This window comes from Erwinia sp. PME.40.26/001 (assembly GCF_055556675.1).
On sequence record NZ_JBVHNP010000005.1, the window covers coordinates 228595 to 326116 of the forward strand.

84 protein-coding genes and 5 tRNA genes (1 of these 89 cut by a window edge) are annotated in these 97522 nt (G+C 55.5%); 49 read left to right on the top strand and 40 right to left on the bottom strand.

Annotated elements, in window-relative coordinates; genetic code table 11:
• From ompF to pncB, 3 genes are all read right to left on the bottom strand, one after another.
• Positions 1-857, bottom strand: partial view of a porin OmpF gene (gene ompF, locus ACZ3HG_RS16055; protein ID WP_274604283.1) — the 5' portion only. The gene continues 247 nt to the left of window position 1, outside the view; only the first 857 of its 1104 coding nucleotides appear in the window; the start codon lies at positions 855-857; the stop codon falls past the left edge of the window.
• 300 nt (positions 858-1157) lie between these two features.
• A complete protein-coding gene (asnS, locus tag ACZ3HG_RS16060; protein WP_191936455.1) occupies positions 1158-2558 on the bottom strand; it encodes an asparagine--tRNA ligase in 1401 nt (466 codons plus the stop codon).
• Positions 2559-2724: 166 nt separating this feature from the next.
• On the bottom strand, positions 2725-3930 hold the full coding sequence (pncB, locus tag ACZ3HG_RS16065; protein ID WP_191933278.1) for a nicotinate phosphoribosyltransferase: 1206 nt from the start codon (positions 3928-3930) through the stop codon (positions 2725-2727).
• A 264-nt stretch (positions 3931-4194) separates the two neighbouring features.
• On the opposite strand from pncB, the gene pepN reads away from it, so the two are divergent.
• Positions 4195-6810 (top strand): aminopeptidase N, encoded by a 2616-nt coding sequence (gene pepN, locus ACZ3HG_RS16070; protein WP_191933277.1) that lies wholly within the window; start codon positions 4195-4197, stop codon positions 6808-6810.
• Positions 6811-6881: 71 nt separating this feature from the next.
• Here pepN and ssuB read toward each other — a convergent pair whose 3' ends face one another.
• Genes ssuB through ssuE form a run of 5 tightly spaced genes read right to left on the bottom strand, consistent with a single transcriptional unit; the run spans position 6882 to position 11154 of the window.
• Positions 6882-7670: an aliphatic sulfonates ABC transporter ATP-binding protein gene (gene ssuB / locus ACZ3HG_RS16075; RefSeq protein ID WP_465333381.1), complete on the bottom strand. Its 789-nt coding sequence runs from the start codon at positions 7668-7670 to the stop codon at positions 6882-6884.
• Entirely contained in the window at positions 7667-8458 is a 792-nt protein-coding gene (ssuC, locus tag ACZ3HG_RS16080; protein ID WP_191933275.1) for an aliphatic sulfonate ABC transporter permease SsuC, read from the bottom strand. Before ssuC ends, ssuB begins: the two co-directional genes overlap by 4 nt.
• A 9-nt stretch (positions 8459-8467) precedes the next feature.
• Positions 8468-9613: an FMNH2-dependent alkanesulfonate monooxygenase gene (ssuD, locus tag ACZ3HG_RS16085; protein ID WP_191933274.1), complete on the bottom strand. Its 1146-nt coding sequence runs from the start codon at positions 9611-9613 to the stop codon at positions 8468-8470.
• A 15-nt stretch (positions 9614-9628) separates the two neighbouring features.
• Positions 9629-10588, bottom strand: a complete 960-nt coding sequence (locus ACZ3HG_RS16090) for a sulfonate ABC transporter substrate-binding protein (RefSeq protein ID WP_191933273.1) — start codon at positions 10586-10588, stop codon at positions 9629-9631.
• 14 nt (positions 10589-10602) lie between these two features.
• Positions 10603-11154: an NADPH-dependent FMN reductase gene (gene ssuE / locus ACZ3HG_RS16095; RefSeq protein WP_191933272.1), complete on the bottom strand. Its 552-nt coding sequence runs from the start codon at positions 11152-11154 to the stop codon at positions 10603-10605.
• A gap of 257 nt (positions 11155-11411) precedes the next feature.
• Here ssuE and pyrD point away from each other — a divergent pair, with 257 nt between their 5' ends.
• Together pyrD and ACZ3HG_RS16105 are read left to right on the top strand one after the other, a co-directional pair.
• A complete protein-coding gene (gene pyrD / locus ACZ3HG_RS16100; protein ID WP_465333385.1) occupies positions 11412-12422 on the top strand; it encodes a quinone-dependent dihydroorotate dehydrogenase in 1011 nt (336 codons plus the stop codon).
• Positions 12423-12606: 184 nt separating this feature from the next.
• A complete protein-coding gene (locus tag ACZ3HG_RS16105; RefSeq protein WP_191936459.1) occupies positions 12607-13152 on the top strand; it encodes a cell division protein ZapC in 546 nt (181 codons plus the stop codon).
• A gap of 16 nt (positions 13153-13168) precedes the next feature.
• Here ACZ3HG_RS16105 and ACZ3HG_RS16110 read toward each other — a convergent pair whose 3' ends face one another.
• Complete coding sequence (locus ACZ3HG_RS16110; RefSeq protein ID WP_465333387.1) at positions 13169-14278, bottom strand: YcbX family protein; 1110 nt, start codon at positions 14276-14278, stop codon at positions 13169-13171.
• 134 nt (positions 14279-14412) lie between these two features.
• Between ACZ3HG_RS16110 and rlmKL the strand changes: the two genes are divergently transcribed.
• From rlmKL to rmf, 6 genes are all read left to right on the top strand, one after another.
• A complete protein-coding gene (gene rlmKL / locus ACZ3HG_RS16115) occupies positions 14413-16530 on the top strand; it encodes a bifunctional 23S rRNA (guanine(2069)-N(7))-methyltransferase RlmK/23S rRNA (guanine(2445)-N(2))-methyltransferase RlmL (RefSeq protein WP_191933651.1) in 2118 nt (705 codons plus the stop codon).
• A 6-nt stretch (positions 16531-16536) separates the two neighbouring features.
• A complete protein-coding gene (locus ACZ3HG_RS16120) occupies positions 16537-18453 on the top strand; it encodes an ABC transporter ATP-binding protein (RefSeq protein ID WP_191933269.1) in 1917 nt (638 codons plus the stop codon).
• 32 nt (positions 18454-18485) lie between these two features.
• The gene (gene pqiA, locus ACZ3HG_RS16125) at positions 18486-19751 is read left to right on the top strand and encodes a membrane integrity-associated transporter subunit PqiA (protein ID WP_191933268.1); all 1266 of its coding nucleotides are present in this window, start codon (positions 18486-18488) and stop codon (positions 19749-19751) included.
• Positions 19748-21391 carry an intermembrane transport protein PqiB gene (gene pqiB, locus ACZ3HG_RS16130; RefSeq protein ID WP_191933267.1) on the top strand — a complete coding sequence of 548 codons (1644 nt, stop codon included), beginning with the start codon at positions 19748-19750 and terminating at the stop codon, positions 21389-21391. The genes pqiA and pqiB overlap by 4 nt, the downstream gene beginning before the upstream one ends.
• Entirely contained in the window at positions 21388-21948 is a 561-nt protein-coding gene (gene pqiC / locus ACZ3HG_RS16135) for a membrane integrity-associated transporter subunit PqiC (protein WP_191933266.1), read from the top strand. The genes pqiB and pqiC overlap by 4 nt, the downstream gene beginning before the upstream one ends.
• A 278-nt stretch (positions 21949-22226) precedes the next feature.
• Positions 22227-22394: a ribosome modulation factor gene (rmf, locus tag ACZ3HG_RS16140; protein WP_072277417.1), complete on the top strand. Its 168-nt coding sequence runs from the start codon at positions 22227-22229 to the stop codon at positions 22392-22394.
• A gap of 114 nt (positions 22395-22508) precedes the next feature.
• On the opposite strand, the gene fabA is transcribed toward rmf, so the two are convergent.
• Both fabA and ACZ3HG_RS16150 read right to left on the bottom strand, forming a co-directional pair.
• A complete protein-coding gene (gene fabA, locus ACZ3HG_RS16145; protein WP_062743839.1) occupies positions 22509-23027 on the bottom strand; it encodes a bifunctional 3-hydroxydecanoyl-ACP dehydratase/trans-2-decenoyl-ACP isomerase in 519 nt (172 codons plus the stop codon).
• Positions 23028-23095: 68 nt separating this feature from the next.
• Positions 23096-24925: an AAA family ATPase gene (locus ACZ3HG_RS16150; RefSeq protein WP_465333437.1), complete on the bottom strand. Its 1830-nt coding sequence runs from the start codon at positions 24923-24925 to the stop codon at positions 23096-23098.
• Positions 24926-25037: 112 nt separating this feature from the next.
• Between ACZ3HG_RS16150 and matP the strand changes: the two genes are divergently transcribed.
• Entirely contained in the window at positions 25038-25493 is a 456-nt protein-coding gene (matP, locus tag ACZ3HG_RS16155; protein WP_191933265.1) for a macrodomain Ter protein MatP, read from the top strand.
• A gap of 90 nt (positions 25494-25583) precedes the next feature.
• Here matP and ompA read toward each other — a convergent pair whose 3' ends face one another.
• The 3 genes from ompA to ACZ3HG_RS16170 form a co-directional block, all read right to left on the bottom strand.
• Entirely contained in the window at positions 25584-26651 is a 1068-nt protein-coding gene (gene ompA, locus ACZ3HG_RS16160; RefSeq protein WP_062743837.1) for a porin OmpA, read from the bottom strand.
• A gap of 349 nt (positions 26652-27000) precedes the next feature.
• Complete coding sequence (gene sulA, locus ACZ3HG_RS16165; protein ID WP_465333390.1) at positions 27001-27507, bottom strand: SOS-induced cell division inhibitor SulA; 507 nt, start codon at positions 27505-27507, stop codon at positions 27001-27003.
• 166 nt (positions 27508-27673) lie between these two features.
• Positions 27674-27880, bottom strand: coding sequence for a hypothetical protein (locus ACZ3HG_RS16170; RefSeq protein WP_191933263.1), 207 nt, complete (start codon positions 27878-27880; stop codon positions 27674-27676).
• Positions 27881-28518: 638 nt separating this feature from the next.
• On the opposite strand from ACZ3HG_RS16170, the gene ACZ3HG_RS16175 reads away from it, so the two are divergent.
• Positions 28519-29148 (top strand): TfoX/Sxy family DNA transformation protein, encoded by a 630-nt coding sequence (locus ACZ3HG_RS16175; RefSeq protein ID WP_191933262.1) that lies wholly within the window; start codon positions 28519-28521, stop codon positions 29146-29148.
• On the opposite strand, the gene yccS is transcribed toward ACZ3HG_RS16175, so the two are convergent.
• Together yccS and ACZ3HG_RS16185 are read right to left on the bottom strand one after the other, a co-directional pair.
• Complete coding sequence (yccS, locus tag ACZ3HG_RS16180) at positions 29145-31286, bottom strand: YccS family putative transporter (RefSeq protein WP_465333392.1); 2142 nt, start codon at positions 31284-31286, stop codon at positions 29145-29147. The genes ACZ3HG_RS16175 and yccS overlap by 4 nt on opposite strands.
• A 9-nt stretch (positions 31287-31295) precedes the next feature.
• Positions 31296-31742 carry a YccF domain-containing protein gene (locus tag ACZ3HG_RS16185; RefSeq protein WP_062743832.1) on the bottom strand — a complete coding sequence of 149 codons (447 nt, stop codon included), beginning with the start codon at positions 31740-31742 and terminating at the stop codon, positions 31296-31298.
• A gap of 135 nt (positions 31743-31877) precedes the next feature.
• On the opposite strand from ACZ3HG_RS16185, the gene helD reads away from it, so the two are divergent.
• Positions 31878-33932: a DNA helicase IV gene (gene helD / locus ACZ3HG_RS16190; RefSeq protein WP_191933260.1), complete on the top strand. Its 2055-nt coding sequence runs from the start codon at positions 31878-31880 to the stop codon at positions 33930-33932.
• A gap of 19 nt (positions 33933-33951) precedes the next feature.
• Here the strand turns inward: helD and ACZ3HG_RS16195 are convergent, their stop codons facing one another.
• Positions 33952-34410 (bottom strand): methylglyoxal synthase, encoded by a 459-nt coding sequence (locus ACZ3HG_RS16195; protein ID WP_191933259.1) that lies wholly within the window; start codon positions 34408-34410, stop codon positions 33952-33954.
• 79 nt (positions 34411-34489) lie between these two features.
• Positions 34490-35131 carry a DUF2057 family protein gene (locus tag ACZ3HG_RS16200; protein WP_191933258.1) on the bottom strand — a complete coding sequence of 214 codons (642 nt, stop codon included), beginning with the start codon at positions 35129-35131 and terminating at the stop codon, positions 34490-34492.
• Between the two features lie 188 nt (positions 35132-35319).
• On the opposite strand from ACZ3HG_RS16200, the gene ACZ3HG_RS16205 reads away from it, so the two are divergent.
• Positions 35320-35736 (top strand): CoA-binding protein, encoded by a 417-nt coding sequence (locus tag ACZ3HG_RS16205; RefSeq protein WP_465333395.1) that lies wholly within the window; start codon positions 35320-35322, stop codon positions 35734-35736.
• Between the two features lie 25 nt (positions 35737-35761).
• Here the strand turns inward: ACZ3HG_RS16205 and hspQ are convergent, their stop codons facing one another.
• Both hspQ and rlmI read right to left on the bottom strand, forming a co-directional pair.
• Positions 35762-36079 (bottom strand): heat shock protein HspQ, encoded by a 318-nt coding sequence (gene hspQ / locus ACZ3HG_RS16210; protein ID WP_191933649.1) that lies wholly within the window; start codon positions 36077-36079, stop codon positions 35762-35764.
• 61 nt (positions 36080-36140) lie between these two features.
• Positions 36141-37331, bottom strand: a complete 1191-nt coding sequence (gene rlmI, locus ACZ3HG_RS16215; protein ID WP_191933256.1) for a 23S rRNA (cytosine(1962)-C(5))-methyltransferase RlmI — start codon at positions 37329-37331, stop codon at positions 36141-36143.
• Between the two features lie 88 nt (positions 37332-37419).
• On the opposite strand from rlmI, the gene yccX reads away from it, so the two are divergent.
• Complete coding sequence (yccX, locus tag ACZ3HG_RS16220) at positions 37420-37698, top strand: acylphosphatase (RefSeq protein WP_191933255.1); 279 nt, start codon at positions 37420-37422, stop codon at positions 37696-37698.
• Positions 37699-37700: 2 nt separating this feature from the next.
• Here the strand turns inward: yccX and ACZ3HG_RS16225 are convergent, their stop codons facing one another.
• Together ACZ3HG_RS16225 and yccA are read right to left on the bottom strand one after the other, a co-directional pair.
• Positions 37701-38027 carry a TusE/DsrC/DsvC family sulfur relay protein gene (locus ACZ3HG_RS16225; protein WP_191933254.1) on the bottom strand — a complete coding sequence of 109 codons (327 nt, stop codon included), beginning with the start codon at positions 38025-38027 and terminating at the stop codon, positions 37701-37703.
• 104 nt (positions 38028-38131) lie between these two features.
• Positions 38132-38788 (bottom strand): FtsH protease modulator YccA, encoded by a 657-nt coding sequence (gene yccA / locus ACZ3HG_RS16230; protein WP_191933253.1) that lies wholly within the window; start codon positions 38786-38788, stop codon positions 38132-38134.
• 228 nt (positions 38789-39016) lie between these two features.
• Here yccA and ACZ3HG_RS16235 point away from each other — a divergent pair.
• Together ACZ3HG_RS16235 and ACZ3HG_RS16240 are read left to right on the top strand one after the other, a co-directional pair.
• A tRNA-Ser gene (locus ACZ3HG_RS16235) sits at positions 39017-39104 on the top strand.
• A 256-nt stretch (positions 39105-39360) separates the two neighbouring features.
• Positions 39361-39448, top strand: a tRNA-Ser gene (locus ACZ3HG_RS16240).
• Between the two features lie 42 nt (positions 39449-39490).
• Here ACZ3HG_RS16240 and ACZ3HG_RS16245 read toward each other — a convergent pair.
• Positions 39491-40342 (bottom strand): hypothetical protein, encoded by an 852-nt coding sequence (locus ACZ3HG_RS16245; RefSeq protein WP_191933252.1) that lies wholly within the window; start codon positions 40340-40342, stop codon positions 39491-39493.
• 401 nt (positions 40343-40743) lie between these two features.
• Between ACZ3HG_RS16245 and ACZ3HG_RS16250 the strand changes: the two genes are divergently transcribed.
• The 7 genes from ACZ3HG_RS16250 (at position 40744) to agp (ending at position 48639) form a co-directional block, all read left to right on the top strand.
• The gene (locus ACZ3HG_RS16250) at positions 40744-41271 is read left to right on the top strand and encodes a fimbrial protein (protein ID WP_465333397.1); all 528 of its coding nucleotides are present in this window, start codon (positions 40744-40746) and stop codon (positions 41269-41271) included.
• A 126-nt stretch (positions 41272-41397) separates the two neighbouring features.
• Entirely contained in the window at positions 41398-43875 is a 2478-nt protein-coding gene (locus ACZ3HG_RS16255) for an outer membrane usher protein (protein ID WP_465333399.1), read from the top strand.
• A 25-nt stretch (positions 43876-43900) separates the two neighbouring features.
• Positions 43901-44650, top strand: coding sequence for a fimbria/pilus periplasmic chaperone (locus ACZ3HG_RS16260; protein ID WP_465333401.1), 750 nt, complete (start codon positions 43901-43903; stop codon positions 44648-44650).
• Positions 44647-45582 (top strand): fimbrial protein, encoded by a 936-nt coding sequence (locus ACZ3HG_RS16265; protein ID WP_191933249.1) that lies wholly within the window; start codon positions 44647-44649, stop codon positions 45580-45582. Before ACZ3HG_RS16260 ends, ACZ3HG_RS16265 begins: the two co-directional genes overlap by 4 nt.
• Before the next feature lie 34 nt (positions 45583-45616).
• Positions 45617-46222 carry a helix-turn-helix transcriptional regulator gene (locus ACZ3HG_RS16270; protein ID WP_465333403.1) on the top strand — a complete coding sequence of 202 codons (606 nt, stop codon included), beginning with the start codon at positions 45617-45619 and terminating at the stop codon, positions 46220-46222.
• A complete protein-coding gene (locus tag ACZ3HG_RS16275) occupies positions 46219-46722 on the top strand; it encodes a fimbrial protein (RefSeq protein WP_191933247.1) in 504 nt (167 codons plus the stop codon). The genes ACZ3HG_RS16270 and ACZ3HG_RS16275 overlap by 4 nt, the downstream gene beginning before the upstream one ends.
• 315 nt (positions 46723-47037) lie before the next feature.
• The gene (gene agp, locus ACZ3HG_RS16280; RefSeq protein WP_465333405.1) at positions 47038-48639 is read left to right on the top strand and encodes a bifunctional glucose-1-phosphatase/inositol phosphatase; all 1602 of its coding nucleotides are present in this window, start codon (positions 47038-47040) and stop codon (positions 48637-48639) included.
• 130 nt (positions 48640-48769) lie between these two features.
• On the opposite strand, the gene ACZ3HG_RS16285 is transcribed toward agp, so the two are convergent.
• Both ACZ3HG_RS16285 and ACZ3HG_RS16290 read right to left on the bottom strand, forming a co-directional pair.
• Complete coding sequence (locus ACZ3HG_RS16285) at positions 48770-50143, bottom strand: NAD-dependent succinate-semialdehyde dehydrogenase (protein WP_191933245.1); 1374 nt, start codon at positions 50141-50143, stop codon at positions 48770-48772.
• A 155-nt stretch (positions 50144-50298) separates the two neighbouring features.
• The gene (locus ACZ3HG_RS16290; RefSeq protein ID WP_465333407.1) at positions 50299-50529 is read right to left on the bottom strand and encodes a YccJ family protein; all 231 of its coding nucleotides are present in this window, start codon (positions 50527-50529) and stop codon (positions 50299-50301) included.
• A gap of 331 nt (positions 50530-50860) precedes the next feature.
• On the opposite strand from ACZ3HG_RS16290, the gene ACZ3HG_RS16295 reads away from it, so the two are divergent.
• Positions 50861-51049, top strand: a complete 189-nt coding sequence (locus ACZ3HG_RS16295) for a con-10 family general stress protein (protein WP_465333409.1) — start codon at positions 50861-50863, stop codon at positions 51047-51049.
• A gap of 116 nt (positions 51050-51165) precedes the next feature.
• Positions 51166-52101, top strand: coding sequence for a DMT family transporter (locus ACZ3HG_RS16300; protein WP_191933242.1), 936 nt, complete (start codon positions 51166-51168; stop codon positions 52099-52101).
• Positions 52102-52112: 11 nt separating this feature from the next.
• Here ACZ3HG_RS16300 and rutG read toward each other — a convergent pair whose 3' ends face one another.
• From rutG to rutA, 6 genes are read right to left on the bottom strand one after another with little or no spacing between them, the layout of a single operon-like run.
• Positions 52113-53441, bottom strand: coding sequence for a pyrimidine utilization transport protein G (gene rutG / locus ACZ3HG_RS16305; RefSeq protein WP_191933241.1), 1329 nt, complete (start codon positions 53439-53441; stop codon positions 52113-52115).
• 34 nt (positions 53442-53475) lie between these two features.
• Positions 53476-54009: an NADH-dependent FMN reductase RutF gene (rutF, locus tag ACZ3HG_RS16310; protein WP_191936469.1), complete on the bottom strand. Its 534-nt coding sequence runs from the start codon at positions 54007-54009 to the stop codon at positions 53476-53478.
• Positions 53994-54818, bottom strand: a complete 825-nt coding sequence (gene rutD / locus ACZ3HG_RS16315; RefSeq protein ID WP_465333412.1) for a pyrimidine utilization protein D — start codon at positions 54816-54818, stop codon at positions 53994-53996. Before rutD ends, rutF begins: the two co-directional genes overlap by 16 nt.
• A gap of 10 nt (positions 54819-54828) precedes the next feature.
• A complete protein-coding gene (gene rutC / locus ACZ3HG_RS16320; protein ID WP_191933238.1) occupies positions 54829-55215 on the bottom strand; it encodes a pyrimidine utilization protein C in 387 nt (128 codons plus the stop codon).
• Between the two features lie 27 nt (positions 55216-55242).
• On the bottom strand, positions 55243-55989 hold the full coding sequence (rutB, locus tag ACZ3HG_RS16325; RefSeq protein ID WP_191933237.1) for a pyrimidine utilization protein B: 747 nt from the start codon (positions 55987-55989) through the stop codon (positions 55243-55245).
• Positions 55989-57080, bottom strand: a complete 1092-nt coding sequence (gene rutA, locus ACZ3HG_RS16330) for a pyrimidine utilization protein A (protein ID WP_191933236.1) — start codon at positions 57078-57080, stop codon at positions 55989-55991. The genes rutB and rutA overlap by 1 nt, the downstream gene beginning before the upstream one ends.
• Positions 57081-57367: 287 nt before the next feature.
• Here rutA and rutR point away from each other — a divergent pair, with 287 nt between their 5' ends.
• Together rutR and ACZ3HG_RS16340 are read left to right on the top strand one after the other, a co-directional pair.
• Entirely contained in the window at positions 57368-58033 is a 666-nt protein-coding gene (rutR, locus tag ACZ3HG_RS16335; RefSeq protein WP_191933235.1) for an HTH-type transcriptional regulator RutR, read from the top strand.
• A 25-nt stretch (positions 58034-58058) separates the two neighbouring features.
• Positions 58059-59039 (top strand): metal-dependent hydrolase, encoded by a 981-nt coding sequence (locus tag ACZ3HG_RS16340; protein WP_465333415.1) that lies wholly within the window; start codon positions 58059-58061, stop codon positions 59037-59039.
• 36 nt (positions 59040-59075) lie between these two features.
• On the opposite strand, the gene cycA is transcribed toward ACZ3HG_RS16340, so the two are convergent.
• A complete protein-coding gene (gene cycA / locus ACZ3HG_RS16345) occupies positions 59076-60470 on the bottom strand; it encodes a D-serine/D-alanine/glycine transporter (RefSeq protein WP_191933233.1) in 1395 nt (464 codons plus the stop codon).
• Positions 60471-60669: 199 nt separating this feature from the next.
• Between cycA and ACZ3HG_RS16350 the strand changes: the two genes are divergently transcribed.
• The 3 genes from ACZ3HG_RS16350 to ACZ3HG_RS16360 all read left to right on the top strand — a co-directional run bounded on the left by ACZ3HG_RS16350 (position 60670) and on the right by ACZ3HG_RS16360 (position 63752).
• Positions 60670-61368, top strand: coding sequence for an extensin-like domain-containing protein (locus ACZ3HG_RS16350; protein WP_465333417.1), 699 nt, complete (start codon positions 60670-60672; stop codon positions 61366-61368).
• 905 nt (positions 61369-62273) lie between these two features.
• A complete protein-coding gene (sdiA, locus tag ACZ3HG_RS16355) occupies positions 62274-62996 on the top strand; it encodes a transcriptional regulator SdiA (protein WP_191933231.1) in 723 nt (240 codons plus the stop codon).
• 129 nt (positions 62997-63125) lie between these two features.
• Positions 63126-63752: an autoinducer synthase gene (locus ACZ3HG_RS16360; protein ID WP_191933230.1), complete on the top strand. Its 627-nt coding sequence runs from the start codon at positions 63126-63128 to the stop codon at positions 63750-63752.
• Here the strand turns inward: ACZ3HG_RS16360 and ACZ3HG_RS16365 are convergent.
• Positions 63749-64087: a GlpM family protein gene (locus tag ACZ3HG_RS16365; RefSeq protein ID WP_191933229.1), complete on the bottom strand. Its 339-nt coding sequence runs from the start codon at positions 64085-64087 to the stop codon at positions 63749-63751. The two genes, ACZ3HG_RS16360 and ACZ3HG_RS16365, sit on opposite strands and share 4 nt — an antisense overlap.
• A gap of 95 nt (positions 64088-64182) precedes the next feature.
• The gene (locus tag ACZ3HG_RS16370) at positions 64183-64407 is read right to left on the bottom strand and encodes a DUF2594 family protein (protein WP_191933228.1); all 225 of its coding nucleotides are present in this window, start codon (positions 64405-64407) and stop codon (positions 64183-64185) included.
• A 482-nt stretch (positions 64408-64889) separates the two neighbouring features.
• Here ACZ3HG_RS16370 and uvrY point away from each other — a divergent pair, with 482 nt between their 5' ends.
• The 7 genes from uvrY (at position 64890) to ACZ3HG_RS16405 (ending at position 69159) form a co-directional block, all read left to right on the top strand.
• Positions 64890-65549 carry a UvrY/SirA/GacA family response regulator transcription factor gene (gene uvrY, locus ACZ3HG_RS16375; protein WP_191933227.1) on the top strand — a complete coding sequence of 220 codons (660 nt, stop codon included), beginning with the start codon at positions 64890-64892 and terminating at the stop codon, positions 65547-65549.
• Positions 65542-67374, top strand: coding sequence for an excinuclease ABC subunit UvrC (gene uvrC, locus ACZ3HG_RS16380; protein WP_191936474.1), 1833 nt, complete (start codon positions 65542-65544; stop codon positions 67372-67374). Before uvrY ends, uvrC begins: the two co-directional genes overlap by 8 nt.
• 71 nt (positions 67375-67445) lie before the next feature.
• On the top strand, positions 67446-67994 hold the full coding sequence (gene pgsA / locus ACZ3HG_RS16385; protein ID WP_191933225.1) for a CDP-diacylglycerol--glycerol-3-phosphate 3-phosphatidyltransferase: 549 nt from the start codon (positions 67446-67448) through the stop codon (positions 67992-67994).
• 174 nt (positions 67995-68168) lie between these two features.
• Positions 68169-68244: transfer RNA gene (locus tag ACZ3HG_RS16390), tRNA-Gly, on the top strand.
• Between the two features lie 46 nt (positions 68245-68290).
• Positions 68291-68364 (top strand) — tRNA-Cys (locus ACZ3HG_RS16395).
• 12 nt (positions 68365-68376) lie between these two features.
• Positions 68377-68462 (top strand) — tRNA-Leu (locus tag ACZ3HG_RS16400).
• 364 nt (positions 68463-68826) lie between these two features.
• The gene (locus ACZ3HG_RS16405; protein WP_465333420.1) at positions 68827-69159 is read left to right on the top strand and encodes a hypothetical protein; all 333 of its coding nucleotides are present in this window, start codon (positions 68827-68829) and stop codon (positions 69157-69159) included.
• A gap of 131 nt (positions 69160-69290) precedes the next feature.
• Here the strand turns inward: ACZ3HG_RS16405 and ACZ3HG_RS16410 are convergent, their stop codons facing one another.
• Positions 69291-69761: a GNAT family N-acetyltransferase gene (locus ACZ3HG_RS16410; RefSeq protein ID WP_342354650.1), complete on the bottom strand. Its 471-nt coding sequence runs from the start codon at positions 69759-69761 to the stop codon at positions 69291-69293.
• A gap of 143 nt (positions 69762-69904) precedes the next feature.
• Between ACZ3HG_RS16410 and ACZ3HG_RS16415 the strand changes: the two genes are divergently transcribed.
• From ACZ3HG_RS16415 to ACZ3HG_RS16430, 4 genes are all read left to right on the top strand, one after another.
• Positions 69905-70336 carry a MarR family winged helix-turn-helix transcriptional regulator gene (locus tag ACZ3HG_RS16415; RefSeq protein ID WP_191933223.1) on the top strand — a complete coding sequence of 144 codons (432 nt, stop codon included), beginning with the start codon at positions 69905-69907 and terminating at the stop codon, positions 70334-70336.
• Positions 70337-70397: 61 nt separating this feature from the next.
• Positions 70398-72029 carry an MFS transporter gene (locus ACZ3HG_RS16420; RefSeq protein ID WP_194710668.1) on the top strand — a complete coding sequence of 544 codons (1632 nt, stop codon included), beginning with the start codon at positions 70398-70400 and terminating at the stop codon, positions 72027-72029.
• A gap of 59 nt (positions 72030-72088) precedes the next feature.
• Positions 72089-73180 (top strand): HlyD family secretion protein, encoded by a 1092-nt coding sequence (locus ACZ3HG_RS16425; RefSeq protein WP_191936485.1) that lies wholly within the window; start codon positions 72089-72091, stop codon positions 73178-73180.
• Positions 73177-74559, top strand: a complete 1383-nt coding sequence (locus ACZ3HG_RS16430; RefSeq protein WP_191933220.1) for an efflux transporter outer membrane subunit — start codon at positions 73177-73179, stop codon at positions 74557-74559. Before ACZ3HG_RS16425 ends, ACZ3HG_RS16430 begins: the two co-directional genes overlap by 4 nt.
• A gap of 25 nt (positions 74560-74584) precedes the next feature.
• Here ACZ3HG_RS16430 and ACZ3HG_RS16435 read toward each other — a convergent pair whose 3' ends face one another.
• Both ACZ3HG_RS16435 and ACZ3HG_RS16440 read right to left on the bottom strand, forming a co-directional pair.
• Positions 74585-74992 (bottom strand): DUF2000 family protein, encoded by a 408-nt coding sequence (locus ACZ3HG_RS16435; RefSeq protein ID WP_465333423.1) that lies wholly within the window; start codon positions 74990-74992, stop codon positions 74585-74587.
• Positions 74993-75043: 51 nt separating this feature from the next.
• A complete protein-coding gene (locus tag ACZ3HG_RS16440) occupies positions 75044-75880 on the bottom strand; it encodes an AraC family transcriptional regulator (RefSeq protein WP_465333425.1) in 837 nt (278 codons plus the stop codon).
• A 421-nt stretch (positions 75881-76301) separates the two neighbouring features.
• Between ACZ3HG_RS16440 and ACZ3HG_RS16445 the strand changes: the two genes are divergently transcribed.
• A complete protein-coding gene (locus ACZ3HG_RS16445) occupies positions 76302-76442 on the top strand; it encodes a hypothetical protein (RefSeq protein ID WP_162900974.1) in 141 nt (46 codons plus the stop codon).
• Here ACZ3HG_RS16445 and ACZ3HG_RS16450 read toward each other — a convergent pair.
• On the bottom strand, positions 76423-77592 hold the full coding sequence (locus tag ACZ3HG_RS16450; RefSeq protein WP_191933217.1) for a beta-glucosidase: 1170 nt from the start codon (positions 77590-77592) through the stop codon (positions 76423-76425). The two genes, ACZ3HG_RS16445 and ACZ3HG_RS16450, sit on opposite strands and share 20 nt — an antisense overlap.
• 131 nt (positions 77593-77723) lie before the next feature.
• Here ACZ3HG_RS16450 and ACZ3HG_RS16455 point away from each other — a divergent pair, with 131 nt between their 5' ends.
• Positions 77724-79193, top strand: a complete 1470-nt coding sequence (locus ACZ3HG_RS16455) for a phospholipase D family protein (protein ID WP_191933216.1) — start codon at positions 77724-77726, stop codon at positions 79191-79193.
• Between the two features lie 95 nt (positions 79194-79288).
• Here the strand turns inward: ACZ3HG_RS16455 and mdoC are convergent, their stop codons facing one another.
• Positions 79289-80416 carry a glucans biosynthesis protein MdoC gene (gene mdoC, locus ACZ3HG_RS16460; RefSeq protein ID WP_191933215.1) on the bottom strand — a complete coding sequence of 376 codons (1128 nt, stop codon included), beginning with the start codon at positions 80414-80416 and terminating at the stop codon, positions 79289-79291.
• Between the two features lie 270 nt (positions 80417-80686).
• Between mdoC and ACZ3HG_RS16465 the strand changes: the two genes are divergently transcribed.
• The 3 genes from ACZ3HG_RS16465 to ACZ3HG_RS16475 all read left to right on the top strand — a co-directional run bounded on the left by ACZ3HG_RS16465 (position 80687) and on the right by ACZ3HG_RS16475 (position 85227).
• Positions 80687-82222 carry a glucan biosynthesis protein G gene (locus tag ACZ3HG_RS16465; RefSeq protein WP_191933646.1) on the top strand — a complete coding sequence of 512 codons (1536 nt, stop codon included), beginning with the start codon at positions 80687-80689 and terminating at the stop codon, positions 82220-82222.
• Positions 82215-84791, top strand: a complete 2577-nt coding sequence (mdoH, locus tag ACZ3HG_RS16470) for a glucans biosynthesis glucosyltransferase MdoH (RefSeq protein WP_191933214.1) — start codon at positions 82215-82217, stop codon at positions 84789-84791. Before ACZ3HG_RS16465 ends, mdoH begins: the two co-directional genes overlap by 8 nt.
• Before the next feature lie 217 nt (positions 84792-85008).
• Complete coding sequence (locus tag ACZ3HG_RS16475) at positions 85009-85227, top strand: YceK/YidQ family lipoprotein (RefSeq protein WP_423244826.1); 219 nt, start codon at positions 85009-85011, stop codon at positions 85225-85227.
• Between the two features lie 19 nt (positions 85228-85246).
• On the opposite strand, the gene ACZ3HG_RS16480 is transcribed toward ACZ3HG_RS16475, so the two are convergent.
• Entirely contained in the window at positions 85247-85645 is a 399-nt protein-coding gene (locus tag ACZ3HG_RS16480; RefSeq protein ID WP_062743775.1) for a MysB family protein, read from the bottom strand.
• A gap of 65 nt (positions 85646-85710) precedes the next feature.
• Between ACZ3HG_RS16480 and ACZ3HG_RS16485 the strand changes: the two genes are divergently transcribed.
• The 3 genes from ACZ3HG_RS16485 to ACZ3HG_RS16495 form a co-directional block, all read left to right on the top strand.
• The gene (locus ACZ3HG_RS16485; protein WP_191933213.1) at positions 85711-85875 is read left to right on the top strand and encodes a hypothetical protein; all 165 of its coding nucleotides are present in this window, start codon (positions 85711-85713) and stop codon (positions 85873-85875) included.
• A gap of 128 nt (positions 85876-86003) precedes the next feature.
• Positions 86004-87680, top strand: coding sequence for a ShlB/FhaC/HecB family hemolysin secretion/activation protein (locus ACZ3HG_RS16490; RefSeq protein ID WP_191933212.1), 1677 nt, complete (start codon positions 86004-86006; stop codon positions 87678-87680).
• A gap of 12 nt (positions 87681-87692) precedes the next feature.
• Positions 87693-97522: hemagglutinin repeat-containing protein (locus ACZ3HG_RS16495; protein WP_465333428.1), on the top strand; the 9830-nt coding region annotated here is incomplete at its 3' end.

Sequence of the window (97522 nt, forward strand, 5' to 3'; positions counted from 1 at the left end):
AGTTCAATATCCTGAGTCTTGTTAGCGAAGCCAGAAACGTCAGTGCTCACGCCAGCATTGGTGATAGCACCTGAAATGCGGGTAGCGTTACGGCCTTCGGCATAAGACGCTGCCAGGTAAACGTTGTTTGCGTCATATTTCAGAGCAGTGCCCCAGAATTCAGCGCGGTCACCACGACCCAGGGTCGTTGCACCAGTGTTCTGCCCATTAGTACGGTCCTGAGAGCTGTATGCACCAGAGATGCCTACGCCGATCGGAGAAACGTATGAAGTGGAGAAGCCGTAGCCGTCACCGTTAGAGCGGGTGATATCGTCACGCTCGTTTTTGCCCTGGTACTGAACAGCGAAGTCCCAGCCATCAACCAGACCAAAGAAGTTAGTGTTACGGTAGGTAGCCACGCCAGTAGTACGGCTGGTCATGGTGTCAGACTGACCGAAATCACCACCAAATTCTGGCAGTACGTCAGTCCATGCCAGAGCGTCATACGCTACGCCGTAGTTACGGCCGTAGTCGATTGAGCCCAGGTCTTTCAGTTTCAGACCGGCAAAGCCCAGACGGGTTTTGTTACCAGTCTGTGCATCGCTGCCTTCAGAATTGTTAGCCTGGATGTTGTATTCCCACTGACCGAAACCAGTCAGCTGGTCATTAATCTGAGTTTCACCTTTGAAACCGAAGCGCACATAAGACTGATCGCCGTCACCAGCATAACCGTCATCATCAGAGAAATAGTGCAGACCATCAACTTTACCGTACAGGTCCAGCTTGTTGCCATCTTTGTTATAGATTTCTGCTGCGTTAGCGGCACCAGCAGCCAACAGTGCTGGGATCACTACTGCAAGAATGTTGCGCTTCATCATTTTGTTATTACCCTCATTGGAGTTATTTGGACACCTGCCACTGCCGTCAATAATTCTTTACAGAACTCTGATGAGAGTTTGGTGTCTTCCTGTGTCTGCACGCATCTTTCCATTCGTAGCCTGGTTAATCTAGCCCGAAAATGCTACTAATCTCTTATTCTGGTAACAAGAGGAAAATATGTATTACAAAATGTAAAAATCACGGAACTTTGTGAGTCATCTCTAAATTTACAAAAATAAAAAAAGGCCAGCGAGGCTGACCTTAGTATATATATGAATTTCTTATATTTAATGCAGAAATCAGAACGTCGCGTTGCGTGGGGTGCGTGGGAAGGCGATAACATCCCTTACATTCTGTACGCCGGTGACATAGGCGATTAATCGTTCGAAACCTAAACCGAAACCAGAATGGGGAACGGTGCCGTAACGGCGCAGATCGCGATACCACCAGTAATCTTCTTTATTCAGACCCATTTCGGCCAGGCGGGCATCGAGCACATCCAGACGTTCTTCACGCTGTGAACCCCCGATGATTTCACCAATGCCAGGAGCCAGCACGTCCATGGCCGCCACGGTTTTACCGTCGTCGTTCAGGCGCATGTAGAAAGCTTTAATCTCTTTCGGGTAGTTTTTCACGACCACTGGCGCTTTAAAGTGTTTTTCGGCCAGGTAACGCTCGTGTTCAGAAGAGAGGTCGATGCCCCATGACACGGGGTTTTCGAAAGTCTGGCCCGACGCCAGCAGGATCTCAACGGCTTCGGTGTAATCCACCTGGGCAAAGTCGGTAGTGACAAAACGTTCCAGACGCGAAATCGCCTCTTTGTCAACGCGCTCGGCAAAGAAAGCCATGTCATCAGCGCGCTCTTCCAGCACGGCCTTGAAAACATATTTCAGCATGGCTTCGGCCAGCGCGGCATTGTCTTCCAGATCGGCAAAAGCAATTTCAGGCTCCAGCATCCAGAACTCTGCCAGATGGCGGCTGGTGTGGGAGTTTTCCGCACGGAAGGTCGGGCCAAACGTGTAGATCTTGGAAATGGCGCTGGCGTAGGTTTCACCGTTCAGCTGGCCGGATACGGTCAGAAACGCTTCTTTACCGAAGAAGTCTTCGTCGAAATTGACTTTGCCTTCCGGAGTGCGCGGCAGGTTTTCTAAATCCAGCGTAGAAACGCGGAACATTTCACCGGCACCTTCCGTATCTGACGCGGTGATCAGCGGAGTGGAAACCCAGAAGAAACCCTGCTCATCAAAGAAACGGTGCAGAGCCTGCGCCAGGGTGTGACGCACACGGGCGACGGCACCAATCAGGTTAGTACGTGGGCGCAGGTGAGCGACCTCACGCAGGTATTCAATGCTGTGGCGTTTAGCCGCCATCGGATAGGTATCAGGATCGTCCACCCAGCCGACCACATCCACGTGGGTAGCCTGAATTTCAAAACTCTGACCTTCGCCCGGGGATTCAACAACTTTACCGGTGATGGCAACGGAACAGCCAGTGGTCAGACGTAAGACTTCATCCTGATAATTATTCAGAGAATTATTCACGACAGCCTGAACGGGATTAAAGCAGGAGCCGTCATAAACGGCGATAAAGGAAATACCGGCTTTTGAATCTCTTCGTGTACGCACCCAACCACGTACGGTGACTTCACTGTCAACCGCGACCCGGCCGTGCAGTACATCCGCTACTGGCACAACGCTCATAATAATTCTCTCACTATTAATTAATCTGAATTGAATACCCCGAATTTAGGGTCTTGCTATGTTACTTGCCAGCCGATGATAAACAAGCGAATTCCGGCAGCAGAAGCAGATTTCTTTGGCGGGGGAGGGGATCGGGGGCCGGGATGGGGCGGCCCCCGCAGAAGGACTAGCTGGCTTTCTTCACCAACGGCAGGTCAAACGCTTTGCGCAGGGCACGCACAAAGGCTTTATCCTGGCAGATTGTTTTTCCCGGGCTGTCGGACAGTTTAGCGACGGGCTTGCCGTTACATTCCACCAGTTTAATAACAATATTAAGCGGCTTAACCTGAGGAATATCACAGGTCAGGCGCGTACCAATGCCGAAAATAACATTAATTCGCTGGCCGAAGTGGCGATAAAGTTCCACCGCCTTTTCCAGATCCAGATTGTCAGAAAAGACCAGCGTTTTGGTCAATGGATCGATGCCCAGCTGTTGATAATGAGTAATCGCTTTCTCCCCCCACTCCAGCGGGTCGCCGGAGTCATGGCGCAGTCCCTGATAGGCACTGGCAAACTCCAGACCGAAATCACGCAGGAAGGCATCCATAGTAATGCAGTCTGTCAGGGCAATACCTAACTGATCCGGGTACTCCTCCAGCCAGGATTGCAGGGCGGCGCGCTGGCTGTTGGCCAGTACCGGGCTGATCTGCTGGTGCGCCTGGAACCACTCGTGCGCCTGGGTACCTACCGGCATAATCTGTTGCTGCCGGGCCATTTCATAGTTGCTGGAGCCGACCAGCCAGGGAAATTCCTGCTTCAGCGTACTGACTATCGCCAGGTGAACATCATGCGAGAAGCGGCGGCGGGTACCGAAATCCATCAGGCGGAAGCGCGACATATCCAGACCGGCGGTGATCTCATTAAACTGCGCCAGCTTCAGTTTCAGCTGACTGACCGCCATGTCTGGCGTGACCTGCGGTGAACGATGGCGGTGAACTACTTCACTGATCAACGCCAGTAGGGGCACTTCCCACATGATCACTTCACGCCACGGCCCGCTGATGCGGATATCCAGCTTTCCCTGGTGATTGCGCACGCGAACCTGCGCGGGATCGTATCGGAAGGTACGCAGCCAGTTGAGATAATCCGGGGTGAAAAACGGCAGCCCGGCAAGATAGGTAAACTCATCCTCCGTCAGCGTCAGCGCGGCCATCATGTCGATTTGCTGTTGAATTTCATCGACATAAATGCCCAGCATATCATCACCCCGGCAGCGAAACTCGGCGGCCACCGTGACATCGTAATAACGATGGAACACCGCCTGCTGCATATGAAGCTTATAGGCATCGGTATCGAGAAGCGTAGTCAAAATCGGGGAAGCGTGTCGTGTCATGGTGCGTTTCAGCATCCTCTGGCGAAGAGCGTTATCCCTGGTTCAAATGAAGAAAAAGTCGCAGGAGTATAACCCGAATACGTATTTATTGAACCCGATCACAGCACAATTCAGTCGGGGTGGTCGAGGACAATCTGTGCGTTTGTTAATGAAATGTACCATTTCACCCGAAAGGCAGCGTTTAAGGATGATTCAACGTGGCAACCTGGTGATAACAGGAATAGACTTGAAAAGGTTAACTAATTATCGACGTGAGAAGGACTTATGACGCAACTGCCACAAGCCAAGAATCGCCATGACTATCGTGCCCCGGATTACACTATTACCGACATCGAACTGACGTTTAATCTGGATGCCACCACCACTCAGGTCACCGCCATCAGCCAGATTAAACGCCTGGGAGCCAGTGATGCCGACCTGCGTCTGGACGGTGAAGATCTGACGCTGATCTCGCTGCACGTTAACGACCAGCCGTGGCCACATTACCGGCAGGAAGAGGGCGCGCTGATACTCCAGCAGTTGCCGGACGCCTTTACGTTAAAAATCGTTAATGATATTCATCCTGATAAAAATACCGCGCTGGAAGGGTTATATAAATCCGGTGAAGCACTGTGTACCCAGTGTGAAGCTGAAGGTTTCCGCCATATTACCTGGTATCTTGACCGCCCGGACGTGCTGGCCCGCTTTACCACAACGATTATTGCTGAACAGGCACTCTATCCTTACCTGCTCTCTAACGGAAACCGTGTAGACGGCGGGCAGATGGAAGATGGCCGTCACTGGATGAAGTGGCACGATCCCTTCCCGAAACCCTGCTATCTGTTTGCCGTCGTGGCCGGCGATTTCGATGTGCTGCGTGACAGCTTCAAAACCCGTTCGGGTCGTGACGTTGCCCTGGAGATCTTTGTCGACCGGGGCAATCTTGATCGCGCTGACTGGGCGATGACCTCGCTGAAAAACAGTATGAAATGGGATGAAGAGCGTTTCGGCCTGGAGTATGACCTCGACATCTTTATGATTGTCGCCGTCGACTTCTTCAATATGGGGGCAATGGAAAATAAAGGGCTGAACGTCTTTAACTCCAAATATGTGCTGGCCAAAGCGGAAACGGCCACCGATAAAGACTACCTCGGCATTGAGGCGGTCATTGGTCACGAATACTTCCATAACTGGACCGGTAACCGTGTCACCTGTCGCGACTGGTTCCAGCTCAGTCTGAAAGAGGGGCTGACGGTCTTCCGCGATCAGGAGTTCAGCTCTGACCTGGGCTCCCGCGCGGTTAACCGCATCGATAACGTGCGTGTCATGCGCGGCTCTCAGTTTGCGGAAGATGCCAGCCCAATGGCGCATCCGATCCGTCCTGAGCAGGTGATCGAGATGAACAACTTCTACACCCTGACGGTGTACGAAAAGGGTTCAGAAGTGATCCGCATGTTGCATACCCTGCTGGGCGAAGCGAACTTTCAGAAAGGGATGCAGCTCTATTTCGAACGTCACGACGGCAGCGCTGCGACCTGCGATGATTTTGTCCAGGCGATGGAAGATGCCTCTAACGTTGACCTGTCACAGTTCCGTCGCTGGTACAGCCAGTCGGGTACCCCCGTGCTGTCCGTCCGTGACGACTACAACCCGGAGCTGGAGCAATACACGCTGCACGTCACACAGATGACTCCGCCGACGGCCGACCAGAAAGAGAAGCTGCCGCTGCACATTCCGCTGGACATCGAGCTGTATGACGGTGAAGGCAAGGTTATTCCACTACAGCATAACGGCCACCCGGTCCATCACGTGCTGAATGTGACCGAATCATTCCAGACATTTGTCTTTGATAAGGTGTATTTCCAGCCGGTGCCTTCTCTGCTGCGCGAGTTTTCTGCGCCGGTGAAGCTGGACTACAACTGGAGTGATGCCCAGTTAACCTTCCTGATGCGCCACGCCCGTAATGATTTTTCCCGCTGGGATGCAGCGCAGAGTCTGATGGCGAACCATATCAAGATTAACGTTGCCCGCCAGCAGCAGGGGCAGCCTCTTTCCCTGCCGTTGCACGTCGCGGATGCGTTCCGTGCGGTGCTTCTATCTGAATCCACCGATCCCGCTCTGATGGCCTTGATCCTGTCACTGCCCGGTGAGAATGAGATTGCTGAGCTGTTTGACATCATCGACCCACAGGCCAACGCGGTGGTGCGTGAAGCCCTGGTCCGTACGCTGGCGACCGAGCTGGAAGATGAGCTGCTGGCGGTGTATTACGCCAGTCAGACACCAGAATATCGCATTGAACACGCAGATATCGGTAAACGCTCGCTGAAAAACGTCTGCCTGAGCTATCTGGCCTTTGCCGACGCGGCTCAGGCCGACAGGCTGGTCAGCGCACAGTATCACCACGCCAATAATATGACGGACACCGTGGCGGCGCTGTCGGCCGCTATCGCGGCACAACTGCCGTGCCGTGCTGCGCTGTTAGCTGATTTTGATGAGCGCTGGCATCAGGATGGCCTGGTGATGGACAAGTGGTTTGCCCTGCAGGCGACCAGTCCGGCGGCCGACGTACTGTCTCAGGTACGCGCCTTACTTCACCATCGCTCCTTTACTCTGAGCAACCCGAACCGTATTCGCTCCCTGATCGGGGCGTTTGCTTCGGCAAACCCGGCGGCGTTCCATGCGGCGGACGGCAGTGGCTATCAGTTCCTGGTAGAGATCCTCAGCGATCTTAATACCCGCAACCCACAGGTAGCGGCGCGTATGATCGAGCCGTTAATTCGCCTCAAACGCTATGATGCCGGACGTCAGGCGCTGATGCGTAAGGCGCTGGAACAGCTGCAGGGGCTGGATAAACTGTCTGGCGATCTGTTTGAGAAGATCACCAAGGCACTGAATGCCTGATCCTGACGGGCGGAAAATAAAATAAAAAAATGGGCGATAATCCCGCCCATTTTTCTTTATATCGTTACCTGTCAGCCGTGCGCATATTGTGCTTGTTTTTGCACTGGCTGGCGTTTCATCACGCGATCCAGTACCTCCGATTCCAGTTCAGCCAGCCTGACCGACCCTTTACGCCGTGGTCGAGGCAGATCAACGGAGAGATCCAGTCCGATATTCCCTTCCTCAATCAACAGTACCCGGTCGGCCATCGCTACCGCTTCATTGACATCATGCGTCACCAGCAGTACGGTAAAGTGATGCTCCTGCCAGAGGGATTCAATCAGTTCCTGCATTTCGATACGGGTTAAGGCATCCAGCGCGCCAAGCGGTTCATCCAGCAGCAGCAGGCCAGGACGGTGGATCAGTGCACGGGCCAGCGCCACACGCTGTTTCTGACCGCCTGACAGCGCGGCGGGCCACTCCCCGGCGCGGTCGGCCAGGCCAACGGCATCCAGCGCGTCGAGCGCCCGATCTCTCCAGGCTTTTCCCTTCAGGCCCAGGCCAACGTTGTCGATCACGCTTTTCCACGGCAGTAGTCGGTCATCCTGGAACATCAGCCGGATATCCTCCCGCGCCTCGCTCAGGGGGGCGCTACCAGCCCGAAGTTCGCCGCTGCTGGCTTTCTCCAGCCCGGCCAGCAGGCGCAGTAGGGTGCTTTTGCCACAGCCGCTGCGCCCGACCACGGCGACAAACTGCCCGGAGGGAATATGCAGGTCAATATTATTCAGCACCGTGCGCTGGTTATACTGTTTGCTGACGCCGCTGATTGCCAGCGGCGTACCGGCATTAAGACGCGCCGGAGACGGGGTGAACTCGCTCATGCGTTTTCCTCTTTTAATTGATACGCCGGATGCCAGCGCAGCCACACGCGTTCCAGCAGCAGTGCGCTGACGTCAGCCAGTTTGCCCAGCAGGGCATAGAGAATAATCGCCACCACGACCACATCCGTTTGCAGGAACTCACGGGCATTCATCGCCAGGTAGCCGATACCGGCATTGGCTGAAATGGTTTCCGCAACGATCAGCGTCAGCCACATCAGGCCTAGCGCAAAGCGCACACCGACCATAATGGAGGGCAGGGCACCGGGCAGCACCACCTGAATAAACAGGCTCCAGCCTGACAGGCCATAGCTGCGCGCCATTTCCACCAGCCCGCGATCGATATTGCGGATACCGTGATAGGTGTTGAGATAGATCGGAAACAGCGTGCCCAGTGCTACCAGGAAGATCTTGGCCGACTCGTCAATGCCAAACCACAGGATCACCAGCGGGATCAGCGCCAGATGGGGCACATTACGCAGCATCTGTACTGAGGTATCCAGAAGCCGTTCGCCCAGTCTTGACATACCGGTAATTAATCCGAGTACCAGACCAATTGAACCGCCAATGCTGAATCCCACTGCTGCACGCCAGCTGCTGATGGCGAGGTGTTGCCACAGCTCACCGCTGGCCGACAGCTTCCAGAAGGTGACAATAACGGATCCCGGCGACGGCAGAATCCGGGTGGAAAGCCAGCCCAGCTGGGAGGCTAACTGCCATACTGCCACCAGCAGAACGGGTAACGCCCACGGCAGCAGGCCATTACCGATACGATTCAGGCTTTTACTCATGGCTCACCTCTAACTCTGCGACACTTTTTGTGGGGCGAAATCGTGGGCGACCTGTTCACCGTGTGCCTCAACCCGCTGTGGTTGCGGTATCTCCGGGATAGCCAGATCCAGATGCGGGAAGAGTAATTCACCCACGCGCCAGGCTTCTTCCAGATGCGGATAGCCGGACAGAATGAAGGTCTCGATGCCCAGATCGGCATATTCCTGCATCCGCGCAGCGACCGTCGGGCCATCGCCCACCAGTGCGGTCCCCGCGCCCCCGCGCACCAGGCCGACGCCGGCCCACAGATTCGGGCTGATCTCCAGCTGGTCACGCTTACCGCCGTGCAGCGCGGCCATGCGTTGCTGGCCTACAGAGTCTGTTTTCGCCAGCGCAGCCTGTGCTTTCGCGATGGTGGCATCGTCCAGGTGGGAAATCAGACGATCGGCGGCCTGCCAGGCCTCTTCATTCGTCTCGCGCACGATCACATGCAGACGAATGCCAAAGCGGACTTTACGTCCCTGTGCAGCCGCTTTGGCCTGCACCTGCGCAATTTTTTCTTTCACCTGTGCAGGCGGTTCTCCCCAGGTCAGATAGACATCGACCTGCTCGGCGGCCAGGTCCTGTGCCACTTCAGACGAGCCGCCAAACCACAGCGGCGGGCGTGGCTGCTGTACCGGCTTAAACATCAGGCGTGCGCCGCGTACGTGAATATGTTTACCTTCATAGTCCACCGTTTCGCCTTCCAGCACGCGTCGCCAGACGCGGGTAAATTCGGCAGACTCGGCGTAACGTTCACGGTGATCCAGAAAAACGCCATCCCCGGCCAGCTCTTCCGCATCGCCCCCGGTGACCAGGTTAAACAGGGCCCGGCCGTTAGACAGGCGGTCAAGCGTCGCTGCCTGGCGGGCAGCCTGAGTCGGCGAAATCACGCCAGGGCGCAGTGCCACCAGGAAGCGCAGACGGCGGGTCACCGGGATCAGCGACGCAGCCACCAGCCAGGCGTCTTCACAGGAGCGACCTGTCGGGATCAGCACGCCCCCAAACCCCAGATGGTCGGCGGCCTGGGCGATTTGTTGCAGATAGGCATGATCTACCGGGCGCGCCCCTTCGTTAGTGCCTAAGTATTTCCCATCACCGTGAGTGGGAAGAAACCAGAAAACGGAAAGACTCATTGTGTTACTCCTCAGTCAATGGGGGGAAGGGCCATGCCAGATGCGGCTGGAGATATCGACTTTCACCGGCATCAGGTGGCTGCTGTAAAAGAGATCGGCGGTCTGCTGCTGTGCCCGTGCTGTCTTATCACTCACCAGGGTGATGGTGGTCGGCGGGCGATGATCGAAGTAGGTTGAGATTACCGCTTTTGGCAGCCCCATCGCCTGCGCCAGCAGGTCAACGCTCTGCTCACGCTGGCTGTGGGTCAGGGCATCGGCCTGGCTGAAGGTATCCAGCACCTGCTGCAGGAATGCACCGTTTTTCTCGGTGAAGGGCCGGGTTGCCAGATAGAAGGAACCGGTCAGGTTGAGCGTGTCACCATTCTTCAGCACACGAACGCCGCCCTGCTGAAGGGCCGCAGAGTAATACGGGTCCCAGATGGCCCAGGCATCAACATCGCCCTGCTGGAAGGCAGCGCGGGCATCCGCTGGCGTCAGAAACGCAGGCTGAATATCGTTGAAGCCCAGACCCGCCTCTTTTAACGCGCGTAACAGCAGGTTGTGGGAGCTGGACCCCTTCTGAAAGGCCACTTTATGGCCCTTGAGATCGGCCACCGTTTTCAGCGGACTCTCTTCGCGTACCAGAATCACCTCCGCTTTTGGCTTGGGGGGTTCCGAACCGACATACAGCAGATCCGCCCCGGCGGCCTGGGCAAAAATCGGCGGAATATCACCCGTACTGCCCAAATCAATACTGTTGACGTTCAACGCTTCCAGCATCTGGGGCCCGGCGGGGAACTCCACCCATTTAATCGTGGTGTGAGGAAAGCGCTTCTCCAGTAGCTGATGTGATTTTGCCAGTACCATACTGACGGAGCCTTTCTGATAGCCGATTCGAATCGTTGCCGGCGCATCCGGGGAGGCTGCCGCCACGGCCTGACCGGCCAGCATGCCTGTGATGAATAGCGTGGTGATGAAGCGGGAAAACAGTGTCATCGCAACTCCCCTGTTCAGACGGCGGTGGCCAGCGGTTGATGCCGGCGCGCCAGAGCATGCCAGAAGGTATCGATTGACTCTGCCAGCCGTTCGGCGAGTATCGGTGTCAGCTCAGGCGTCCGGTCGTAGTGGCTGATTTGCGTATCATCAGCAAACACACCGTGCAGCACTTCCTGCGCTTTCAGCGCATTCAGTACCGGCTTAAGGGCGTAATCGACGGCCAGCAGATGAGCGACGGTGCCACCGGTTGCCAGCGGTAACACCACTTTGTGTTCCAGGGCGCGCTCGGGCAGCAGATCCAGCAGCGTTTTTAACGCGCCGGCAAAGGAGGCTTTATAAACCGGCGTAGCGACGATCAGGCCGTCAGCGGTGTTGAGATCTTCCTTCAGGGCCAGCAGGGCGGGGGAGTCAAAGCGGGCGTACAGAAGATCTTCAGGATTGAAGTTATGCAGGTTCCACGGTATGACCTCGACACCTCGTTTTTCCAGCGCATGCTGGCAAATTGTCAGCAGCGCGGTGGAGCGGGAAGGAAAACGGGGGCTTCCCGCCAGAGTAATAACGCGCATAACCTCTCCTTATAACTAAAAGTTATTGATAACCAGAATTCAAGAACCGATGACTCATCCTGACAGAGCCCGTTTGGACGCTTAAATGATTTATCCGGCATATTTTTGCCGTTTTGCACATAAAGCCTGGGGGAAGGGGGAGTGAAGGGCGAAAAAAATCGTTATTCAGGCGTGCTTTTGCGCCAGGTCATTTCCCTTTAACCGAGGAAACCGGGATAATACGACCCCGATTTTCCATCGGGACCTCAGGAGTGACCATGTATTACCCTTTCGTTCGTAAGGCGCTGTTTCAGCTCGATCCTGAGCGTGCGCACGACCTGACTTTGCAGCAGTTGAAGCGCCTCTCCGGCACCCCGCTGATCGGCCTGATCCGCCAGTCGCTGCCTTTTAAACCGGTAACCTGCATGGGGCTGACCTTTAAGAACCCTCTGGGTCTGGCCGCAGGCCTTGATAAAAACGGTGAGTGCATTGATGCGTTCGGCGCGATGGGATTTGGTTCCATTGAAATAGGCACGGTCACCCCGCGCCCACAGCCGGGGAATGATAAGCCACGGATGTTCCGCATCGTGGCAGCGGAAGGGATCATCAACCGCATGGGCTTCAATAATCTTGGCGTGGATAACCTGGTTGAGAATGTCAAAAAAGCCCACTTCGACGGTATCCTTGGCATTAATATCGGCAAGAATAAAGACACCCCTGTAGAGCAGGGTAAAGAAGATTATTTAACCTGTATGGACAAGATTTATGCCTATGCCGGTTATATTGCCATCAATATTTCCTCGCCTAACACACCCGGACTTCGCTCTTTACAGTACGGTGAAGCGCTCGATGATTTACTGGGCGCGGTGAAACAGCGGCAGAATGATCTTCAGCAGATCCATCATAAATATGTTCCTATGGCGGTGAAGATCGCGCCGGATCTATCAGAAGAAGAATTGATCCAGGTGGCTGACAGTTTAGTGCGCCATGAAATAGACGGTGTGATTGCGACCAATACCACGCTGGATCGCGATCTGATAAAAGGATTAGCGCATGCGGAAGAAGCGGGTGGATTAAGCGGCCGCCCTGTCCAGTTACGCAGTACGGAGATCGTCCGCCGTCTGGCTCAGGAATTACAGGGTCGCATTCCGATTATTGGTGTCGGCGGCATTGATTCACTGGTTTCAGCGCGTGAAAAAATCGCGGCGGGGGCATCACTGGTACAAATATATTCCGGATTTATTTATAAAGGCCCGCCGCTGATAAAAGAAATTGTGACTCATCTCTAGGTAAAATCTGAGTTAAATATGCCAGGGGCTTTATTTTCGCCTCTGGCTCGTTTATATTTTGTGCTGTTCACACAATATTCAAAATTTACAGAGGGGACTGAGCGCGTAAAGTTAACCTCTGCTTTCCGGAAAAATGAATTAAACCTCCGGCTATTTGTCACTCAGTATTAATACAGGAACCATGATGAGGATTAAACCAGACGATAACTGGCGTTGGTTCTTCGACGCAGAACACGACCGGATGATGCTCGACCTGGCTGATGGTATGTTGTTCCGTTCACGCTTTCCGCGCAAAATGTTAACGCCTGACGCCTTTGATGTTTCTGGTTTTTGTGTCGATGATGCCGCGCTGTTTTTCACCTTCGACGAGCGCTGTCGTGATGCGCCGCTCAATGCCGATCAGCGTGCTGAACTGGTGCTGAATGCGCTGGTGGCCACCCGTTTCCTCAAGCCGTTGATGCCCAAAAGCTGGCACTTTGACAGCTTTATTCAGGGGAACTGGCGGCCGGGAGACGGTGAACTGGTGAATGTCAAAGTGTCTGAGAGCGGTGAAACGGGCACACTGCTGGTGGTCGAGTCCGGCGACAGCGCCGCCCTGTGCCTGCTGGCCCAGCCGCAACTGAGCGTGGCGGGTCGTGGCATGGTGCTCGGCGATGCGATTAAAATCATGCACGACCGTCTGCTGCCTCAGGCCAGCGCTGACGGGATCCGCTTTGCCCGCGCGGTATAAGCTACCGCGCTCAGCATTAACGCAGCACGAGATCGCCCGCCGGAATACAGCTACAGCTCAGTAGTGTGCCATCCTCACGGACTGCCCCTTTTTTCAGCGCGGTCACTTCCCCACTGACACGCGTCACCTTGCAGCTTCCGCAGATGCCCGACCGGCAGGAATAGGGGATTTTGATGCCCTGCAACTCCAGCTGTTCCAGCAACACCAGCTGATTATTCCCGTTAAAATGTTGTCCCTGCCAGCAAATGTCCAGGGTGCGGGTCGCGGAACTTTCTACCGCCAGCGTCTCGGTCACCTGCCCGGCACCGTAAGCGCGTGGCGTATGGGTGGTCAGTATCTCAACTTCATCCCCCACCCGAACAATACCGCTGCTGCGCGCCACCAGGTTAAGGCCAAAGTCAATGTCACCGCTGCCATCCTGTGCGCTGCGAAAACGTTGTAAGGTATTGAGCGGTTCGCCTGCGGGATGTTTGCGCCCGTGCTGAGGGCTGATGGTGGTCAACACACAGCGGCTACACGGCTTGGGCACATCAAAAATAATCTCCCCAATGCGCAGAGACGACCAGCTGTCCTCTGCCCAGGCACTGGCACCGCTGACGACCAGGTTAGGCCGGAACTGTTCCATACGCACGCCGGCAGGGCAGCGCTGTTGCAGATCGTGCAGTGAGGCGTCGTTGACCAGCAAAAACGGATAACCATCAGCAAAGCCCAACGGTACCCTATCCAGATCTTTAACCCGGCGGGTCATCTCCATCCCTACCCAGCGCAGTTGCACCTGGCGAGGGAAAAAGCCACTCAGCCACTGGTTAATATTTTCCGGCGCAATCTGCGCCGTAAATTTGTTCCCCCACACTTCTGTGGGGGCCGGTATTTCCTGAAAATCCGCAAAGCGCACGGTTGCGCTGCTGCCATCCGGTGCGGTGAGATGCAGTCCATCAACAATCAGCGCCGGGGTAAACAGCACCATCTCCGGATACTGTCTGGCGGTAATAAAGGTGCCATCCGGTTCGGTCAGCATAAAGATACGATCAAAGGCCAGACCGCTGGTCAGTGCCTGCGCGTGGGACACCTGCATCCCGCGCAGGGATTTCACCGGATGAACAAATAAACGAGACAGGTTGATCATGGCGATTCTCCATTGCGCCGTGCCGCTCACCCGGTTCTTTACAGGGTTTTTGCAGGAATAAGCGCTAACTTTATGACATGCCGCCATGATTAGCTATAATGCGCAGCAATTTTCTGATGACGATAAGTGACGCTATGAATTCTCTGTTTGCCAGTACGGCGCGTGGGCTCGAAGAGCTGTTAAAAAGTGAACTGGAAGCCCTGGGAGCGCAAGGCTGCCAGGTGGTCCAGGGCGGCGTACATTACCAGGGTGACGATCGTCTGATGTACCAGAGTCTGATGTGGAGCCGTCTGGCTTCACGTATTCTGCTGCCGTTAACGGAATGCGGTGTCTACAGCGACCTCGACCTCTATCTTGGGGTACAGGCGATTGACTGGCCTGCCATGTTTGGCAGTGATCAAACCTTTGTGGTGCATTTCAGCGGCCTGAATGAGGTGATCCGAAACAGCCAGTACGGCGCACTGAAAGTGAAGGATGCAATCGTCGACAGCTTTACCCGTAAAAACCTGCCGCGCCCGAATGTCGATCGTGAACAGGCGGATATCCGCGTCAATGTCTGGCTGAATAAAGACACCGCCAGCATTGCCCTCGATCTCAGCGGCGATGGCCTGCATCAGCGCGGCTATCGTCAGCAGACCGGACAGGCACCGTTGAAAGAGAATCTGGCTGCGGCTATCGTGCAGCGTTCCGGCTGGCAGGCAGGCACGCCGCTGGTCGACCCGATGTGTGGGTCCGGGACGTTACTGATTGAAGCCGCGATGATCGCCAGCGATCGTGCGCCGGGCTTGCAGCGTAAACACTGGGGCTTTACCGGCTGGAGTCGCTTTAATCAGCCGCTGTGGAGCGATATCACCCGCGAAGCGCACGAACGTGCGGCGAAGGGGTTGTCTGAAACCACCTCACGTTTCTACGGGTATGATAATGATTCACGCGTCATCGAGCGCGCACGTGCCAACGTCCGCAACGCCGGGCTGACCGATCTGATTACGTTGACTGCCCAGGATGTGCTGAAGCTGACCAATCCCCTGCCGCAGGGTGAGACGGGGACCGTGCTGAGTAACCCACCCTATGGGGAGCGACTGGACAGTGAACCCGCACTGATCGCGCTGCACAGCCAGCTGGGGCGTATTATGAAAACGCACTTCGGTGGCTGGAACCTGTCACTGTTCAGTGCCTCGCCCGAGTTGCTGAGCTGTCTGCAGCTGCGTGCCGATCGCCAGTTTAAAGCGAAAAACGGTCCACTCGACTGTGTACAGAAAAACTATCAGTTGGCAGAGAACCCAGGCGGGGCGTCGGCCGGCCAGTTGGCGGAGGATTATGCTAACCGCCTGCGTAAAAATTGTAAGAAGCTGGATAAGTGGGCGCGTCAGGAGGGTATCGAGTGTTATCGCGTGTATGATGCCGACCTCCCGGATTATAACGTGGCGGTAGACCGTTACGGTGACTGGGTGGTCGTGCAGGAGTATGCGGCACCGAAAACCATTGAGCCGGCAAAAGCCCGTCAGCGCCTGTTTGATGTCATTGCCGCGACCCTGAGCGTGCTGGAACTGCCCGCCAATCGCCTGGTACTGAAGACCCGCGAAAAGCAGAAAGGGAAAAGCCAGTATCAAAAACTGGGCGAAAAGGGCGATTTCTTCGAGGTGAGTGAGTTTAACGCTAAGTTATGGGTTAATCTGACGGACTATCTTGATACCGGCCTGTTCCTCGATCACCGTGTCGCCCGTAAGATGCTCGGGCAGATGAGCCGCGGAAAAGATTTCCTGAACCTGTTTGCTTATACCGGCAGCGCCAGCGTGCATGCCGGGCTCGGCGGCGCGCGCAGCACCACTACTATTGATATGTCACGTACTTATCTGGAGTGGGCAGAGCGCAATATGCGCCTTAACGGTCTTTCCGGGCGTCAGCACCGCCTGATGCAGGCTGACTGCCTGAGCTGGCTGCGCGATGCCGATGAACAGTTTGACCTGATCTTTATCGATCCGCCGACGTTCTCTAACTCCAAGCGAATGGAGGAAAGCTTTGACGTTCAGCGCGATCATCTCGATCTGATGAAAGATCTCAAGCGTATCCTGCGTCAAGGCGGCACCGTTATGTTCTCGAATAACAAACGCGGTTTCAAAATGGATCTGGCCGGACTGGAAGCGCTTGGCCTGGCTGCAACTGAAATCACCGCGAAAACCCAGTCACAGGATTTCGCCCGTAACCGTCAAATTCACAACTGCTGGCTGATCGTTCACGCCGGTAAGGAATAAGTTTTTATGTCATTAATCAGTATTCATGGTGCCTGGCTCTCATTCAGCGACGCGCCGCTGTTGGATAACACTGAACTGCACATCGAAGAAAACGAGCGTGTCTGTCTGGTTGGCCGTAACGGGGCGGGTAAATCCACCCTGATGAAAATCATTAACCGCGAGCAGCCACTTGATGACGGACGCATCATTTACGAACAGGATCTGGTGGTAGCGCGCCTCCAGCAGGATCCCCCGCGTAACGTGCAGGGGTCGGTGTATGACTTCGTTGCCGAAGGTGTGGAAGAGCAGGCCGAGCATCTCAAGGCCTATCACGCCATCTCTCATAAAGTCATGGAAGATCCGAGTGACAAGAACCTCAATGAGATGGCGCGCCTGCAGGGCATTCTTGACCACCAGAACCTGTGGCAGCTGGAAAGCCGTATTCACGATGTGCTGCAACAGATCGGCCTGGATGGGGAAGCGGACCTCTCCTCATTATCCGGCGGCTGGCTACGTAAAGCGGCCCTCGGCCGTGCGCTGGTCAGTAACCCGAAAGTACTGATGCTGGATGAGCCGACGAACCACCTGGATATCGAAACTATCGACTGGCTGGAAACGTTCCTGAAAACGTTCCAGGGCAGCATTATCTTCATCTCGCATGACCGTTCGTTTATCCGCAACATGGCAACGCGTATTGTTGACCTTGACCGCGGCAAGCTGGTGTCCTGGCCGGGCGACTACGACCTGTATCTGACCAGTAAAGAAGAAGCACTGCGCGTGGAAGAGATGCAGAATGCCGAATTCGACCGCAAGCTGGCGCAGGAAGAAGTGTGGATCCGTCAGGGGATCAAAGCCCGCCGCACGCGTAATGAAGGGCGTGTGCGCGCGCTGAAAGCGCTGCGTCGCGAACGTTCCGATCGCCGTGAAGTGATGGGCAAAGCCAATATGCAGGTCGAAGAGGCTTCCCGTTCCGGCAAGATTGTCTTTGAGCTGGAAAACGTTGACTACTCCGTGGGTGGTAAACAGCTGGTACGTAATTTCTCCCGTCAGGTCCAGCGTGGGGATAAAATTGCGTTGATTGGCTCTAACGGCTGCGGTAAAACCACCATGCTGAAGCTGATGCTGGATCAGCTGAAACCGGACAGCGGCCGCGTGCATATCGGTACTAAGCTGGAAGTCGCCTACTTCGATCAGCACCGCGCCGATCTGGATCCGGACCGCACGGTCATGGATAACCTGGCGGAAGGCAAACAGGAAGTGATGGTGAACGGTAAGCCACGCCACGTGCTGGGTTACCTGCAGGAGTTCCTGTTCCATCCGAAACGGGCGATGACACCGGTGCGGGCGCTGTCCGGCGGTGAGCGTAACCGCCTGCTGCTGGCGCGTCTGTTCCTCAAGCCGAGTAACCTGCTGATCCTCGATGAACCGACCAACGACCTTGATGTAGAAACGCTGGAACTGCTTGAAGAGCTGGTGGACGGATATCAGGGTACGGTTCTGCTGGTAAGTCACGATCGTCAGTTCGTCGATAACACCGTAACAGAATGCTGGATCTTCGAAGGCAACGGCGACATCGGGGCATTCGTGGGCGGCTATCACGATGCCCAGCTGCAGCGCAGCGCGTTTAAACAAAATCGTCTGGCGGCAAAGACCAGTGCATCGACGCAGCCACGCCAGGACAACACAAAAAGTGAAACGGCTAAAAAACCGGCTGCTAAGTTAAGCTACAATTTGCAGCGGGAGCTGGAGCAGCTGCCGAAGAAAATGGAAGAGCTGGAAGGCCGCCTGGAGGCCTATCAGGCACAGGTTGCCGATGCTAACTTCTTCAATCAGCCGCATGATGTAACTCAGCCCGTGCTGGACTCACTTGCTCTGGCTGAACAGGAGCTGGAAGTCGCTTTCGAGCGTTGGGAATATCTTGAGTCGTTAAGTAACGGCGCCTGATTCTGCTGTTCTGACATTACCGAGGGTCAGGTATGTGTTCGTCGCACCATGCGCATCAATGGATGCTCTGTCCGCAGTGTGATCTGATGACCCAGTTGCCAGATATCAGCCCGGGGAGCAGAGCAAGCTGCCCGCGCTGTCATACCACACTTCAGTCTAACTGGGTTGAGCCGCGCAAGCGGCCAACGGCTTATGCGCTGGCAGCGCTCTTTATGCTGCTACTGGCGAACCTGTTTCCTTTCGTCAATATGCAGGTTGCCGGACTGAGCAGCGAAATTACCCTGGCAAAGATACCGCAGGTAATGGTTTCCGATGACTACAGCAGTCTGGCGACCCTGTTTTTGCTGTTTGTGCAGGGGGTGCCAGCCTTATGTATGCTGATGATCCTGCTGCTGGTCAATGATATCCGGCTGCCGCTGGGGCTGAAACGCGTCATGGCCCGGGTGTTATTCCAACTAAAAACCTGGGGGATGGCGGAAATCTTCCTCGCAGGCGTGCTGGTGAGTTTCGTTAAACTCATGGCTTACGGCGATATTGGTATTGGCACCAGCTTTATCCCCTGGTGTCTTTTCTGTGTCTTACAGCTCAGAGCCTTTCAATGTATCGACCGTCGCACGTTGTGGCTGCAGGTTGCCCCACTGCCCGCGCTACCCGCAGTCCCGCAGGCGGGGATTAGTGGTTTGCGTCAGGGATTGCGCTCCTGTCGTTGCTGTACGGCGGTGCTGGCCAGCGATGTGCTGGCATGCCCTCGCTGCGGCGTTGATGGCCATGCGCGACGCAGGCACAGCTTACAGTGGACGATGGCCTTACTGATTACCTCGATCCTGCTGTATATCCCGGCCAACGTGATGCCAATTATGGTTACCGAGGCATTGGGGAACAAAATGAACTCCACCATCATGGCAGGGGTGATCATCCTGTGGGGTGATGGGTCCTATCCGGTAGCGCTGGTGATTTTTATCGCCAGTATTATGGTTCCCTCGCTGAAAATGCTGGCGATAGGCTGGCTTTGCTGGCACGCCAACGGCCGGGACAACAACCGGTATGACAGCGACAGAATGCACAAGATTTATGAAGTGGTTGAGTTCGTCGGGCGCTGGTCAATGATTGACGTCTTTGTTATCGCCGTCCTGTCGGCGCTGGTGCGCATGGGCCAATTAATGAGTATTTATCCTGCTAACGGCGCGGTGCTGTTTGCCCTGGTGGTTATCCTGACGATGTTTGCTGCCATGACCTTTGACCCGCGTCTTACCTGGGATCGGATACAAGAAAAGAGTACTGAGGAGCCTGAAAAGTGACGGACAATAACCACGGCGTAGCCACGGTAGATAAGATTAAACGCTGGTCGCCGGTGTGGATCATTCCCATCGTCACCGTGTTGATCGGTGCATGGATTTTGTTTTACCACTTCAGCCATCAGGGGCCGCTGGTGACGTTAATCACCACCAACGCGGAAGGGATTGTGGGCGGTAAAACCACCATTAAAAGCCGCAGCGTTGATGTTGGTGTGGTGGAGAGCGCCGTGCTGACGGACGATCTGCATCATGTTGAGATCAAAGCACGCCTCAATGCTGGCATGGAAAAACTGCTGCGCGAAGACAGTGCCTTCTGGGTGGTAAAACCGGCCATTGGCCGTGAAGGGGTCACCGGATTGGGAACGCTTCTCTCGGGTGCCTATATTGAGCTGCAGCCTGGCTCAAAAGGCGAAAAAGCCGGACAGTACCAACTGCTGGATGCGCCGCCGCTGGCACCACCTGATGCAAAGGGTATCCGTATTACGCTGGACAGTGAAAAGGCCGGACAGCTGAACGCGGGCGATCCGGTACTGTTTCGTGGATATCGCGTCGGAACCGTTGAAACCAGCGCCTTTGACGCAGATAAACGTATGATGACTTATCAGCTGTTTATTGCTGCGCCATACGATCGCCTGATCACCAGTAACGTTCGCTTCTGGAAGGATAGCGGGATTGCTGTCGACATGTCTGCCTCCGGAATGCGTGTTGAGATGGGTTCACTGACCACGCTGTTTAGCGGGGGTGTCAGCTTTGATGTTCCGGAAGGGTGGGAGCGCGGCGATTTGGCACAAAACAAGGCGGAATACCGGCTATTTAACGACCAGCGCAGCATCCAGGATTCCCTCTACAGCGTACACAAAGACTTCCTCCTGTTCTTCAATGATTCCATCCGTGGCCTGCAGAAAGGCGCGCCGGTGGAGTTCCGTGGCATTCGTCTGGGTACCGTTGCTGAAGTGCCGTTTACCATGCCTGGCATGGCTCAACGCCTGAACAATGATTACCGGATACCGGTGCTGATCCGCATTGAACCGGATCGTTTCCAGAAACAGTTGGGCAATGACTTTAACTTTGAGCAGCATCTGAAAGACGGCATAACTCATGGATTACGAGCCTCACTGAAGTCCGCTAACCTGCTGACGGGGTCGCTGTATGTTGATCTCGACTTCTACAGCAATGCCAAACCGGTGACGGGACCGTCAACCTTTGCTGACTATGCGCTGATCCCGACGATGACGGGCGGCCTGGCGCAGATCCAGCAGAAACTGATGGAGTCGCTGGATAAGATTAACAGCCTGCCACTCAATCCGCTGCTGAATGAAGCAACAGGGACGCTGAAAGAGAGCCAGCGTACGCTGCGCGAAATGCAGAAAACCCTGGATAATCTTAATCAGATCACCTCGAGTCAGTCGATGAAAGAGCTGCCTGCAGATATGCAAAGCACGCTGCGTGAGCTGAACCGAAGCATGAAAGGCTTCCAGCCTGGCTCCCCGGCTTACAATAAGATGGTGGGTGATATGCAGCGTCTCGATCAGGTCCTGCGTGAATTGCAGCCCGTATTGAAAACGCTCAACAGCAAGAGCAATGCGCTGGTCTTTGAAGCGAAACCCGGTCAGGACCCACAGCCGAAGAGGGCAAAACAATGATGAAATGGATACCCGTTGTGCTGGCACTGGGACTCAGTGCCTGCAGTAGTAGCCCTGAAACTGTTTATTATCAGCTGCCAGCGGCGGACAAAACGCTCGTCGCCAGCAGTAAGACGGTGAGTACACCGGTCTGGGTGGAACGTGTCTCTGTGCCAGACTATCTGGCCGGGAATGGCGTGGTGTACCAGAGCAATGATGTTCAGTACGTCATTGCCGCCAATAACCAGTGGGCGAGTCCACTGGATCAGCAGTTGCAGCAGACGCTGGTGACCAATCTGAGCACCAGCCTGCCCGCGGCGCTGATCTCCTCGTCGCCTCTCGGCCAGACGCACGATACGCTGAATGTGACCGTGACCGGTTTCCATGGCCGTTATGATGGTCATGCCATTATCAGCGGCGAGTGGATTCTCGAACATAACGGCAAACTGCAGAAACAGCCGTTCTCGCTGTCGTTACCGCAAAGTGAAGATGGTTACGACGGGTTAATAAGAACGCTGGCTAAAGGATGGCAGCAAATTGCGGGACAGGTCGCTAATGCGATTATTCGCGAACAATAAGTAAAAATTAACTAACGCACTAAGCCTTTGATAGTTGCAGAGCCCCACTTCTGCCGCATCAAAGGCTTTTTTTATGTAAATCAGCAGGGTGCGATAGATTTAGCTTCAGCTGCCGTCATTTTCCGGCCCCGCCAGTGGGACAGCATGATGACAGTCGCATTAAATTTGCGCGTTGATCTTTATTCAAAGTCGCGGTAAAACTGAAGCGTGGTTGCACGAAACGTAACCACTGTTTTCTTTCCACCAGATTCCACCAGACAAAATGAGGGAAACGCGGCATGAAGAGACAGAAACGAGATCGCCTTGATCGGGCGCAGTCACGGGGTTATCACGCAGGCATTACAGGACGCTCAAAAGAGATGTGTCCGTATCAAATGCTCGATGCTCGATCTCACTGGTTGGGAGGTTGGCGACAAGCCATGGAGGACAGGTCAGTTACCGCGTAGCGGCCTGTTATTGAGAAGGAAAGACCTCCGCTGCTGCGGAGGTTTTCATTTAAACTGTTATCGTTCACGCCTCAGAAACACAGTCCTTCATGTGAACGAATCAGGTTAAAAGGATTAGAATGCGGTGGTGTCTTTAAACAGGCCCACTTTCAGGTCGGTAGCGGTATAAATCACGTTACCATCGACCAGCACTTCACCATCTGCCACGCCCATCACCAGTTTACGGTTAATAACGCGTTTGAAGTGAATGCGGTAGGACACTTTCTTCGCCGTTGGCAGAACCTGCCCGGTGAACTTCACTTCACCTACGCCCAGTGCGCGACCTTTACCTTCGGCACCCAACCAGCCAAGGTAGAAGCCGACCAGCTGCCACATGGCGTCAAGGCCGAGGCAGCCAGGCATGACCGGGTCATTGATAAAATGACAGCCGAAGAACCACAGATCCGGATTGATATCCAGTTCCGCTTCAACGAATCCTTTCCCGTAGTTACCGCCGTCTTCGGTCATCTTAACCACCCGGTCCATCATCAACATATTGCCGGCTGGCAATGGCGGGCCTTCTGCGCCAAATAATTCACCGCGACCAGAGGCAATCAGGTCTTCTTTTGTATAGGATTCGCGTTTATCTACCATAGTCTCAATAAGCCTTATTTTAATGAAGCACGGAGTTTAGCTTACACGTGTACGCCGGACAAGTCCGATCAGCCTGGAGTAAACCAGTTTAACCAGCGCAGGGGCCACGGGCGATGACGTGCATCCGGATGGAGCATCTGAGCAATCCGCTCCTGAATCGAACGGTGCAGGCAGGCGCCGGTTTCTTTATCCCACTCCATACCGGTTAGCAGAGGCAGCGCCTCATCGACGCTCGACACGGCCCAGAGGTGGAATTTACCTTCCCGCACGGCATCCACAACGTCCTGTTGCAGGGAGAGATGGCGTACGTTCGCTGCAGGGATGATCACCCCCTGAGAACCGGTTAACGTGCGCTGCTGACAGACATTGAAGAAGCCTTCAATTTTTTCATTCAGGCCGCCGACCGGCTGCACGCGACCAAACTGATCGACAGAGCCGGTGACCGCCAGCTGCTGATTGATGGGCTGTGAGGCGAGGGCGCTTATCAGAGCACACAGTTCTGCCAGCGAGGCGCTGTCACCATCGACTTCGGAATAGGACTGCTCGAAAACCAGCGAGGCAGAAAATGGCAGCTGCTGCTCAAGTTCCAGTTCAGCAATCAGCCAGGCCTGCATAATCATCATGCCTTTTGCATGAATATTTCCGCCCAGCTCGGCCTTGCGCTCCACGTCCATAAACTCACCGTCACCGGCGTGGACGACGCAGCTGATACGGGAGGGTTCGCCAAAAGCACGCGGGTGGCCAGGGAATTCCATAACGGACAGCGCATTGATCTGGCCGATCATTTCCCCTTCTGTTTCGATCAGGATCTGATCGAGCAGAATTTCATCGCGAATACGTTCCGGCAGGAAGCCTTCGCGCCATTCGCGAGTGCTGAGGGCATCCTGCAGATTCTGTGCTGAAATACGTTCATCTTCACTGTAGAGCGCAGCATCCTGAAGTTGCCGGCCCAGCCACTGAGGATCCAGGGGCAGCGTATCCTGATCGCCTGTATAGCGTGCAGCCTCACGGATCAGTACCGGCCAGAAATCGACATCAGGAACCGGATATTCCAGGCTGACAGCTACATTTTTCACCCACTGTATCCAGTGAATAAACTCTTCGTCATCGACCAGTTGGATATTATCTTCAAACTCGCTGTACAGTGACAGTGCGGCCAGTTCAGGCTCCATCTCCTGTAAATCAGCCAGCACATCGCGTTCGCCAATCAGCACCAGGCGAAACGCCATCGGCATGGAAGGGACAGCCAGAGGAAGAGGGCGGGTTTCATCCGGCGAATACCAGTCAAAACGCTGGTTCACCATGATCTGTTTCAAACGCAGCCAGAGTAAAGGCTGTGCCATCAGCGCACGCAAGGAGAGGATCAGCACTCCGCCATTGGCACGGTGTACCAGTCCCGGGGACAGGGTGATCCTCGACTGATGGACGCGCACGCAGCCAAAAAGCTGCTCTGCTTCGATCCATTCAGCCTGATGAATTCCCCCTTCGCTGGCGAAATTATCCGCAGCGCTCTGTGCCGGACGCCAGCTAATTTCATGGTCACTGATATCATAGTGACCCCCAAAAAGCGCGGTGGGATCTTCTTCGCCAGCGATGGCGGAGAGAATGTTTTGCAGCAGGGCAAGGTATTCCGCGCTTTCGGGACTTTTGACCAGCATGAGCGGGACTTTAGCCGGCGTTTGCAGTAACAGGTTCAGCCCGTTAAACAGACGTGCCTGCACGGATGCAAAGCATTCTGTTTCGGAAGCTGGTGCCTGCGAGAGGAGATGCTGAAAGCGTTCTGTATCGGGCTGCAGGGCGCGCCACTCTAATCGGTTGTTGGTCAAAGTTATCGTATTTTTCTGAATGAATAAAAGCGGCATTATACAATATTTCAGCCTGTTAAGCACAGCAGACATGCACATCTGCGTCGCTTGCGTTAACATTACGATGAGTGTTCCTGTTTTGTTTACAGCCTGATGAAAAAAAGCTGTTATTCTTAACCTGTTATGTGGTCAGCATGAGATTCCGATGAAATATCAGCAGCTGGAAAATCTTGAAAGCGGATGGAAATGGAAATACCTGGTTAAAAAGCACCGCGAAGGTGAACTGATAACGCGTTACATTGAGTTAAGCGCAGCGCAGGCTGCCGTCGATGAATTGCTCGTGATGGAGAACCGACCGGTAGAGGTATTGAAATGGATTAGCCTGCACATCAATCCGGCGCTGGAAAACCGCATGAAGCAGACAATCCGTGCACGCCGCAAGCGTCATTTCAATGCTGAACACCAGCACACGCGAAAAAAGTCGATCGATTTAGAATATCTGGTATGGCAGCGCCTGGCGGGCCTCGCCCAGCGTCGTAACAGCACCTTGTCCGAAACCATCGTACAGCTCATTGAAGATGCCGAACGTAAAGAGCAGTACGCCAGCCAGATGTCGTCACTGAAGCAGGATCTGAAAGCCATTTTGGGTAAGCCCGAATAACGCCGTTTATTCAGGACAGGTTCTGATTGATTCGTTCTCTTCAGACAATAAAAAACCCCGCCGAAGCGGGGTTTTTTTTAACGAGATAACTTAAGCCTGTGGCTGAGTTACAACGTCTTTGATGCCTTTAACTTCGATTTCTACGCGACGGTCTGGCGCCAGGCAGTCGATCAGGGCATTACGGCCTTTCACGCTGTCACAGGTGCTGCCGGTAACAGGGTTAGATTTACCCTCGCCACGTGCAGAGATCTTGTTAGAAGGGATGCCTTTAGACACGAGGTAGTCTACTACAGACTGAGCGCGTTTTTCAGACAGTTTCTGGTTGTACTGCTCGGAACCGATACGGTCGGTGTAACCCAGCACGACAACAGAGCCATCTTTCGGATCCAGGTTGCTCAGCTGAGTGTACAGCTGATCCAGTGCCTGCTGACCTTCTGGCTTCAACGTTGCTTTGTTGAAGTTGAACAGAACGTCAGACTTCAGGGTGAAACGCTTGGTTTCAACAACTGGAGCTGGAGCCGGAGCTGGAGCAACAACTGGTGCTACTGCATCATCCTGACCGAAACGGTAGGAAACGCCAACACTCAGCATTGAGTTATCAGGACGTGCACCAACGGTACCTGCGTCACCGATGTTGTTAACCCACTGGTAGTCCAGACGGGTTGCCCAGTTTTTGGTCACTGCATATTCAACACCAACCGCGGCCAGTGGAGAAACACCGGTGTCGTGGTCGCTGATGCGAGTGCCGTTAGCGTTCTGGGTGGAGTCTGCACGCCATACCATACCGCCCAGACGGGTATAAACGTCCAGGTCATCCATTACTGGGTAGCTTAATTTAGCTGCCAGCTGAACGCCCTGTGCTTTGAAAGCACCGTTTACGTTGTTGCCTTTGTTAGGCATACGGCCTAACCAGTCGTAACCCAGCTCGAAGCCCAGGTACTGGTTAGCCTGGTAACCACCGAACGCACCAGCACCAAGCTGGCTTTCATGCGATGGACCATCGTTATCTTGGTAACCGTTACCGTAGTAACCTTTGTCGTGGTACTGAGACCAGCCCAGTTTAGCACCGGTATACCAGGTGTCATCTTTAGGAGCGGCCTGCGCTACGGTAGCGAAGCCAGCCAGTGCCACTGCAATTGCGATAGCTGTCTTTTTCATTTTTGCGCCTCGTTATCATCCAAATAGGCAATGAGCTTTAATTTAGCTCTTTGGTTTAATCCTTCGCCGGGTTATGAAGCTCGATTATGACTCTTCCAAAAAATGGAGGTTATTGAGCACCCTGGCGAGCTAAAGTCTACAACGTACCAGCAAACTTACAAGTATGATGTGACGATGGTCAGCAAAAAAACAGGCTTTCATACACAATTTTTAACATTTCAGGGTGAATTCTTTGCCTCAAATGGGGTCTGAGAACGCAGCTAACCCATTGTCCCGCCGCGTCATAACATAATCAGGCGGTTATCTTGGCTCTGTGAGAGAAAAAGGCTGAGAAAAATCTCATTTTTACTTAATGATACAAAGTTGAGTGAATTCTTAGGCCATTTAATGGTCTGGTTGAAGGATAAATACTGCTTTCAGTACGCATAATGAGTCCTAACGCCTGGCCTGAACTGGCCGCTTCCTGCAATCGGATCCGGTCATTTTCTGACACGTCTTCTTCCAGCCATCCCAAAACCACACTGTAGTTACCCGTCTGCAACGCTTTGATCATTGCCTCTACCGTCGTGATTGCGCTGGAGTGAGAAGACTGCATCACTTTATCCAGCGGCAACCCGACACGCTGTAACCAGTCACGGCTCAATTTTTGCTGTGGGGTAAGCCAAAGCTGCCAGCGAGACTGCGTTCCCAGTTGCTGCAGCAGGGGCAACAGCAGCAATTGAGTCATATCAGGTTGATTCTCACTGTAGATCAGTTCGCTGATCAGGCCGTTAGCACATGGGGACGCCGCAGGGGCTGGCGTAGTAGTGTGCAGACTACGACGAACAGATTGAGATTTCAGAGAATGAGTACGCATAATGTCTTCGCTCACCAGTTGACTGTATGGATATACAGTATAGTCGCAGTGAGCAAAGATCAACCTTAATCTTGTTCTCCCATTGCTACGCACCTGAACGGTTCAGCGCCTGCCCCATGCTCTTTCTGCGGCGATCCTTTGCAGTTCTTTCACCCGACCAGCCTGTTCAGTGGGTGAGATGATGTTTGCGGGCGAAGGATTCTTCCCGATGTTCGTCAGGATTTTCTGCCGTATCAGCAAGGCCTGAATGGCTGTTGAAACTTCTGTGGTGGATAAGACTGTGTTCTGCCAGTGTCGCTTCCTGGCCCTGCGCAACAGAGGCCATAGCGAGAAGCAGGAAGAATAGCGTGATAATTTTTTCGTTCACTTTCATTGTTTCTCTCAGGTGAGCCAGTACGTTGTGACGATTACTATGCCTTCAGATTCGTCATGATTCGTCAGGCTAATTTAAACCCGTAGTCGGAACTGTGTGTATTAACAACGGATGTCACTCTTTTTATAACGCTGGCACGCCTGGGGGCAGATGCCCCTCCCCAATGAGGTATATTCCGCAGGTGATGAAGTAATAAAATTATACGATCGGTTAAGTATTATGTAACGACCAGGACAGTGACGATTTATTTAACGCTTCTTAACAGAAAACCGCGTTAGTCAGTGCAGTCAGACATCAGTGCGGTATTTCATGGCATACGAATGATAATAGAGTATTTTGATGTAACATATTGATTATTATGTTCATTTGATTTATTTGTGTTAATTTTTGTTTTTTAAATTAATCAATCGATTAAGTGTCATGCTGGCTGGTCATCTGAATGCGATTGGCCAGCATAATAAATGACAGGATTTGACTCAGCCTGAGAAGTGATGTTTTTCGTAATGCCTCGCAAAAATGCAATGTTATCCACGGAATGTTGATATATTCATTGAACCTGTAATCAGGATTGCCTATTTTCTGTGATGTGGTTTACGTCGGTACAGTGAGTTAATTCTGTAATAGTAGCAGGGGAGAATATGGATAATTCAAAGCGTAAAATAGCAGAAGCAAAAGAGCGGCTGGCTCCGCTGGGTGACGTTCAGTCCAGGACGCAGTTTGGTGGCTATTGTCTGGCCGTTGAAAAAACGGTATTTGCCGTGGTGGCTGAAGGCGAAATGTATCTGCGGGCCTGTGAACAGGTTCAGCCCTATATCGTTGAACGCAAAATGCAGCCGTTAAGCCTGAACAAGCGCGGTGTGCCGGTAGAACTGAACTATTATCGTGTCGATGGAGCACTGTGGTCTGACGACGAGCAACTGCTGGCGCTCTCGCATCTCTGCCTGCAGGGAGCGAGGCGTCAGCAGCAGGAGCGTCAGCGTAACCGCCGGCTGAAAGATTTACCCAATCTGGGGATAAGAATGGAGATGTTACTGCGGCAGGTCGGTATCACTACCGTTGACATGCTGATTCAGAAGGGGGCAAAACGCAGCTGGCTCCTCATACGTTCCTGCAATCAAAATCTCGGTTTACCCGTTTTATTTGCCTTACACGGGGCGATTGTCGGACGCCATCACGCTGCGCTCCCCCCGGAGGTCAAAGAGGAGCTGCGTGCCTGGTTCCACTACAACGTGGAACGGGAACAAAACAGACGGCACAAACAGAATTAGCCGCGCAGCAGGATCTGTTTTTTGAGGCGCGTAATCTCGGGTAAAAGAGCCACCAGTAATCCTACCTGCTGTAATACCAGTGGCTCTTTAGTATTGGCATCCGCGCGGTAGTTCTGAATACGCAAGGCCAGGCTGTCCATCATACGCCGGGCTTTTTCCTCATCGACAATGTCCACGTGCAGTACATCGTCAACGTAACAGGCAGCATCATCCAGCAGCTGCAGCATGGCATCGCTGTCCAGTTTTTCCCGGTGTGCTCCAAGCGCTGAAATATAACTCAGGAAGGAGTGGTTAAGGCATAGAAGCCGGAATGCTGCCTCTCTAAGGGTCTGATCGGATTTATTTTCAACTGAGAGATTAGAAACAACCGAGGCCAGTTCAGCGTCACCGTTGTGGGCGTCACGGCGGGCGATACGATAATCCAGTCGGTTATCTTTCCCCTGGTGATACTGCACCAGAATCGCATCCAGATACCTGCAGTTTGCATTCAATGTGCGTTCCGCAACGGCAGGAAGCTGGCGGAAGCGCCAGTCAGGCCAGATAAATGCCACCGCCAGCCAGGCAATGCCACAGCCGATAAGCGTATCAATTATGCGTGGCAGGGCGACTTCAAAGCCTTCACCCAGAAGGTTGAAGCAGAGCAGCACCAGCAGCGTAATAAACATCGTGGCATGGGCGTACTGGACATTACGGAACGCAAAGAAAAGTACCCCGGTAACCACAATCAGTATCAGCTGACCTTCAATGGAAGGCACCAGCCAGAGTAGCGGCAGTCCGAGCACAATACCCGCCAGCGTACCGATAATACGCAAGGCCAGCCTGCGGCGCGTGGCGCTGTAGTTTGGCTGGCAGACAAACAGACTGGTGAGCAGGATCCAGTAACCATGCTGCAGGCCGGTCACCTGGATAAAAGCGTAACCGGTGCACAGCAGCAGTGACATCCTGACCGCATGACGAAACAGCGCAGACTCAGGGCTGAGATGACGGCTGAGGCGCAGGCGGACATCGCTCAAGCCCGTCAGACCCTCACTGGACAGCGTTTGATCGTGTTGTGAGCTTCTTTCTGCCAGTGCCTGCTCCGACTCGATCGTCGCCAGTTGGGCGTCAATCGCTTTCAGATTGTTGAGCAGGTATGACATGGCGTTAATTTCCGGGCTGTCCGGCTGTTGGCTGCTGATACGTTGCAGCGCAGTGTGCAGATTAACAAAGACCCGTTCGAAACGTGCGTCATGCTGATAGGGTTCACGCAGCAGGATCGCGCGCGAAAGGCGATGGCAGGCTTGTGCCTGCAACGAAAGCAGACGCTGGAAACGAAACAGGATGTCGCTCTCTCCCCATGCTTTACGCAGTGCATGGTACTGCACGTGGGAGGAACTGGCCCGTTCATGAATATCCTGGGCCACAAAATAGTAGTGCAGGGTGCGTTGTGTACCACGCTGGCCCCTGTCGCCGCGCAGACGCGACTGGATGGAGGCCTTAGCCTGATTAAGCAGGGCAACCAGCTGACTATTTGCCATAGCGACATCCACCAGCGTCTGGTGGTCGTCTCCTTCAATATCCGGATCAAACAGGCTGGCCTTGGCTTCCAGATAGCGGGCAAGCGCGGCAAAGCAGCGTGCAATATTCTCCTGCAGTGGCCGGATAGGGAACAGCAGATGGCCTGACAGGGTCAGCAGGTTATACCACACGGCTCCCAGCAGCAGCAGCGCAGGCTGAAGGTACCACTGCGGGAAAAGATTAATGCCCAGCATGGTGTAAATCGCTATCAGCAAAGCGCCAAAGGCGATAGTGGCATAGCGCGGGCCCAGCGATCCCAGCAGAATAAAGCCCCAACTGGAAACTGCCAGCCCGGCGACAAACAGCCAGGGATGCGGGAACAGCAGTTCAACAGAAACGGAGGCAATACAAAAGCAGATCAAAGTGATCAGCAGGTTTCGCAGTCGCCCGCTCAGGCGGTCATCAAGGTCAGCCAGCGCAGCGGCGACCACACCCAGCGTCAGGGGGATGGTCCAGGTGATCTGATCCAGCCACCAGGGTACGGCGGTGGTCCCGGCGAGTGCGAGCGTAATGCGAATATTATAGAGCCACGCGCTGTTCAAGGCGTGCCGGCGCAGACTGCCGATAAGAATTTTGCTCATGATGACGTTTTAGCGAAAGCGCGCGCGCGCATTGGCTTCACGAGCCGCCTGTGCGACTTCAACGGAAACCACCCGGCGACCGACAGGCCACAGTGCAATCGCGGCAATTTTAAAGTTGGCGATCCCTACCGGAATGCCAATGATGGTCAGGCATTGGGTGATCCCGGCCATAATGTGCATGACGCAAAGCCACCAGCCGAACAGCACCAGCCAGAAAATATTGAGTAACGTCCCGCCCGAGTTTAACAGCGCACTTTTCCCGGCAGGATTCAGCTCATCTACGTGGACGGCTTCATTGCCATAGGGGAACAGGGACAGTCGGGTAATTTCCCAGCATGAGCGGGTCAGGGGCAGGGTGAAAATAAAAATAATGCTCAACAGGGTGGCCACCAGCCAGGAGAAGGTCGTCAGGAACCCCCCCAGGACAAAATTAAGAACATTTAACACAGTGCGCATAACGCGTTTCCCCACGGCAGATAACGGTGATTAACCGACAATTCCTTGATTGTAACGTGTTTTAGCACTGGAGCGGTACACGACAGCCAGTTAAACTGTCTGATGATGAAAATAACCGCAGCCAGGGTCACCGTAATGGAACTGAAAGCAACATCGTTGGGTAAACATCTGGCACAACATCCTTACAATCGGGTGCGGTTGTTAACCGCAGGCGTCGAAGTCAGCGGCGAAAAGCATGAGTATCTGATCCCTTTTAATCAACTGCTGGCAATCAGGTGTAAACGCGGCCTGGTCTGGGGTGAGCTGGAATTCACACTGCCTGATGAAAAGGTGGTACGCCTGCACGGTACCGAATGGAGTGAAACGCAACGCTTCTATCATTACCTCAGCCAGGAGTGGACTCGCTGGAGCACGGAAATGAGTGAGGTGTCGGCCAGCGTTCTGGTGGCGCAGCAGCAGCAGATCCGTGAAGCAGAACAGCAGGATAAGTGGCTGAAACGCAGCGATATCGCCCTGTGGCAGCAGGCTATTAACAAATCTTTCGATGCCGTCCCGCTACCGGTTCAGCGCCTCGTTGAGTTTGAAAACTGCCGCGATCCCTACCTCTACTGTCAACAGTGGCTCAGCCACAGCGACGCCCGACGTGTTCAGCGTAATAATGAATGGACCGGCCGCATGCTGGAACAGCATGCGGATTTTTTTAACCAGGTTGAAACGTCGCCGCTGAATACCTCACAGGCGCGTGCCGTGGTGAACGGTGAAGATGCCGTACTGGTTCTGGCCGGTGCGGGCAGTGGTAAAACGTCGGTGCTGGTCGCCCGGGCAGGGTGGCTGATGATGCGCAGGCAGGCCAGCGCCGCTCAGATCCTGTTACTGGCCTTTGGGCGCGAGGCCGCAGCTGAAATGAATGAACGTATTCGTGCGCGCCTGCACACGGAGGACATTCAGGCACGCACCTTCCACTCCCTGGCACTGCACATCATTCAGCAGGGCAGTAATAAAGCGCCGACCATCAGCAAACTGGAAACCGATCGTGACGCGCGGCAGGCATTGCTGATCGACGTGTGGCGGCAGCAGTGTAATGAGAAAAAAGCCCACGCCAACGGCTGGAGACAGTGGCTGACCGACGAACTCGGGTGGGAGCCCGGAGAGGGCAGTTTCTGGCAGGATGAACGCCTGGCAAGACGGATGGCCAGTCGTCTGGAACGCTGGCTGGGGCTGATGCGGACGCACGGCGGGGCACAGGCAGCGATGATAGACAGCGCCCCGGAAGAGGTGCGTGACCTGTTCAGCAAGCGAGTAAAACTGATGGCCCCGCTGATGAAGGCGTGGAAAGGGGCGCTGAAAGAAGAGGGGGCGGTGGATTTCGCCGGACTGATCCATCAGGCGGTAAACCTCCTTGATAAAGGGCGGTTTATCAGCCCCTGGAAGCATATTCTGGTCGATGAGTTTCAGGATATCTCTCCGCAGCGTGCGGCACTGCTGGCGGCGCTCCGCCGGCAGAATACCCAAACCTCACTGTTTGCGGTCGGGGATGACTGGCAGGCTATTTATCGCTTCAGCGGGGCAGAGATGACGCTGACCACGGCTTTCCACCATCATTTTGGCGAAGGAGATCGCTGCGTACTGGATACCACCTATCGCTTTAACCAGCGCATTGGCGAAATTGCGAATACCTTTGTTCAGAGCAATCCACATCAGCTGAAAAAACCGCTTAACAGCCTGAGTAAAGGTACGAAAAAAGCAATCTCTTTGCTGCCTGAAGAGCAGCTTGAAGCACTGTTAAACAAACTCAGCGGTTATGCGGCGTCCGGTGAGCGGATTATGCTGCTGGCCCGTTACCACCATCTGCGTCCTAACGTGCTGGATAAAGCGGCAACGCGCTGGCCGAAGCTGAAGATTGATTTTATGACCATTCATGCCAGCAAAGGGCAGCAGGCAGATTATGTGATTTTACTTGGCCTGGTCGAGGGTAAAGAGGGATTCCCTGCCGCGTCACGCGAGTCGGTGATTGAAGAAGCCTTGTTACCTGCACCGGAAGACTTCCCGAATGCTGAGGAGCGCAGGCTGGCTTATGTCGCAATGACACGTGCGAAGCAGCAGGTCTGGCTGCTTTACGATCGTGCAAAGCCATCGGTGTTTGTTGCGGAGTTAAGCCGTCAGGGCGTACCGGCGTTACGTAAACCCTGACGGGGCAGCCGCCTCTGAATTATTTCAGGCGCTGTTGCAGATAGCGCTCGTAATCGGGGATCTGTATGTCAATCTGATGATCGAACAGCGGTGACTGGATGATAAAGTCAGCGGTGGCGCGGTTGGTGGCCACCGGGATATTCCATACGGTCGCCAGGCGTAGCAGGGCTTTCACGTCGGGATCGTGTGGTACGGCATTCAACGGATCCCAGAAGAAAATCAGGACATCAATTTTCCCTTCCGAAATCAGCGCACCGACCTGCTGATCGCCGCCCATCGGGCCACTCAGCATGGCGGTGACGGGCAAGCCAGTCGCCCGCTGTACGAGGTTACCGGTGGTACCGGTGGCGTACAGCGTGTGGTGTTGCAACTGTTCTTTATTAATTTCTACCCACTGCATTAAGGCATTTTTGCAGTGGTCATGAGCCACCAGGGCAATATGCTTCTGGGGTTTTATCGTGCGGGTTGTCTGATCCATTCAATATCCTGGCTCGTTAGGGCGGGCAAAATGAACAAGTAAACGGAGGAATGAGTGTAGCGCCGGATCTCAGCCGGTATCAACTGGTATGCAGGGCATTCATTAACATAACAAAACGCTGCCGGGTGGCAGAGTCGACCTGCAGATACCACAGGCGCAGCATGCGCTCCGCCGGATGCTGGCTGATGGCATTGTCCTGCAGGACGTTGCCCGCCTGCACGTTGCGGCGCATCGGCTGTGCAAAACGCGGCACCGACGCCACTTTATTATCAAGATTATACTGCACCATCGCCTGCTCCAGATCTTCCTGTGCCTGAGGGCGGAGCGCATCACGCTTGCTGTCGACTTCCACACCGTGTTCATCTACCAGCGTAAACCGGGGGTTTTTATCAAAATGGGTACCATCACGCAGGGTCTGCAAGGCCGGTAAGCGAATAACGACCGACTGAGTACGGGTGGAAAACGTGACGATTTGTGGCTGTGAAACCCAGTTGACGGGGCCTCTGGCATGGCTGCTGACGGTACGTTCTACGCGAAACAGCAGCTGATGCTCACCCCGTTCCAGTTCAAGACCATCGGCCCCTTTGAGCAGGGAGCCTGAAATTTTATGCCCGTCCAGTACCAGCAGGTCAATGTCGGTAGAGAGCTTTAGCGTTGTCGCCTGCGCGAGGTTGGCAATCAGCATCACCAGCATCCCGGCGATGACCATACTCAGCTTCATTGTTTCTCCAGCAGGGCAAAGGGTAAAAACGGATTGAATGTATCAAAGTCTTTCAGTATGGCAGCATAGTAACATTTAAAAATACTTATTCGTGCTATATATCGAGAATCGCACAGGTTGCATTTTTTAATGCGTTAAACAAGCCACACTTAACGGCAGCAGAGCCAGTAAGGCAAATGGAGGCAATAATGAGTGATCAAACTATCGCGGATGTGCTGACGACCACCAAAACCATTGCGCTGGTCGGGGCCAGCGACAATCCGGCGAGACCAAGCTATAGCGTGATGGCTTACCTGCTTTCGCAGGGGTATCAGGTGACGCCGGTCAGCCCGAAACTGGCAGGACAGACGCTGCTTGGGCAGACGGTCTATGCCAGCCTGAGTGATATCCCCCATCCCATCGATATGGTCGATGTTTTCCGCAATGCCGCAGCTGCCTGGGGCGTTGCGCAGGAAGCAATAGCTGCAGGCGCAAAATCGCTGTGGCTACAGATTGGGGTCATTAACGAGCAGGCGGCGGTTCTGGCCGCTGAGGCGGGGCTGAAAGTGGTTATGGATCGCTGCCCGAAGATTGAAATACCGCGACTCGGACTGGAGAAGTCATAAAAAACCCCGCGTAAGCGGGGTTTTTTTAGTGCCTCAGGCGGGGAGCCTGGAGCTGCTGACGAATTGATGCCGCCAGTTCATCCAGAGAAGGCTGTTCAGGATGCTCGCCGGGTAACTCCCACGAGATCTGCGCCTCTGCCAGATAAGTCTGGACGGTACGACCGTCCTCATCTTCCATCACCACGTGATACCAGGGGGCGGCGCGCAGGGTTTCGCCGCCATCGACCTGATCAATCGCCGGTTCAGTTAACGAGTATTCCGGGTCAACATCAACGATAACGCCGAGAAAACCGAGAAGCTGATGGCGTACCTGTTGTCCGATTCCGTATTTGCTGGCAATCATCATAACCTCCTGAGAAACGGTGCCCTGTTAACTATATGGAGGCAGACATCACAATTTCAAGTCACAGAACGCGGCAGGCGAACCCTTTCAGATACATTCCTTCCGGGTAGCTGGCGATCACCGGGTGATCGGCCGCCTGACGGAATTGCTCAATAAACTGTACGTCACGCTGAGCATCAAGAGCCGCATCTGCAATGATTTTCTGGAACAGGTCGGTGGGCATCAGGCCGGAGCAGGAGAAGGTCATCAGCATCCCGCCCGGATTCAGCAGCTGCATGGCCAGCATGTTAATATCTTTATAGCCGCGACAGGCACCCATCAGCTGGTTTTTATTCTCAACGAATTTCGGCGGATCCATAATGATCAGATCGAATTTTTCGCCCTCTTCCCGATAGCGGCGGAGCAGTTTAAAGACGTCATCGCGCAGGAATGTCGCTTTACTGACATCGAGACCGTTCAGCTCAACGTTCTGACGAGCCACGTCCAGCGCAGCCTGCGACGTATCCACGCTGATCACTTCGCTGCAGTTGCCCATCAGTGCCGATACCGCAAAACCACCGGTGTAGGAGAAGCAGTTCAGAACGCGACGGCCTTCCGCATAACGGCGGGTAGCCAGGCGGCTGTCACGCTGATCCAGATAGTAGCCCGTTTTGTGTCCGGTCTGAATATCCACCAGCAGTTTCATGCCGTGTTCGGTAATCGGCAGCAGCGCCGGCGGCGTCTCGCCAAGCACCACGCCCTGGGTCAGTTCCAGACCCTCTTTTTTGCGTACGCTGACATCAGAGCGGTCATAGATGGCACAGTCAGGGTAGCAGATCTGCAGCGCGGTAATCAGCGGGGCTCGCTGATACTCAGCACCCGCAGAGAGCAGCTGCAAGACCAGGAAGTTGCTGAACCGATCAATGGTTACGCCGGGCAGGCCGTCTGACTCACCGGCAATGATGCGGTAGCTGTCAAGGTTATCACGCTGTGCCAGCCAGTCACGAAGCTGCTGGGCAGCGCGCAGGCGGCGCACGAAAAAGTCGATGTCAATCGACTCATCCTGCTGCCAGCTCCAGACGCGGGCACGGATCTGTGACTCGGGCGACCAGGCGGCACGCGCCAGCCATTTACCGTGGCTGTCACAGACATCAATCGTTTCACCCGACTGGGCTTTGCCCTCTATGCGGGCAACCGCCCCGGAAAACACCCACGGATGGCGACGAAGTAAGGACTTTTCACGTCCTTTGGCAAGAATCAATCGAACAGTCATATTTTGCTATGCTTACACTCAGAGAATCAGGCGATATTGTCCGGTGCGGACTGCAAAAATGCAAACGGTGTTAGTCTCAGGAGGAAAAATGGCCATCATCTGTATTCGTGCGTGGGTTCATGGGCTCGTTCAGGGCGTCGGCTTCCGCTACAGTACGCAGCGCGAGGCGAGAGAGTTGGGGATTCAGGGTTACGCAAAAAATCTTGATGATGGCAGTGTCGAAGTCCTGGCCTGTGGCGAGGCCCGGCAGGTTGAGGCCCTGCTGGCATGGTTAAAAGCCGGAGGGCCACGCAGCGCCCGGGTGGATAAAGTCCTTGCTGAACCCCATCATCCTGCCCATCTTCCGCAGGGTTTCGCCACAGTCTGACCTTACAGGCACTTTGCCGGTTTGGGCAGACCCGCTATTTTCGTAGCCTGTTTGGCCGGGCCTTTTGGAAACAGCCGGAACAGATACCGGCTGTTTCCTTTCTCCTCACCGTATTTTTGTGCCATGGCTTTCACCAGCATCCTGACGGCCGGAGACGTGTTGAACTCCAGATAAAATGCCCGTACAAAGTGAACGACCTCCCAGTGGGCTTCGCTGAGGGTAATCTCCTCTTCTGCCGCCAGCAATGCGGCCAGTTCTTCACTCCACGCGGCAGGGGACATCAGGTATCCCTGCGCATCGCGCGCAATCTCTTTGCCTTCAAACTGCACTTTCTTGCCTCGTCATATTAAACCAGCGGTCAGTTTATCAAACTTTTGCACCAGCAAAAATAAAGCCCCGCATGGCGGGGCTTCGTTACTACCTGCAATGGTGTTTAGTTGCTGCGGGACATACCCAGCAGACTCAACAGGCTGACAAAGATGTTGTAGAGCGAAACATACAGGCTGACAGTAGCGCGAATGTAGTTGGTTTCGCCGCCGTGAATGATGTTGCTGGTTTCCCACAGGATCGCCCCGGTCGAGAACAGCACAAACAGTACACTGATCGCCATATGCAGGGCAGGGATGTTCAGGAAAATATTAGCCACTACGGCAATCAGCAGCACCACGAAGCCGGCCATCAGCATGCCGGACAGGAACGACATATCTTTACGGGTGGTCAGCACATACGCCGAACAGCAGAAGAACACCAGTGCGGTTCCGCCCAGTGCCAGGGCGATGACATCCCCCATACCGGCAGACATGAAGCTGCTAAGGATCGGCCCCAGGCAGTAACCGAGGAAGCCGGTAAACGCAAACGCGGCCAGAATACCGGCCGGGCTGTTAGCCAGGCGGTAGGTCAGAAACATCAGACCATAAAAGCCGACCAGCATCAGAATCAGACCTGGCGCCGGCAGCGCGTACAGAGTACTCAGCGTGGCTGTAAGCGCAGAAAACGCCAGAGTCAGGCCGAGCAGGAAATAGGTATTACGCAATACCCGGTGCGTGCTCAGTAACGAGCTTTCACGCGTGGAGGAAACGATGCGATCCATAAATCACCTCTTTGGGTCATTAGAATAATAAGCAGTCTGCCACGGAGCATAGGCAGGGCGGCGAAGCGGGGAAAGGCGTTTTACCCTTCTTTACGCGCTGTTCGGCTGATTTCGTCGGCAGACTGGCGATAATATCGGCAGTCGGACGCGATTGAACTCTTTTTTAGCGGCTTAATTCAAAACCCACTTTACAAGGCGTTCGGGGATGTTTATAGTGCGCCCCATTGTGGAAGCGTGGCCGAGTGGCTGAAGGCACCGGTCTTGAAAACCGGCGACGGGAAACCGTTCTAGAGTTCGAATCTCTACGCTTCCACCATCAAATCCAACGGGTCAGCGTAAAGCTGGCCCGTTTTGCTTTGTGCGAAGTCCACTCGCAGTAAATGCCCATCCCCCCTTGTGTTGCTGCTCAATTACGTTTTTTCCCGTCTGCTGACTGTTTTTACAGCAATCGATCACAAATGCTCACAAAATCAACAAAGTAGAGAAAAATGTTCTTGGCAAAGCAAAAAACATCTCCTATACTTCGCTCCATCAGTTAGCGCAAGTATGTTTAAGCAAGCTGATAACCGTGTGGAAGCGTGGCCGAGTGGCTGAAGGCACCGGTCTTGAAAACCGGCGACGGGAAACCGTTCTAGAGTTCGAATCTCTACGCTTCCACCATCAATTCTGACCCCGGGCTTATAAAAGCCCGGGGTTTTTTGTTTATGTGACCCCTGATAACCCATGCACCGTACTGGCCAGATAAAGGCAAAAATAGTCCTTAACCATATCCATAAATTCCCGGCTCAGTGTCAGCTGGTGAAGCTCATCCTCAATAGTCAACAAGCCAATCTGCACGGCAGCCTGCAGGCTACGGCGGATATGTGACCGCGATACGGCACAGCAAAACGCCGCTTTCAGAATATTGTATTTAATGACCCGCGATTTCTGTCTGATGCTCTCCAGGTACAGATAAAACATAATCATGTGACCACCATCGCGGCTTAAAAACTCTCCGCTGCCCGGCACCATGTCATGCAGGAATATACGATTGAGCGTCACTTCTGAATACGCACTAAAAAATGCGGGCACAAAGTTTTTATGCGTCTGGTAAAACGTCAAATCAACCTTATCCGACAGCATGGAGTAGGGAACCAGCATGGTATTAATCATGCGCCGCGTTTCTTCGAGTGCTTTAGGTGTCGGTTTGTAGTTGAATTTTCGCTTGTCCTGATGATCGCGATAGACCTCAAGTCGTCCCCCAACGCGTAAAAATAACAAAAATGAATCCAGAGAATTACTACTGAACAGGTCGTTACCAATACAGAACCGCTTAATGTCTTTAAAGGTGCTCCCGGGACGTGTGTAGTAAATACCTAAAATTGCAGATCCAACAATAAAGCGATTGGCTTTGAACAGTGTTTTAAAATAAAGAGGGTTGGTTAAATACTGTTTAAGCAGAAGGTCGTAATGGCATTTAATTGCTTCATCAATATTCTCCTTTTCCCTGAATCCCCTGGCGAGATCGCTTAATTTTTTTTCGAGCGATAATTTTTTCCTGCTAATGAAAGGCATAAGTTTGTTTCTTTGCTTCTGAATTATATGTTGTTAGGAATTATCTTATTAACCGTAAGCAGTGATGTCAACACTCTGAGATATTCATCGTGCTGTTTTTTTTAGTTTATTTATGATGATTTAAATAAAAAATCATATTTTACAGATATTTAGCCGTTATAAGATTATGTTCAACTTGATAATTATCCTAAAATAACGGGTTTTTTTGTTTTAACCTTTTGATTTTTAATGTTTTTAAATTAACAACAAAAATGGACAGTGACTTGAATTTTAATCTCTTTAGGATGGCGTGGCTTCACTAAGGAATACCTGTAATGGGTCTTTCGATCGTTTAAAAAATGATTGAAAGGTCTTCGTGAGAAACACGCGTTCGGTAAAAAGATAAAATCAAGGAGTTCTAAATGGAAATTAAAAAAATTGCTGTTGCTTCACTTTTCACTTTGGCTGCATCAGGTGTAGGCCATGCTGCGGACGAAGGGAGCGGAAAAGTGAATTTCTATGGTTCAATCGTTAATGCCCCTTGTTCTATAGCACCTAACGTTGACGATCAAAAAATACCGCTGGGTCAGGTGTCAAATACCCTGCTGGCAAATGGCGGAGAACAAACAGCCATTCCATTTACTATTGATTTACAGAACTGCGATAACAGCACGAAGAAAAGTGTGACAGCTACGTTTACCGGAAAATCTGGCGTGGACGGTCGTCTGGGGATCACAGGGGAAGCAACGGGTGCCAGTATTTTGCTGAGAGATGGCAGCGGTAAAAAAATCGAACTGGGTACGGCGACCGCTGCGCAAAATATTAATACCGGCAGCAATACGCTGCAATTTACAGCGGCGCTAAAAGGGGATGGCACTAGTGATGATCCGGTTGCCGTGGGTACCGGTGCATTCACTGCGGTGACTAACTTTACGCTGGCCTATCCGTAATTAGCGATCTGGCCGGGGTGGTTGTCCCGGCCAGTAGAAGGGCTTGATGATTTCACGCCAAAACATACGTCGCCCCGGTAATGGATGATGGAAAAATTAACCTCAAAAATAAAATGGTCGGGGATCGTGGCAGTTTCCTTTTTTCTTTCTCTGGATATGGCAGGCCGGCCAGCCCGGGCCGATCGCATCCAGTTTAATACCGATCTGTTTGATGTCGATGACCGGCAGAATATCGATCTCTCTCGTTTTACGCAGAAAGGTTACATCATGCCGGGCCGCTATCCGATGAATATCCGGCTAAATAATGAGCCACTTTCCGCACGCCCTGTCGATTTTTTTGTCCCGGAAGCGCGACCTGACAGCAGTGAACCCTGCCTCAACGCGCAGCTGGTCTCCGAGTTGGGATTACGTCCTGCACGGGCAGACGCTTTAACGTGGTGGCATGACGGCCAGTGCCTCGATATCCGCAGTCTGAAAGGGATGCAGGCCAGTGGGTCGCTATCGGACTCGACGCTGACTCTCAGCGTACCGCAGGCCTTTCTGGAGTATCAGTCAGCAAACTGGGACCCTCCTTCACGCTGGGATGAAGGCATCCCTGGACTGTTATTTGATTACAACCTGACCAGTCAGGCACGGTTTACCCAACAGGCAGGCGAACAGCGCAGCCTGAGTGGCACGGGGATAACCGGAGCCAATCTGGGGCCCTGGCGTCTGCGTGCCAGCTGGCAGGGTCGCCGTGATTCACTGGATGGCACCACGCGCAGTCGCTTTGACTGGACCCGTTATTACGCCTGGCGCGCACTTTCTCATCTTGGTGCCCGGCTGGTGGTGGGGGAAGACTATCTGGCATCCGATATTTTTAACAGCTTCCGCTTTGCAGGGGTCAGCGTGATCACCGATGACAATATGCTGCCGCCTAATCTGCGCGGCTATGCGCCAGAAATTACCGGTGTGGCACGGACCAATGCCCGGGTGGTGGTGATGCACCAGGGACGCGTGCTTTATCAGACTCAGGTGGCTGCAGGCCCGTTTCGCATCCAGGACATTGATGACGCGGTACTGGGTGAACTTAACGTTCGTGTGGAGGAACAGGATGGAACCGTCCAGACCTTTACGCTGAATACGGCGGCGGTCCCTTATCTTACGCGTCCGGGACAGGTGCGTTACAAGATGGCGCTGGGTCGCCCTGTCAACTGGCAGCATCGTACCAACGGCCCCGAATTCGTCAGCGGTGAATTTTCGTGGGGAGTCAATAACGGCTGGTCGCTGTACGGTGGGGCTATCACCAGTGAGCACTATCAGTCGATGGCCAGCGGCGTGGGCCGCGACCTGCTGGCGCTGGGAGCCATGTCATTTGACGTTACCCATTCCGTCGCCCGTCTACCCTGGGGAGAAAACCGTCAGGGGAATTCCTACCGCCTGAGTTATTCAAAACGCTTTGATGACTACGGAAGCCAGGTCACGTTTGCGGGTTACCGCTTTTCGGAACGGCAGTTTATGACGATGGAAGAATTCCTCGACGCCGGCAGCCTCGGCGACAGGCAGAGCCGCAGCAACAGCCGTGAAATGTACACCATCACGCTGGCGCAGGATCTGCCAGTTGTAGCTGCCAGTGCCCAGTTCAGCTACAACCGGCAGACGTACTGGGACAGGCCCGAAAGCGAACGCTACAGCCTGGCCCTGTCACGCTACCTTGACGTCATGCAGTGGAAAAATATCAGTCTGTCACTCTCAGGCTGGTCGAGCCGCTATAACCAGCTCAGCGATCGGGGCGTGTATCTGTCCCTGTCCCTGCCGTTTGGACATCGCAGTACGCTCAGCTACAGCGGTTCAGGCGGCCGAAACAACCGCAGTCAGCAGCTCAACTATTACCAGATGCTGGAGAATAACGACAGTTACAGCCTGAGCGCAGGCACCACAAATGACCATCAGGTTCTGTCGGGATATTACCTGCATGACGGCAATAGCGGCCAGCTCACCGGCAGCCTTAACGTTCAGCAGGATCATTATCAGGCGATTGGCGCAACGCTGAAGGGCGGAATAACGGCCACACGTAAAGGCATTGCTCTGCACCGGCAGAATGCGCCGGGAGGAACGCGTTTGCTCCTTGATACCGACGGTGTGGCCGGTATCCCCATCAGAGCCAGCGGCGGCGTCGTTTACAGCAACGCCCGTGGCAAAGCCGTGATTTCTGATATCAGCAGTTATTACCGTAATCAGATCGGCATTGATATTAACCGTCTGCCGGATAACGCCGCGGTAACCGCATCCATTGTCAGCGCCACCCTGACCGAAGGGGCGATTGGCTATCGCCAGTTTTCCGTGGTGGCGGGTGTGAAAGCGATGGCGGTGATCCGCCTTGAAAACGGCACGTCGCCGCCGTTTGGCGCACAGGTGCTGAATGCACGGCAGCAGGATGTGGGTCTGGTGGCGGACGGTGGGGCTGTGTATCTGAGTGGTATGGCGTCAGGCGAGACGATGACCGTGCATTGGGGCGGCAAACCCCAGTGTCAGATTGCCATACCGGCGCTGAACGATCGTGCGTTGTCCGCCTTGCTGCTGCCCTGTGTACGTCAGCCTGTCCGGGCAAAAGAGGATGTGTAACATCAATAATCAGAGAGTGAAAACCATGAAACTTATTTCCATCTCAGCGGCAGTCACGCTTTCCACGGCGGCAATCGGTCTCTGTGCGTTATCCGCCACGGCGGCTATTTCACTCGATCGCACACGCATTATTGTGGAAGCAGAAAGCCCGTCCGTCAGTCTGACGATGGCGAATGAAAGTCATCAGTTGCCCTATCTGGCTCAGGGGTGGATTGAGGATCAGCAGGGCAGAAAGGTTAATTCACCTTTCACCGTTTTACCGCCGGTGCAGCGAATTGACGCCGGTGACAAAAGTCAGATAAAAATTCAGTCTTTGCCGCCGGTGAATTTACTGGCTCAGGACAGAGAGTCGCTGTTTTATTTTAATCTGCGGGAAATTCCGCCGCGATCTGACCAACCCAATACGCTGCAAATTGCGCTGCAGACCAAAATTAAATTATTTTACCGGCCTGCAGCATTACGCCGCTCTTCCACTCAGCTTACCTCTCTGGTTCAGCAGCAGGTCACGCTGGCGCGGAAAGGCGATCGCTACCAGATACATAACCCGACCGGTTACTTCATTACCCTTATTGACGCCCGACGGCCTCATGCAGAAGAGACGATAAGCGGGTTTGAACCAGTGATGGTGTCCCCGTTCAGCGCTGCCACGCTCGGGGGAAGTGCAGCCGCCCTGGGGGATGAACCGGTTCTGCAATATATTAATGACTTCGGCGGACGGTCAACGCTGGCCTTCCACTGTCGGGGGGCGGTCTGCCAGGCCGTTGAACGCCCGTGATACGGCGGCTGTTCTGGCTGGCTGTGGTGTTGTTGCCCGCCAAGGCGCTGGCTTTTTCCTGCATTGATAAGCGCGACGGTAAAGCCTTTGACGCCGTGGGCCAGCGTAATATTGATGTCACGGTCAACCTGACACCGGAAATTATGATTGGCGATGTGGTGGTGTTCGACCTCGCGCAGTATTTCACCTGCCGGAATACGGTTCCGGGCACGTATGTCGATTATATGCGGCTGAATGCGGGAACCTATAATACGGCGCTGGATGCCTCTTTTAACAGCGGCGTGGAGGTTAACGGCCAGCGTTACCTGAATCCCATCGGGTCCGCGATAACAGTCTATACGCTGCGCGATGGTGGCTGGCACGACCTGCAGCTGAAAGCCTTTTATCAGCTGAAAAATAACCCGGGTCGCGGCGTACTGATCAAGGCCGGCACGGTCGTGGCCAGTATGCAGCTTTACAAATGGAGCACCCCCGCCGGGAGTGTTTTCACTGCTAACTGGCGGGTGATCGCGGCTAATGATGCGTATTACACCTCTGGTACCTGCGCGATTAATCAGGGGCAGGATATTAACGTGGACTTTGGCTATGTCGCCCGCAATGAAATCACTCAGAGTGCCAGCCTTACCCCGTTTCGCCGTGACGTGCACATCCCTTATCAGTGCCAGGACACCCGCAACTGGGCAATAAAAATGACGCTCTCAGCGGAGGCCAGTGGCTTTTCCGGCAACGCCATCAAAACCACTAACCCTGACCTGGGGGTAGAGATTTACCACCAGGGAAAACGAATACGTCCCTTCGAGAGCATCAACAGCCAGATTATCAATGGTACCGGGGGGGATGATTTCACCTTCGCGCTGGTGAGGTCGGCGCGTCAGGAGGTCAACACCGGTCCTTTCAGCGCCACTGCAGTGCTGGTGATGAGTTTGCTGTAGCCGCTTATCGTTCTTGCCGATTAAGGAAAAAAACATGTCTGATCCTCGCCGTCTGACGCTGATGATGTTTGACCACGATCGCTATTTTGCGGATGGGGTCCTGCGTTTTCTGCAATCCCACTATTCTCAGGTGGTCGTGAGGCTGTCCGTCCGGCAGGTAACAACAGTTGACCTGATGATGACCGGAATGGAAGCCGTCTCGCTTTGTGCGTCGCAGCAGTATGCACGCCGGTTAACCGCGCAAAGTCAGCTGCTGGTGGTTCACGATCGCGCTGAACCGGGCTGGCGAGCCCTGCCTGAAAGCCTGCAGGGCTACCCGGTAAAACATCTCCACCGTCGGCTGTCACTGGCACAGCTTGCCAGCCTGTTACTGCAGCTGATCCCGGACAGGGATAGTCTGATCACCGTTATCGATCCGCGCTCGTTAAAAGAAGATCGCCTGACGCCACAGGAAAAAACGCTGCTCGCCCATCTGCGCGTTCACTTAACGCCGCATCAGATTGCCAGCAGCATGTCGCTCCACCCAAAAACCATCAGCACTTATAAACGTTCGGTCATGCTCAAGCTGGGAATGCAAAAGAATCTGGAGCTGTATCACTGGTTATTTTATTCGTCACCCACAGACAGGGAGAGGTCATGAAGTACGCTGCTATCCTCGGGGGGCTCTTACTGCTGGCACCAGGCAGCCAGGCTGCAGAGAATGGTTACGGAAAAATAAACCTGTCAGGTGTGGTCGTGGATGCGCCCTGTTCCATTGCGCCGGGCGCTGACAGCATTGAGGTTAATTTCGGTGAGATCAGTTCGGCAGCTCTGCAGAACGGTCATCCTTCACCGGCAAGGGATTTTTATCTGGCGCTGGCCCGGTGCCACACGCTGCTGCACCACCAGGTACAGGTGACTTTTCAGGGAACGTCTTATGCGGACGGGCTGTTTTCAGTGGGGGAGGGGAACACGACGGTAGGGATTGAACTGCGCGATCGAAACGGTCAGCCGGTACGGAATAATCAGCCCGTCGCCTGGCAACGGCTTAACGAAGGGGATAATCAACTCCATTTTACCACGGTACTGAAAGCACGTTCACCGGTGGTCAGCCCCGGTCGCTTCCAGACGCAGGTATTATTTACGGTGGCGTACTTATAACGCCGGAGAAAGACAGGGCAATTATCGTGGTTATCCTTCTGTTTTCACGGCTTTCCTGCTATTTTCTCGCAGAACAGGTGATTAGATCATTCCTAAAAACATCTTGTTTCTTTTCAAACGCCTGAAGCCACTAAACCGCTGCGGTCAGAGTCTGCTATATTCTCACTAATGATTGACCGCCTGTTCTGGCGACAGCAATGCGCTGACGTTGCACTCTGAAGTGCGGTTGTGGTGAGTCAGCGTTGATGCACGGCACGCGCCTGCGCTGCATACTATGCCCGGTACGTTCACCCCTTGAATCAATGGAATATACATATGATCAAAAAGTTTAGTCTCTGTGCGCTGGCCGTTTGCTCCGCACTTTCCGCGATCCCTGCCTGGGCCGCTGATGGTGATTATCAGCTTGAGCAAGTCCTGATGATGAGCCGCCATAACCTGCGCGCGCCGTTAGCCGACAATGGCAGTGTACTGGCACAGGCGACTAAAAAGGCCTGGCCAAAGTGGGACGTACCCGGCGGGCAGCTGACCACCAAAGGGGGCGTACTGGAGGTCTACATGGGGCGCTATACCCGTGAGTGGCTGGCGCAGCAGGGGCTGGTGAAAGACGGAGAGTGTCCGGCACCGGATGATATCTATGCTTACGCCAACAGCCTGCAACGCACGGTGGCGACCGCGCAGTTCTTTATCACCGGCGCATTCCCCGGCTGTGATATTGCCGTTTCCCACCAGGACGAGATGGGAACCATGGACCCGGTATTTAATCCGGTGATCACCAACGACAGCGAAGACTTCAACAAACAGGCGCTGACCGCCATCAACGGCGAAGGCGAAAAACTGGCGTTAAAACCGGCTTTCCAGCGCCTGGAAAAAATCATCGATTATAAAAATTCGCCGGCCTGTGACGGCAAAAAACAGTGCGATCTTTCCAGCACTAACCAGAATAAATTCAGTGCCGATAATGGCAAAGAGCCAAACGTTTCAGGCCCGCTGAAAGTCGGTAATTCTCTGGTCGATGCTTTTACGCTGCAGTATTACGAAGGGTTCCCGATGGAGCAGGTCGCCTGGGGGCAGATTAAAACCCCGGAACAGTGGAAAGAGCTGGCAGCGATTAAAAATGGCTATCAGGACACGCTGTTTACCTCTCCGGTCGTGGCCCGTGAGGTGGCGGCTCCACTGGTGGACTACATTCGTAGTCAGCTGATCGACCAGGATAAAGCCAGCGCCCCGAAAGTAACGCTAATGGTGGGGCATGATTCAAATATCGCCTCACTGCTGACCGCGCTGGATTTCAAACCTTACGATCTGCCAGGACAAAATGAGCAAACGCCGATTGGCGGCATGGTTCAGTTCCAGCGCTGGCACGACAAGAAAAACGATCGCGAACTGGTGAAGGTTGAATATGTTTATCAGACCACCGGCCAGCTACGTGATGCAGAAGTCCTGTCACTGGCAAACCCACCGAAGCGTGTGACGCTGCAAATGGCCGGCTGCCCGACCGATGCTAACGGTTTCTGTTCATGGGATCAGTTCACGCAGGTACTAAACAAGTCCCTGCAGGGTACACCGCTGCAGGTGGCAGAGCAGGTACCTGCAGCAGCAGCAGCCACACCGGCAGCGAAACCCGCTGACGAAAAAGCCGTAGTCAATAAAACGCTGGCTGATAAAGCTGCCGCAGATCAGGCCGCAGCGGACAAAGCCGCCCAGGCGAAAGCTTCGGCCGAGAAAGCTGCCGCCGATAAGGCCGCTGCGGATAAAGCGGCGAAAGAAAAAGCGATAGCGGATAAGGCTGCGGCTGAGCAGGCGGCTAAGGATAAAGCCGCCGCAGAGAAAGCTTCTGCCGAAAAAGCGAAAGCCGATAAGGCAGCAGCGGACAGCGCGACGCCGGCTAAACCGGCGGTCCAGCCGGCAACAAACTAAGGGATCGGAACGGCCGCTGACGGCGGTTCCGCATTCAGACGTAAAAAGGGGTGACCGGCTAACCGGACACCCCTTTTTTATGCCAGGACGTTAAGCCTGCGGGAGCCCGTTACGGCCTCCCGCTATGCGATTAATCGCTGCTCACCACCACCAGCTTCTGGTTCACAAACTCTTTGATCCCCAGGTCGGAAAGCTCACGGCCGTAACCTGAACGCTTCACGCCGCCGAACGGCAGTTCGGCTGCCGTATTGGTCGCGGAGTTAATGTACACCATTCCGGTTTCGATACGGGAAGCCAGAGCTTTACCCCGATTGATATCCCGGGTAAAGACCGCACCGCCCAGGCCATAGTGCGAATCGTTGGCCAGTTTCACCACTTCATCATCATCTTTCACGATGTAGATCTGTGCAACGGGGCCGAAGAACTCCTCGAAGTAGGCTGGATTATCGCGGGTGATGCCGGTCAGGATCGTCGGCTGATAGAAACAGCCTTCTCCCGGAACCGGTGCGCCGCCCAGCAGCACTTTCGCGCCTTTTTCCTTCGCCTGCTGAACCTGTTTATGCAGGCTGTCGCGTGCCTCTGCCGAGGACAGCGGGCCAAGTGTGGTGCTGGCATCCAGTGGATCGCCGATTTTTGCGGCTTTAAACGTTTCGGTCATTTTTTCGATAAAGCGATCGGCCACTTTCTCATGAACGAGGAAGCGCTTGGCGGCCGTACAGACCTGACCGCAGTTGCTCAGACGCGCCCCTGCACCTGCCTTCACGGCTTTATCCAGGTCGCAGTCATCCAGTACCACAAACACGTCATTACCGCCCAGTTCGAGGGTGGTTTTTTTCAGGTATTTGCCCGCCTGCTGCGCAACGGCGCTGCCCGCACGCTCGGAGCCGGTCAGCGCCGCGCCCTGCACCCGGTCATCGGCAATCAGCGTGGCGACCTGATCGTTACTGGCAAAAATATTTGTCCAGGCTCCCGCAGGAGCACCGGCTTCCGTTACCAGTGATTCAAACAGGGTAGCGCAGTGCGGCACATTCTGCGCATGCTTCGCCAGCACCGGGTTACCGGCGGCAAGATTCGGTGCCAGTACGCGCATCAGCTGATAGAAAGGGAAATTCCACGGCTCAACGGCGACAAGTACACCAATGGGATGGTTCTCAACCCACGCTTCGCCCAGCTCTGTGGGGTACGGGGTGGGTGCAAGAAAACGCTCTGCGTTCTCAGCATAATAGCGGGCGATTTGTGCGCACAGCTGCACTTCGCCCCGGCTCTGTTCAATGAGTTTGCCCATCTCGACGCTGGCGGCTTCAGCCAGAGCGTCAACACGGCTGTCAATCAGGTCTGCCAGCTTTTTCAGCACCTGCAGACGGGGCTGCATCGCCCCTTTAGACCAGTCAGAGTGATACAGCGCGTCAGCCGTGGCCAGTGCCTGTTCAATCTGGCTGTCGCTGTGGTCGGGCCAGGATTTGATCAGCTTATTACTTGCGGGATTAATCGTCTGGTACGGCATGATGCCTCCTTTGGATAGTGTCAGTAATCAGCCGGGTTCTGGCTGTAATCTGTTAACCCGGTATAAGGGTAGTCGACAGAATGAAGGTCGTTTCGGTTCTCGGACGAGTCTCACCGGGCTGATTATCAGAGCGGGCGTCGCTGCCCGCCGTTGTGCTACACGTTCTTGCGTTCAACCACCTTACTGTCCCAGGTCAGGACATCGGCATCGGTTTTTTCAAAGGCACGTACCAGCACCTCATCACTTCCCTGCTGCGCCCAGATCCCTTCAGCCAGCCGCTCGTCGTAATTTGCGACCTCGAAAATGGCTTCGGCAATTTCGGGGGAGGTGTTGCGCAGACTGGCCCATTCGCCAACGTGATGAGCTTTCGATTGTTGTGTCGCCATAATGCTCTCCTGGGTTGATGTCGTCCGTTATTAAGGTGACTTATCAGTATAGAAGAGCGGGGGTGAACTGTCCGTGGCGAGGGTAGCATTTGCCTGGAAAATCGCCTGCCACCACATTTTTTGCCACAATCCATTAATAAAAATTAAGAGGAGAAATCAGCATGTTCCCACCTTCCCGGCACAGGGAACGGGCAGGAAGAGCACATCCCCCACGGTATACACTACGCTTAATCAGGTGGCAGACGACAGCGTCTGCTGCCATTGCACCGGTTCATCACAGCGTGAGCGGGCACAATGCAGAATGATGTCTTAACTATATCGGAGGTAAGAAATGGCAGAACATCGTGGTGGATCTGGAAATTTCGCTGAAGACCGTCAAAGAGCATCAGAAGCGGGACGCAAAGGTGGGAAGGTCAGCGGGGGAAATTTTAAAAATGACCCTAAGCGCGCCTCTGCCGCCGGGGAAAAAGGCGGCCGAAACAGTCGTGGCAGCAAAAGTAAAACGGACGAGGGAGCATAATCAGGGATGCCACCCACCGCCGGTTTTCCGGCGGTGCAGACGGCCCCCACGTACAGCGCTTGACCCTCCTCAGCTAACCCCTCACACTGACGCCAAATTTTCAGCAGAGTACTCTGATGTCAGGTTTGTTTTCTCGTTATAAGTTTGCAGTGAATCCCCAGGAAGGGGTACTGATCCTCATTACCATGGTCTGGGGCGGGACGTTTCTGGCCGTCCATCATGCCATGACAGTCAGTGGGCCGTTCTTTTTTATTGGTGTGCGCTTTGCCACGGCGGCCTTGCTGCTGGGCGTTATTTCCTGGCGCGTGCTGCGCGGAATGACCTGGTACGAGATCAAGGCCGGCACGCTGATAGGGCTGGCGATTGGTCTGGGCTACGGGCTGCAAACCTACGGCATGCAGACCATTTCCAGCAGCAAATCGGCCTTTATCACGGCGCTATACGTGCCGCTGGTGCCCATTTTACAGTGGGTTTTCCTCGGCCGGATGCCGGGTCTGATGTCGTGGGCGGGGATCGTGCTGGCATTTGGTGGTCTGCTGCTGCTGGCGGGCCCGGAAAGCGGTGAACTGGCGCTAAACGCCGGTGAAATCGCCACCCTACTGAGTACGCTGGCGATTGCCGCGGAAATTATTCTGATTGGAGCCAGTGCCGGAAAAGTTAACGTCCAGCGGGTTACGGTGATCCAGCTGGCGGCGGCGTCGGTGTTTGGTTTTATCATGATGGCCCCGAACGGAGAGACGGTGCCGTCTTTCAGCCCCTATCTGCTTTACAGCGCTGTGGGACTCGGGATGGCCAGCGCCCTGATTCAGGTGACAATGAACTGGGCGCAGCGCAGCGTTTCACCTACGCGCGCCACGGTGATCTATGCGGGAGAACCGGTTTGGGCTGGTATTGTCGGCCGCATCGCCGGTGAAAGGCTGCCTGCCATCGCCCTGCTTGGGGGAGCGCTGATCGTACTGGGCGTGCTGATCAGTGAAATGAAGTTAAAACGCAAAAAAACGGCACAGCCAAATTCCCCGCAGGCAGAGAGACAGGGGCCTTCCGGCCCCTGAAGCAGACAGCGTCAGCGCTCCTCACGCACTGCGCTCTGCCCGGTTAAGGGCGCAGTACGCTGGTAGCTGAGCAGCGCGTTAAGTAAAATCGCGCCAAAGGTGGCCGTGCCAATTCCACCCAGCGTAAAGCTACCGATCTTCAGCGCGAAATCTCCTGCCCCCAGCACCAGCGTGACGGCCACCATAATCAGATTTCCATTCTGGCTCAGGTCGACATGATTCTGAACCCAGATGCGTGCTCCGGCCACTGCGATCAGACCGAAAACGACAATGGATGCTCCGCCAATGACCGGGCCTGGAATGGTGTGAATTAAGGCACCAAACTTCGGCGAAAAGCCCAGTATCAGAGCAATGACCGCCGCGGCGACAAACACCAGCGTGGAGTAGACCTTGGTTACCGCCATGACGCCAATATTCTCCGCATAGGTAGTGACGCCGCTACCGCCGACGCTGCCGGACAGGAGGGTGGCTACCCCGTCACCGACAAAGGCCCGGCCCATATACGGGTCAAGATTGCGTCCGGTCATACCGGCCACAGCTTTAAGATGCCCGAGGTTTTCGGCCACCAGAATCACTGCGACCGGGGCGATCATTACCATCGCCTGGGTACTGAAAGTCGGGTGGGTGATCAGCGGCATGCCCAACCAGGGGGCGCTGGCCAGCAGGCTGAAATCGACAGGTTTCCCCAGGCCCAATCCGTTGGTCAGCAGGGCATAGATTGCCCAGGCGGCAATCAGCCCGATAAGGATCAGCAGGCGCTGTACCATACCCCGGGTAAACACCGCCACCCCCCCAATGCACAGCACCGTCATCACCGCCATCCAGCTGTCGAACGTGGAGGCAGAGACACCCCGTACGGCGATCGGTGCCAGGTTAAGACCGATGGCCATCACCACGGCACCGGTTACTACCGGCGGCATCAGCTTTTCTATCCAGCGGGTACCGGCCTTCATCACCACAAACCCGATCAGTGTGTAAACCAGGCCGCAGGCAATAATTCCGCCGAGAGCGACGCTGAGATGGGGATTAAGACCCTGACCGCTGAACCCGGTGACGGCGATCACCACGCCGACAAACGCCGCGCTGGAACCAAGATAGCTTGGTACGCGACCTCCGGTGATGGCGAAGAACAGCAGCGTACCCACCCCGGACATCAGGATCGACAGGTTCGGATCCAGACCCATCAACAGCGGCATCAGTACCGTGGCACCAAACATCGCCACCGCATGCTGTAAGCCCATGACCATCGTTTGCCCAGCGGGCAGTGTTTCATCAGGTGCGACGATACCCGTTGCTGATGCCGTCGTTTTCGACCATTTCGGGAACCAGGAAGCTGCCATTGAGATCTCCGGAGTATGAGTACTGCATGAAAAATCAGAAACTGCGCTGGGGCAACGGATGGTAGCCGCGATCGAACCAGATCAGGCCATGCGGGTTGTCACTGACTATCAGCGCCTGCGCTTCGCAGACCAGAATGTCGTGGGTGCCCACGCTCATCACTTGGGTGACCACGCAGTCAAATGACACCAGCGCATCGCTTAAGATCGGCGAACCGGTGGCCAGCGTGGACCAGCTGGCGGCGGCAAAACGCTGATCCATGGGCGTTTTACCGCCGAACAACGTGGATAAATCTTCATGGCCAGCTGCCAGCGTATTGACACAGAGCTGCCTGTTTTGCTGGAAGGTCTCATACACTGACGCGGAACGATTCAGGCACACCAGTAGGGTGGGGGGCGTGTCGGTGACGCTGCACACGGCCGAGGCGGTAAATCCGGCGCGGCCGGCGGGGCCATCAGTGGTAATGATGTTAACGGCCGCGCCCAGGCGCGCCATAGCGTTACGAAACTGTCGTTTGTCTACGCTGGCAGGCAGGGTTTCCGCGGCTGGCGTACTCAGGGCTTCTGACATAGTGGCTCCATATCGGCGTGGCTGACGGCCGGGCTGCTCTCCAGCAGCCAGCTCATCAGCAGAGAGTTAAAGGTAGAACTGTCGGTGACGCTCATCGCGTGCCCTCCCCAGTCCATGCGGTGCAGGGTAGCGTGAGGCAGCGCTGTCTGCAGCCGTTGAGAACAGGTCCAGGGCACCAGCAGGTCGTCGCGGGAACAGAGCAGCAGTACCGGCTGGGTGATGCGGCCAGCCCGATCGCTGTAGTCACAGGCCATCAGCGCGTGGAGGCGCTTCAGTAAATTATCCCTCCCCTGAAAATGTGCGGCGTGCAGGGTATCTTCCGCTTCAATGCGCGCCTGATTATCCGACAGCCAGTCAGCCGGGTAGAGAAACAGCGGCTGGGCGCGGACAAACGCCTCGACGCCGGCGTGCATCAGCAGATCCTGCCGCACGTGAAAACAGCGTCGCGTATGCGCATCCAGCGTTAGCCAGCCGTTGACCAGAACCAGCCGCGAGACGCGTTGCGGGTAGTCCAGCGCCAGCTGCAGGGCAACCATGCCGCCGAGCGCGTGGCCCACTATATCGAACAGCATAATATGGTGCTGTTCCAGCAGGGAGGCCAGCTCAGAGGCCATGTCCCGCATACTGTAGCCTTCCGGCAGGGTATCCGGGCTGCGGCCGGTGCCGCGCTGGTCATAAACCACCACGCGAAACGCCCGGCGCAGTTCATTCATCTGCGGCAGCCAGAAGCTTCCCAGCCCGCCGAGTCCGGCAGATAGCACCAGGGTCCTGGCCCCGGGGTCGTCGCGGCCTGACAGCTCAATATGCATAGTGAACGCCTTATTTTCCGATATGGGCCACGCTGGCAATTTCAATCAGCGCATCGGGTTTCACCAGTCCGCACTGGATGCAGAAGCGGGCCGGTTTTTCGCCGGGAAAATAGTCGGCATACACCGCATTCACCGCCGCGTAGTGCTGCCAGTCGGTAATAAAAATGGAATTGAAGGTCACGTCATCCATCGTGCCGCCTGCCGTTTCAATCACGCTTTTGATGATTTCCAGCACGTGACGGGTCTGCGCGGCGGCATCGCCGATGTGAACAACATTGTTATCTTTATCGAATGGCAGGGTACCGGACACGTACACCACACCGTCCGCCAGCGTGCCGGGAACAAAGGGGGCAATCGGGATACCCGTGCCCGGCGGGGTGATAATGGTTTTTGGCATGACTGTGCTCCGTTAAATGAGTCAGAGTTAAGCCGTCTGTGTGACGGCGGCGGGTTCAGTCTGCAGCGCGTGACAGAAGCTGCCGACGTCAGAGACCCAGCCAAAGAAGGTTTCGATATTGAATATCGCTGCCTGCTGGACAAATTGCGGGCCAGCCTGGTAGGTCGCATCCTCCAGGACAATGCCGAAATACTCCAGGAAGAAACCATCCCGCAGCGTTGATTCGACACAGACATTGGTGGCAATCCCGGTAAAGACCAGGTGGCGGATGCCCCGGCTACGTAACATGCTGTCCAGCGCGGTATTGAAGAAGCCGCTATAGCGCGGTTTTGGCAGCACAATATCACCTGGCTGTGGCGTTAGCTGATCGACCAGTTCATAGTCCCAGCTGCCTTTTGCCAGCAGCGTGCCCTGAAGCTGCGGGTTCTGACGCATGGTTTTCAGGGCGTTAGACTTATGCCAGTTGGGCGATCCCGGGCCTCCGGCTTCCACGTACTGATCGTCCCAGCCATTCTGGAACCAGATCACCTGAATACCGGCGGCGCGTGCGGCGTTCACCGCCACGTTGATCTGCTCGATCACCGGACGGGTCGCCGACACGTCAAAGCCGGCCAGATCAAGATAGCCGCCGGGCGTGGCATAGGCGTTCTGCATATCCACGACAATCAGGGCCGTCTGCTCCGGGGGAAAGACAATGGCCTCCGGGCGTGCTGGCAGGGTAATGGCATTCTGCGCCGAGGCGGTGGTACAGATCACGGCAGGTTTATCCTTCATTACGCCACCTCCCGCGCGGCGTCAGTGATGCCAGTGCGGCACGCCATCAGCGGCTGGATGCGCTCACCAAACTGATCAATACCCTGAAGGAAGTCATCAAAGGTCAGCAGGACACCCTGCGTTCCCTCCACCGAGGCCACCTCGTCCAGCATCCGCGCTACGTTCGCGTAAGAACCGACAAGGGTGCCCATATTGATATTGACGGCGGACGTCGGGTCGGCCATCTGGCGTACGTTGGTATCACTGCCGGAGCGCTTATCCTGCTGACTCTGGGTAGTCAGCCAGGACAGCGCTTCTTCATCGGCACCGGCTTTGTAATGCTCCCATTTGGCCCGTGCGGCCTCGTCGGTTTCATCCGCGATGATCATAAACAGCACGTAGGATCCGACATCACGCCCCTGCGCATCGGCAGCGGTCTTCATACGAGCCGCCGTCGGGGCGAATGCGGTAGGGGTATTAACGCCCCTGCCAAAGCAGAAGTTATAGTCGGCGTGTTTTGCTGAAAACTCCATGCCGGCATCGCTCTGACCGGCGCAGATCACCTTCATCGGCTTCTGCGGCTGCGGGCTGAGGCGACAGTCATTCATGGTAAAGAATTCCCCTTTGAGATCAGATTTACCGCTGCCCCACAAATCGCGCAGTACGCTGACATACTCGGTAAGGTAGTCATAGCGGCGTGAGAAATATTCATCGCCGGGCCACAGGCCCATCTGATCGTATTCTGGTTTCTGCCAGCCAGTGACCAGATTGACACCAAAGCGGCCACCGGAAATGGAGTCAATGGTGGAAGCCATACGCGCGACGATCGCCGGAGGCAGGGTCAGCGTGGCGGCCGTGGCATAAATTTCAATGCGCGAGGTGACGGCGGCCAGCCCGGCCATCAGCGTGAAGGATTCCAGGTTATGGTCCCAGAACTCCGTTTTACCGCCAAAGCCACGCAGTTTGATCATCGACAGAGCGAAGTCGAAATGATAATGCTCGGCTTTTTGCACAATGGCTTTGTTCAGCTCAAACGTCGGCATGTACTGCGGCGCATTGTTGGAGATCAGCCAGCCGTTGTTACCGATCGGGATAAAAACACCAATTTTCATGAGACATCCTCTGCGTAAGTGAACGTGTAAATCCCGGCGCTGCCGTGCCTCCCGCACTCTCCGTTGAAGCGGCGCTGTTAATCAGGTTGCAAGGGCTGTGCCAGTTTAGGAAAAGAGATAAATAACAAGCTGTTGAATAAATACGGTAAAAACGGGCTGGACTGATGGGTCCATTTCAGACCAGTTGGTAAAAAATCTGCACGGAAAGCAGGCAGGTGTGGTCAATAAAAGTGCATGTGCGTGATTAGGTATGCGCCAGGTGATTTGTTATTATCCCCGCACCCCACATGGATCATGGAGTCACGGTGAATTCAGCTGACCAATTACCGGCTAAAGCCCCGACGCGGCGTTCACGCGCGGTGGCAGCAAAGCGTTCCGCTATCTTGTCTGCGGCCCTGGAATATTTTTCGCAGTTTGGCATCCACGGCACCAGCCTGGATAAGGTGGCTGAACGTGCCGATGTGTCTAAAACCAATCTGCTTTATTACTTCCCTTCCAAAGAAGAGCTCTATATCGCGGTGTTGAAAGACCTGCTGGACGTCTGGCTGGCTCCGCTACGCGCCCTGCGCCATGACCAGCATCCTCTTGAAGCGATACGTGACTATATCCGTCTGAAACTGGAGGTTTCCCGCGACCATCCACAGGCTTCACGCCTGTTCTGTATGGAGATGCTGCAGGGGGCACCGCTACTGAAAGCCGAGCTGGCCGGGGATTTACGTCATCTGGTGGAGGATAAGGCGACGGTGATTGAAACCTGGGTGCGGGAGGGCAAGCTGGCGGCCGTGCAGCCGAACCATCTTATATTTATGCTGTGGGCAACGACCCAGCACTATGCGGATTTTGCCACGCAGGTGGAGGCGATCACCGGGCAGACCCTGAATGACGAGTCTTTCTTTAACCAGACGGTCGACAATGTCCAGCACATGGTGATTGAAGGTATCCGCGTACGTTAATGCCAGTGACAAACAGGACAGGATAATGGATTCCGTATCACAACTTTTACTGGGAGCCTCGGTAGGCGTCGCGGTCATGGGGCGCAGAGTCCCGGTATGGCAGGCGGCTGCCGTGGGTGCCGTGTGCGGCACGCTGCCGGACCTGGATGTCTTTATCGATCATGGCGATGCCATTCGCAATATGACCCTGCACCGCACCGAGAGCCATGCGCTTTTCTGGCTGTCGCTGGTTTCACCGCTTCTGGCCTGGCTGGTGTCCCGCCTGGCCCGTCAGCCGCAGCTGTTCCCGCGCTGGTGGGGGGCGGTATGGCTGGCACTGATCACTCACCCGTTACTTGATCTGACCACCGTGTATGGTACTCAGCTCGCACTGCCGTTTACCGATCGGCCTTTTGCCATTGGAAGCATGTTTATCATCGACCCGCTGTATACCCTGCCGCTGCTGGTGGGTGTCATTGCAGCCCTGGTATGGCGACATCCCCGGGGGAGCCGCTGGAATAGGGTGGGCCTGAGTCTTAGTTGCCTCTACCTGCTGTGGAGCATGGGTGCGCAGGCGTGGGTCAGGCACCAGGTTGAGCAGCATCTGGTACAGCAGGACGATCGCGTGCAGCAGTTGCTGGTGACGCCAACCGCCTTCAATACGCTGCAGTGGCGCGTGGTGGTAATGACCGCAGATCGCTATCAGGAAGGGTTTTATTCCCTGTTGAGCAGTGATAAACCCCTGACGCTGACGACGCACGATAATGGCAGCGCGCTCTACCAGCAGTTCAGCTCTAACTGGTACGTGCAGCGCGTGGTGTGGTTCAGCCGTGGCTTTTATGCCATGAAGCGGGTAGGGGAGCATATTACCATTACAGACCTGCGGATGGGGGAGGAGCCGGACTACAGTTTTACCTTTGATCTGGGGCCTGAGCCGCTAAAAGAGGGGCCGTTTAAACCGGAGAGAGTCAGCGTACAGCGCCCGCCGCTGGGGCAGGCGCTGCACAAGCTGTGGTCACGTTTTTAAAGGCAGCGGGTCAGAGGACGATCTGACCCGCCTTAATCATGCGGCCTTACGTTTACGCAGGAACCAGCCCACCGCCAGCAGGATAAACCACAGCGGGGTGACCATCAGCGCCTGACGGGTATCCTCTTCCAGGGTCAGCAGCACCAGCACGAAGGCAAAGAAGGCCATACAGACCCAGCACATGAGCTTGCCCAGCGGCATCTTATAGGCTGATTCCGCGTGACGTTGCGGGTGCTTCTTACGGTAGGCAAGGTAGGAACAGAGAATAATTGTCCAGACAAACATAAACAGGATTGCTGACACCGTGGTGACCAGGGTGAAGACCGTCATCACGTTCGGGATCAGGTAAATCAGGGCAACGCCACCCAGCAGACACAGGCAGGAGAAGAACAGTCCGGTTGTCGGCACCGCGCGGCGGGAAAGCATGCCGAAGCGGCGATGCGCGACGCCCTGCTGCGCCAGACCATAGAGCATACGGCTGGTGGAGAAGATGCCGCTGTTAGCAGATGAGGCTGCCGAAGTCAGCACCACAAAGTTAACGATACTGGCCGCTGCCGGTAAACCAATCAGCACGAACATTTCAACGAACGGGCTGCGATCGGCCACCACCTGGTCCCATGGCGTGACGGCCATGATCACCATCAGCGACAGCACGTAGAACATGATGATACGCAGCGGAATGGCATTAATCGCGCGCGGCAGTACGGTTCTCGGGTTGTGCGTTTCCGCCGCGGCGGTTCCCACCAGTTCGATGCCGACAAAGGCAAATACCGCAATCTGGAAGCCGGCAAAGAAGCCGCTCAGTCCTTTCGGGAACATGCCGCCGTGATCCCAGATATTACTCAGCGAGGCCGTGCCTCCCCCGGGTGATGGGTAGTGCATTGCTACCAGCACAATCCCGGTAGCAATCAGCGCCACGATGGCGACGATTTTTATGATTGCGAACCAGAACTCCATCTCCCCGAAGAGTTTTACCGTGGCGATGTTCAGCGACAGGAACACGACAATGCAGAGCAGGGCGCTCATCCATATCGAGAAGTCCGGGAACCAGAGTTGAAAATAGGAGCTGATTGCCACGACGTCGGCAATGCCGGTGACCACCCAGCAGAACCAGTAAGTCCAGCCGGTAAAATAGCCTGCCCAGGGGCCCAGCAGGTCGGCGGCAAAGTCGCTGAAGGATTTGTACTCAAGATTGGAAAGCAGCAGTTCGCCCATTGCCCGCATTACGAAGAACAGCATAAAGCCGATGATCATATAGACGAAGATAATTGACGGTCCGGCGAGGCTGATGGTTTTTCCCGATCCCATAAACAGACCAGTACCGATAGCCCCGCCGATGGCAATAAGCTGAATATGACGATTGTGCAAGTTTCGCTGGAGCGATACGGGCTCTTCGGCGGAGGCGGCGGCCTCTTTTAATTGATCAACCATTACGGGTTTCCTGTCGTGTGTGATGAGACGAAAGCTCTGACGGCTTTTCTGATGTCTGATGTTGTCGGGGTTAGTACGATCAAGAGCTTAACGTAAAAATCGGGCGGATAAAGCAAAATTGCAGCTAAACTGCGTTTAGTGTGCATCGCTTGCTTAAAAACCCGGCGTCACTTTTACCGGCTACCTGAAAGGAGGGGAGATGAAGCGATTAATTTCGCTGGGGATAGTGCTTCTGGTCTGTTGGGGCGGGGTCAGGTTCATACTGCCCAAATTACCTCCGCAGTGGGATCCGTTTGCGCCGCTGTCCGTGACCGATGCACCGACCATGGTCACGCGTTACAAGCTGAGGCAGCTGGCCGCCAGTCCTGAAGCCTGTCTGGCCGTGCTGCAGCAGGCCCAGGTGAAAGGCTATGTGAGTTTTACCCGCCCCGGTTCACAGCAGGGTCAGTGCCCCCTGGTGGATCCGGTCAGAGTGACCCGCTTTGGCGATGTGACGCTCAGCGGCGCTTTCCTCAGCAGCTGCGCGCTGGCCGTCAGCAGCACCATGATGGTTACGCAGACGCTGAAACCGCTGGCTGCCAGCGAGCTGGGTTCACCGCTGGCGCGTATCGATCACTTAGGCAGCTTCGCCTGTCGCAATATTTACCATCGGGCCCAGGGGCGGTTAAGTGAACACGCCACGGCAGACGCCTGGGATATCAGTGGGTTCCGTTTGCAAAACGGCAGGCGTATCAGCGTGCTTAATCACTGGTCTGAAGAGAGTGCGCGTGGCCGCTGGCTACACGCCGTCTTTGCCGGCAGTTGCGATCTGTTCGGCACCGCACTGGGCCCGAATTACAATGCGGCCCACGCCAACCATTTCCATTTTGGTATGCGTGGCTTCGGCCTTTGTCGTTAGGGTGAGGGTGTGCATCGCCTTTACCCGTGGCAAATACGAGGAGAAAAATTAAGCCCGCGTGAGCGGGGAGGCTGATAAAGGCTGCGCCTGATTTTATTTCTGACGGGTTGAAAAATAAAAAAGACATTCCCATAAAGGGGGCCAGGATCGGCGTTGATAAAACCGGCCCGTACAGTTCGCAACATGACCCAACAGAAAGCGGTCGGCAAGCCGACGCTGGCACAGAATAATAGCGCTTTGCGGGGAGCCTTCAGCCTCTTTTAACACCAACAGGATGCAGGTACCGGCTTTTGCTCCCTCCCTGATAGTCGGTACTGACAGAAAGGCGTGATCTTAAAACGGGGAACAGGGCCTTAAGTGTGGGCTGGCACAATCCCATGTAAAGGTTGTGGAGTTATCTGATGTTCATTCACCTTCATTAATCTATGCTGTAAAACTCAAATGGTCATAGAGGCGAGACTTTTCTATAGGTATCAGTGTATTTATGCCGGTGCGCTTGAGCAGAACAGCCCTGTGGGCAGGGATTGACCACCGGATAGTGTAAAACTATTAGATGTAATACCGATAACAAATGGGTCAAAATTATTGAATGTTTATAGGAAAAATCCTATTCTACCGCAGTAAGGTGAGGCAGGTGAGAAATCGATGTATCTTGTTGACGGCGCTTAAAGAAAAAAATAATGCAGAGCATCAATAAGGTGGGCGGGCTTTTCAGGCTTATTGGCCTGAACCTTTTCACGCGATTCACTGACCGGTACCTGAACATCAAAAATTGTGTTTCTGCAAGAAGTATTGCGCCGGAAAATTAGATTGTATTCGCAATTTTATTCATTTTTTATGCGGTATTAATCAACATAAGAATGATAATCAGGCGAGGCATCACTCCCTGACCGGCTGAGGCGTTAATGACATCTGAGAACTATTTCAGCTGGCGATCCGAAATGCAATTAGCCTTTCGCAATGGAAGCGATGTTGCTCATATTACCCGGTTAATTGAACAACAGGCGAACGAACTGGAATTCGATTTTTATGCACTTTTTATTCGGCATCCGGTGCCTTTTACCCGGCCCAAGACTTTTTTTTACTGTAATTATCCCAAAAAATGGGTTGAGTATTATTTGCAGGAAGACTTCGCCCGGTCCGACCCGGTGTTGAAAAAATGTTTTTTGCCCGGAGTAGTATGGCAGTGGCAAGCGGTTGAGGCGGGTGACGGTCAGCGTGTGCTGGATGCGGCGCGGGAGCATGGTATCTGCCAGGGCATCTCATGCTCTGTGCTGGCAAACAACAGAGCCGTAGGAATATTATCTCTTTCTACGGCCAGTTCATCTAAAAATAGGGCATTAACACCGGAAATTGAACTTAAACTCCAGTATATTTCGGAGCTGGCTATGGCTGCGCTCATTACGATGAATGATATTTCGATGTCCATCGCCAGACTGGAATTAAGTGAAAGGGAACGTGAAATTCTTAAATGGACAGCGGAGGGGAAAACATCAGCGGAAATATCACTGATCCTTTCAATTTCTGAGAATACGGTTAACTTTCACCAAAAAAACATGCAAAAACGATTTAACGCACCAAATAAAACGCAAGTTGCCTCTTATGCAGCAGCAATCGGTTTAATCTGATAGAGGTTGCAACTACCAGATTTGGTAGTTTCGAATAACTAACTGGTTGTCTACCCTGCGCCCAGGGTAGCAACCCTGCCCGAACCGTCAGGAGCGGCGCTCACGAGGGAATGCGACAGGGGATCATAAATGAAGATTATCCAGACCAAGCTGAAGGACATGCCATCGTCGTTGTTGGCAGAATTAGGAAGTTACCGTTACAGCGTCTTCGCCAGGGGCGAAGGGTGGTCGATTCCGTCACGCCTGAGTACACCCGGTCAGGAATATGACCGCTACGATCGTTCTGATGTCATCTGGCTGATAGCCTGGACCGCGCAGCATGGAATTTGCGGCTGTGCCCGTCTGATGGCCTGGCACGATCCGGATAATAACCGCGCGGTGGCAGGCGGTGACAGCACCCGTATCGACAGTCAGGTTGTCTGGGAGATGTCACGCTTTTCTGCCCGACTGGAAATTGATGCCGAGCTGCCGCTGAATATTTTATGGCATGCGGTGCAGCTGGCGGAGCAGTCCGGTATTCAGTATCTGTTCAGCGCGGCAACGCCGATGCTGGAGCAGATGTTTGAACAGCATCAGGTGGACTACGACCTGCTGACTCCGGGGATTATTCAGTCAGAAGACAATCTGTTTGCGGTCAAAATTCCGGTCAGGCAGCCCCATCTTGCGGAGAAGTTCCACGGTGCGCGTCGGTTCAGACCGGAAGAGGTGCTGCCGACATTAGGGGTATCCGTGAGCTGGGGGCCGCGCGATCGTTAACCGTGCCACTTTGACCACAGCGCGATCAGTAACCATGCTGCTGCGCACCAGCACGAAACGGCTGCCAGCAGTGCAAGGGGCAGCCGCAGTAGCGTAATAAAATACCAGAGGCTCAGCAGATAGATAAAATAGGGCACTATCGCCCACATGCCGAAGATAATGGTGGTACGCAGGGCATCAATGCCGCGTTCGCTGGCCACGATATAATGGGCGATCAGGGCAAAGGTGGGGAACAGCGGGATTAATCCGGCGATGTAGTAATGGCGTGTTTTAGACAGCACGCCAATCAGCACCACGACGAGTGCCCCCAGTGCCGCTTTGAAAAGTAAGGCCATTGTTTTGTTCTGTCGGTTAAATCACTACGTTGTGATAAAACCACGGAAAAAGCAATGGCCCTTTTACCTGCCGCGGGCCGCCAGGACCCGACGGATCACTGACGGTAAGCGTGTTTAATCTGCTTTACAGTGTTGCTGAACACTTCAGCCTGTTTTTCGTCTTCCAGCCCGGCAATATAACGCTCCAGATTGATGATGACTTTACCGGCATCGGCCTGACCCATGCCTTTCAGCATCAGGGTGACCAGAGCCTTCATACAGGTCACTTCATTCGCCAGTGCCTGTGCTTCTTCGCTGGTTGAAAAGTCAATCCCACTCATGATTTCTCCCGTTAGTCATTGAAAAACAGTGCTCACGGTGCAGGCACCGAACACTCAAAAGTTGCGCCAAGTATATCATATAACAGCGGTAAGCCATCACCGTCTGCGCCGTTCAATTGCGCGAACCACCCAGGTCTAATCTGAACAGCCTGGCATTGCCGGGGATAAACAGGGGGGAAGTGAATAACGACAGCGGAACGAAAAGATCGAGAGGGGCGGTGGGACATCCGGTTAGGGTCTTTAACCTGGGGCTTTTATTGGACTTATGGTGTAAATATTTATTGCCAAGATAATTAATGTCTGAGATTGACGCTTATCGGATTTACTGCGACATTTTGACCTGAATTAACCGCATTTATATCCGGGAGGATGCGGTGAACGCACCGTATTATTTTTATTCTAACAGCCTTGAAAAAGTAGTAACATAACCGTCCTGCCTATATCACTTTCTTCATCTGCATAAGCCACTTAGGGAGCATCGTTTGATAAGCGTTTTTCTTGTTGATGACCACGAGCTGGTACGCGCAGGTATTCGTCGTATCCTGGAAGATATTAAAGGTATCCAGGTGGTGGGTGAAGCCAACTGCGGCGAAGAGGCAGTGAAATGGTGCCGTACAAACCGTGCTGATGTGCTGCTGATGGACATGAACATGCCCGGAATTGGTGGGCTAGAGGCTACGCGCAAGATCATCCGTTACACGCCTGACTGCAAAATTATTATGCTGACCATCCACACGGAAAATCCGCTGCCAGCTAAAGTCATGCAGGCGGGGGCTTCAGGCTACCTCAGCAAAGGGGCGGCACCGCAGGAAGTGGTCAGTGCGATTCGGTCGGTCAACGCCGGGCAACGCTATATCGCTTCCGACATTGCCCAGCAGATGGCCCTCAGCCAGATTGAACCGCAAAAGGCAGAATCCCCGTTCAGCTGTTTGTCGGAACGCGAGTTGCAGATTATGCTGATGATTACCAAAGGCCAGAAAGTGACGGAAATTTCCGAACAGCTCAATCTGAGTCCTAAAACCGTTAACAGCTATCGCTATCGCATGTTCAGTAAACTGAATATCAGCGGCGACGTAGAGTTAACGCATCTCGCCATTCGTCATGGCCTGTACAGCGCGGAGCCGTTAATCAGTAGTGAATGATCTGTTTGATGCAAAGAATTTTCTGAAAACTGTCACCAGCCAGCCGGGCGTTTACCGGATGTACGATGCTGGTGGTACGGTGATCTACGTTGGCAAAGCCAAAGACCTCAAAAAGCGCCTTTCCAGCTATTTCCGTGGAAACCTGGCCAGCCGTAAGACGGAAGCGCTGGTGGCCCTTATCTGCCAGATTGATGTCACGGTCACCCATACGGAAACCGAAGCGCTGCTGCTGGAACACAATTACATCAAACTTTACCAGCCACGCTACAACGTGCTGCTGCGTGATGATAAGTCCTACCCCTATATTTTTCTCAGTGCTGACGCTCACCCGCGCCTGGCCAGCCATCGTGGGGCAAAACACGCTAAGGGCGAATATTTTGGTCCTTTCCCCAACGGTTATGCGGTGCGTGAAACCTTGTCCCTGCTGCAGAAAGTATTCCCGGTGCGCCAGTGTGAAAACAGCGTCTATCGCAACCGCTCCCGGCCCTGCCTGCAATATCAGATTGGCCGCTGTCTGGGGCCGTGCGTTGAGGGACTGGTGTCCGAAGAGGAATATGCCCGTCAGATCGACTACGTGCGGCTGTTCCTTTCCGGCAAAGACGATCAGGTCCTGAATCAGCTGGTTGGCCGCATGGAGCAGGCCAGTAAAGAGATGCGTTTCGAAGAGGCCGCCCGCCTGCGCGATCAGATCCAGGCCGTGCGCCGCGTGACGGAAAAACAGTTTGTTTCCAATCAGGGCGACGATCTGGACGTGATCGGCGTTGCGTTCGACTCGGGTATGGCCTGCCTGCACGTCCTGTTTATCCGTCAGGGTAAGGTACTGGGCAGCCGGAGCTACTTCCCGAAGGTGCCGGGCGGAACCGAACTGGCAGAAGTGGTACAGACGTTTGTGGGTCAGTTCTATTTGCAGGGCAGCCAGGCGCGCACGCTGCCAGCCGACATTCTGCTGGACTTCACGCTCCCGGAAAAAGACCTGCTGGCAGAATCGTTAAGCGGACTGGCCGGGCGGCGTATTGCCATCCAAAGCAAGCCGCGCGGGGACCGGGCACGCTACCTTAAGCTGGCGCGCACCAATGCGGCTACCGCGCTGGTGACTCGCCTGGCACAGCACTCTACCATTCACCAGCGTCTGTCGGCGCTGGCCGACACGCTGAAGCTGCCGGCGATCCGCCGCATGGAATGTTTTGATATCAGCCATACCATGGGCGAACAGACGGTGGCATCCTGCGTCGTGTTTGATGCCAACGGGCCGCTGCGCAGCGAATATCGCCGCTATAATATCACCGGCATTACCCCGGGCGATGACTATGCCGCAATGAACCAGGTGCTGCGCCGTCGTTATGGCAAAGCGCTGGAAGAGGACAAAATCCCAGACGTGATCCTGATCGACGGTGGCAAAGGCCAGCTATCTCAGGCCAAAGAAGTGTTTGCCGGGCTGGATGTCCCCTGGGATAAGCACCATCCTCTGTTGCTGGGTGTGGCAAAAGGCACTGACCGCAAGGCCGGACTGGAAACGCTGTTCCTTGAGCCGGAAGGGGAGGGTTTTTCCCTGCCGCCTGACTCCCCGGCGCTGCATGTTATCCAGCATATTCGTGACGACTCTCACAATCATGCAATTACGGGTCACCGGAATAAACGGGCCAAAGTGAAGAACACCAGTGCGCTGGAAACCATCGAAGGCATAGGCCCAAAACGCCGTCAGATGCTGCTTAAGTACATGGGGGGCCTGCAACCGCTGATGAATGCTTCGGTGGATGAAATTGCCAGCGTCCCGGGGATCTCACACGGTCTGGCGGAAAAAATCTTCCACGCGCTGAAACACTAAGCATTGCAACACCCGGGGCAATGTAGGAACATAGGGACAAATTCTACTCTGTCCAGACAGTTAGCGTAATTATGCCATTTAATATTCCGACCTTACTTACCCTGTTTCGCGTAGTCTTAATCCCGTTCTTTGTGCTGGCATTTTATCTGCCATTTCAATGGGCTCCACTGGCCTGTGGGCTGATTTTCATCTTCGCCGCGATAACAGACTGGTTCGATGGCTACCTTGCCCGTCGCTGGAAACAGACGACGCAGTTCGGAGCGTTCCTTGACCCGGTAGCGGATAAAGTGATGGTGGCGATGGCGCTGGTGCTGGTGGCTGAGTATTTCCACTCCTGGTGGATCACGCTGCCGGCGGCAACGATGATCGCCCGTGAAATTATTATCTCCGCGCTGCGCGAGTGGATGGCAGAAATCGGCAAACGTAACAGCGTTGCTGTTTCCTGGATTGGTAAAGTGAAAACCACGGCGCAGATGCTGGCGTTGTTTGCGCTGTTATGGCATCCGAACCCCATTGTTGAAGGTGTTGGCGTGGTGGCGTTATACATTGCTGCCGTGCTTACTTTCTGGTCAATGTTCCAGTATTTGAGCGCTGCGCGCGGCGATTTGCTCGAACGGTGATCGAAGCGACTTAAAAAGCAGCAAACGGATACGTTGTGAGGATAATTTGGTTGACTCATTCCGCCAGAACAGTAGAATGCAACGCATCGAAAGGCAGCTCAGGTCGCCAGAAGATAAAGCAAATCAGCAGGTTCTGTGAGTATGATTAAAAACAGAATGTGAGCTGATAGCACTGCGGGAATAGCTCAGTTGGTAGAGCACGACCTTGCCAAGGTCGGGGTCGCGAGTTCGAGTCTCGTTTCCCGCTCCAGATTACGACATCAGAGATGACTCTCTGATGACAAAAAAGAATTAAAGGCGCGTTGGCAGAGTGGCCATGCTACGGATTGCAAATCCGTCTACCTCGGTTCGACTCCGGGACGCGCCTCCAATTAACACCCAAGCCCGGGTGGTGAAATCGGTAGACACAAGGGATTTAAAATCCCTCGGCTTATGGCTGTGTGGGTTCAAGTCCCACCCCGGGCACCATTTTAGAACTACCGATTAAAACGAATAAAAACAAGCAGTATGCAGTAATGTCGTAACCGCCCAAGGGCGGTTTTTTTGTTTCTGTCATTCGGCTTTTCTGATTTTTTGCCCCCGTGTGATCCTTCCTTCTGAAACGAATATCCGCACTCTTTTCGGCAGCCTGACTTCCTGCATAATCGTGCTTCAGTGGAGGTATAGCCGGTAAACACCGGATGTGTTGCGGGTATAAGGTACTCCCGGACGCTTCAGGAGCATGCTGACTGACATTCACCCCGAGGATCGGGGAAAAGGTTGACCCTTTTTCCCGTGATTGAACTTCAGGGAGTTGAAGTGCAGAATTAATGTCGGATAAAGGGAGTTTTCATTGAACATCAAAAAGTTAGCTATTCTGCTTCTTATCATCGTCGCAGCGACGGGCTGTACATCCAGAAAAAAATTACCGTTTGTGCCAGTCGATTACCCCGGATATGCGTGGTCTTCCCACCAGGATGGCGTGATTTACGGACCTGCGGAGGAAGAGACGGAGGTGCGTTATGACGTCAACGCCGATGGACGGGTAGAGAACGTCAGAGTGACAGCGGGAAAGCCTGAATTACGGTTTAAAGCGTATCTGCAGAAAAAAATGCGGGATGACTGGCGATTCGAAGAAAATGAGCCTCAGATGGGGCGGTCTCTGATCGTGAAGCACAGACAATAATTTTCCGGACGCTGTCACCCGGCCACCGTATCGGATGCGGCCCTGCGCACGACTATCACCGGCAATACCGTCATCAGGGGGAGGGATTGAACCGATCTGCCTGCGCCTGCGGCGAATAAAAGCCCGACGGGTTATTCACCCAGCCAGCGCACCATTATAGTCACCGACTCGCCGGAAATCGTGCGTTGTTCAACATCCTGCCAGCCGAGGCGTCGGTAAAGCGCCTGCTTATCCGGCGTATAAAGCCACAGCGCTTCTATCCCCTGCTCACCCGCGCGCGTTATGCAGGCGTTGATCAGTGCCGATCCTGTTCCTTTGCCGCGCCACTCGCGCGGGGTAAACACTTCTCCCAGCCAGAAACGGCGCTCCGGCCGGTCGTCCAGCTCGTACTCAATCACGCTGGCGGTACCGGTCAGCGTCCCGTCGGCCGTTGAGGACACAAACGTGAAGCTGCCGCGCTCATCGTGGTTACGCTCCAGCAGGCGTTGCTCAATCACGGGCAGCGAGGACCAGGCAGGAATGCCTGACCACTCGCTGTGGAGCAGCCGGGCAATTTCACGGTGGCGTTCAGGCTGCTGGCGTAGCGGAAAAATAAGCATCATTTGGTTCCTCAGCGGGGTGTTGCCTGGCAGGGCGATAAAGAATTATCTACACTCTTTGGCAGTTGTCTTCCTTTCTTTATCTTGTCGTGGCTATAATTGCCATATCGTTTAGTTAGAGCTCTAATTATCAGGCATCTTACCTATTGAATACCCAGGAACTGAATTTCTCCCGTCTGCTGCATCTCACTGCCCACGCCTGGCGTCAGGCAATCGATCGGCGCATGAAAGATAACGGTCTCAGCATGAGCAGCTGGATGGCGGTCGCGACTATCGCCATTCAGGATAAGCCCATGAGTCAGAAAGAGCTGGCGCAGGCGCTGGGGCTGGAAGATGCCAGTGTGGTGCCTCTGATTGACCGACTGGTGAAACAGAATCTGGTGGAACGGGTTCAGCCTCCTGAGGATCGGCGTAAACGGCTGCTGCACGTCACCCCAAAAGGGGAGTTACTCTATCAGCGCCTGAAAACCGAGGCCGATGCCCTGCGCAATGAGCTGCTCTCTGGCGTCAATCCGGGCGAGCTGGCCGTCACTCAGCGCGTATTACAGCAACTGCTGGCGGCGACAGAGGTAAAGTAAGGTGTCGCGCAATAAAACCAATCCCTACGCACCGCGAGAGTGGGCCCCCGGCGAAAAGCCGATGCTGCCCGGGTCACCCTCCACGCCGCTGCACCCGACACATAAACGTATTGCGTTTGGCATCGTTGGCCTGCTGATCTGCATTACCGGTGCGCTGAGTAATGCCCTGGTGACGGCTAACCTGACCAACCTGCAGGGCGTGTTCGGCGCTTATAACAATGAAATCGCCTGGCTCCCGGCCGTTTATGTGATGGGGAATATCTCCATTAACCTGCTGCTGGTGAAGTTTCGTCAGCAGTTTGGCCTGCGGGTGTTTACCGAAGCCTTTCTGGTGCTGTACGTGCTGGTGGCATTTTTCCATCTGCTGGTCAATGACCTCAGTTCGGCGATCATCGTGCGGGCGGCACACGGCATGGTTGGTGCGGCGCTCAGTTCGCTCGGTATCTACTATCAGGTGCAGGCCTGGCCGGCGAAGCACCGGCTGAAAGCCCTGGCCATCGGGCTGGGTGCCTCACAGCTGGCGATCCCGCTGGCACGCCTGTTTTCGACGGAGCTGCTCCAGCTGGATGAGTGGCGCGGTCTGTATCTGTTCGAGCTGGGCCTGGCGCTGATGGCGCTGGGCGCGGTGCTGATCCTTAAGCTCCCCCCCGGCGAACGGACCAAGGTCTTTGAGAAAAAAGACTTTCTCACCTTCTTCCTGATGGCCCCCGGCATGGCGCTGTTCTGCGGCGTACTGTCGCTGGGACGCATTGAATGGTGGACCAGCACGCCGTGGCTTGGCGTTTGTCTGGCGTTGGGGCTGGTGCTGGTAACGGCCGCCGTGCTGGTAGAGCATAACCGCAGTAATCCGCTGATCAATACGCGCTGGCTGGGCAGCGGGGCGATTTTCCGCCTCGGCATTGTGATGATCCTGCTGCGAATTATGCTTGCCGAACAGAACACCGGGGCCATCGGTTATCTGCAACAGCTGGGATTACAGAACGATCAGATGCAGGGGCTGGCGCTGGCGATCCTCGCCGGGGTGGCGGCGGGTATCGTCTGCAGCGCGCTGACCATTAATCCCAGGCATCTGAGCTGGCCGATCGTGCTGTCGCTGATTATTGTGATGGTAGCCTCGCTGATGGATGCGCAATCCAGCCCGCTGACCCGCGGGAATAATATGTATTTCAGCCAGTTCCTGCTGGGTTTCAGCACCTCCTTCTTTATTGCTCCGGCGATGCTGCTGGGTGTCGGCAGCGTGGTGACTCAGCCAAAGAACCTGGTGAGCTTTGTGGTGCTGTTTGGTATGAGTCAGAACCTCGGCGGCCTGATGGGCTCGGCGCTGCTCGGTACCTTCCAGACCTGGCGTGAAAAGTATCACTCCAGCCTGCTGGGCGATCAGCTTTCGCTGCTTGATCCTAACGTGACGGAACGTCTGGCGCAGTACAACGCCCTGTTCAGCAGCCTGACGGGCGACAGCATCCTTCAGGGGGCGCAGGGGACGACACAGCTTCAGACCGTCGCCACGCTGCAGGCAAATGTGCTGGCCTACAACGATGTCTATATTCTGACCGCCTGTATGGCAGGGGTCACTTTACTCTGGGTGCTGTGGCGTCTGTCGCGTCTGCGCTATCTCAGCTGGCAGCAGGCAAAACGCGAAGCGGAAGCGGAACAGCGTGCCATGCAAAACATTAACAAAACGATTACCCGGTAACACCGCGTGCGGAGGCTACACCTCTGCGTGCGGTGCAACTAACGGGACACGGGGAAATTATGAGTCAACAGGAACAGCAGCAGCTCACCGAGCGTCTGAGAAATAATAAGCTGCGAATTATATCGATAGCCCTCGGGTCGGGCATTGCGCTGGTCGGCGTACTGGTGATCCTTTACGCCTGGCAGCTCCCGCCCTTTACCAGCCAGACGCAGTCGACGGAAAACGCCTACGTGCGCGGCCAGGTGACGTTTATCAGTCCGCAGGTGAGCGGCTATATCACCCAGGTTAACGTGCTGGACTTCCAGCCCGTGCATCAGGGCGATTTATTGATGACCATCGATGACCGGATTTATCGCCAGCGAGTACATCAGGCGGTGGCGCAGCTGGAGATGAAAAAGGCAGTGCTGGCCAACAATATACAGCAGCGGCGCAGTGCCGGGGCGGTGATCAAACGCAATGAGGCCGCGCTGCAAAACGCCAAAGCCCAGGCAGTGAAGGGCGGCCTCGATCTGAAACGCGTTGAAAATCTGGTCTCCGATGGATCCCTGTCGCTGCGTGAACGCGATGCTGCACGCGCCAGCAACAGCCAGACGCTGGCCGACGTGCAGCAGGCGCAGGCAACGCTGGAAGTCTCACGTCAGGATCTGCAAACGGCCATCGTCAACCGCGCCTCGCTGGAAGCCGACGTGGCCAGCGCACAGGCCGCGCTTGAGCTGGCGCAGATCGACCTTGATAACACCAAAATCATCGCCCCGCGCGAGGGGCAGCTGGGGCAGATTGCCGTACGGCAGGGGGCCTACGTGACGGCGGGAACGCGTCTGACCTCGCTGGTGCCGGAACAGAAGTGGGTGATCGCCAATATGAAAGAGACCCAGATGGCGCACATCAGGCCTGGCCTTCCGGTCAGTTTCCGCGTCGATGCCCTGAACGGTGAACGCTTCAGCGGGGAAGTCGAGTACATCTCCCCGGCGGCGGGCTCGGAGTTCAGCGCGATCTCCCCGGATAACGCGACGGGGAACTTCGTTAAAATCGCCCAGCGTATTCCGGTACGCATTAAGATCACCAGTGACAATACCCGACATCTGCGTCCGGGCATGTCGGTGGAAGTGGATATTGATACGGCTTCGGTACAGGCGGAGGATAAAAAATGATGCCTGCGCCAAAAACGCTGTTAGTGATGATGCTGTCGGCCACGCTGGCCGGATGCGCAACCGAGGTCAGGCAGGCCCCGTCTTCGCTGCCGATCCCGGCGGCATGGCGTAATCAGGTCGGGCCAGGGGCGGCCGTGGAAGCCAGCTGGTGGCGGGCGTTTAATGACCCGTCGCTGAATCAGCTGGTGGATCAGGCGCTGCGCAACAACCCGGATATTCTCACTGCCCGCTCCCGGGTCGATCAGTACCGTGCTCAACTGCGCGGTGCGCAGGGCGATAATTTCCCGACGCTGGATGCGGGCGTGTCAGCCGCGCGCGCGCGCTCCCTGTCAGCCGCCACCGGGCAACCGGCCGAGTCGGCGGTTTTCCAGGGGCTGCTGCAGGCCAGTTACAACGTTGATTTGTGGGGGGAACGCAGCAGCAGCATTGACGCCGCGAAAGCCTCTCTGGCAGCACAGCAGGCAGCAGCCAGTGCGGCAGAACTGACGATTGCCAGTTCGGTGGCCTCAGGGTATATGACGCTGGTATCACTCGATGAGCAGCTGCGGGTGACCCGCGCTACGCTGGACAGCCGCGCAGACTCGTTAAAGCTGGCGCAGCGCCAGTTTGAATCCGGCTATACTTCCCGGCTGGAGTGGGTGCAGTCCCGCTCGGAATACCAGACGGCAAAGGCGCAGGTTCCCCTATTGCAGCATCAGATTGCGCAGCAGGAAAATGCCCTGAGTATTCTGGTCGGGATGAATCCCCGCCAGATCGCCCGGCAGAATCACTTTGATCATGTTGCCCCGCAGGTTCTGCCCGCCGTGATGCCATCACAGCTGCTGCAACGCAGGCCGGATATCGTGCAGGCCGAACGTCAGCTGCTGGCCGCTGATGCCTCACTGCAGTCGTCGCGCGCCAGCCTGCTGCCCTCGCTGAACCTGACCGCCAGCGGTACGATGCAAAGTTCCGTGCTGCATGAGCTGGTGGAAAACCCCTTCCGCCTGTGGAGCATCGGCGGGAGCGTGCTGGCTCCGCTGCTGAACCGCGAAGCACTGACGGCGCAGGTCGATGTCTCTATGGCAACGCGCAATCAGGCCCTGTACAACTATGAAAAAGTGGTACGCAGCGCATTCAGTGAGGTTAATGACGATCTGGACGCCATTACCCGCTATCAGGAGCAGCTGACCGAACTGCAGGAGCAGGAAAAAGTGGTGCAGGAGGCCCTGCGCATTGCCCGCAACCGCTACCAGAACGGGTATGCGTCCTACCTTGATGAACTCGATGCCCAGCGTTCGCTGTTCAGCATCCAGCTCAGCGTGGTGCAGGCGAAAAACAACCTGCTGCTGGCACAGATTGACCTTTACCGCGCCCTGGGCGGCGGCTGGAAGGCATCGTAACAGGGCCGGTGATGCAGGCCGGCCGTCAGCCAAACAGCTTAAGGCTGGCCGTCAGCTTACGCAGGGCTTTCTTATCCCCGGCAATCCCCAGACCCAGATGTTGCAGATCCCCGGTGGCCACTTCCCTGACTGCCGCCGCAAACGCCGCGTAATCAACCGTCATCTGGCCCTCGCGGGGAAAGAGAACGACATCAAGCTGCTGTTCTCTGCAGTGTGCGAGCAGCGCGCGCAGCTGCGTATTATCGGCTGACAGTACGGGGATCCCCACCGGGATCAGGCCAGGATATTGCTGGCCATAGGCGTCCGACAGCGCATGACCCACCAGGCCGGGATGGCGCTGACCCAGTGTCAGCGCGATCACCGCCGCCGCATTCGCCGCCTTGCCACTGGCTAAATCCTGGTTCAGCACCACCACACAACGAACATCACTCATCACTTTTACCTTCTGACGGAGAAAACACGCAGCCTAAATCAGCCTGCGCCGTCAGTCTGGAAGATTTGTGCAGTATTGCTGATAGCGGGCGGGGGTTAACTGACTGGTGCGCCTGAACCAGCGGCCTAAGTGGCTTTGATCGGCAAACCCCAGCTGTGCCGCCACCTGGACAGGCGGCAGCCCACCCGCGAGCAGGCGACGCGCTTCGCTCAGACGCAGCTGGATCAGCCACGCGTGCGGGGGCAGGCCGAAGTGGGCATGAAATTCGCGCGACAGCCGAAAACGGTCAACGTCCAGCGCCGCAGCAATATCGCTCAGACCAATATCGTCATAGCGGCGATCCAGCATAAAATCCCGCGCCCGCAGCGCGAGGGTCTTCTCATGCGCCGGGATGTGGATCGGTCTTCGCCAGTGCAGGTGGCGGGTCAGCGCGGCAAACAGCCGCTGCAGCGAGCTCTCTTTGACGATTTTCAACTCACCCTGATGCAGCGCCTGAAACGCATGAAACGTTGCCCTGGCCAGCCGGCGGTCGCCACTGAGCGTGCGGGCAAAATTCAGCTCGAAATGGTCGGGAATATCACTGAACTGGCTGGCCAACTGCCCGCGCATGGTCAGCGGATCGATATACAGCATCCGGTAGGTAAACCCGCTGTCGTCAATGGCATCGCCGTCGTGCAGTTCACCCGGCTCCAGAAGGAACACGGTACCGGGACGGCTGCGGTGCTGCTGACGGCGGGTATGAAACTGCTGCACGCCCTGTTCCGTGACGCCGACAAGATAGCTGTCGTGCCAGTGCGGATCGTAGGCGTGGCCGGTAAAATGAGCGCGCAGGGTCTCTATGGATGACAACCCGTCACGTGCGAAGTCTACCCAGCCTGACTGCTTCATTTTTTCTCCCTGGCTTACGGCGGTATCTCAAGACCGCAGATTTTCCGGCGCTGCCGCCAGAACACCGGGCGCTGAAGCCGGGTGGAGTGAGCTGACGGAGCGGTTAAAATATTAGTTAAGTTTGATAGTCTTTTAATCTGACTGTTCAATTTTTGAAGTAAGCAGGCTCACTGATTTTCAATAAAAAAATATATGTTATGCCGTTTTCAGCGGTGTTTAATCAATTTATTACGTTAATCTGTTGGCAAGTCGTGCTATTATTCTGCGCGATAATTCAGGGGTTACTGACGCTTTTGGGTGCGATTAGCGCCCGTATCAGGCTCCGGTTTCGTTAGAAATGCTTACTTTTTGGTGAAAGGGACGTCTTTCATTTTTTACCGGCACCCAACAGGAACGTTTTGCCGGTACGCTGTGGCTGAACATGAAAAACAGTTCCAAACCTGAGTCTGAAAAAGAACCCCGTGTGCCGTTAGATGATGCGCAGTTTGCCATTGTGGTGCTTGCCGTGACCTCGTTCACGCTGATTATCTTTGTCCTGGGCATCACTCTGTGGATGTCCTGATCGTACCCTGACTGAGTTTGATCTGCTGACTGCGCAGCATCAATGCCATCTCTTCGTTAACGGTGCGGTTCCCGTTGGCATCCGGTAAGCCAAACAGCCCCACGGGGTAGCGGCGGTCATCATCCCATGCCGGATAATCCACTGCCGGATAAAGCGAAATGCCTTCAAGCTGAACGCCGGCATTCAGTGCCATCTCTCCTTCCTGAATCACCCGATTAAGCCAGTCCTGACTGCGGCCCGACTCCGCACCAGTTTCGGCGATCAGCAGCGGCCGCTGGTAGCGCTGCCACACGTCCTGTAACAGCAGGTTCAGCGGACGATAATCAGGATGATGAGGCTCCAGCGGATCGCCGTTATGGAACCACTGATTATCCGGGTACCAGGTCATGCCAATGATGTTCAGCAGATCCTCCGAGCCACCCAGCTCCGGTTCGCTTCTTCCCGCCAGCCAGTCCCAGACTTCAAACTGCGCCTGATGCTGTAACCGGGCCTCCTGCCGTGCTGCGGCGGAATAGCCTGAGGCGGCCACGTGTACCAGCGGATCGGTAATGACAAAGCGCACGCCGGGGAGCGCTTCACGCATGGCGTGCATGGCGGCAATGCTGGCCCGGGCAAGCTGTCGTTTAAGCTCACGCCCGCGCCCGGTGACAAAGGGATTAAACCAGGCAATTTCCGCCCCGGCCCAGGACCAGAAAGAGATTTGATTCATTGGGGTGATAAACGGCTGGGTATGCCCCTCGTCGCGCAGCAGGCAGGCAAGGGCGCGGGCGTAGGCGCTGAAACGATCAACAAATTCGGCTCCCCAGATATCCAACCCGTCCGGCCAGCCGAAATGAGCCAGCTCCCAGATCATCTCAATGCCATGCTTTTCTGCTGCTTTTAGCTGCGGTAAAAAGCTGTCCCAGTGGTATTCTCCCGGTTGCTTCTCAATTAAATACCAGCGTGCGCCGTCGCGCGCCGTGAGGATCTGGTGACTGGCCAGCAGGGCGTAATCCTTTTCGAGCAGCGTATCGTGACCGCTGCTGATCATTAAATCTGCCCGTTTACCGGGCGTACGGCAGGCGGTGGAACAGGCAAAGCTGCCCTGGAAAAAGCGCCTAAAGAGGGCGGGCTGGTGACGGCGTGTGGCCGGGGGGCTGTCATCATGCATGATGTTCTCCTGGGGCAATAAAATCGCAGGCGATGGGCTAAGTCTAGACTATATGTTTGCCTCACTGAGCCTGGCGAAAAACAGAGGCAGAATAACCGGATGAATAACAGAACGACCGCTAAGGATCGCTGATGACCGACACGCTTCACTCACAACAGGCAGAGAGCGCTGCTGTCCCGACACGCCTGACGCAGGCGATTACGCCGCTGGTCGAACAACATCCTCAGCACAGCGGGGTCTATCCCCTGTCTGAAGGGCTTGACGCCTTCGCTGCGCGCTACCAGCTGATCGCTCTGGCGGAAAAGACGCTGGATATACAATATTACATCTGGCAGAACGATCTCTCCGGCAGGCTGCTGTTCAGCGCGCTGCTGGCGGCGGCCGGGCGCGGAGTGAGGGTGCGTCTGCTGCTGGACGACAATAACACGCTGGGGCTGGACCGCACGCTCAGTGAGCTGAACCGTCATCCGCTGATTGAGGTGCGGCTGTTTAATCCGTTCACCTTCCGCACGCTGCGTGCGCTGGGCTACCTGACCGATTTTGCCCGTCTGAACCGACGGATGCACAATAAAAGTTTCACCGTGGACAATGCGGCCACCATTGTCGGCGGCAGAAATATCGGTGATGAATATTTTGGCGTCGGGGACGAGCCGCTGTTTTCCGATCTGGATGTACTGGCGGTCGGCCCGGTGGTGCAGGAGGTGGCGCAGGACTTTGAGCGCTACTGGCAGAGCCGACCCGTGGCACCGCTGCGTCGGGTGGTGGATGAGGAAGAGAATGCCACCTCAGCCGTCTCACTGCCCGAAGCCTGGCGCGACAGCCCACAGGTCGCCCGCTATCTGCGCCAGGTCGATGAGTCGACTTTTGTGACCGGGCTGGACAACCGATCGCTGCCGTTTACCTGGGCCAAAACGCGCCTGCTGAGTGACGACCCGCGTAAAGGGCTGGGGCGGGCGAGAACCAGCACCCTGCTGCCCCAGCGTCTGCTGGAAGTGATCGGCCGGCCCCAGCAGCAGCTGGACATTATCTCTGCCTATTTTGTGCCGACACGAACAGGCGTGGCGCAACTGCTGGCGCTGGTGCGCAAAGGGGTAAAGATCTCGATTCTGACCAACTCGCTGGCGGCTAACGACGTGTCGATAGTCCATGCCGGTTACGCCAAGTGGCGCAAAAAACTCCTGCGTCACGGCATTCGCTTATACGAACTGAAACCGCACAGCGACGTGCGCGAGCCGAGCCATGATCGGGGCCTGACCGGGAACTCGGGTTCCAGCCTGCATGCCAAAACCTTCAGCGTTGATAACCAGACGGTATTTATCGGTTCGTTTAACTTTGACCCTCGCTCTGCCGTGCTGAACACGGAAATGGGGTTGGTGATTGAGAATGACGCGCTGGCCACGCAAATTCACCAGCGTTTTATCAGCAGCATGCGCGATCGCGCCTGGACGCTGCGGCTGGATAAGTGGGGGCGGATAAACTGGGTGGAGTACCCGGGAGAGGGTGCCAATGAAGTGGTGCATAAACGTGAGCCGCGAACCCGTCTGATGCAGCGCCTGCTGGTGCGTCTGGTATGGCGTCTGCCGATCGAATGGTTGTTATAGGAGGGGCCTGCCGCCCCCTGCTAAAGGTGGGCACGTTAAGCAGGGGGCCGAACGGTAACAATGACCGGCCCCTGCATTAGGGTGCCGGCCGACGGCTACTGGCGCTGGGGTTTACCGGAAAACAGGAAACGCAGCAGCGGAATACGCAGATGGATTTCGTACAGCAGGAAGGCAATGCCAAAGACGAAGACCAGCCCGGCGAAAAAGCCCAGAGTGTTGCTGTCGATCTGTTTAACAAACAGGATGCCATAAAGAATGGTCAACGGGTGATGCACCAGATAGATAAACAGGGATGCGTTGACCAGATAGGTGACGCGCGGCGAGTGGGAGTTGAGCATCCGGTGGCCGAAGGTAAACACCACATTGATCATCCACAGGCCCATCAGCATCGACACCACCGCATCAATCTCATACAGCCAGCCTTCGCCCTTGCTCCAGGTCTGGTTAGCCACATAGGCGGCAAAAGCCAGCGCAGAACCGATAAAGGTCCAGGGAACCGGACGGACAAACAGGGCTTTAATCGCCGGGTATTTCCAGGCCATAGCACCCAGCATAAAGAAAGGGAGATACAGCAGCGTCTGCATCACGGCCATATTAAACAGCGCATCGCCGAGCACTTGCGGTGCAAAAATAAACATCAGGCGACGAAAAGCGATCCACACCAGGCTGCAAAGCAGAATAAAACCCGTTAAACGGGTCCAGGTAAGGTCAGAATAGTCTGTTTTTTGCCGCGCGCCGTCGCGCAGAAAACGGAACAGCCAGAAGCCCGCCACCGTCAGCACAATCAGCACCAGAAGAAACCAGAGGTGCGAAATCAGATCCCAGACCAGGGTGTTATACTTCTCATACAGTGTCTTACTGCTCCAGTCGCCGATCTTACTGGTCCACTCTTTCAGCATAAAAAACTGCGGCAGCGTAATCAGCGGGATAGCCGTCAGCATCGGGATGCCGACCCGCTCCACGCGTACCTTCAGCCAGTCAGACGGGGTGTAGCGCAGAAACAGCATGTAAGAAAAATAGCCTGAAATAACAAAGAATACCTGCATGCGGAAGGCATGGATAAAGTCGTTCAGCAGCGTCAGCCATTCAGAGGGCGCGGGGCTGTTAACAGACCAGTTTTGTGTGGAATAAATCAGTGAAACATGAAAAGGCACCCCTAACAGCATCAGCCAGGCGCGAATCGAATCCAGAAAATATTCTCGTTGTGGTGTTTTCTTAGTCATATATATCCAATATTCAACACGTTATTAACCTGGCTCACCCTGAACCAGCCTAAAGCTTACTGCTTACTTTAATGGAGCAAACACGCGTATACTATCAGCCGAATCTGTTTCCGCTAAACGCTTGAGAATCTGGCTGTTAGCCGCGGAGAGAGGGCAGAACAAAAATGGGGTCAGGCTGTCGGAATGCCGAATTATCCTTTAAGATGGATCAATTGATTTACGTACCCGAAAGGGGGGGATGTGCGGATTAACATGAACAATAAACCAAAACTGATGAAATTGCGCTGGGTTAGCGCAGCAGTTTTGCTTTCAATGTATGCCAATACAGGCTGGGCTTTTAACATTGACGATGTGGCAAAACAGGCGAAAGACTTAGCAGGTAAAGGCTTTGAAGCGCCTAAGAGCAATCTGCCATCACAGCTGCGTGATATGAAGTATGCCGACTATCAGCAGATCCAGTTCAATCATGAAAAAGCGTACTGGAACAAACTGAAGACCCCCTTCAAGCTTGAGTTCTACCACCAGGGGATGTACTTCGATACCCCGGTACGTTTGAACGAGGTCACTGCGACCAGCGTTCGCGAGATAAAATACTCCCCAGAGTATTTTAACTTTGGCAACGTTAAGCACGATCCGGATACGGTGAAAAACCTCGGCTTTGCTGGTTTCAAAGTGCTGTATCCGCTTAACAGCAAAGATAAGAAAGACGAGATCGCCAGCTTCCTGGGTGCCAGTTACTTCCGCGTAATAGGTCAGGGTCAGGTCTATGGCCTGTCAGCCCGTGGCCTGGCGATTGACACCGCGCTGCCGTCCGGTGAAGAGTTCCCGCGCTTTAAAGAGTTCTGGATCGAACGTCCCAAGCCTCAGGATAAGCATCTGGTGATTTACGCGCTGCTCGATTCGCCGCGTGCCACCGGAGCCTATCGCTTCACCCTGACGCCGGGTAAAGACAGCACCGTAGACGTGCAGTCGAAGGTCTACCTGCGCGATAACGTAGGTAAACTGGGCGTAGCACCGCTTACCAGCATGTATCTGTTTGGCGCGAATCAGCCGTCACAGGTGGCTAACTTCCGTCCGGCACTGCACGACTCTAACGGCCTGTCGATCCATGCCGGTAACGGCGAGTGGATCTGGCGTCCGCTGAATAATCCGAAACATCTGGCCGTCAGCACCTTTACCGTTGAAAACCCGCGTGGTTTCGGTCTGCTGCAGCGTGGCCGAGATTTCGATAAGTATCAGGATCTGGACGATCGCTACGATCTGCGTCCGAGTGGCTGGGTTGAGCCAAAAGGTGACTGGGGTAAAGGCCGCGTTGAGCTGGTAGAAATCCCGACAACCGACGAAACCAACGATAATATCGTGGCCTTCTGGACGCCGGAAACCCTGCCTGAGCCGGGCAAAGAGATGAAATTCGCCTATCGCCTGCACTTTACGCGTGACGAAAACCAGCTGCACTCGCCGGAAACGGCGTATGTGAAAAGCACGCTGCGTTCACCGGGTGACGTGAAGCAGTCTAACCTGGTGCGTCAGCCGGACGGCACAGTGGCGTTTATTGTCGACTTTGTTGGCCCGGAGATGAGCAAGCTGCCGGAAAACACCCCGGTAACGCCGCAGGTGAGCGTGGGTAATAACGCAGAGCTGGTCGAAAACAGCGTTCGTTACAACCCGGTCACCAAAGGCTGGCGTCTGGTGTTACGTATTCGTGTTAAAGACAATAAACAGCCGACCGAGATGCGTGCTGCACTGGTTAACGGTGACAAAACGCTGACGGAAACCTGGAGCAATCAGTTGCCTGCCAATGAATAAGTCAACCGTAATTCCCGACGAATATATTGACGCGCTGCCCCTTCCCCCAGAGCGGAAAGGGGCGCTGCGTGATGCGCTGCCCGCAGAGCCGGAAGAGGCTTTCAGCCAGCTGCACTATCAACTGGCCGAAGAGGGCCCGGTCGAAACGCGTCCCGATGATGCTCCGCAGGAGTCGGTAAAAGCGCGCGTTGAGATGAGCTGGCCTGACTCTGTAGACGGTGGCCGTCAGTTTGGTCAGGACGCGCTGGACCGTACCACGCTGAAAGCGATGCCGAAACACACCCGTTCTTCCATGTACCCGGAAGAGTGGCGAACCAACCCGGTGGCGCGCGCGTGGGATTCTCTGCGCGGACGTAAAAGCACACCGCGTTTCGACAGCCGTGAAGAGCAGAAAAATGAGGACAAATGGCGGCACGTAGGCTCCATTCGTCGTTATATCCTGCTGTTCCTCTCCGTCTTCCAGACGGTGGTGGCGACCTGGTATATGAAGACCATACTGCCATACCAGGGCTGGGCGCTGATCGACCCTATGGATATGATCAACCAGAACTGGCAGCAGTCGTTACTGCAGATCCTGCCTTATGTGTTGCAGACCGGGATCCTGTTCCTGTTTGCCATTCTGTTCCTGTGGGTCTCCGCCGGGTTCTGGACGGCCCTGATGGGCTTCCTGCAGCTGATGATCGGTAAGGATAAATACAGCATTTCGTACCTGACCAACGGCGACGAAGCGATAAACCCGGAGCACCGTACTGCGCTAATCATGCCCATCTGTAATGAAGATGTTGAGCGTGTCTTTGCCGGTCTGCGTGCTACCTGGGAGTCCGTGGTGCGTACCGGTGAGCAGGCGAACTACGATGTCTATATCCTGAGCGACAGCTACAACCCGGATATTGCCATGGCGGAACAGAAGGCCTGGATGGAGCTGGTCCGTGATGTGGGTGGGGAAGGGCGTATTTTCTATCGCCGCCGCCGCCGCCGCGTGAAGCGCAAATCCGGTAACATCGATGACTTCTGCCGCCGCTGGGGCAGCCAGTACAGCTATATGGTGGTACTGGACGCTGACAGCGTGATGAGCGGTGACTGTCTGAATGGCCTCGTGCGCATGATGGAAGCCAACCCGAAAGCGGGTATCATCCAGTCCTCTCCGAAAGCTTCCGGCATGGATACGCTATATGCACGCTGTCAGCAGTTTGCTACCCGCGTGTACGGTCCTCTGTTTACCGCCGGTCTGCACTTCTGGCAGCTGGGTGAGTCGCACTACTGGGGCCATAACGCGATTATCCGCGTGAAGCCGTTTATCGAACACTGTGCGCTGGCACCGCTGCCGGGCGAAGGCTCGTTTGCCGGGTCGATTCTGTCCCACGACTTTGTGGAAGCGGCGCTGATGCGCCGTGCGGGCTGGGGCGTGTGGATTGCCTACGATCTGCCGGGTTCTTATGAAGAGCTGCCGCCAAACCTGCTGGACGAACTGAAGCGTGACCGCCGCTGGTGCCACGGTAACCTGATGAACTTCCGTCTGTTCCTGGTAAAAGGGATGCACCCGGTTCACCGCGCCGTGTTCCTGACGGGCGTGATGTCCTATCTGTCAGCGCCGCTGTGGTTTATGTTCCTGGCGCTGTCTACCGCCCTGCAGGTCGTTCACACGCTTATGGAGCCACAGTACTTCATGCAGCCCCGGCAGCTGTTCCCGGTATGGCCGCAGTGGCGTCCGGAACTGGCCATCGCGCTGTTCTCCACCACGCTGGTGCTGCTGTTCCTGCCGAAACTGCTGAGTATTGTGCTGGTATGGTGCAAAGGGGCGAAGCCTTACGGTGGTGCGTTACGCGTGCTGGTGTCGCTGTTCCTGGAGATGTTGTTCTCCGTGCTGCTGGCACCGGTGCGTATGCTGTTCCACACCGTGTTTGTGGTCAGCGCATTCCTCGGCTGGGAAGTGGTGTGGAACTCGCCGCAGCGTGACGATGATGCCACGCCGTGGAGTGAGGCCTTTAAGCGTCACGGTTCGCAGATGCTGCTCGGTCTGGTCTGGGCAGGCGGCATGGGCTGGCTGGATCTGAACTTCCTCTGGTGGCTGTCACCGATTGTCTTCTCACTGATCCTGTCGCCGTTTGTGTCGGTGTGGTCCAGCCGTCGTACGCTCGGCCAGGCATCGAAGCGCGGCAAGCTGTTCCTGATCCCGGAAGAGTTCAGTCCGCCGCAGGAGCTGCTGGATACCGATCGTTACGTGGAGCTGAACCGTGAGCGCGCGCTGGATGATGGCTTTATGCATGCCATGTTCCATCCGTCGTTTAACGCGCTGGCCAGCGCCATGGCAACGTCGCGCCACCTGAAGAGCGATATTCTTGACTTTGCCCGTGACCGCCGCGTTGAACAGGCCCTGAGCGAGTCGCCGGCGAAACTGGATCGCGATCAGCGCCTTGCGCTGCTCAGTGACCCGGTGACGCTGTCGCGCATGCACTACCGTCTGTGGCAGAACGCGGACAAGTATCACGACTGGTTAGATCACTACCATACGTTGACGCTTAACCCGCTGGCGCTGAATAACGCGAAACAGGACGCAGGGCAGGCATAAAAGGGTCGCCCCCAGACGGGGAATGAAACCCGTCGCTGCTGTGGCTCACCTGCTTACCGGGTCAGCCCGTCAGGCGGAACAATAAAAAGCCGGAACTCACGTTCCGGCTTTTTTTTACGTATTATTTGCATTCAGTGCTATGGTGCAGCGACAGGCGCAGAGTAAAATAGTGCGTTTTTTAATCGGGGTTAACGTGGTGAACATGCTTTTACGCGGTATGATCGTAGCAGTCAGCCTGCTGGTACTGAGCGGGTGCGGCAGTATTATCAGTAGAACCGTGCCCGGACAGGGGCACGGCAATCAGTATTACCCGGGCGTACAGTGGGATGTGCGGAGTTCGGCATGGCGCTTTATCACGATAATTGACCTGCCGCTGTCGCTGATACTGGATACTCTGCTGGTGCCGGTCGATGCCAGCCACGGCCCTTATGAGTAATTACTTTCTGCACTGATCCTCAGGCGCGGTTATCGGCGTCGGTATTATTATCTTCCCACTCTTCCGCTGCCGCATCTGCCTCTTCACTGCCAGCGGCAGGCTCCAGCTGGAATTCTCCCTCATCCCACTCGTGCAGGGTATTTTCCGGCAGCCATTCGTTACGCAACTCGATCTCGTCAAAGTCACCGTCAAAAATTGCCTGTGCGGCTTCCCCACTCAGCGCCGGCAGGAGCTCCCCCTCATCACCGTCGTCGGTGAGGAACTCGGCCTGCCACATGATGTCACCGTCCTGCATGACATATTTTTGCAGGTTGAACTGGTTGACGGAGGCGTCTTCCTCATCGACTTCCGGGTTGGCGGCAAGGTACTCTTCACGAGCCATATCAATGGCTTCTTCCAGCGTGGCATAAAGTGTCATCTTCTTCTCCCTGATTTTCTTGGTAAAGAGTAATTGTTGCCGCTATGGGCCAGGATGCAAGGCAAGTGAAGAAAAAATTTGTATCCGTGGGCGGGGAGGACAAAGGTAAGGGTTGTGACAGTGATGGTGTGAACGGCGATATCACGGAAAGAAAAATTTCATTTAAATACATTATTAATAAAGAGGTGGGATTGTTTATCATTGTCGCTATTTTAATTAAAGCAGAATAAAATAGTAAATTTAAATAAACTTTAGAGATAATGTTTCAAACAGTATAAATTAAGTTTATTCTTATTTCTCATTATGTAATCTGTGCGCATTCCATTATTGCCTTGTTTACATTTATTGCGCTTATATCATGATGATGTTATTTCCAGTAAGGACACTGACAGCCCTGTTGCTGACGGTTAGTATCGCCAGTGCGTCGGCTGCGCCGCTCAGTCCGGCCGACCGTGATGCGGTGCGCCAGCAGCAGCAGCAGATCCTCGATCAAAACCAGCAGCAACGCGATGAGCTGGAGCGCAGCACGGCCCTGCCCGAGGTACGCACTGCGGCTCAGCCGGCAGTCCCTGACGGGCCCTGTTTTCGTATTACCACGGTTCACCTGACGGGCAGTACCCTGATCTCCCCGCGCCAGCAGCAGCAACTGATGGCCCCGTGGCAGGGAAAATGCCTGGATATGGCCAGCATCAGTCAGCTCACCCACCGGGTTTCTGACTGGTATATCAGCCGGGGCTATATCACCAGCCGCGCTTTTATTCCCGAGCAGGATCTTTCCGGCGGTGAATTAACGCTGGCGGTGCTGGAAGGCAAGTTACAGCAGATCCGCCTGAACGGCGCAGTGGCGCGCGAGCTGAAGATGGCCTTTCCTGGCAGGGAAGGGAAAATCCTTAACTTGCGTGATATCGAACAGGGAATGGAGCAGATCAACCGCCTGCGTACCACGCCCGTGCAGATCGAAATCCTCCCCGCAGACCAGCCGGGGTATTCGGTCGTCAATCTGACCGCTTCCCCGGAAATCCCCCTTAGCGCCTCGGTGAGTTTTGATAACAGCGGCCAGAAAAGTACCGGTAGCGGGCAACTGAGCGGTTCACTGACGGTCAATAACCCGCTGGGGCTGGCCGATCGCTGGTTTGTGAGCGGCGGACGCAGTTCGGCCTTCTCCAGTGCGCATGATGCACAAAATGTCCAGGCCGGTGTGAGCATTCCCTGGGGATACGGCCTGCTGGACTACAGCTACAGCTGGAGCAATTACCTCAGTACTATCAATAATAACGGTTTTGACTGGCTGTCGCGCGGGGACACTAAAACCCACCGCATTAACGGCTACTGGGGGCTGTACCGCAACAGTGACATCAAAACCGGCCTCGCCGTCAGCGTGAATCAGCGTAGCAGCCGTAACTGGCTCAACGATGCACGACTGCAGAGCAGCAGTCGGAATCTCTCCAGCCTGCAAATTGGCGTGAATCATACGCAAAAGCTGTGGGGTGGCATCGCCACCCTTAACCCGATGCTGACGCGCGGTATGCCGTGGTTCTCGGCGGAAAGTGACGAGGGTAAAAACGGCGATGTGCCGAAAGCAGAGTTCCGTAAATGGAGCCTGAGCGGCAGCTATCAGCTGCCCGTCACTCAAGACCTGTGGTGGTTAAGCAGCTTCTACGGCCAGTGGTCACCGGATCGTCTGTACGGCAGCGAGCGCCTGACTCTCGGTGGGGACAGCTCGGTACGCGGTTTTAAAGAGCAGTACCTTTCCGGGGATAACGGCGGCTACTGGCGCAATGAAATGAACTACAGCCTGTTTACCTTGCCGGTGCTGGGGCAGGTGAACGCAGTGGCTGCGCTGGACGGTGGCTGGTTGCACAGCGATCGGTTCGATCCCTGGGCATCCGGCACCCTGTGGGGTAGTGCCATCGGCCTTACGACCAGTCAGCGCTATATCTCGACTCAGTTAACCCTGGGAACACCGCTGGATTATCCGGACTGGCTGGCACCAGACCCGATCGTCGTGCAGTACCGCATCTCGCTGGTATTTTAAGAGGCAATGATTATGGACAATCTTCAGCACCCGGTTCCTCGTTCTCAGCGCCTGCTGAGTTATCTGATTTGTGCGCTGATTGGCGGGCAGCCACTGCTGCCGGCGGTGGCGGCGCTCACCCCGGTGACGCCGGGCAGCCAGGTGGATAAAGCGGGCAACGGGGTGCCGGTGCTGAACATTGCCACGCCCAATCAGGCAGGAATTTCCCACAATCAGTTTAAAGACTATAACGTTGGCAAGCCGGGCCTGATCCTGAATAACGCCACTGGCCCGTTGACGCAGACCCAACTGGGCGGATTGATCCAGAACAACCCTCATCTGACTGCAGGTAAAGAAGCGCGCGGCATCATTAACGAAGTGGTCGGCGGCAACCGTTCGCAGTTACAGGGTTTTACCGAGGTGGCCGGGAAGGCCGCCAATGTGATGGTGGTCAACCCGTACGGTATCACCTGTAATGGCTGCGGTTTTATCAACACCCCGCAGGTGACGCTGACGACCGGGAAACCGACCTTCGACAGCAAAGGCAACGTCAGCAGTCTGGACGTCTCCCGGGGCAGCATTATCGTTGAAGGGAAGGGGCTGAATGCCAGCCAGAGTGATGCCCTGTCAATTATTGCGCGCGCCACTGAAATCAATGCGGATATCCATGCCCGCGATCTGACGGTCATTGTCGGTTCGAACCGGGTTGATGCACAGGGTAAGGTCACCGCCGTGTCCTCCGCGAGTTCACCGCCGGCGGTGGCGGTAGATACCGGCGCGCTCGGTGGCATGTACGCCAATCGTATTCGTCTGGTCTCCAGCGACAAAGGCTTGGGGGTCAATCTCGGTAACCTCAATGCTCGTCAGGGCGATATTACTCTGGATGCCAGCGGCAAGCTGTCGGTAAGCAACAGCCTTGCCAGCGGGGCGCTGAAGGTCCACGGTCAGGCAGTGGCGCTCAGCGGCGATCATAAAGCTGGTGGCGACATCATGGTCAGCAGTGACGGTGATGTGACGCTTAAGAAGGGCGGACTGGTCAGCGATCGTGATGTGGTGCTGAATGCCGGAAAAACGGTCACGCTGGCGAATGGCTCGCTGACCGCAGCCCGCGATATTCAGTTGCACGGTGATGCGCTGAGGGTGGATGTGCAGAGCCAGGGGAATGCGGCAGGCAATATACACAGCACCGCGATCGGCACTCTGTCGCAGCAGGGGAAACTCACCGCCGCGCAGGATCTTAGCGTGGAGGCTGGCACGCTGGAGAATAGCGGCGCGCTGGTGGCTAACCGCAATCTGAAGGTGCAGGCCGCCACGCAGCATAATCGGGGCAAGCTGCAGAGTAGCGGCAGACTGACGGTCGACGGTGGCCAGCTTTATAACCAGGGAGAGATATTAAGCGGTGGCGGGTTAACCCTGACGGCGCGCCAGCTTGATCAGAACGGCACACTCAGTGCGAAAACGGATGCCAGCCTGACGGTTAGCGACAGGCTGACGCAGGGTGCGCAGGGAAATATTCTCAGCGAAGGCCTGCTGTCTGTTCATAGCGGACAGGGGGAGCTGCAGGGGCTGCTGTCCGGCAGCCGGGGTATTACCCTGAGCGGTGACACACTTATCAGCCAGCAGGGTAGCCGTATCACCAGCCAGCAGGCGATTGATCTGCAGGCCGGTCAGATGCAGCTGGGCGGTGAGGTCAACGCAGGTGGCAATCTGACCCTGAAGGGGGAGGCGCTGACGACCCTGAGCACGGCGCAGGTCCAGAGTGGGGGCAAGCTGACTGTCGAAGCACAGCAGGCGACGCTGAAGGGTACCCAGACAGCGCTCGGCGACTTTACCGTCAATGCCGCCACCCTCGATCATCGCGGCAAAAGTAACGCGGCACGCATCGACATCACCGCCAACAGTCTGGCCAACGGCGGCACGCTGGTGGCACCCGAACTGTCGCTGAACACGCAGCACCTGACCAACGGCGGGTTGCTGGACGGCAGCCGCGCCCTGCACCTGCAGGCCGATCTGTTTGATAATTTACAGGGTGCCACGCTACACAGCGGTGGTGACCTGACGCTTAACCCGGCGCAGCTTAACAATGCCGGACTGATCGCCGGCGATGGCAATATGACGCTGAGTGGCGACAGCCTGGATAACCGGGGAGAGATCAACGCCCGTTCTCTGCGCGCAGATTATCTCGATCTGAACAATCAGCAGGGGGGGGTGTTACTGTCACAGCAGCAGCTGACGGCGACCAGCAAGAGGATGGATAACGGCGGGCAGATCGCCGCGGCAGCACTCAGCATCTCCGGCGATCGTCTTGATAATCACGGTACGTTGCAGAGTAATGACAACCTGACCCTGCAGGTGCAAACCGTCGACAACCGGGGCGACATACTTTCTGACGGGGCGCTGGTGGTGAAGGGAGACAGCCTGAACAACAGCGGCCTCCTGCAGGGGATGACCACGGCTCTGACACTGGCACAGCAGTTCACCCAGCAGTTGGGAGGTGAAGCCAGTGCCACCCGCACGCTGACCCTTGATGCCGCGACGGTGGTCAATGATGGCCAGATGGTTACGCCAGCACTGGCCCTCAATGCGACCAGCCTGGTCAATCGTGGCTGGATACAGGGCAGTGAGGCGCTGGTGGTGAACAGCGGGACAATCAATAACCTGATGGGGGCAACGCTGGTGAGCGGTGAGCGCGCTGACCTGACCAGCCGCACTCTGAACAATGGCGGTCAGCTACAGGCCGGGCATCTGGTGCTGAATAGCGCAACTGTTAACAACAGCGGAACGCTGCTGATCACTGACCGTGGTGAGCTGACGGTGGCCCGCGTGCTGACCAACAGCGGCCTGTTACAGGCGAATCGCGCACTGACATTAGATACGACGCAACTCAACAACACCGCCAGCGGTACGCTGATGGAGGCGGGCGGACTGACGCTGGCGCTCGACAGTCTGAACAATGACGGGTTACTGCAGGTCAGTGACTCCCTGACGGTGACGGCGCGCGAGCTGAATAACCGGGGCCAACTGCTGGCGGGCCGGAAGCTGGATGTGGCAGCTAATTCGCTGGTCAATGCCGGACGGATGCAGGGCGAGAACGCGCTGACGCTCACGGCCACCACGCTGGATAACCAGGCCAGCGGTCAGTTACTGAGTGCAGGGATGCTGGATCTGCACGGTGACCGTGCCATCAATGCCGGGCAGGGGCAGGGGGCAACGCTGCGCTTCAACCTTGGTCAACTGACCAACAGCGGCACCCTGATGGGATCAGACCATCTTGACGGCGCGCTGACCGGCACGCTGGAGAACAGCGGTCAGATCCGCAGCCAGGCGACGGCGCAGTTAAGCGCAGACAGCGTAATAAACACCGGGAAAATGATCGCCCGCGACCTCGAACTAAACGGCAATACCCTTAGCAATAGCGGCCTGTGGCAGGGTGATCAACACCTGACTGCCACCGCCGATCGGCTAATCCAGCGCGCCAGCGGGCAGACCCTGAGCGGCGGCAGCCTGGAACTCAGCAGTAATGGGTTAACCACTGACGGCACGCTGCAGGGGGCGCAGGTGAGTGTGGCGGCGCAGAACTGGCAGCATCTCGGAACGGCCATTGGCAGCGCAGGCGTCTCGGCACAGGTCGGGGATACGCTGGTGAATACGGGTGAGATTTTAAGCCAGGGCGGCATTCAGCTTGATGCTGCGACGCTGAACACTACCGGCAAGCTGCTCGGCGAAGATGCCGTGACGCTGCGTGCCACCGGCTTCACTAATCAGGGCGCGGTGCAGGGCAGCACGCTGGCGGTAGACGCCGCAACGCTGACCAACAACGGCACGCTGGTGGGGTTGCAGGCCCTGACCCTCGGATCTCTCCCCGCCGCTGTGGCACGCATGGCGCTGGCGGCAACACCCGCAGTGCAACGCATATATAGCGGCAGCGGTAAGCTGCTGACCCAGGGCACCCTGAGAATAAACGGCGACAGCCTGAGTAATGATGGCATCTGGCAGGCGCAGGATATTGTCGCCAACGCCCGCACCCTGAGCAATCAGGGCCGTATACAGAGCGCCGACAACCTGGCTTTGCAGCTGAGTGATACGCTGACCTCCGCTGCCAGTAGCCAGATCGCTGCACAGGGCAGCGCGTTACTGCATGCCGCCACCCTCAGCAATCAGGGGCAGTGGACCGCTAAAAATCTCACGCTGACGGCCGATACGCTAGATAACCAGGGCACCATTAGTGGGGTGGATAACCTGACCCTGGGCCTGACGGGTGCGCTAAAACAGCAGCAGGCCGGATCGTTGTTAAGCGGCGGTGCGCTGGGCGTGAATGCGACCTCAATAGAGAATGCCGGACGTATTCAGGGCAATACGCTGACCATGAACGGCAGCACGCTGGACAATAGCGGCAGGTTACAGGGTGATAACGGGCTGACTCTGGTCATCGGCGATCGCCTGACCAATCATCAGAACGGGATACTGTTCAGCCAGCAGGCGCTGACGCTCCAGGCGGCGCAGATGAGCAACGACGGTACGATACAGGGCGGCAAACAGACCCGGCTGGATCTCACCGGGACGGCGCAGAATGGCGGGAAGCTGTTATCCAGCGACGATCTGACTCTGAATGCCGCGCAGTTTAACAATGAAGGCTGGCTGCAGGCCACCGACCTGCTGCTCAAGGCGGCACAGGTAGAAAATAAAGGCACGCTGCTGGTACAGCAGCAGGGCACCCTGACGGGCAGCCGTCTGCTCAATCTGGGCAGTGTTCAGGGCGATCGGCTGACGGTTGACTACCAACAGCTAAATAACAGCGGCACCGTACTGGGTAATCGGCAGTTAGCCGTTACGGGGAACAATGTCGTTCAGCAGGACAGCGGCCGGCTGTTCAGCGGCGGTGTGCTGACCCTCAAGGCCAGCGAACTGTCCCCCACCGGCCAGCTGGTGGCCCTTGGGGATCTGACGGCCACACTGGGCAACGCCTTTACGCATCGCGGCACGCTGGCGGCAGGCAATCAGCTGACGGTCACCAGCAACGGTGCCATCGATAACCAGGGCGTGATGCAGGGGCAGGGCATTACTCTCAGCGCGGGGAGCATCCTCAGCAACAGTGGGAAAATCACCTCTGGCACTCGAACCAGCACCCTGACTGGTAGCCAGATCAACCTCAATGACGCCGGGAGCGTGCAGGGCGGGGGTGACATCTCGCTGACCAGCCGTGGCGATATCAATGTCGCCGGCTTTACCGGAACCCGTGGGTCACTGACGCTGACGGCACCGGGCAGCATCATTAACACAGCCTTACTCTATGCCGGCCAGGATATGCGTCTGCAGGCCAACAGCATCCGCAACCAGCGCGGCGATATCCTCGCCGACAATAATCTCTGGATGCAGCGTGATGCCGCAGGCAATGCCAACAGTGAAATCATTAACACCTCCGGCACCATTGAGACGCGAAATGGGGACATTTCGATGTCCACTGCGCATCTGCTTAATCAGCGCGACGGGCTGACATATAAGGTGGATGAGAAGAGTTATTATCCGTCTGATTCTGGGAGCATCATGCTCCCTATGACCAGGGATAAGCTGACATTTGGTAACGATGAGTCTTGTCACGGTCAGGGCAATGTGTGCATCGATCATCCCTACGCGGATTTATTGACTCAATACAATCAGCAAACTGTTCTGGTAAGCGAAAAACAGGTAACGGCTAGCGCCAGCGGGGGTGCAGCACGTATTTCTGCAGGAAAAGACCTGACCATCAATGCCGATAATCTGGAAAATAAAGCCAGCGATCTGCTTGCCAGCAAAAGTATGCAATTGCAGGGAAGCAGATTGGATAATGACTCGATTGAAAATGGAACGGCACGCGTCTGGCAGACATATGAATGCGTTCAAATGTATACGAAGACGTGTAGAACATTCATCAAGGACCCGGATCACACGAAAAAGAGTTTCGACTTTACTTTCTTGTTAAGTGGCGGCCCCACCACTGAAAACCTCTCCTCCGGGAGCACATTGCGCGCGGTGATTCAGTCCGGGGGGGCACTGACCGCCAGCTTCACCAGTAACGTCAGCAATACGACTACCCGTGCCAATAGCGGCACGATCACCAGTACCCTGGCAAAACCCGTGCTCAATACCCTCAGCCAGCAGGGTATCGGCAGCACTGTGCAACAACAGGCCCTGTCCGGCACAGAAAAAGTGACGGTCAATTCACCCCAGTGGCAGGTGCAGATCCAGTCTGCCTTGCAACAGATGAGTGATGGCAAAGCGCTGGACAGCAGTGGCGAGCCAATGGTGACCCTGGCCGACCAGCGTACAACCAGTCACAGCAGCACATCGCTGTTTCCTGAGGCCGCCACACCTTTGCAGCAGCCGGTGGCTCAGGGCATCGACACCAGCGCGTGGCCACTGCCCACCGGCAATAACGGCTATTTCGTTCCTGCCAGCGATCCCAAAAGCCCGTATCTGATCGTCACCAATCCGCAGCTCGACGGGCTGGGCAAGCTGGATCACAACCTGTTTGGCGATCTCAATGCGTTACTGGGCAAACAGCCGGGCAGCGCACCGCAGGAAACGCGCAGTGCTTACACCGACCAGAAACAGTTCCTTGGATCGTCCTACCTGCTGGATCGCCTCAATCTTAAGCCTGACTACGACTACCGTCTGCTGGGTGATGCGGCCTTTGATACCCGCTATGTCAGCAATGCGCTGCTTAATCAGACCGGCAACCGCTATCTGAACGGAGTGGGTTCCGACCTGGAACAGATGCGCTATCTGCTGGATAGCGCGGCCAGCGCCCAGCAGTCGCTGAACCTGAAATTTGGCGTATCGCTGGATGCAAAACAGGTTGCTGCGCTTGACCACAGCATTGTCTGGTGGGAAGCGACGCAGATTAACGGCGAAACCGTGATGGTGCCAAAGCTCTATTTGTCACCGAAGGATATTACCGTCAACAGCGGCAGCGTGATTGCCGCTAACTCGGTGGAACTCAACGCCGGAACGCTGACCAACAATGGCAGCACGCTGGCCGCCAAAACCAATTTGAATATCAACAGCCAGAACAGCATCAGTAACCTGAACGCAGGCCTGATAAGCGCTGCCGGGGATATGAACCTCAGCGCGCTGGGCGATATCAACAATATCGGTTCGGCCATCAGTGGCAAAACACTGGCGCTGGAGAGCCTCGACGGCAGTATTAATAACCAGACGCTGGCCACGCAGTGGAACGCCAGTAGCAAAGGCTGGCTTGGCTCCGGTGCGGCAATGAGCCAGACCCAGCTGGGCACAACGGCAACGATGAGCGCACAGCAGGGCGTAACGCTGAAAGCGGGCAAGGATATTACGGTCACCGGCAGTAAGGTGACGGCAGGCGGCGATCTGAAACTGGATGCGGCAGGCGATATTGCTATCAATGCCAATCAGACGTCCAGCAGCAGTCGTTATACCGGGTATGCCGGCAAAAACATCGCCAGCAGCGGTAAGGTCGACAACGTCGGCAGCGATCTCTCTGCGGGTGGTTCATTAACCCTCAATGCCGGAAACGATCTCAGCGCCACCGCCAGCACCATCAGCGCGACAAAGGATCTGTCGCTGTCGGCAGGGCACGACCTCAACCTGAACGCAGCAGACACCGCGCAGCGCAGCAGCAAGGGTAAAGGGGAAAACCATGTCACCGGTCAGGATCGCACCACGCTGACCAGCGGCAATGATCTGACGCTCAGCGCAGGCCGCGATCTGAACAGCCAGGCGGCAGGCCTGGTGGCCGATAACGATGTGACATTACAGGCGGGCAGGGATGTGAATCTGCTGGCGGCCACCACCACTAAAGGTGACAGCTACCGCAGCAGCGAACGCACGGAAATCCACGAAGCGGTGCGCCAGCAGGGCACGGAGATTGCCAGCGGCGGCAATACTGCGGTGCAGGCGGGGCGGGATATTAACAGTGCGGCCACCCAGGTGACGGCACAGCAGGATATTGCCCTGAACGCGGGGAATGACGTCAACCTGACGACGGCCACCGAGAGTGATTATTTCTACAAAGAAGAGACGAAAACCAAAAAAGGATTCCTTAGCAAAAAAACCACCCACACCATCAAAGAGGACTATTCGACTGCGGAGAAAGGCACGCTGCTGAGCGGTGATAACGTCAGCGTGGAGGCCGGTAAAAATATCCTGGTGAAAGAATCGCAGGTGGTGGGGGACGACGACGTAACCCTGAAAGCGGCCAGTAATATCGATATTGTTGCCGCGACCAACACGGACTCCAGCTGGCGTTTCAGTGAAACGAAAAAAAGCGGGCTGATGGGTACGGGTGGGATTGGTATCACCATCGGCACCTCCAGCCAGAAGCATGACTTAAAAGTGAAGGGCACGACCCAGAGCCAGAGCGTCAGTACCGTCGGCAGCACCGGGGGCAATGTGACGGTCAGCGCGGCTGACGGCGTGAAGATCAGCGGTGCTGACCTGGTGGCGGGTCAATCGTTAACGGTCAACGGTGACAGTGTGGTCATCGCGCCGGGTCATGATAAGCGTACCGTGGACGAGCGGTTCGAGCAGAAATCCACGGGGATTACGCTGGCGCTCTCCGGTGCGGTTGGCGAGGCGATCAATAATGCCATCGCCACCGCACAGGCGGCGAAAGGAGAAAGTGACAGTCGCCTGGCGGCCCTGCAGGCGACAAAAACCGCCCTCTCCGGGGTGCAGGCACAGCTGGCCAGCCAGCAGGCGCAAGTCAGCGGCGACCCGAATAACGGAATTGGCGTCAGCATTTCGTTGAACTCGCAAAAAACAACATCACAATCACAGCATCGTAGTGATACCGTATCCGGATCCACCCTGAATGCCGGGCAGAATCTGGCGATTACCGCAACGGGTAAAGGTAAATCGGCAAACAGCGGGGATATCGCCATTGGCGGCAGCCAGCTGAAAGCGGGCGGTGACACCACGCTGACGGCGGCGAATGACATCCTGTTAACCGGCGCGGCCAACACGCAGCAATCTGTCGGCAGTAACTCCAGCGGTGGTGGCGGCGTGGGCGTTAGTTTTGGCGTGGGCAGTGGCAACGCCGGGTTGAGCATCTTTGCCAGTGCCAACGGCGCGAAAGGCAAAGACGCCGGTAACGGTACGCAGTGGAGTGAAACCACCCTCGACAGCGGTGGTAACGTCTCGCTGAACAGCGGGCGTGACACCACGTTAACCGGCGCTCAGGTGAACGGTAATCAGGTCAGCGCCGATGTCGGGCGCAACCTGACCATCACCAGTCAGCAGGACAGCGACCGCTACGATTCAAAACAGACCAGCCTTGGCGCAGGCGGCAGCTTTACCTTCGGTTCGACGACGGCCTCAGGTTACATCAGTGCCAGTCAGGACAAGATGCACAGCACCTATGATAGTGTTATGGAGCAGAGTGGCATCTATGCGGGCAAGGGCGGGTTCGATATCCGGGTGGGCGACCACACCCAGTTGAACGGTGCGGTGGTGGCCAGCCAGGCAGGGGCAGACAAAAATCGTCTGGAGACCGGGACGCTGGGCTTCAGCGACCTGGGCAACCAGGCAGATTACAAAGTCAGCCATAGTGGGATCAGCGCCGGTATGAGCAACGGCGGAACGATGAGCGGCCAGATGCTGGGCAACGTGCTGTCGAACTCGGCCAGCACGCTGCTGGCGGGGCTGAACGGCAAGGGGCATGCGGAAGGCACCACTCAGTCTGCGGTCGGGCAGGGCAATATTGTTATCCGCGATACGGCTAACCAACAGCAGGATGTAGGCAGTCTGAGCCGCGACACCACTAAGGCTAATGGCAGCATCAGCCCGATCTTTAACAAAGAGAAAGAGCAAAAGCGTCTGCAAACGGCGCAGGCGGTGGGTGAAATCAC

Bases quoted from the DNA above. Each gene is read 5' to 3' on its own strand.
- agp (WP_465333405.1), top strand. From the start codon at position 47,038: ATGATCAAAAAGTTTAGTCTCTGTGCGCTGGCCGTTTGCTCCGCACTT.
- pqiC (WP_191933266.1), top strand. From the start codon at position 21,388: ATGATGAAATGGATACCCGTTGTGCTGGCACTGGGACTCAGTGCCTGC.
- ACZ3HG_RS16425 (WP_191936485.1), top strand. From the start codon at position 72,089: ATGAGTCAACAGGAACAGCAGCAGCTCACCGAGCGTCTGAGAAATAAT.
- ACZ3HG_RS16455 (WP_191933216.1), top strand. From the start codon at position 77,724: ATGACCGACACGCTTCACTCACAACAGGCAGAGAGCGCTGCTGTCCCG.
- ACZ3HG_RS16120 (WP_191933269.1), top strand. From the start codon at position 16,537: ATGTCATTAATCAGTATTCATGGTGCCTGGCTCTCATTCAGCGACGCG.
- ACZ3HG_RS16245 (WP_191933252.1), bottom strand. From the start codon at position 40,342: ATGCCTTTCATTAGCAGGAAAAAATTATCGCTCGAAAAAAAATTAAGC.
- ACZ3HG_RS16185 (WP_062743832.1), bottom strand. From the start codon at position 31,742: ATGCGCACTGTGTTAAATGTTCTTAATTTTGTCCTGGGGGGGTTCCTG.
- pepN (WP_191933277.1), top strand. From the start codon at position 4,195: ATGACGCAACTGCCACAAGCCAAGAATCGCCATGACTATCGTGCCCCG.
- ompA (WP_062743837.1), bottom strand. From the start codon at position 26,651: ATGAAAAAGACAGCTATCGCAATTGCAGTGGCACTGGCTGGCTTCGCT.
- rutG (WP_191933241.1), bottom strand. From the start codon at position 53,441: ATGGCAGCTTCCTGGTTCCCGAAATGGTCGAAAACGACGGCATCAGCA.
- ACZ3HG_RS16475 (WP_423244826.1), top strand. From the start codon at position 85,009: ATGATCGTAGCAGTCAGCCTGCTGGTACTGAGCGGGTGCGGCAGTATT.
- ACZ3HG_RS16250 (WP_465333397.1), top strand. From the start codon at position 40,744: ATGGAAATTAAAAAAATTGCTGTTGCTTCACTTTTCACTTTGGCTGCA.
- ACZ3HG_RS16440 (WP_465333425.1), bottom strand. From the start codon at position 75,880: ATGAAGCAGTCAGGCTGGGTAGACTTCGCACGTGACGGGTTGTCATCC.
- helD (WP_191933260.1), top strand. From the start codon at position 31,878: ATGGAACTGAAAGCAACATCGTTGGGTAAACATCTGGCACAACATCCT.
- sdiA (WP_191933231.1), top strand. From the start codon at position 62,274: ATGACATCTGAGAACTATTTCAGCTGGCGATCCGAAATGCAATTAGCC.
- ACZ3HG_RS16435 (WP_465333423.1), bottom strand. From the start codon at position 74,992: ATGAGTGATGTTCGTTGTGTGGTGGTGCTGAACCAGGATTTAGCCAGT.
- ACZ3HG_RS16360 (WP_191933230.1), top strand. From the start codon at position 63,126: ATGAAGATTATCCAGACCAAGCTGAAGGACATGCCATCGTCGTTGTTG.
- ACZ3HG_RS16195 (WP_191933259.1), bottom strand. From the start codon at position 34,410: ATGGATCAGACAACCCGCACGATAAAACCCCAGAAGCATATTGCCCTG.
- rutA (WP_191933236.1), bottom strand. From the start codon at position 57,080: ATGAAAATTGGTGTTTTTATCCCGATCGGTAACAACGGCTGGCTGATC.
- hspQ (WP_191933649.1), bottom strand. From the start codon at position 36,079: ATGATTGCCAGCAAATACGGAATCGGACAACAGGTACGCCATCAGCTT.
- ssuD (WP_191933274.1), bottom strand. From the start codon at position 9,613: ATGAGTCTTTCCGTTTTCTGGTTTCTTCCCACTCACGGTGATGGGAAA.
- rlmI (WP_191933256.1), bottom strand. From the start codon at position 37,331: ATGACTGTTCGATTGATTCTTGCCAAAGGACGTGAAAAGTCCTTACTT.
- rmf (WP_072277417.1), top strand. From the start codon at position 22,227: ATGAAGAGACAGAAACGAGATCGCCTTGATCGGGCGCAGTCACGGGGT.
- ACZ3HG_RS16420 (WP_194710668.1), top strand. From the start codon at position 70,398: ATGCTGCCCGGGTCACCCTCCACGCCGCTGCACCCGACACATAAACGT.
- ACZ3HG_RS16350 (WP_465333417.1), top strand. From the start codon at position 60,670: ATGAAGCGATTAATTTCGCTGGGGATAGTGCTTCTGGTCTGTTGGGGC.
- rutC (WP_191933238.1), bottom strand. From the start codon at position 55,215: ATGCCAAAAACCATTATCACCCCGCCGGGCACGGGTATCCCGATTGCC.
- ssuC (WP_191933275.1), bottom strand. From the start codon at position 8,458: ATGAGTAAAAGCCTGAATCGTATCGGTAATGGCCTGCTGCCGTGGGCG.
- ACZ3HG_RS16150 (WP_465333437.1), bottom strand. From the start codon at position 24,925: ATGTCTGCTGTGCTTAACAGGCTGAAATATTGTATAATGCCGCTTTTA.
- mdoH (WP_191933214.1), top strand. From the start codon at position 82,215: ATGAATAAGTCAACCGTAATTCCCGACGAATATATTGACGCGCTGCCC.
- ssuE (WP_191933272.1), bottom strand. From the start codon at position 11,154: ATGCGCGTTATTACTCTGGCGGGAAGCCCCCGTTTTCCTTCCCGCTCC.
- ACZ3HG_RS16270 (WP_465333403.1), top strand. From the start codon at position 45,617: ATGTCTGATCCTCGCCGTCTGACGCTGATGATGTTTGACCACGATCGC.
- ACZ3HG_RS16175 (WP_191933262.1), top strand. From the start codon at position 28,519: ATGGATAATTCAAAGCGTAAAATAGCAGAAGCAAAAGAGCGGCTGGCT.
- ACZ3HG_RS16290 (WP_465333407.1), bottom strand. From the start codon at position 50,529: ATGGCGACACAACAATCGAAAGCTCATCACGTTGGCGAATGGGCCAGT.
- ssuB (WP_465333381.1), bottom strand. From the start codon at position 7,670: ATGAGCGAGTTCACCCCGTCTCCGGCGCGTCTTAATGCCGGTACGCCG.
- ACZ3HG_RS16260 (WP_465333401.1), top strand. From the start codon at position 43,901: ATGAAACTTATTTCCATCTCAGCGGCAGTCACGCTTTCCACGGCGGCA.
- cycA (WP_191933233.1), bottom strand. From the start codon at position 60,470: ATGGTTGATCAATTAAAAGAGGCCGCCGCCTCCGCCGAAGAGCCCGTA.
- ACZ3HG_RS16340 (WP_465333415.1), top strand. From the start codon at position 58,059: ATGGATTCCGTATCACAACTTTTACTGGGAGCCTCGGTAGGCGTCGCG.
- rlmKL (WP_191933651.1), top strand. From the start codon at position 14,413: ATGAATTCTCTGTTTGCCAGTACGGCGCGTGGGCTCGAAGAGCTGTTA.
- sulA (WP_465333390.1), bottom strand. From the start codon at position 27,507: ATGCGTACTCATTCTCTGAAATCTCAATCTGTTCGTCGTAGTCTGCAC.
- ACZ3HG_RS16490 (WP_191933212.1), top strand. From the start codon at position 86,004: ATGATGATGTTATTTCCAGTAAGGACACTGACAGCCCTGTTGCTGACG.
- ACZ3HG_RS16110 (WP_465333387.1), bottom strand. From the start codon at position 14,278: ATGATCAACCTGTCTCGTTTATTTGTTCATCCGGTGAAATCCCTGCGC.
- ACZ3HG_RS16090 (WP_191933273.1), bottom strand. From the start codon at position 10,588: ATGACACTGTTTTCCCGCTTCATCACCACGCTATTCATCACAGGCATG.
- rutR (WP_191933235.1), top strand. From the start codon at position 57,368: ATGGATCATGGAGTCACGGTGAATTCAGCTGACCAATTACCGGCTAAA.
- pqiA (WP_191933268.1), top strand. From the start codon at position 18,486: ATGTGTTCGTCGCACCATGCGCATCAATGGATGCTCTGTCCGCAGTGT.
- ACZ3HG_RS16365 (WP_191933229.1), bottom strand. From the start codon at position 64,087: ATGGCCTTACTTTTCAAAGCGGCACTGGGGGCACTCGTCGTGGTGCTG.
- ACZ3HG_RS16170 (WP_191933263.1), bottom strand. From the start codon at position 27,880: ATGAAAGTGAACGAAAAAATTATCACGCTATTCTTCCTGCTTCTCGCT.
- ACZ3HG_RS16275 (WP_191933247.1), top strand. From the start codon at position 46,219: ATGAAGTACGCTGCTATCCTCGGGGGGCTCTTACTGCTGGCACCAGGC.
- ACZ3HG_RS16450 (WP_191933217.1), bottom strand. From the start codon at position 77,592: ATGCATGATGACAGCCCCCCGGCCACACGCCGTCACCAGCCCGCCCTC.
- fabA (WP_062743839.1), bottom strand. From the start codon at position 23,027: ATGGTAGATAAACGCGAATCCTATACAAAAGAAGACCTGATTGCCTCT.
- ACZ3HG_RS16105 (WP_191936459.1), top strand. From the start codon at position 12,607: ATGAGGATTAAACCAGACGATAACTGGCGTTGGTTCTTCGACGCAGAA.
- pyrD (WP_465333385.1), top strand. From the start codon at position 11,412: ATGTATTACCCTTTCGTTCGTAAGGCGCTGTTTCAGCTCGATCCTGAG.
- asnS (WP_191936455.1), bottom strand. From the start codon at position 2,558: ATGAGCGTTGTGCCAGTAGCGGATGTACTGCACGGCCGGGTCGCGGTT.
- ACZ3HG_RS16480 (WP_062743775.1), bottom strand. From the start codon at position 85,645: ATGACACTTTATGCCACGCTGGAAGAAGCCATTGATATGGCTCGTGAA.
- pncB (WP_191933278.1), bottom strand. From the start codon at position 3,930: ATGACACGACACGCTTCCCCGATTTTGACTACGCTTCTCGATACCGAT.
- ACZ3HG_RS16445 (WP_162900974.1), top strand. From the start codon at position 76,302: ATGAAAAACAGTTCCAAACCTGAGTCTGAAAAAGAACCCCGTGTGCCG.
- ACZ3HG_RS16200 (WP_191933258.1), bottom strand. From the start codon at position 35,131: ATGAAGCTGAGTATGGTCATCGCCGGGATGCTGGTGATGCTGATTGCC.
- mdoC (WP_191933215.1), bottom strand. From the start codon at position 80,416: ATGACTAAGAAAACACCACAACGAGAATATTTTCTGGATTCGATTCGC.
- ACZ3HG_RS16430 (WP_191933220.1), top strand. From the start codon at position 73,177: ATGATGCCTGCGCCAAAAACGCTGTTAGTGATGATGCTGTCGGCCACG.
- ACZ3HG_RS16370 (WP_191933228.1), bottom strand. From the start codon at position 64,407: ATGAGTGGGATTGACTTTTCAACCAGCGAAGAAGCACAGGCACTGGCG.
- rutF (WP_191936469.1), bottom strand. From the start codon at position 54,009: ATGTCAGAAGCCCTGAGTACGCCAGCCGCGGAAACCCTGCCTGCCAGC.
- yccA (WP_191933253.1), bottom strand. From the start codon at position 38,788: ATGGATCGCATCGTTTCCTCCACGCGTGAAAGCTCGTTACTGAGCACG.
- yccS (WP_465333392.1), bottom strand. From the start codon at position 31,286: ATGAGCAAAATTCTTATCGGCAGTCTGCGCCGGCACGCCTTGAACAGC.
- pgsA (WP_191933225.1), top strand. From the start codon at position 67,446: ATGCCATTTAATATTCCGACCTTACTTACCCTGTTTCGCGTAGTCTTA.
- matP (WP_191933265.1), top strand. From the start codon at position 25,038: ATGAAATATCAGCAGCTGGAAAATCTTGAAAGCGGATGGAAATGGAAA.
- yccX (WP_191933255.1), top strand. From the start codon at position 37,420: ATGGCCATCATCTGTATTCGTGCGTGGGTTCATGGGCTCGTTCAGGGC.
- ACZ3HG_RS16285 (WP_191933245.1), bottom strand. From the start codon at position 50,143: ATGCCGTACCAGACGATTAATCCCGCAAGTAATAAGCTGATCAAATCC.
- ACZ3HG_RS16410 (WP_342354650.1), bottom strand. From the start codon at position 69,761: ATGATGCTTATTTTTCCGCTACGCCAGCAGCCTGAACGCCACCGTGAA.
- ACZ3HG_RS16205 (WP_465333395.1), top strand. From the start codon at position 35,320: ATGAGTGATCAAACTATCGCGGATGTGCTGACGACCACCAAAACCATT.
- ACZ3HG_RS16295 (WP_465333409.1), top strand. From the start codon at position 50,861: ATGGCAGAACATCGTGGTGGATCTGGAAATTTCGCTGAAGACCGTCAA.
- ACZ3HG_RS16300 (WP_191933242.1), top strand. From the start codon at position 51,166: ATGTCAGGTTTGTTTTCTCGTTATAAGTTTGCAGTGAATCCCCAGGAA.
- rutD (WP_465333412.1), bottom strand. From the start codon at position 54,818: ATGCATATTGAGCTGTCAGGCCGCGACGACCCCGGGGCCAGGACCCTG.
- rutB (WP_191933237.1), bottom strand. From the start codon at position 55,989: ATGAAGGATAAACCTGCCGTGATCTGTACCACCGCCTCGGCGCAGAAT.